The 115,343-nt window shown below is 72.1% G+C and carries 86 protein-coding genes and 6 pseudogenes (1 of these 92 running past the window's edge); 30 read left to right on the top strand and 62 right to left on the bottom strand.

Annotated features, from left to right (window positions below):
* Together ACZ4K2_RS27455 and ACZ4K2_RS27450 are read left to right on the top strand one after the other, a co-directional pair.
* Nucleotides 1-270 carry the 3' end of a transcriptional regulator gene (locus ACZ4K2_RS27455; RefSeq protein ID WP_360819410.1) on the top strand. Its footprint begins 1,074 nt before the window's first position, so 270 of the gene's 1,344 nt are visible here — the last part of the coding sequence; its start codon lies off the left edge, out of view; its stop codon occupies nucleotides 268-270.
* 71 nt (nucleotides 271-341) lie between these two features.
* Entirely contained in the window at nucleotides 342-1,517 is a 1,176-nt protein-coding gene (locus tag ACZ4K2_RS27450; RefSeq protein ID WP_360819408.1) for a serine hydrolase domain-containing protein, read from the top strand.
* Between the two features lie 43 nt (nucleotides 1,518-1,560).
* Here ACZ4K2_RS27450 and ACZ4K2_RS27445 read toward each other — a convergent pair whose 3' ends face one another.
* From ACZ4K2_RS27445 to ACZ4K2_RS27425, 5 genes are all read right to left on the bottom strand, one after another.
* Entirely contained in the window at nucleotides 1,561-3,684 is a 2,124-nt protein-coding gene (locus ACZ4K2_RS27445; protein ID WP_360819405.1) for a DEAD/DEAH box helicase, read from the bottom strand.
* On the bottom strand, nucleotides 3,681-5,012 hold the full coding sequence (brxD, locus tag ACZ4K2_RS27440) for a BREX system ATP-binding protein BrxD (protein ID WP_467468043.1): 1,332 nt from the start codon (nucleotides 5,010-5,012) through the stop codon (nucleotides 3,681-3,683). Before brxD ends, ACZ4K2_RS27445 begins: the two co-directional genes overlap by 4 nt.
* Nucleotides 5,009-7,831, bottom strand: coding sequence for a BREX-2 system phosphatase PglZ (gene pglZ, locus ACZ4K2_RS27435; protein ID WP_467468045.1), 2,823 nt, complete (start codon nucleotides 7,829-7,831; stop codon nucleotides 5,009-5,011). Before pglZ ends, brxD begins: the two co-directional genes overlap by 4 nt.
* Complete coding sequence (locus tag ACZ4K2_RS27430; protein WP_467468047.1) at nucleotides 7,831-11,796, bottom strand: BREX-2 system ATPase PglY family protein; 3,966 nt, start codon at nucleotides 11,794-11,796, stop codon at nucleotides 7,831-7,833. The genes pglZ and ACZ4K2_RS27430 overlap by 1 nt, the downstream gene beginning before the upstream one ends.
* 173 nt (nucleotides 11,797-11,969) lie before the next feature.
* Complete coding sequence (locus ACZ4K2_RS27425) at nucleotides 11,970-12,431, bottom strand: ATP-binding protein (RefSeq protein WP_467468048.1); 462 nt, start codon at nucleotides 12,429-12,431, stop codon at nucleotides 11,970-11,972.
* 148 nt (nucleotides 12,432-12,579) lie between these two features.
* Here ACZ4K2_RS27425 and ACZ4K2_RS27420 point away from each other — a divergent pair, with 148 nt between their 5' ends.
* Together ACZ4K2_RS27420 and ACZ4K2_RS27415 are read left to right on the top strand one after the other, a co-directional pair.
* The gene (locus tag ACZ4K2_RS27420) at nucleotides 12,580-13,461 is read left to right on the top strand and encodes a helix-turn-helix domain-containing protein (protein ID WP_467468050.1); all 882 of its coding nucleotides are present in this window, start codon (nucleotides 12,580-12,582) and stop codon (nucleotides 13,459-13,461) included.
* Nucleotides 13,458-13,649: a DUF397 domain-containing protein gene (locus ACZ4K2_RS27415; protein WP_435192516.1), complete on the top strand. Its 192-nt coding sequence runs from the start codon at nucleotides 13,458-13,460 to the stop codon at nucleotides 13,647-13,649. Before ACZ4K2_RS27420 ends, ACZ4K2_RS27415 begins: the two co-directional genes overlap by 4 nt.
* A gap of 48 nt (nucleotides 13,650-13,697) precedes the next feature.
* On the opposite strand, the gene pglX is transcribed toward ACZ4K2_RS27415, so the two are convergent.
* The gene (pglX, locus tag ACZ4K2_RS27410) at nucleotides 13,698-17,435 is read right to left on the bottom strand and encodes a BREX-2 system adenine-specific DNA-methyltransferase PglX (RefSeq protein WP_467468053.1); all 3,738 of its coding nucleotides are present in this window, start codon (nucleotides 17,433-17,435) and stop codon (nucleotides 13,698-13,700) included.
* 163 nt (nucleotides 17,436-17,598) lie between these two features.
* Between pglX and ACZ4K2_RS27405 the strand changes: the two genes are divergently transcribed.
* From ACZ4K2_RS27405 to ACZ4K2_RS27395, 3 genes are read left to right on the top strand one after another with little or no spacing between them, the layout of a single operon-like run.
* Nucleotides 17,599-18,120, top strand: a complete 522-nt coding sequence (locus tag ACZ4K2_RS27405) for a hypothetical protein (protein WP_435192513.1) — start codon at nucleotides 17,599-17,601, stop codon at nucleotides 18,118-18,120.
* Complete coding sequence (locus ACZ4K2_RS27400) at nucleotides 18,117-19,532, top strand: KGGVGR-motif variant AAA ATPase (RefSeq protein WP_467468055.1); 1,416 nt, start codon at nucleotides 18,117-18,119, stop codon at nucleotides 19,530-19,532. Before ACZ4K2_RS27405 ends, ACZ4K2_RS27400 begins: the two co-directional genes overlap by 4 nt.
* Nucleotides 19,529-20,989, top strand: coding sequence for a hypothetical protein (locus tag ACZ4K2_RS27395; RefSeq protein WP_467468057.1), 1,461 nt, complete (start codon nucleotides 19,529-19,531; stop codon nucleotides 20,987-20,989). Before ACZ4K2_RS27400 ends, ACZ4K2_RS27395 begins: the two co-directional genes overlap by 4 nt.
* Before the next feature lie 28 nt (nucleotides 20,990-21,017).
* Here ACZ4K2_RS27395 and pglW read toward each other — a convergent pair whose 3' ends face one another.
* Nucleotides 21,018-25,457, bottom strand: coding sequence for a BREX system serine/threonine kinase PglW (gene pglW / locus ACZ4K2_RS27390; RefSeq protein ID WP_467468058.1), 4,440 nt, complete (start codon nucleotides 25,455-25,457; stop codon nucleotides 21,018-21,020).
* A gap of 206 nt (nucleotides 25,458-25,663) precedes the next feature.
* Between pglW and ACZ4K2_RS27385 the strand changes: the two genes are divergently transcribed.
* The 7 genes from ACZ4K2_RS27385 to ACZ4K2_RS27355 all read left to right on the top strand — a co-directional run bounded on the left by ACZ4K2_RS27385 (nucleotide 25,664) and on the right by ACZ4K2_RS27355 (nucleotide 37,070).
* Nucleotides 25,664-27,319 (top strand): TIGR02677 family protein, encoded by a 1,656-nt coding sequence (locus tag ACZ4K2_RS27385; RefSeq protein ID WP_467468060.1) that lies wholly within the window; start codon nucleotides 25,664-25,666, stop codon nucleotides 27,317-27,319.
* Complete coding sequence (locus ACZ4K2_RS27380; RefSeq protein ID WP_360819369.1) at nucleotides 27,316-28,641, top strand: TIGR02678 family protein; 1,326 nt, start codon at nucleotides 27,316-27,318, stop codon at nucleotides 28,639-28,641. The genes ACZ4K2_RS27385 and ACZ4K2_RS27380 overlap by 4 nt, the downstream gene beginning before the upstream one ends.
* Nucleotides 28,638-32,876 (top strand): TIGR02680 family protein, encoded by a 4,239-nt coding sequence (locus ACZ4K2_RS27375; RefSeq protein ID WP_467468063.1) that lies wholly within the window; start codon nucleotides 28,638-28,640, stop codon nucleotides 32,874-32,876. The genes ACZ4K2_RS27380 and ACZ4K2_RS27375 overlap by 4 nt, the downstream gene beginning before the upstream one ends.
* A complete protein-coding gene (locus ACZ4K2_RS27370) occupies nucleotides 32,873-34,144 on the top strand; it encodes a TIGR02679 family protein (RefSeq protein WP_467468065.1) in 1,272 nt (423 codons plus the stop codon). Before ACZ4K2_RS27375 ends, ACZ4K2_RS27370 begins: the two co-directional genes overlap by 4 nt.
* A gap of 307 nt (nucleotides 34,145-34,451) precedes the next feature.
* Nucleotides 34,452-35,750: a DNA-binding protein gene (locus ACZ4K2_RS27365; RefSeq protein WP_360819360.1), complete on the top strand. Its 1,299-nt coding sequence runs from the start codon at nucleotides 34,452-34,454 to the stop codon at nucleotides 35,748-35,750.
* Between the two features lie 82 nt (nucleotides 35,751-35,832).
* The gene (locus tag ACZ4K2_RS27360) at nucleotides 35,833-36,393 is read left to right on the top strand and encodes a hypothetical protein (RefSeq protein WP_143665466.1); all 561 of its coding nucleotides are present in this window, start codon (nucleotides 35,833-35,835) and stop codon (nucleotides 36,391-36,393) included.
* Complete coding sequence (locus ACZ4K2_RS27355) at nucleotides 36,390-37,070, top strand: hypothetical protein (RefSeq protein ID WP_053637939.1); 681 nt, start codon at nucleotides 36,390-36,392, stop codon at nucleotides 37,068-37,070. Before ACZ4K2_RS27360 ends, ACZ4K2_RS27355 begins: the two co-directional genes overlap by 4 nt.
* Nucleotides 37,071-37,418: 348 nt before the next feature.
* Here ACZ4K2_RS27355 and ACZ4K2_RS27350 read toward each other — a convergent pair whose 3' ends face one another.
* The 8 genes and pseudogenes from ACZ4K2_RS27350 to ACZ4K2_RS27315 form a co-directional block, all read right to left on the bottom strand.
* Nucleotides 37,419-38,588, bottom strand: a complete 1,170-nt coding sequence (locus tag ACZ4K2_RS27350; protein ID WP_467468068.1) for a site-specific integrase — start codon at nucleotides 38,586-38,588, stop codon at nucleotides 37,419-37,421.
* Nucleotides 38,588-38,701, bottom strand: a pseudogene (locus tag ACZ4K2_RS27345) (excisionase); the annotation flags it as partial. The gene ACZ4K2_RS27350 and the pseudogene ACZ4K2_RS27345, both read right to left, overlap by 1 nt.
* Nucleotides 38,702-38,740: 39 nt before the next feature.
* Nucleotides 38,741-39,583, bottom strand: a pseudogene (locus ACZ4K2_RS27340) (replication initiator); the annotation flags it as partial.
* Between the two features lie 135 nt (nucleotides 39,584-39,718).
* Nucleotides 39,719-39,975 (bottom strand): annotated as a pseudogene (locus tag ACZ4K2_RS27335) (SpdD protein).
* 14 nt (nucleotides 39,976-39,989) lie between these two features.
* Nucleotides 39,990-40,184: a hypothetical protein gene (locus ACZ4K2_RS27330; RefSeq protein ID WP_467468070.1), complete on the bottom strand. Its 195-nt coding sequence runs from the start codon at nucleotides 40,182-40,184 to the stop codon at nucleotides 39,990-39,992.
* Between the two features lie 13 nt (nucleotides 40,185-40,197).
* A pseudogene (locus tag ACZ4K2_RS27325) lies at nucleotides 40,198-40,385 on the bottom strand (mobile element transfer protein); the annotation flags it as partial.
* Between the two features lie 390 nt (nucleotides 40,386-40,775).
* Nucleotides 40,776-41,468, bottom strand: a complete 693-nt coding sequence (locus ACZ4K2_RS27320) for an ATP-binding protein (protein WP_467468072.1) — start codon at nucleotides 41,466-41,468, stop codon at nucleotides 40,776-40,778.
* Nucleotides 41,453-41,737, bottom strand: a complete 285-nt coding sequence (locus ACZ4K2_RS27315) for a hypothetical protein (protein WP_467468074.1) — start codon at nucleotides 41,735-41,737, stop codon at nucleotides 41,453-41,455. Before ACZ4K2_RS27315 ends, ACZ4K2_RS27320 begins: the two co-directional genes overlap by 16 nt.
* Before the next feature lie 57 nt (nucleotides 41,738-41,794).
* On the opposite strand from ACZ4K2_RS27315, the pseudogene ACZ4K2_RS27310 reads away from it, so the two are divergent.
* Nucleotides 41,795-42,752, top strand: a pseudogene (locus ACZ4K2_RS27310) (IS481 family transposase).
* A 154-nt stretch (nucleotides 42,753-42,906) separates the two neighbouring features.
* On the opposite strand, the gene ACZ4K2_RS27305 reads toward ACZ4K2_RS27310, so the two are convergent.
* The 5 genes and pseudogenes from ACZ4K2_RS27305 to ACZ4K2_RS27285 form a co-directional block, all read right to left on the bottom strand.
* A complete protein-coding gene (locus ACZ4K2_RS27305) occupies nucleotides 42,907-44,034 on the bottom strand; it encodes an endonuclease NucS domain-containing protein (protein ID WP_467468076.1) in 1,128 nt (375 codons plus the stop codon).
* A gap of 1,122 nt (nucleotides 44,035-45,156) precedes the next feature.
* Nucleotides 45,157-45,333: pseudogene (locus ACZ4K2_RS27300) on the bottom strand (JmjC domain-containing protein); the annotation flags it as partial.
* A 188-nt stretch (nucleotides 45,334-45,521) separates the two neighbouring features.
* Nucleotides 45,522-45,983: a hypothetical protein gene (locus ACZ4K2_RS27295; RefSeq protein ID WP_467468078.1), complete on the bottom strand. Its 462-nt coding sequence runs from the start codon at nucleotides 45,981-45,983 to the stop codon at nucleotides 45,522-45,524.
* Complete coding sequence (locus tag ACZ4K2_RS27290; protein WP_467468080.1) at nucleotides 45,980-50,266, bottom strand: DUF6531 domain-containing protein; 4,287 nt, start codon at nucleotides 50,264-50,266, stop codon at nucleotides 45,980-45,982. The genes ACZ4K2_RS27295 and ACZ4K2_RS27290 overlap by 4 nt, the downstream gene beginning before the upstream one ends.
* Entirely contained in the window at nucleotides 50,256-50,621 is a 366-nt protein-coding gene (locus ACZ4K2_RS27285; RefSeq protein ID WP_467468081.1) for a hypothetical protein, read from the bottom strand. Before ACZ4K2_RS27285 ends, ACZ4K2_RS27290 begins: the two co-directional genes overlap by 11 nt.
* Before the next feature lie 540 nt (nucleotides 50,622-51,161).
* Between ACZ4K2_RS27285 and ACZ4K2_RS27280 the strand changes: the two genes are divergently transcribed.
* The 5 genes from ACZ4K2_RS27280 (at nucleotide 51,162) to haaN (ending at nucleotide 57,116) form a co-directional block, all read left to right on the top strand.
* Nucleotides 51,162-52,040 carry a hypothetical protein gene (locus ACZ4K2_RS27280; protein ID WP_467468083.1) on the top strand — a complete coding sequence of 293 codons (879 nt, stop codon included), beginning with the start codon at nucleotides 51,162-51,164 and terminating at the stop codon, nucleotides 52,038-52,040.
* 233 nt (nucleotides 52,041-52,273) lie between these two features.
* Nucleotides 52,274-55,042 carry a cyclophane-containing RiPP biosynthesis TPR protein HaaT gene (haaT, locus tag ACZ4K2_RS27275; protein ID WP_467468085.1) on the top strand — a complete coding sequence of 923 codons (2,769 nt, stop codon included), beginning with the start codon at nucleotides 52,274-52,276 and terminating at the stop codon, nucleotides 55,040-55,042.
* Between the two features lie 125 nt (nucleotides 55,043-55,167).
* A complete protein-coding gene (gene haaA / locus ACZ4K2_RS27270; protein ID WP_467468087.1) occupies nucleotides 55,168-55,371 on the top strand; it encodes a HaaA family cyclophane-containing RiPP peptide in 204 nt (67 codons plus the stop codon).
* Nucleotides 55,372-55,384: 13 nt separating this feature from the next.
* Entirely contained in the window at nucleotides 55,385-56,545 is a 1,161-nt protein-coding gene (locus tag ACZ4K2_RS27265; protein WP_467468089.1) for an FxsB family cyclophane-forming radical SAM/SPASM peptide maturase, read from the top strand.
* Nucleotides 56,546-56,636: 91 nt separating this feature from the next.
* On the top strand, nucleotides 56,637-57,116 hold the full coding sequence (haaN, locus tag ACZ4K2_RS27260; RefSeq protein ID WP_467468091.1) for a cyclophane-containing RiPP N-acetyltransferase HaaN: 480 nt from the start codon (nucleotides 56,637-56,639) through the stop codon (nucleotides 57,114-57,116).
* A gap of 535 nt (nucleotides 57,117-57,651) precedes the next feature.
* Here the strand turns inward: haaN and ACZ4K2_RS27255 are convergent.
* The 5 genes from ACZ4K2_RS27255 to ACZ4K2_RS27235 all read right to left on the bottom strand — a co-directional run bounded on the left by ACZ4K2_RS27255 (nucleotide 57,652) and on the right by ACZ4K2_RS27235 (nucleotide 61,999).
* On the bottom strand, nucleotides 57,652-58,716 hold the full coding sequence (locus ACZ4K2_RS27255; RefSeq protein WP_467468093.1) for a PP2C family protein-serine/threonine phosphatase: 1,065 nt from the start codon (nucleotides 58,714-58,716) through the stop codon (nucleotides 57,652-57,654).
* Nucleotides 58,659-58,880, bottom strand: a complete 222-nt coding sequence (locus ACZ4K2_RS27250; protein ID WP_467468095.1) for a hypothetical protein — start codon at nucleotides 58,878-58,880, stop codon at nucleotides 58,659-58,661. Before ACZ4K2_RS27250 ends, ACZ4K2_RS27255 begins: the two co-directional genes overlap by 58 nt.
* A gap of 2 nt (nucleotides 58,881-58,882) precedes the next feature.
* Entirely contained in the window at nucleotides 58,883-59,110 is a 228-nt protein-coding gene (locus tag ACZ4K2_RS27245; protein ID WP_467468097.1) for a DUF5133 domain-containing protein, read from the bottom strand.
* 219 nt (nucleotides 59,111-59,329) lie between these two features.
* A complete protein-coding gene (locus ACZ4K2_RS27240) occupies nucleotides 59,330-60,580 on the bottom strand; it encodes a hypothetical protein (protein WP_467468099.1) in 1,251 nt (416 codons plus the stop codon).
* A gap of 138 nt (nucleotides 60,581-60,718) precedes the next feature.
* Nucleotides 60,719-61,999, bottom strand: coding sequence for an OmpA family protein (locus tag ACZ4K2_RS27235; protein ID WP_467468101.1), 1,281 nt, complete (start codon nucleotides 61,997-61,999; stop codon nucleotides 60,719-60,721).
* Between the two features lie 102 nt (nucleotides 62,000-62,101).
* Between ACZ4K2_RS27235 and ACZ4K2_RS27230 the strand changes: the two genes are divergently transcribed.
* Nucleotides 62,102-62,650, top strand: coding sequence for a Pycsar system effector family protein (locus ACZ4K2_RS27230; RefSeq protein WP_467468103.1), 549 nt, complete (start codon nucleotides 62,102-62,104; stop codon nucleotides 62,648-62,650).
* A 58-nt stretch (nucleotides 62,651-62,708) separates the two neighbouring features.
* Here the strand turns inward: ACZ4K2_RS27230 and ACZ4K2_RS27225 are convergent, their stop codons facing one another.
* The 9 genes from ACZ4K2_RS27225 to ACZ4K2_RS27185 form a co-directional block, all read right to left on the bottom strand.
* Nucleotides 62,709-63,587, bottom strand: coding sequence for a hypothetical protein (locus ACZ4K2_RS27225; RefSeq protein WP_467468105.1), 879 nt, complete (start codon nucleotides 63,585-63,587; stop codon nucleotides 62,709-62,711).
* Nucleotides 63,584-65,791 carry a hypothetical protein gene (locus ACZ4K2_RS27220; protein ID WP_467468107.1) on the bottom strand — a complete coding sequence of 736 codons (2,208 nt, stop codon included), beginning with the start codon at nucleotides 65,789-65,791 and terminating at the stop codon, nucleotides 63,584-63,586. The genes ACZ4K2_RS27225 and ACZ4K2_RS27220 overlap by 4 nt, the downstream gene beginning before the upstream one ends.
* 13 nt (nucleotides 65,792-65,804) lie before the next feature.
* Nucleotides 65,805-66,509 (bottom strand): hypothetical protein, encoded by a 705-nt coding sequence (locus tag ACZ4K2_RS27215; RefSeq protein WP_467468109.1) that lies wholly within the window; start codon nucleotides 66,507-66,509, stop codon nucleotides 65,805-65,807.
* A 197-nt stretch (nucleotides 66,510-66,706) separates the two neighbouring features.
* Entirely contained in the window at nucleotides 66,707-67,423 is a 717-nt protein-coding gene (locus ACZ4K2_RS27210) for a Crp/Fnr family transcriptional regulator (protein WP_467468111.1), read from the bottom strand.
* 572 nt (nucleotides 67,424-67,995) lie between these two features.
* Nucleotides 67,996-68,703 (bottom strand): potassium-transporting ATPase subunit C, encoded by a 708-nt coding sequence (locus ACZ4K2_RS27205; RefSeq protein WP_467468113.1) that lies wholly within the window; start codon nucleotides 68,701-68,703, stop codon nucleotides 67,996-67,998.
* Between the two features lie 24 nt (nucleotides 68,704-68,727).
* On the bottom strand, nucleotides 68,728-70,860 hold the full coding sequence (gene kdpB / locus ACZ4K2_RS27200) for a potassium-transporting ATPase subunit KdpB (protein ID WP_467468115.1): 2,133 nt from the start codon (nucleotides 70,858-70,860) through the stop codon (nucleotides 68,728-68,730).
* Nucleotides 70,860-72,521, bottom strand: a complete 1,662-nt coding sequence (gene kdpA / locus ACZ4K2_RS27195) for a potassium-transporting ATPase subunit KdpA (protein WP_467468118.1) — start codon at nucleotides 72,519-72,521, stop codon at nucleotides 70,860-70,862. Before kdpA ends, kdpB begins: the two co-directional genes overlap by 1 nt.
* Nucleotides 72,522-72,529: 8 nt before the next feature.
* The gene (gene kdpF, locus ACZ4K2_RS27190) at nucleotides 72,530-72,628 is read right to left on the bottom strand and encodes a K(+)-transporting ATPase subunit F (protein ID WP_467468120.1); all 99 of its coding nucleotides are present in this window, start codon (nucleotides 72,626-72,628) and stop codon (nucleotides 72,530-72,532) included.
* Between the two features lie 223 nt (nucleotides 72,629-72,851).
* Entirely contained in the window at nucleotides 72,852-73,214 is a 363-nt protein-coding gene (locus ACZ4K2_RS27185; protein WP_467468122.1) for a hypothetical protein, read from the bottom strand.
* Between the two features lie 232 nt (nucleotides 73,215-73,446).
* On the opposite strand from ACZ4K2_RS27185, the gene ACZ4K2_RS27180 reads away from it, so the two are divergent.
* Nucleotides 73,447-75,492, top strand: coding sequence for an NAD(+) synthase (locus ACZ4K2_RS27180; protein ID WP_467468124.1), 2,046 nt, complete (start codon nucleotides 73,447-73,449; stop codon nucleotides 75,490-75,492).
* Between the two features lie 120 nt (nucleotides 75,493-75,612).
* The gene (locus ACZ4K2_RS27175) at nucleotides 75,613-77,430 is read left to right on the top strand and encodes a potassium channel family protein (RefSeq protein WP_467468813.1); all 1,818 of its coding nucleotides are present in this window, start codon (nucleotides 75,613-75,615) and stop codon (nucleotides 77,428-77,430) included.
* A gap of 30 nt (nucleotides 77,431-77,460) precedes the next feature.
* Here the strand turns inward: ACZ4K2_RS27175 and ACZ4K2_RS27170 are convergent, their stop codons facing one another.
* Entirely contained in the window at nucleotides 77,461-79,269 is a 1,809-nt protein-coding gene (locus tag ACZ4K2_RS27170; RefSeq protein ID WP_467468126.1) for a S9 family peptidase, read from the bottom strand.
* A 146-nt stretch (nucleotides 79,270-79,415) separates the two neighbouring features.
* On the opposite strand from ACZ4K2_RS27170, the gene ACZ4K2_RS27165 reads away from it, so the two are divergent.
* A complete protein-coding gene (locus tag ACZ4K2_RS27165) occupies nucleotides 79,416-80,207 on the top strand; it encodes an SURF1 family protein (RefSeq protein WP_467468128.1) in 792 nt (263 codons plus the stop codon).
* 30 nt (nucleotides 80,208-80,237) lie between these two features.
* Here ACZ4K2_RS27165 and ACZ4K2_RS27160 read toward each other — a convergent pair whose 3' ends face one another.
* The 7 genes from ACZ4K2_RS27160 to ACZ4K2_RS27130 form a co-directional block, all read right to left on the bottom strand.
* Entirely contained in the window at nucleotides 80,238-81,440 is a 1,203-nt protein-coding gene (locus ACZ4K2_RS27160; RefSeq protein ID WP_467468130.1) for a hypothetical protein, read from the bottom strand.
* A gap of 143 nt (nucleotides 81,441-81,583) precedes the next feature.
* Complete coding sequence (locus tag ACZ4K2_RS27155) at nucleotides 81,584-82,264, bottom strand: SigE family RNA polymerase sigma factor (RefSeq protein ID WP_467468132.1); 681 nt, start codon at nucleotides 82,262-82,264, stop codon at nucleotides 81,584-81,586.
* Nucleotides 82,265-82,585: 321 nt separating this feature from the next.
* Entirely contained in the window at nucleotides 82,586-83,653 is a 1,068-nt protein-coding gene (locus ACZ4K2_RS27150) for an aspartate-semialdehyde dehydrogenase (protein WP_467468134.1), read from the bottom strand.
* A 16-nt stretch (nucleotides 83,654-83,669) separates the two neighbouring features.
* Nucleotides 83,670-84,941 carry an aspartate kinase gene (locus tag ACZ4K2_RS27145; RefSeq protein ID WP_467468136.1) on the bottom strand — a complete coding sequence of 424 codons (1,272 nt, stop codon included), beginning with the start codon at nucleotides 84,939-84,941 and terminating at the stop codon, nucleotides 83,670-83,672.
* Between the two features lie 168 nt (nucleotides 84,942-85,109).
* Nucleotides 85,110-85,772, bottom strand: a complete 663-nt coding sequence (locus ACZ4K2_RS27140) for a DUF5063 domain-containing protein (RefSeq protein ID WP_467468138.1) — start codon at nucleotides 85,770-85,772, stop codon at nucleotides 85,110-85,112.
* Nucleotides 85,765-86,364, bottom strand: a complete 600-nt coding sequence (gene recR, locus ACZ4K2_RS27135) for a recombination mediator RecR (protein ID WP_467468140.1) — start codon at nucleotides 86,362-86,364, stop codon at nucleotides 85,765-85,767. Before recR ends, ACZ4K2_RS27140 begins: the two co-directional genes overlap by 8 nt.
* 73 nt (nucleotides 86,365-86,437) lie before the next feature.
* Nucleotides 86,438-86,782, bottom strand: coding sequence for a YbaB/EbfC family nucleoid-associated protein (locus ACZ4K2_RS27130; protein WP_467468142.1), 345 nt, complete (start codon nucleotides 86,780-86,782; stop codon nucleotides 86,438-86,440).
* A 258-nt stretch (nucleotides 86,783-87,040) separates the two neighbouring features.
* Between ACZ4K2_RS27130 and ACZ4K2_RS27125 the strand changes: the two genes are divergently transcribed.
* Nucleotides 87,041-87,790 carry an SLATT domain-containing protein gene (locus ACZ4K2_RS27125; protein WP_467468144.1) on the top strand — a complete coding sequence of 250 codons (750 nt, stop codon included), beginning with the start codon at nucleotides 87,041-87,043 and terminating at the stop codon, nucleotides 87,788-87,790.
* 23 nt (nucleotides 87,791-87,813) lie between these two features.
* Here ACZ4K2_RS27125 and ACZ4K2_RS27120 read toward each other — a convergent pair whose 3' ends face one another.
* Both ACZ4K2_RS27120 and ACZ4K2_RS27115 read right to left on the bottom strand, forming a co-directional pair.
* Entirely contained in the window at nucleotides 87,814-89,343 is a 1,530-nt protein-coding gene (locus ACZ4K2_RS27120; RefSeq protein ID WP_467468146.1) for a substrate-binding domain-containing protein, read from the bottom strand.
* A gap of 143 nt (nucleotides 89,344-89,486) precedes the next feature.
* Nucleotides 89,487-91,691 carry a serine/threonine-protein kinase gene (locus ACZ4K2_RS27115; RefSeq protein ID WP_467468148.1) on the bottom strand — a complete coding sequence of 735 codons (2,205 nt, stop codon included), beginning with the start codon at nucleotides 91,689-91,691 and terminating at the stop codon, nucleotides 89,487-89,489.
* A gap of 309 nt (nucleotides 91,692-92,000) precedes the next feature.
* Between ACZ4K2_RS27115 and ACZ4K2_RS27110 the strand changes: the two genes are divergently transcribed.
* The 3 genes from ACZ4K2_RS27110 (at nucleotide 92,001) to ACZ4K2_RS27100 (ending at nucleotide 94,976) form a co-directional block, all read left to right on the top strand.
* Nucleotides 92,001-93,356, top strand: a complete 1,356-nt coding sequence (locus tag ACZ4K2_RS27110; RefSeq protein WP_467468150.1) for an aminotransferase class III-fold pyridoxal phosphate-dependent enzyme — start codon at nucleotides 92,001-92,003, stop codon at nucleotides 93,354-93,356.
* A gap of 159 nt (nucleotides 93,357-93,515) precedes the next feature.
* Nucleotides 93,516-94,211: a GntR family transcriptional regulator gene (locus ACZ4K2_RS27105; protein ID WP_467468152.1), complete on the top strand. Its 696-nt coding sequence runs from the start codon at nucleotides 93,516-93,518 to the stop codon at nucleotides 94,209-94,211.
* A gap of 114 nt (nucleotides 94,212-94,325) precedes the next feature.
* Nucleotides 94,326-94,976: a hypothetical protein gene (locus ACZ4K2_RS27100; protein ID WP_467468154.1), complete on the top strand. Its 651-nt coding sequence runs from the start codon at nucleotides 94,326-94,328 to the stop codon at nucleotides 94,974-94,976.
* Between the two features lie 13 nt (nucleotides 94,977-94,989).
* Here ACZ4K2_RS27100 and ACZ4K2_RS27095 read toward each other — a convergent pair whose 3' ends face one another.
* Nucleotides 94,990-95,217, bottom strand: a complete 228-nt coding sequence (locus tag ACZ4K2_RS27095; RefSeq protein ID WP_467468156.1) for a hypothetical protein — start codon at nucleotides 95,215-95,217, stop codon at nucleotides 94,990-94,992.
* A gap of 129 nt (nucleotides 95,218-95,346) precedes the next feature.
* Nucleotides 95,347-96,630, bottom strand: a complete 1,284-nt coding sequence (locus ACZ4K2_RS27090) for an adenylosuccinate synthase (protein WP_143629805.1) — start codon at nucleotides 96,628-96,630, stop codon at nucleotides 95,347-95,349.
* 197 nt (nucleotides 96,631-96,827) lie between these two features.
* Here ACZ4K2_RS27090 and ACZ4K2_RS27085 point away from each other — a divergent pair, with 197 nt between their 5' ends.
* Complete coding sequence (locus ACZ4K2_RS27085) at nucleotides 96,828-97,661, top strand: diacylglycerol kinase family protein (protein ID WP_467468159.1); 834 nt, start codon at nucleotides 96,828-96,830, stop codon at nucleotides 97,659-97,661.
* Between the two features lie 9 nt (nucleotides 97,662-97,670).
* On the opposite strand, the gene ACZ4K2_RS27080 is transcribed toward ACZ4K2_RS27085, so the two are convergent.
* From ACZ4K2_RS27080 to ACZ4K2_RS27010, 15 genes are all read right to left on the bottom strand, one after another.
* Nucleotides 97,671-98,891 carry a cytochrome P450 gene (locus ACZ4K2_RS27080; protein ID WP_467468161.1) on the bottom strand — a complete coding sequence of 407 codons (1,221 nt, stop codon included), beginning with the start codon at nucleotides 98,889-98,891 and terminating at the stop codon, nucleotides 97,671-97,673.
* 47 nt (nucleotides 98,892-98,938) lie between these two features.
* Nucleotides 98,939-99,607 (bottom strand): response regulator transcription factor, encoded by a 669-nt coding sequence (locus ACZ4K2_RS27075; RefSeq protein ID WP_467468163.1) that lies wholly within the window; start codon nucleotides 99,605-99,607, stop codon nucleotides 98,939-98,941.
* Complete coding sequence (locus ACZ4K2_RS27070) at nucleotides 99,604-100,950, bottom strand: sensor histidine kinase (protein ID WP_467468165.1); 1,347 nt, start codon at nucleotides 100,948-100,950, stop codon at nucleotides 99,604-99,606. The genes ACZ4K2_RS27075 and ACZ4K2_RS27070 overlap by 4 nt, the downstream gene beginning before the upstream one ends.
* Nucleotides 100,951-101,119: 169 nt before the next feature.
* Entirely contained in the window at nucleotides 101,120-102,055 is a 936-nt protein-coding gene (locus ACZ4K2_RS27065; protein ID WP_467468167.1) for an alpha/beta hydrolase, read from the bottom strand.
* Between the two features lie 367 nt (nucleotides 102,056-102,422).
* Nucleotides 102,423-103,652: a kynureninase gene (kynU, locus tag ACZ4K2_RS27060; protein WP_467468169.1), complete on the bottom strand. Its 1,230-nt coding sequence runs from the start codon at nucleotides 103,650-103,652 to the stop codon at nucleotides 102,423-102,425.
* Complete coding sequence (locus tag ACZ4K2_RS27055; RefSeq protein WP_467468171.1) at nucleotides 103,645-104,493, bottom strand: tryptophan 2,3-dioxygenase family protein; 849 nt, start codon at nucleotides 104,491-104,493, stop codon at nucleotides 103,645-103,647. Before ACZ4K2_RS27055 ends, kynU begins: the two co-directional genes overlap by 8 nt.
* 163 nt (nucleotides 104,494-104,656) lie before the next feature.
* Nucleotides 104,657-105,070, bottom strand: coding sequence for a DUF3151 domain-containing protein (locus ACZ4K2_RS27050; RefSeq protein ID WP_467468173.1), 414 nt, complete (start codon nucleotides 105,068-105,070; stop codon nucleotides 104,657-104,659).
* A gap of 52 nt (nucleotides 105,071-105,122) precedes the next feature.
* Nucleotides 105,123-106,586, bottom strand: coding sequence for an MFS transporter (locus ACZ4K2_RS27045; protein ID WP_467468175.1), 1,464 nt, complete (start codon nucleotides 106,584-106,586; stop codon nucleotides 105,123-105,125).
* Nucleotides 106,587-106,650: 64 nt separating this feature from the next.
* Nucleotides 106,651-107,673, bottom strand: coding sequence for a class II fructose-bisphosphate aldolase (gene fbaA, locus ACZ4K2_RS27040; protein ID WP_467468176.1), 1,023 nt, complete (start codon nucleotides 107,671-107,673; stop codon nucleotides 106,651-106,653).
* 142 nt (nucleotides 107,674-107,815) lie between these two features.
* Nucleotides 107,816-108,364: an orotate phosphoribosyltransferase gene (gene pyrE, locus ACZ4K2_RS27035; RefSeq protein ID WP_467468178.1), complete on the bottom strand. Its 549-nt coding sequence runs from the start codon at nucleotides 108,362-108,364 to the stop codon at nucleotides 107,816-107,818.
* Between the two features lie 10 nt (nucleotides 108,365-108,374).
* Complete coding sequence (locus ACZ4K2_RS27030) at nucleotides 108,375-109,163, bottom strand: aldose epimerase family protein (protein WP_467468180.1); 789 nt, start codon at nucleotides 109,161-109,163, stop codon at nucleotides 108,375-108,377.
* Nucleotides 109,164-109,200: 37 nt separating this feature from the next.
* Nucleotides 109,201-110,010, bottom strand: a complete 810-nt coding sequence (locus ACZ4K2_RS27025) for an SRPBCC family protein (RefSeq protein ID WP_467468184.1) — start codon at nucleotides 110,008-110,010, stop codon at nucleotides 109,201-109,203.
* Nucleotides 110,011-110,069: 59 nt separating this feature from the next.
* The gene (locus ACZ4K2_RS27020; protein WP_467468186.1) at nucleotides 110,070-111,686 is read right to left on the bottom strand and encodes a polyamine aminopropyltransferase; all 1,617 of its coding nucleotides are present in this window, start codon (nucleotides 111,684-111,686) and stop codon (nucleotides 110,070-110,072) included.
* Between the two features lie 109 nt (nucleotides 111,687-111,795).
* Nucleotides 111,796-112,320 carry a DUF2617 family protein gene (locus ACZ4K2_RS27015; RefSeq protein WP_467468188.1) on the bottom strand — a complete coding sequence of 175 codons (525 nt, stop codon included), beginning with the start codon at nucleotides 112,318-112,320 and terminating at the stop codon, nucleotides 111,796-111,798.
* Between the two features lie 359 nt (nucleotides 112,321-112,679).
* Nucleotides 112,680-113,033: a hypothetical protein gene (locus ACZ4K2_RS27010; RefSeq protein WP_467468190.1), complete on the bottom strand. Its 354-nt coding sequence runs from the start codon at nucleotides 113,031-113,033 to the stop codon at nucleotides 112,680-112,682.
* A 141-nt stretch (nucleotides 113,034-113,174) separates the two neighbouring features.
* Between ACZ4K2_RS27010 and ACZ4K2_RS27005 the strand changes: the two genes are divergently transcribed.
* Complete coding sequence (locus ACZ4K2_RS27005) at nucleotides 113,175-114,359, top strand: pyridoxal phosphate-dependent aminotransferase (RefSeq protein WP_467468192.1); 1,185 nt, start codon at nucleotides 113,175-113,177, stop codon at nucleotides 114,357-114,359.
* A 45-nt stretch (nucleotides 114,360-114,404) separates the two neighbouring features.
* On the opposite strand, the gene ACZ4K2_RS27000 is transcribed toward ACZ4K2_RS27005, so the two are convergent.
* The gene (locus ACZ4K2_RS27000; protein WP_467468194.1) at nucleotides 114,405-114,956 is read right to left on the bottom strand and encodes a type III secretion system chaperone family protein; all 552 of its coding nucleotides are present in this window, start codon (nucleotides 114,954-114,956) and stop codon (nucleotides 114,405-114,407) included.
* Nucleotides 114,957-115,343 lie beyond the last annotated feature (387 nt).

Raw genomic sequence — 115,343 nt, 5'->3', positions numbered from 1 at the left:
AGTTCCCTGGAGACGTCCGTGGCGAGAGCCGCCCCCCGGGACAAGGCGGTACGGTCCAGCCGTCTGGCTGAGGCGCGGCTCGCCGGCGGTGACCTGGAGGGTGCGTTGGACGCCGCGAACTACGGCGCCGAACTGCTGGAGGACAGTGTCAGCTCCATCCGGGCCCTGAACCGCCTCAAGGAGTTCTCCACACGGCTGGAGCCGCACAAGTCCGTACCTCCCGTCCGCGAGTTCCGCGAACGCCTGCAGGAACTGTCCGTCGCCGTTTGATGTCGACCGTCCGACCACCGAGACGAGCCCGTCTCGGTGAAGAGGGCTGCAAAACTGCCAGGATGGCCGACATGACGACGATCTACGGTGAGGTAGCCCCCGGATTCGAGCCGGTGCGGGCGGCGTTCATGGAGAACTTCACCCGGCACGGAGACCTCGGGGCGGCGGTCTGCGTGTACCGGAACGGCCGACCGGTGGTGGACCTGTGGGGTGGCGTGGCCGACGCCGAAACCGGTCGTCCCTGGACGCGGGACACGCTGCAACTGGTCTACTCGGCGACCAAGGGAGCGACCGCCTCCGCCGTGCACATGCTGGTCGAGCGCGGAGCACTCGACCTGGACGCACCTGTCGCGAAGTACTGGCCGGAGTTCGCCGCGAACGGCAAGGCGGACATCCCGGTGCGCTGGCTCCTGTCCCACCAGGCCGGCCTTGTCGCGCTGGACCAGCCGGTGCCGTTGAAGGATGCGCTGGCCTGGCACCCGATGGCGGCGGCACTGGCCGCACAACGCCCCCTCTGGACTCCGGGCACAGCGCACGGATACCACGGCCGGACCTGGGGCTGGCTGGTCGGCGAGGTGATCCGCCGGGTGTCCGGCCGCTCACCGGGCCGCTTCTTCGCCGACGAGATCGCGGCCCCACTGGGCTTGGACTTCTTCATTGGCTTGCCCGCTGGCGAGCGCGACCGAGTCAGCCGCATGGTGTACCAGCGGCCGGAGGTTGACCTCACCACCCTGCCCACGGAGTCGGTGCCCGAGGAACTCCGCGAGCAGGTCGCCGCGTGGCGGGACCCGAACTCATTCAACAACAGGGCCTACGCCGTCACCGACCCACCCGAAATCGACTTCGACTCACCGGAGGTACAGGCCGCAGAACTCCCGGCCTCCAACGGCATCGGCACCGCACGCGCTCTTGCCCGCATGTACGCCGCGCTGATCGGCGAGGTGGACGGCGTGCGCCTGCTCTCCCCGGACGCCCTGGCGTCAGCGACCGAGGAGCAGGCCAGCGGGAAGGACCAGGTCATGCTGATCCCCAGCCGCTTCAGCGCCGGGTACATGCTGCCCACCAAGAGCAATCCGATGATCGGGCCGAGCTCTTTCGGTCACACTGGCCGAGGGGGGTCACTCGCCTTCGCCGACTCGGAGCACGGGGTTGCATTCGCCTACGTGATGAACCGCGTCATCGGAGGCGGCGACGATGTGCGAGCGGCCTCGTTGGCCGAGGCAGTGCGCCGATCCCTGACGCAATGACCTGATGGTCGCGTGTTGCGATCATTCGGCACCATGTGCCGCTTCACTTATAGGCGGCGACAAAACGTACGGGTTCGGCTAGTACTGCTGTTGCGGCAGCCAGGTCCGCCAGTCGGGCCGACAGCGTCGCCTCCGCCAGGCGTGGCGGCAGCGCATCCCCGAACTTCAGCCCTCGTACCGCCCGTTCGTCGACGGCGGGAAGGCAGAGCCTGTCCGGAGCCTCGTTCAGGGCTTCCTTCCACACCGGTGGCGTGAGGTCTTCCCGCAGACGGATCCAGTGATCGTTGATGCGCTGAGCCGGTACGGCGATTCCCTCCAGCGTGGCCGCCAGCGTCGCGTTCGCGCGGTGACCTGACCAGGTCCACCAGCGAAGTTGACCCGATTCGTCGCGCATGATCAACGTGCCGCCCGGGTGAACCTTCTCCAGGAAGATCTCACGCGCTTCCTTGAGCGTCGAGGTGGCGCGTTGGGTCAGGGCGACGGGCGGATCCGTGCCGAGCAGCACCTCGCGCACCGCACGTGTGACCTCGAAGGAGGTGCCCTGGCCGAAGCCCGTGCCGCTCCACTTGGCCTTTCCGCCGCCGTCCACCGGCTCGACGAAGCAGCGTTTGCGACGCCAGTCGATGTAGGTGACCTGCCAGCTGCGGCCGGCCAGGAGAAGTCTGCGCGGGCCGGCGACTCTCTCGGTGAGCAGGGCGGGGTCTATGCGGCCGATCTCGGTGCGGCCCTGGAGGACGGTGAACTGCGGGGGTGCGGTGAAGACGGCGGTGAGGTTCATGAAGTGGCGGTGTCCGAAGCGCCGTTCGGCTTCGGGTCCGATGAACAGCATGCCGCCGTCCTGGTCCAGGTATCCCTCCTCCACGAGATGGCGGACGATCGGCTCGGCGGACCCTCCGAACGGTCCCAGGCCGTTCCACCACTCCTGCCAGAGCCGGTCTCCGACGCGGTGTTCCTGAAGGCAGAGGGCGAGCAGCTGCTGGGCGACGATGTGCCGGGGCTCGGGCGGTGCGGTGACCGGTTCGACCCAGCCTCGCGACCACTGGAGCAGCAGTCCCGCGGCAGCCAGGAGCCCGCCTTGGTCGAGGGTGAGGAAGAGGCAGTTCCGGGTCGTACCGGGGCGGCGTCCGGTGCGGCCCAGGCGCTGTAGGAAGGAGGCGACCGAGGTGGGCGCGTCGATCTGGATGACCCGGTCCAGGTCACCGACGTCGATGCCCAGTTCCAGGGTGCTCGTGGCGATGATCACGCAGTCGCGCGCCTCGGCGAACGCGGTTTCCGCGCGTCTGCGTTCGTCGAGCGAGAGTGAGGCGTGCGAGAGGAAGGTGGTCACGCCCTTGGCCCGTAGCTTGGCGCCCAGCTCCTCCACCAGGCGCCGTGACTCGCAGAAGACGAGCCGCTTCTCGCCGCGGTGGAGGGCGCTGATGACGGTGGCCGCGTTGTCGAGCGAGCCGACGTAGTCGAGCTGGATGTCGCCCGGTGGTACGGAAGCCGATGTCGGCTGTGTCTCGGCCAGGTGGGGCGCGACGACGTGCCCGGGGCGCCGCCCCGCTCCTGATCCCTGGAGCCAGGTGAGCAGGGCTTCGGGGTTGCCGACCGTCGCGGAGAGGCCGACGCGCTGTACGGAGCGGCCCACGACTCTTTGCAGGCGCTCCAGCACGGCGAGCAGGTGCCAGCCACGGTCATCGCCGGCGAAGGCGTGGACCTCGTCGACGACCACGGCCCGCAGCCCGGAGAAGAAGGACGCGTGGTCGACATTCACGCTGACCAGCATGGCTTCCAGCGACTCGGGAGTGGTGAGCAGCACGTCGGGCCGGGAGGCGAGGATGCGCCGCCGGGCGCCGGCCGGTGTGTCGCCGTGCCACAGGGCCGCGGTCCGGCCGAGCCAGGCGGTGTAGGTCTCCACGCGCGGCAGCAGGTTGTTCAGCAGCGCCTTGAGGGGACACACGTACAGCACCGAGGTGCCGGACCAGCCCTGGGCGTGCATCCGGGACAGCAGGGGGAAGCAGGCGGCTTCGGTCTTGCCGCCGGCCGTCGGGGCCAGCAGCAGGGCGTCGTCTCCTGCGGTGAGCGGGGTGACGGCGGCCTTCTGGAGCGGGCGCAGGTCCTTCCAGCCCAGGGTGTTGACGATATGGTGGACCAGCGCCGGTTCCAGGCCGTCGGCGGTGGTCACGGCAGTTCCAGCTCGATGTCGTCCGCCCGGTCGGCGGCGGCGTTGCGTTCGGTGTCCGTCAGCTCGCCGGCCGAGACGGTGAGCTGGTAGTGCTTGCGTGGGTCGAAGTCCTCGAACTCGTCGACACGGTCGAGCACGTCGGCGACGAGCTTGCGCAGGAAGACGCGGGGGGCGATGCCGACGTTGCCGCCCAGACCTCCGGTGACGGCGGTGGCGAGTTCGCCGACGTAGGAGTCGTCGACCCGCGCGGTGACCCGCTCGGGGTGGCGGGCCGCGCCCCGGTAGAGGTCCCGCACCTTCCGGCCGAGTTCCCCCAGGCGCGGCAGGTCGAAGCCGGGCAGGCGGAGCTGGACGGCGCGGGGCGAGTCGAAGCGGGCGTCTGTGGAGAAGTCAGTGGCGAGCCGTTGGGCCAGGGGCGGGAGCCGCTGGACGCCCTGCTGGCCGTCGTAGAACGCGGGGGTTCCGGTGATGACGAGGAAGAGGCCGGGGAAGCGTCCGGCGTCGATCTCGTCGAGGAGCTGGCGCAGTGCGTTGAGGCCCTTCTCCCGGACGTCGCCGCGGACGCGTTGCAGGGTCTCCGTCTCGTCCAGGACGAGGAGCAGCCCCGGGTGGCCACAGTCGCACAGCACGGTCAGGAGTCCCTGAAGGAAGCCGAGCGCGGCGAAGTGGTCGAGATCTCCGCGCACTCCTGCGGCCCGACGGGCGGAGGCGGCCACGGACTTCTGGCCGCCGAGCCAGGCGATCAGGGCCTCCGCCGTGGCGCCGTCCCCGGCGGTTACGGCACGGCGGTAGCCGCGCAGAGCGGCGGCGAACGCGGGCGTGGTGCGGGCGACGTCGGCGAGCCGGCGTTCCATCAGCGTGTCCACGGCCGCGGCGAGGGCTTCCTCGTCGTCCTCGTCGATCTCCGAGCCGTCGAGGACCTCCTCCTCCAGGGTGTAGAACCACGAGTCGACTACCGCGCGCAGTGCGCTGGGCTGGTGGGTGGCAGTGGCCAGGCGCTCGGTGAGCCGGCGGTAGACGGTCTCCAGTCGGTGCAGCGGTGTCTCGGTCTCGGAGATCTGCACCTCGGCGGTGGCAAGTCCCGCGCGTTTGGCGCGTTCGGCCAGCCAGCGTGCGAAGAAGGTCTTGCCGGAGCCGTAGTCGCCGCGGACGGCGTGGAAGGCGGCACCGCCACGGGTGACGGTGGCCAGGTCGTCGTCCAGGGCGGCTTCGAACCGGTCCAGTCCGACCGCGAACAGGCCGAGGCCGGACTGCGGGACGGTGCCGCGCCGCAGGGCGTCGATGACCTCGCGGCGGCGGACCGCGCTCACGGAGGCGGGCTCGGTCACGCCTTCTCCTCCTCCCGGTGTCCGTCTTCGGCCTCGTCCGTCTGCTGCGCGCTCTGCTCCGGCAGGAACTGCCCGCGCAGGAGCGGCACGTCGAGCTTCACCGCGTGCCCGCCGTCGATGAACCCGAGGACGGGGTACCCCTCGACGTTCAGCAGCCGCTGCACCGTGGTGACGAAGCCCTCGATGTTGCGGCGGACCCGCCCGGTGGCGGAGATCGCCGTGGCGAGAGCGGCCGGGGACATGGTTCCGCCCGCGGAGACGAGCGCGTCGATGACCGCGGCCACCACCTTCGCCTCGGGCGCTTTGCGGACGTACTCCTTCTGGGCCGCGTACACCTCGCTGCTTACCACCAACGTCCCCAGAGACTGCGCCACCGGCGGTGCGGCCTCCGTCCGGGCAGACGGCCGCGCCTCGGTGGCCGGCGCGCTCTCGGAGGGTGCCGTGGGGCGCGTGGGCGAGGGCACCACCGGCTGATCAGCGGGCACGACAGTGGGCTGGCGAGCGTCTCGGTTGACATGCGTCCGCCACCAGTCCGGCGTGGACAGCTCCCGCGGCAGCGGCACCCAGTCCTTCGGGGTCTCCTCCCCGGCCGGGAGCAGGACGAGCACCGGGACGGTCACCTCGGCCAGGGAGGCCCCGCCGTGGTATCCGGCGCGCCGCCCGGTGTAGCGGATGTCCTCGCGCCACGGCAGGATCACCGCTCCCCCGCCCTCGCGCACCCTCGGGCCGTGGACGGCGATCTCCCCGTCCCCCGCGGCGTCGCCGGTGCGCCAGCGGGCGGACTCCGCGCCGTCGGCGGCCATCGTCGGGCCGTCGCTGCGGCTGCCACGCTCCAGGACGTGTCCGTGGTCGGCGACGAGGACGACCGGGCGACCGTAGCTGCGGGCGGCGGCGAGCAGTTCCCGCAGGTGCGTGACATCGGCCAGGGACCAAGTCGTGCCGCGGCCGTGCCGGCCGTTGTCGAGTGCCTCGTCGATGGTGTTGAGGACCACGCCCACCACGGCGTCGGAGGCGAGGGCGGTCATCAGCTCGTGGGAGAGCGCGTGGCCCGCCTCGCCGCCGATGGCGGCCTTGTGGAAGAGGGCCGCCGCCTTGCGCCGCCGCTTCCAGAAGGCGGTGAAGCCGCTCGTCTCGGCCGACTGGCCGCCGTCGGTGGCCTCGCCCGCCAGCAGGGAGGCACGGCTGACGCGGGTGACGGACGGCAGCATCGAGACGGCGGCGAGCCGTGCGGGGGACTGACCGGGCTCCGGGCGCGGCACGATCTCACGCCAGCCGTCGCGTTCCGCCTCCTCGCCGAGCTGGGCGGCGACCGCGCTGCTCATGCCGTCGAGGACGAGGAGGAGCGGAGCGGCCTGGCCGGCCAGCGGGCGTACGACCGTGTCCAGCACGTTCTCGACGACGAGGCAGCCGTCGGGGTGCTGGGCGGTGGCGTGCGCGGCCCAGGCGGCGAGCCTTGGGGCGAACTCCTGATCGAGGAGCTGCCTGCGCTCACGTGCCTGCTCGTACAGGGCGCGCAGGTCCCGTCCGGTCTCCAGGTCGCCGTTGGGGTCGCCCGCCCACAGCACGGTGAGCGCCCGGTCCACCCAGCCCCAGTCGCAGACGTGCGCCCGCACGGCGGCGGCCACGCCGGTGACGGCGGGCTCGGGGCCGCTGAGCCAGCGCGCCACCCGTACGGCCGTCTCGGCGGCCTGGACGTGGTCCGGGCGGAGGCCGGCCAGGGCGTGGCCGAGCAGGTCGGCCAGCGCGGTCTCGCCGGCGGCCGGGGAACGGCGGGCTTCGGCAACGGTCCGGCGCAGTTGCGCGGTGAAGCTGGAAGGGAGGAACCGGCTCGCGGTGAGGCCGGGGGTGAGTCCCGCCTTCTCGGCCAGCTCGTCGGCCCTCTCCAGTACGGCGACGACGCGCAGGCGGGCGTCGTGGCTGGTGCGGGCGTCGGCGATCCAGCGGGTGAGGGTTCCCTCCACGGCGTCGGTGAACACGGCGAGTTCCGACCGCCGCGGCATGACCTGCCCGAACAGTCCGCCAAGGGCGAGCACCGTGTCGGGCTGGGCGGCGGGGTCCCGCAGTGCGGCGCCGAGCAGTCCGAGCGGCAGGGCGTCGTGGCCGAGGCCAGCTTCGGCGAGGGACAGCAGCACGGGGACGGCCGGTCCGGCCACCTCCGCGAGCCACTTCTTCAGTTCGGCGCGCTCGGTGGCGCCCAGTTCGGCGAACCGCCGGGGACCGGCGGGTGTGCGGGACCAGGCGAGCAGAGTGTCGGCGTCGAGGGTGACCTGCCCGTCCTGGCCGGGGGAGCCGTGCACCGCACGCAGGCCGAGCCGTTCGGCGGTCAGGGCGCGCAGGGCCGCGTCCCGGGTCAGCACGCCGCCGACGCGCGGCCAGCCGGCTTCGGCGGGCTCCGCTTCGACCAGGGCTTCCAGCAGCCACCGCTCGCGGTACATCCGCGGGTCCAGGCCGGTGGCACCGAAACGCTGCAGGACGACCTCGGCGTTTTCGACGGTGAGGGTCTTTCGCCGTACGGCTCTGCCGCGTACGTCCCAGCCGAGCTGCTCGTCGTCGACGCCCGTGGTCACCACGAGCACATCGGAGGAAGCAGCCGCGCTCCGGTGCTCGTGCAGGGCGTCGACGACGCCGAGGACGGAGGCTTCGTCCCGTACGTGAACGCGCCGCGCCTCGCCGTCCAGGGTGATCGTGAACTGCGGCGGGGCGCCGGGCGCGTACTGACCGTGGACGAGCACGAGGCTGCGCTCGCCGAGGTCCTCGGCGAGCGCAGCGAGCAGGGCCTCGACGGTACGGCGGCCCACTCGGGGCAGGGCCGGGGCCATCAGCCGGCGGTCCCTTCGCCGTCCGCTTCCGCCTCGGTTCCGGCGGAGGTGTCGGTCGCGGACCCGGTGTCGGCGACCGGCTGCCAGGTGACCTGGATGCGGGTGCCGGGGTGGGCGGCGAGGTAGGCGCGGATCTCCGCGTCGATCTCGGTGACCGCGGTCGCCAGAGACACCTCCAGCTGGGTGGGCTCGACGAGGTGGACGGCGCGCCGGCGACCCGCCTGTGCCGGGACCACGGTCTGGGCGCCGCTCCCGCCGTGGGAGGCGTCGTCCGGCGTGGAGGGCTGTTCCGGAGTGGGCGTCGAGGGAACGGGGGGCTTGCCGTGGTCGGTGAGGCTGACGTCCTCGGCGGTCGGCTCCGGCGTGAGGGGCGCCACGGGCGGAGTGGCCGACCGGGCGGGCTGGGCGAGGCGGGTGGCCTCGCGCATCAGGGCCATGACGGTGTCCGGGAGCCGGTCCAGGACGGGCACGAGCGAGACGGTCTGCTCGTGCTCGCGGGCAGCGCGGTGCACCTCGTCCAGGAACCGGGCCGCCCGCTCGCCGAGGCCGTCCTGGCGTACGGCGAGGTCGCGGCGCACGTCTTCCAGCAGGGACCACTGGGTGCCGCGCAGCGCGGCGGCGACCTCGGGAGCGTGCCGCAGGGCGCCCGCGATGTCCTCGTCGGTCACGTCGTACGCGGCGGCGGCCAGCTCCCGCACGCACGCGGCCGGTTCGGTGGTGCGCAGCAGCCGGGCGACGAGGTCGGCGGCGGCCTTGGTGGACTTCAGGCGGGGTGCGTCGGCGCCGGTCAGCCCGAGGTGGTGGGCGTGCTCCGTCAGGAGGGTGCGCACCTCACCGAGGGCCACGCGGTGTTCCTCCGCGACCGCGCGCACGCCTTCGGCGAGCCGGGCGACGTTGCGGGCGAACAGGACACGCGAGACGGTCCGGCCGAAGATCGTCCCGGCACGGCCGAGCGCGGTGTGGAATTCCTCCTCGGTGGGCAGTTCCACGGCCCTCAGCCCGTATCCGGGGCCGATCCGCTCCAGCTCCGGGGCCTTGGGCAGCGGCGAGGTCTGGTAGACCCAGGTGCGGTCGTCCAGCAGGGCGTACGTGGCGATGATCAGGTTGCTGACGTGGCGGTCGAGGCCGGTGTAGCCGAGTTCCTCGATCCAGTCGCGGATGTCCTCCACGGACAGGTCCGGGCCGGCGTCAGGGGTCTCGGCGGCCTTCTTGTTGATGCGCAGGCGCCAGTCGGTGGTGACGTTCAGCGGGCCGTCGTGGACCTCGCCGAGCTGGAGGGCGTGCACGATCCGGCGGACGACGGGCAGCTGGTGGCTGTCGACCACGACACGCCGTGAGCCGTCCTCCATCGCCTTCGTGATCCATTCGAGCGCGGTCTTCAGCTCGCGGGTGGTGACGGCCTTGCGGGTGAGCCGCGGGTCGAAGTCGGGGTGCTTGGGGTGGCGGGCGCCGAGGAGCCCGTCGGCGAGCAGGAAGAGGTTCTCCTCGAAGCCGACCGCCGGTTCGGGCCGGGTGCGCGTGAAGCCCGGCTGGAGCGAGATCAGGTGTTCGCCGTCGCGGACCTCGGCTCCCGCGGTGCCCGGTTCGGCCCTGTTGATGCCGTACAGCTGCAGCAGCGCGTCGGTGAGCTGGGTGGTCAGGCTGTCGCGGGACGCCTTGAGCTGGTTGCGGATCTGGATGCGCTCCTCGGCGGGGCGGGTCGCCGTGTGGTCGTCCAGCCGGTCGCGCTCCAGCAGGTAGTTGATCTTCAGGAGGCGTCCGAGGCTGCGGGCCTTCTGCTCGGACAGGAAGTGCGGCAGCCAGACGATCGTCGGCGCCGTCTTGCCGGCACGCTTCAGCCGCTCCACCCGCTGGGCGTCGTCCATCGGCGAGTGGTCGTGGCCGTCGAAGGGGTAGTCGAAGACGAAGCGGATGTTGCCCTCGGTCTGCGGCGCGAACTCGGCGTCGGGCAGGTGGGGGTCGCGGACGTTGCCGAAGACGAACTCGACGGTGCGTTTGGTGCCGCGCCAGACGACGGTCCGCTCGCACACGAACGCCTGGGTGTCGGGGATGCCCAGCGCGGCCCACAGCTGGTCCTTGATCCACTGGCGGCGGTAGCCGTCCTGGTCGGCGACGCCCTGCACCTCCTCCAGCAGCGGCTCGACGTCCAGGTCGGACAGGTGCAGGTGGAAGACGGGGTCGGCGGGGTCGCCCTCGCTGCGCAGCTCGCCGTCGAAGCCCTCGGCCTGGAGCTCCTGCAGACGCTTGACGGCGACGGCGCCCGCGTCGCCCACCCGGGTCCTGATCGTGCCGTGGTTCAGTGCGGCGAGCCGGCCGCCGGTGAGCCGGGTCAGGGCGGGCACGTTGGGAGCGAGGGAGGCCAGCAGCAGCGTCTTGACCAGCCGCTCGTCGGTCCGGAAGCGCTTGTCGTCCGCCGAGCCGTACTTGGTCAGCAGGTGCTCGCGGACGCGGGCGTGGAAGCGATGCGCGATCTCCGACTCCTTGCGGAGCCTGGCGGTGAACGCCTCACCGGTCCGCGCGGCGATCACGTCCCACAGGTCGCCTATCGGGACGAGCTGGCCGAGCCGCAAATCGTCGCGGTGCCGCCGCAGCAGCTCCTGCACCAGCTTCAGACCGGTCCGCTCGCGCTGGAGCGCGCCGGAGAGATCCACCAGCACGTTCAGCAGGGCCGGGGACAGGGGGTACAGGGTGCGGAAGTCGTCCCAGCTCGCCTCGGTGCGCCCCTGCGCGTCGAGCAGCACCTGCCGCACCTCGTCCCGCGACGACTCCACGATCTTGAACGCGTCGTCGCGCGCCTGCTCCATGCCCGGACGCGGGGCGAGCACCCGGTGCTTGATGATCTCGACGAGGTTGCTGTCCTCCAGCTCGACGACGTCGATCCGGCCGGCGAGGTAGTCGACCTGCTGCTCCAGGTTCTGCACGTCGGCGCCGGCCACGTCGGAGCCGATGAGCTGGGACAGGTCGCGCTGGCGGGAGATGAAGGAGATGATCGGCACGGGCCGGCCGCTGTCGGCGGACTCGATCAGCTTGACCAGCCGCTGCACCTGGTCGCGGACGAAGTCCTGGTCACCCATGTGCGCCTGGAGCCACAGGATCAGCTCGTCGAGGAAGAGGACGACGCCGTCGTAGCCCAGCGACTGGGCGTGGCGGGAGACGACCTTCAGGCCGTTCTCCAGCGGGATGAAGGACTGGGCGTCACCGCGGGCGGCCTGCGTGTACGCGGCCATGGGCCCGGTCAGCAGCGCCGACACCAGCCGCTCCCGCTCCTCGCTGCCGGGCGGCGCGGCGAAGGCCCGGTCCAGCTCGGCACTGCTCCAGCCGTCGCTGCCGAGCAGCTCGGTTCCGGCGTCGATGCCCGGCAGGTCGTCCTCGTCGTCCGCGCCCCCGCGGCCGGAGGTGGCCACCGCCCCGGCGCCGAGCCACTGCCGGAACTTGTCGTCGTCACCGAGGAACTTACGCTGCCGGTCCGCGTCGGCGAGCAGCGCGTCCGACCGGTAGACGGCGGGGGTCGCCGCCTCCGGGTGCAGCTCCCGCACGGTGTGGACGTACCCGCCGAGCAGCGCCGAGTCCAGGTCCGTCGATCCGACCAGGTGGTACGGGATCATCAGGAACCGGCTGCCGCCCAGCCAGTCCCGGTGCTCGGCGACGACCTCCTTCAGCCCCGGCTTGTGCAGAGCCCCCTCGTGGCTCTTGAGCACGGCGTGCAGCACGGTGAGGAAGTGGCTCTTACCGGCGCCGAACGAGCCGTGCAGGTACGCGGCGTGCGAGTCGCCCGTGCGGACGGCCTTCCCGACGACGCCGAGCGCCTGCCGGAACGCCTTCTGCAACTGCTCGGTGACGACGTACTCCGCCACCCGCTCGTCGGCCTCGTGGAAGCCCTGGGAGAGGTCGACCTTGAAATCGCCCGCGTGGACGTCCTCCTTGATGTCGATGACATCGCGGAGGAACAGCTCTGTGGTCGACATCAGGCGATCATTCCCTCACTGTGCTGGCGGCCGGCCCGGACAGCGCCCCCCCTCAGGCGTTGGCGCACCGTCCATCTTGCCAGGTGGGTCCGACAGCGGGAGGAGAGATCGTCACGCCTCCGGGGAGGGGTCTCACCGTGGGTGATCGTCCGGGCCCGGACGGCCGGGTGCGCTCACGTGGAGTGCCCGGCTCGGGTCCCCTCCGCGAGGTCCAGCTCCGCCCAGACCGTCTTGCCCGGCCCGGTGCGCTCGGTCACACCCCAGCGGGAGGCGAGCGCGTCGACCAGGAGCAGGCCCCGGCCCCCTTCGGCGTCCTCGGGCGCCGGGGCCAGGCGCACGGGCAGCGCCGGATGCGTGTCGGACACCTCGACGCGCACGAGCGCGGCGGCGGGCCGGTGCACCAGCCGCAGCACGAAGTCACGCCCCGGTACGCGCCCGTGCCGGACGGCGTTGGCGGCCAGCTCGGCGACGATCAGTAGGAGGGTGTCGGACGGGGCGGAGCCGTACGGCACGCCCCACGCCTCCAGTTGGTGCGCGGCGAGCCGGCGGGCGAGGCGTGCTCCACGGCGGGTCGAGGAGAAACGCTGGGCGAACGTACGTACGGTGACGGTGACTTGGGTCTGCGGCATCGGCATGCGGACCAAGGTCCCGCCGTCGCATCCCCGCCAACAGGACCGACGCCGATACAGAGTCGGCTGTACTGGTTCACTCGCTGGACTGGGTATGTCACGGTGCGTAACCATGGAGCGGGTTCGTGTGCACGGTGCACGGGGAGGCGGCTGTATGGCGACGGACAACGGCGGGGCGATCAGCAGCGGGGGCGGTGGCGGTGGCGCCGGGGGCTCGAACGGGGAGCACGACCTGTCCGACAGCCTCAAACCCTTCGGTGCGGTACTGAAGGCGCTGCGGGAGGAGGCCCGGCTCACCCAGGAGGAGTTCGCCCAGCGGGTGCAGTACTCCACCGCCTACGTCGCCAAGATCGAGCAGGGGAAGCGGTTTCCGCCGAGCGACCTGCCGTCGCGGGCGGAACCGGCACTGGGGGCCGCCGCGGCCAAGGTGCTGGGAGCCGCGGCGCGGAGTCTTACGCGGAGGGCGGGGCTGGCGTCGTGGTTCCGGCAGTGGGCCGGGATTGAAGAGGAGGCGGTGTCGCTTTATGCGTACGAGTGCCGGGTGGTCCCAGGCTTGTTGCAGCCCGAGCCATACATCCGGGAAGTCTTCGAGCGCAGGCTGCCGCCGCTGGCTGAGGAGCAGTTCGAGCAGCAGGTGGCTGCTCGCCTGACCAGGCAGCGGCTCCTGCACGAGCGCCCGAGCACGTCGTTCTCCTTCATGATCGAGCAGGCGCTGCTTGAACGCCGGATGGGTGGCCCCGAGGTGACGCGGGCGCTCATCGACAACCTGCTGGAGCAGGGCCGTCGCCGCAACGTGAAGATCCTGGTCATGCCGCTGCGCCAGGAGGACCACTCGGGGTTCGAAGGCCCGAAGTACCTGGCCGAAACACCGGACAACAAGTGGGTGGGGTACGTCGAAGCTCAAGAGACCAGCGTCCTCATCACCGACCCGAAATCGGTCAGTGCGATGCTCCAGCGCTATGGAAAGATGCGCTCGCAGGCTCTGAGCCGGACGGCCACCGCGAGCCTGCTGAAGCAGATGCGAGGAGCCTTATGAGCACCACCGAACTTGCCTGGTTCAAGAGCAGCTACAGCGGCGGTGCCGGTGACAACTGCGTAGAGGTGGCCCTGTCCCAAGAAGCTGTCCATGTACGCGACTCCAAGGACACCCGCCTCCAGCCCCTGCGCATGTCCCCCACCGCCTGGTCGGCGTTCACCGCGCACGCCTCCGGCACCGCCCGCTGAGTCGGCAGCTCGGGGGAGAGCGCAGTGGCTCTCCCCCTTCGCCTCGCTCTACGCGTCGTCCAGCTCCGGCTGTTCGGTCTTCTCCCGGCGCTGTACGGCCTTCCGCCCCCGCGTCTTCCGCACCGGACGCCAGTCCTTCATCTGCGCCTCGCTCACGCCGTGCATGCGCAGGTAGCGCTGGAACTCCGCTTCCAGGTCCTCAGCCGGTGAGCCCTCCCACTCGTCGTCGTACGCGCTGTACCACTGGCGTACCCACGGCATGACCTCATGCAGCCCGGCGAGCAGTGGCACGAGCCGTTCGGCGCCCCAGGCGTCGCTCTTGACGCGCGTCTCGATCAGCTGCGTGAGTGCCAGCGCCTGGTCCTTGTGGTCCCAGCCGGCCCAGCCGAGCATCAGCGTGGAGTCGCTGTCCGGGCCCGCCTCCGGGTAGGAGATGAACCGTTCCTTGGGGACGTCGAGCTTGCCCCGGTGGGCCCAGTAGGACTGCTTGAGGAAGTCGGAGGACTTGTACCTGGTCGGCGGGTCGATGTCGAGCCGCGTGCCCGTACGGTCCTCCTCGCGCTGCTTCTCCCAGACCTTCTCCCACTCGCGGCGGGTGCGCAGGCCGGAGTCCTTGTAGCGCATCGCGGCGAGGTAGGGCACGTGCTCGTCGGCGATGATCTCGTTGAGGATCTGCGCGAGGGGGAGGTCAGGCTTCTTCAGGTGGTCGGTGGCGTACAGCGCGGCGACGGACGTAAAGTCGGGGTCGGATCCGAGCCGGTCGGCAAGGTTGTTGGTGGTCAGCGTCCGTGGTCGGCGCAGGCCGTCACGTACCTCGAACCACAGGTCCTGGTCCTCGCAACGGTCCAGCAGCCAGTTCCGCAGCGCGGCGCGTTCCTTCTTCTCCCACGAGTCGGTGGCCCAGCGGCGCTTGCACTCGGGGCGCTCGATGAGGGCGATGTCCTTGCGGCTGGTGATCAGGTCGATGCGGGCTTGGACGATCTTGCGGTACCAGTCCGGCCAGTGGGCGGGGATCTTGGTGACGGGGGTCGAACCGTGGCGTGTGAACCAGGCGGTCTCCACCTCCCCGGCCTCGGCCTTCCGCGCGAGGACGATCTCGAAGGCACGCTCGCCGAGCTTGACCTCGGGGATGGTCTCGGGGTCGGGTTCGGGGGTCACGGTCCGGGCGACCTCGCGGTCGCTGAGCAGCCCGTAGAGGCCGTAGACCTGCCAGTCCAGCTCCTCTTGCAGGGCGATGCTGCGGCGACGGATCTTGGCGTGTTCGGCTTCCGCGTCATCCAGTGCTTGCCGCGTGGGCACGACAGTGGCGGCCACGGCCGAAGGCTCCAACTCGGCGAGCTTCTGCGCCTGGGTGTCAAGGACGCGGCCGAGGTGGAGCGGGAGCTTGACCGGAAGGGGGAACTCTTGCAGCTTGGTGCTGGTGAATTCGAAACGGTGCTCCCACAGCTCATCGGAGATACCGCCACCGATACCACCGTTCCCTTTGGACTGACTGACCTGTTTCAGCCAGAAACACGCGGTCGATGAATTGAGGAGTCCAAACAACTCCAGATGTTCATCAACACCAGCCCCTTCGCGCAGCTTGATCACTGGAGCGGTTCGGTTGAATACCTTGCCGCCCCGATCCAGCACGAAGTGGTTGTGTGTAGCTACAAACGGAAAGGCGACAGAGAGCGGGCTTCGGAAGCGGCGCGGAAAGAACATGCTGTGGTCGAACCAACGCAGTCCTCTCTCCTCTGGCGTTTCACCGAAGTCCACGCGCTGACGAAGTACGGTTCGACTAGGCCAGAGGAACTGCTCCTCGCATTGAGAAAGTTCGCGCGCATCTCCCCCATTCGAGTAGGGGAAGAAGGTCTGCATCGGGGATGAAAGGACATAATCGCGCAGCCCTTCACCTCGAACTACGGCGACACATCCGTTCGCCAGTCCGCGGGTGTGCACAGCGGAGCGCGGCAGATAGAACGCGTCATCCAGACCCGTATGCGTAGTCCGACCACCTTCAAGCGACACGTCCGACAATTTGGCACGCGCCCGCTCGAAAATGGCGAACAGGTCTCCTGCCCCACCACCAGTCAAGGACCAGGGATGCGCGAAGTATTCAACCGCCGCTGCATCCTCCACCGAGACCCACTCCGACTCACTCCCCGGCTTGCCCAACTGCTCGACAATTGCCCGCCACACAGCGCCCTGCGACGCGTCCTCCGGCTGTGCAGGCTCCCCCCGCACACCCAAAACCGCCCGCACCGTCCGATCCGGGCTGGGAACCCGGTTGCGCCCCACCAGAATCACCGTCGGCGTGCCGTGCCCTGGAATGTAGGCGCCCGAGGTGTCGATGACATGCGACAGCTCGACCCGGTTCCGGAAGACGACCTCGATCAGCTTCTTGCCGAACTCCCGCTTCATGAACGAGTTCGCGGTGATCTGCCCCACGAACCCACCGCCACCTAGCCGCCCGCCGGGCCCCTTCACCGCAAGCTCGAACATGCGCTGGGCGAACGGCACCGACAGCGCGTACGTCCCCGCGCACGCGTCGTACGCCGCCCGGTAGTTCTCGTTCTCCTGCTTGTCCTTCACCGTGATGTACGGCGGATTCCCCACCACCACGTGGTACGACCCGCGCCCCAGCAGGTCCACCCGCTTCGCGTACTCCCACACGTCCTCGGTGGCGTACGCGTACGTCTCCCCCTCCTCGCGTCCCACGATCGCCTCCGCGAACAGCGTGTCCAGGTCGGTCTGGATGCCCGCCGCGTCCCGGCCGTGCAGGAGGGAGTCGCCCACCGCCACGTTGATGGGGAACGGCGGCGCTTCCACCAGCCGTCGCGTACCCGCCGCGCGCATCGCGGCTACCAGGAGCCGGAAGCGGGCGATGCTCGCGGCGAAGGGGTTCTTGTCGCAGCCGTGGACGGACTCCAGGACCCGGCGGACCAGCGTCCAGTCGTCCGTGCCGGGCTCGGCCTGGCGCCACTTGTCCAGCAGGCGGTGGAAGATGCCGAGCAGGAAGTGGCCGGAGCCGCACGCCGGGTCGATCGTGCGCAGGCCGCGGCGTTCACGGCCGTCGGGGCCGGTCCAGACCGGGTTGAGGCCGAAGCCCTGGCCGTCGTCCGCGACCGCCGGTTCCAGGGTGAGGTCGAGGATGAACTCCTCGACGAACTCCGGGGTCTGGAGCAGCGCGTAGGTCTTGCGGGCGTGCTCGCTCAGGTCCTGGTAGAGATCGCCGAGGAAGCGGGTGTCCCACTCTGGGTGGGTGAAGTCGTAGCGGATCTCGCCGTCCGCGCCCCAACGGCGCCAGAACATCAGCAGTTCCGTCGCCGTCTCGTAGCCGGGGGTCAGTCCCCACAGCGGGTTGTGCCGCTCGTCGAAGAGGCCGGCGGCCGTCTCGTTGGTGCCCGCCAGGTGGCGGAACGCCTCCATCAGCCAGTCGCGGTTGTTGTGGTGCGGGTAGGTGCGGAAGTGGGCCTCGTGCCGGGCCTCCGCCTCGGCGAGGCGTTCGCCGGGACCGGCGAGGTACGGCTCGTCGATCAGGCCGTTGTCCTCGCAGAAGCGGACGAAGACGCAGCCCAGGACCCACGCCACGGCGGCCTGCGTGACGCGCTCGTCCCGCCAGGCCGGGTAGGACAGGGCGGTGCGCCGGGCCTCCTTGGCCTCGCGCCACTCGCGGTCCAGGCGGGTGCGGAACTCATCCTCGGACTCGCTGCGGGCCCGCAGGTCGTCCTCCAGGTCGACGACCAGCTTCTTCAGGTCCTTGAGCAGGGCCGCCTTGTCCGTGCCCGTAGTCGTCACCGTCACTCTTCGCTTCCTTCTCCCTGCACCGCGTCAGCGCCCCACCGCGTCAGCCGCGGACCGGACCTCCCATCCTGCCGCACTTGTGCCTCCGTACGGCGGCCCAGGGTGGTCGCGATCTGGGAAAAGCCGCCGCGAGCCTCTTGATCGGCTCGCTAAAGTGATCGTCGTGACGGCCTCGACACCCTCCGCGACACAGCCACCCGCGTTCGCGACGGCGAGCAGGAACCACTATCGCGCCGCCGTACTGGCCGCGAAGGAGAACCTGCGGATATCCGCCGACCATCTGGCCGGGCTGGCGGCGGAATGCGGTATCAAAGCCATCCTGGCCGACTTCCTGGGTTCTCAGCTCAACACCCGCAACCGACTGGTGAACGACGAAGTCGCCACCTGGGTGAAGAAGAAAGGCGCCCCAGGCGTGCGGGAGTGGAGACCGCAGGAACACGGGCACCTCCCCGAGCTGTGGGAACACCTCACCGCCGTCGCCCACCGCCGCCGGGGAGGCGGAGCGGGCGCGCTGTTCACGCAGCTCATCTGGAAGAACCCCTTCGCCGGCTGGGACGTCGCGGGCCGCTACTGCGACGGCACCGCGATCACCGACGCGGGGGTCGACCGGCACCTGAAGGCCGCGTACGACCTCATCGCCGCCCATGAACAGGCCGGCATCCTGGGCACGAGGACCCGCGCATGAGCCGTTCCCGTGCGCGTTTCGACACCGCCTGGCAAGCCGCCCGCGACCACGCCCGGCAGGCGGCGGCGCAGTTCGGCATGGACGTCGTGGTCACCCGGGACGTGCTCGGCCGGGCCTGTCTGCTCATCGACGACCGGGGACGCCCCCTCGCGCACGACGACGCGGACGTCGTCGCCCTCCGTGACGCGTTCGTGGCCGCCACGCGCCCCTTCACGGGCCTCGAACCCCTCCTCTTCGGTGAAAAGCTCTTCGCACCGGAGCTGTACTTCGACGCCGAGGACCGCGCACCGGTCAGCCCACGGCAAGGCTCCGCCGGCAGCGTCCACGCGCTGGAGCGGACCGTCATCGGCACCGACTGGGCCCGGGGCGCCCGCACCCCGACCGACGGGGCCCTCGGGCGCCGCGACCGGCGAGTGGCGCTGTACGGATTCAAGGGCGGGGTGGGGCGCACCACCGCCACCGCCGTCCTCGCCCGGTACCTCGCCGGAACGGGCCGCTGCGTGCTCGTGGTGGACCTCGACCTGGAGTCCCCGGGCGTCTCGAACCTGCTGGAGGACCCCGCCGGCATCCCCCGACACGGCATCGTCGACCACCTGATAGAGAGCGGCGTCGGCAACGCCGACGGGCTGGAGCTGGTGGCACGCAGCTCCGCACTGCCCGTCAAGGGCAACGGGGAGGTGTGGCTCGCCCCGGCAGGCGGCTCACCGCTGGCGGGGGAGCCGTACGACTACCTCGCCAAACTGAACCGCATCTACAGCGACCTCGCCGGACTCAACCCCGGTGACGGCGACCGGCCGTTCGCCGCGCGGCTGGAGGAGGCCATCGCCGCCTGCGAGGACCAGGTGTCCGAGCTGTCGCGGCCACCGGACGTCGTCCTGCTGGACAGCAGGGCCGGGATGCACGACATCGCGGCGGTCACCCTGACCCATCTCAGCGGGCTCGCCCTGCTGTTCGCCGTGGACAATCCCTCCACCTGGGAGGGCTACAAGATGCTGTTCGAGCAGTGGCAGCAGCGGCCGGCCCTGGCCCGGGAGCTGCGGGAGCGGCTGCGGATCGTGGCGGCCATGTTCCACTCCGCCGGGGACGCGAAGCGGCTGCCAGCCCTGCGCGACCGCGCCCAGCAGCTGTTCGCCGACACCCTCTACGACCAGCTCGGCACGGACGAGGACGGCCCGGACAACGTAGACGACGCAGGCGACGAGGGAGACGAGCTGTACCACCCTCCCCTGGAGGACGACGACGCGCCGCACGCCCCCATCCCGATCCTCTTCGGCAACGACCTGGTGGGCCTTGACCCCCTACGCAGCCGCGACTGGCCCGAGCTGCCGTTCGTCGAGGCCGCGTACCGGACGTTCACGACTACGGTGGAGCGTCTGCTGCCGCCACCGCACCCCGCCCCGGAGTCCTCATGACCGCCCCGCCGACCACCGACGAGTACCGCACCCTGATCTCCAGGGCCCTCGGTGCCGCACTCGACGCGGACACGGACGGCCCGGACCGGCAACGCCTGTTCACCCCGTCCAGCCACCGCCTCGCCCTCGACCCCGACGTGACCGTGGTCCGGGGCGCCCGCGGCACCGGCAAGACGTACTGGGCGAAGGCGCTGATCGATCCGGAGCTGAGGGAGGTGGCCGCGCGGTCGTACATGATGCCGCGGCTACGGCGAGTCCGGGTCACCACCGCGTTCAGGGCGGGCGGCAACAGTGAGACCCCTTACCCGGGCAAGCGGAAGATCGCCAGACTGCTGCGGGACGTGATCGACCCCGACAGCTATGCCTATGACATCTTCTGGCGCGCGGTCGTGATGATGGCGCTCGAGGTACCGCAGATCGCGAGCCTGGCTGACTGGCCCGACCGTATCCGCTGGGCCGCGGCGAACGAAGACGCGTACGACGACGCGCTCGGCAGGGCCGACCGGGAGGCCCGGGACACCGGCGAGACGCGTGTGCTGCTCTTCGACGCCCTGGACCACCTGCACTCCGACCGCAGGACGGCCGACCGGCTGGTGTCGGCGCTGTTCCAGGTGGCGCTGGAACTGCGGCTGACCACAGGGGCGCTGCGCGCCAAGATCTTCGTCCGCCCGGACATGTACGACAGCGCGCCCAAGGCGTTCGCGGACGCCTCGAAACTGGGGGCCAACGCGGCCGATCTGACGTGGAGCCGAGAGAACCTCTACGGACTTCTCTTCCACCGGCTGGGGAACCATCCGAGCAGGGAGGCGGAGAAGTTCCGGGCGCAGTACGGCACGTGGGAGACGCAAGGTGAGGGGCGGTTCATCGCGCCGGTCGACCTGATCGCCGACGAGAAGTGCCAGGAGCGGGCTTTCGTCGCTCTGGCGGGGTCCTACATGGGCACCGACCGGCGCAAGGGCCACACGTTCACCTGGGTGCCGAACCACCTCCAGGACGGCAAGGGGCGGGTAAGCCCGAGGACCTGGCTGCTCGCCCTGCGCACGGCCGCGGACCTGACGGCGGAGCGGTACGCCACACAGCCGTACCCGCTGCACTACGAGGCGCTGCGGGAGAGCCTGCACGAGGCGTCGCGGGTCCGGGTGGACGAGCTGAAGGAGGACATCGGCTGGGCCGCCACCGCCATAGAGCTGCTGGAGGGCGGACAGGTACCCATGGAGCCGTCCCACGTCCGCCAGTACTGGGCGCAGGGCGGGCTGGCGGAAATCTTGCGCCGTAGGGGGGAGAACGACGACGAGAACAGCGGCCCCCGTGACGCCGACGATCCCTTCGCGCTGATAGAGGAACTGGTGGAACTCGGCGTCCTGACCAAACGCACCACCGGCGCCCTCGACCTGCCCGACGTGTACCGGCTGGCGTTCGACATCGGCCGCAAGGGCGGGGTGCGCCGCAGGGCCTGAGTCGGCGGCCGGTGCAGGCCGGGGGCGCTCAGCCGGTCATGGCCGGCACCCGCAGCGAGTCCAGGAACTCCTTGTCCAGGTGCTCCCGTTCCCCGTCCCCGCCGATCACCTCCACCGTCCGCCCGTCCAGCTTCGGCTCCTGCGCGCGTGTCTCGACCGTGCACAGCAGCCACAGGCCGTGCGGCGCGTCGGCGGGGCGGCGGGCCGCGTTCTGGAGCCGGACGAGGAAGCCGTGGCCGCCCTCGTCCCAGTAGCGGGCGACCAGGCCGGCGTCGTGGAGGAACACCACGGTGCGCGGCGCGTCGGCGCGGGTGAGGACCGCCTCCTCCACACGCTGCCAGACCACTCGGACGAAGGACGCCAGCCCCGGCTTGATGCCGCCGGGGACGGAGAGACTGTCGGCGCGCAGGACCTTCCGCCAGTCCTGGCCCTTCTCCGCGGCCAGGGCGCGGAAGGCGGTGAGGAACACGTCCGACAGATCGACCGCCTCGACCGGGAAGGCGGCTGCCACGGTCTCCGCGGCTCCCGCGAACGCGTTCGGCTTCACCGTGAGGGCGAGGAAGCCGCCCCGTTCCGCCACGGCGGTGAGCCGCTCCCGCAGCGGGCCGTGCGGGTCCTCCCGTTCGGCCCGGGTGACCGGGGTGGGCGGCTGGTAGCTGGTGAGGGCACCGGTGGAGCTCCAGGTGCCCGTCGACTCCGGCGCCCTGGGGAAGAACTTCTCCGCCTCGTCGTCGTACACGAGGTCGAAGCGCGCCCCTTCCAGGGCGTCCAGCAGCTCCACGTGGGTGGGTTCACGGGAGCCCGACACCAGGTCCAGACCCGGGAAGCGGGCACGCAGGCGGGCCACCAGCTCGCCGACGGTGATCCCCCGGTCGCGGCGGACGCCCGCGCCCGCCTGGGAGATGCGCAGCGCCCGCTCCAGGCTCAGATCACGCGGGTACAGCTCCAGCCGGGGGGTGGCCGCGACGCCGGGGGCCGTCGCGGCGGCCAGGGACACCAGACGGGTGTCGGCGAGCGGGGCGAACCCGTCGGGTGCGGGCACGGCGCGCAGGACGCGCAGGACCTCGCCGCGGCCGGGCAGCGGGTCCTGCCGTGCCAGCCGTTCGGCGGCCTGGCCGAGGAGCGCCGCGTAGTCCGCCAGCTCCCGCGGGCTCGGGTCGTCCGCGCCCGGCAGGGACTCGGCGGCGAGTAGGACCGTCTCGCCCCGCCGATGTACGGCGAAGCGGGGCTCGTGCGGCCCGTCGGGGTCCTCGTCCGGGCGCTCGGTGGTCTCCGCGTCGGCAGCGGCCCGTACGACGGCCAGGGCCCGGGCGAGCGTCCGCTCGGGCGTGTCCGATCCGGCGCCGTGGCGGGCCCGGAGTTCGGCCGCGGCCTCGTCGGCGGTCATCACCCGGCCGACGGACTGGAGGATCTCGGTCAGCTCGGTGCGGACCGGGTCCAGCCAGTCCGCCTCCGCCCACCTCCTGATCTCGATGCGGTGATGCCGGGAGACAGAGGTCTGCTTGATGCCCAGGTGGTCGGCGATCCGGGCCTGCACGGGCCAGACACCGAGCGGGGAGAGTCCGCCGTCGTCCGGGGGCAGGCCCAGGGTGAGGCGTACGACGTCGGCTCGGTGGGAGCCCTTGCGGCCCGGCTCGGGGGCGAGGAGCGCGGCCATGTCGTCTATCGACAGGATGCGGGGCTCGCCCTCGCCGGAGGCGGAGTGCTTGCGGCCGGTGTCGTCCGGCGCCTGCCTGCGGGGCGCGTACGGCGCCGCCGGGCGCAGCGCGGTGGCCCACTGCTTGCGGCGCCGGTTGAGTTCCTTGCGGACGAGGGCGCCCGCGCCGCGCGCCTTGGAGATGGCATACGGCTGAATGTCCAGCAGCTCCCCGACCGTGGTGGCGCCGAGTCCGCCGGCCACCGACACGGCACGCGGGGACAGGCCGGCGGCGTCCAGCGGCGTCGTCAGGTCGGCCGCCGCGGCGGCCCGGTCGCGGGCCTCCTCCGGGTCGTCGGACGAGGTGCCCACGGTGGAGGGGGTCGTGGCGGGCGCGGTCGCGTCGGCCGCCCGGAATACCTCCCGCCAGGCGTCCCACATCTGCCGCAGCGTGTCGAAGCGCTGCTCGGTGTCGCGGTGCATCGCGCGCTGGAAGAAAGCGGTCAGTCCATCGCGCAGCGCGGGCTCGAACAGCTCGGTGGCGACGTGGAGTTCGGCCGACTCGTTGGTCAGCGGGTCGAGCTGCCCCTCGCCCCAGAGCGGGCGCTCGCCGCTCGCCATCTCGTGGAGGGTGACGGCGGCGGCGTACCGCTCCGCGTGATCGTCGTAGTGGGCGCGGCGCATCGAGCCGAGGAACGGGTCGAGGTAGCCGCGCGTGCCCGCCTTCACGTCCCGGTCGGAGGCGTCCGTCAGGGAGAAGTCGAACAGCTTGAGCTGCCAGGTGCGGTCCTTGCGGCGCTGGATGCCGAAGTTGTCCGGTTTGATGTCGCGGTGACGCACGCCCTGCGCGGCGAGCTGGTCCAAGGCGTGGAACAGGTCGTCCGCGAAACGCTCCAGCTCGTGGTAGGTGAGCCGCCCCTTGCCGCGCAGCCGTTCGCCGAGCGACTGCTCACCGGCGTACTCCAGCTCCAGGACGGTCCGCCCGCCGAGTTCCCGCAGCCCCTCGCCGCGCAGCTGGACGACGGAGCCGCCGCCGACCTTGCGCAGGGCCCGTTCCTCGGCGCGCAGCCGACCCGCCTTCTCCTCGTCGAGGGCGACCTTGAAGACGTGTTCGTCGAGCTGGGTGCGACCCTCCTCGTCCTCAGTGGCCCGCTCCACGAGCAGGGCGCGGGCCGTGGCGCCGGTGCCGAGCACCCGGCGCACCGTCCACTCGGCGTCCAGCGACTGGCCGGGCGCCGCTTCGAGCGGGTCGACGCAGGCCGCCGCCGGTGAGTCGGGGAGGATACTGGCGCGTTCCGCCTCGTCCAGCAGATCCAGGAACGCCTCGGTCGAGCCGAGCCGCTCGTTGACGTCAGCGCGGGTCGCCCGGAAGACCAGGTCGTCGAGAACGTCGGGCAGGCCGTCGGTCACCGCGAACAGGCGCAGGCCGCCGTCACTGCGTAGCCGTTCGGCCAGGTCGCTGCGCTGGGTGGCCGGCGGGCGGCCGCTCAGGATCAGGTAGGCGACCGCACCGAGACCGAAGATGTCCAGGTCGGCGGGGTCGGCGTACGGCTGGTCCGACTCGGGGGCGAGATAGACGCGGGCCGCGTCCTCGATCAGAGCGGCGTCGAGGGCGGAGCCGCCGATGGAACGGAAGAAGGTGGCGTTGCTGTCGAAGTCCCGCGCCGCTGTCTGCCAGTCGGTGATCCGCAGCTCGGGAGCCGCCCCGTCGGCCCGGAACGACACATAGACGGAGCGGGCCGCGAGCGCCCGGTGGTAGAGGGAGCGGTTGTGCGCGTAGCGGACCGCCTCGGCGAGCTGCCGGACGAGGTCCAGGCGGATCTCGGGCGTGAGCCTGCCGCCGTAGGTGTCCAGGTACTGGTCGAGGCGGAGATCCCCGTGCCGGTGGCGGAAGAGGATCGCCGGTCCGCCCTGGTGCTCGCGGAAATCGAGCGCGTCGACGATGCCGCGGTGGGTGATGCCCTGCAGCACCTGGTACTCGCGGCGGGCGGCCCGCTCGGTGGCCCGGCGGGCCGCCTCCGTCGCCTTCTGGCTTACCAGGTAGATGCGGACCCGGCCCTCCTCCTGGACGAGGCCGTCGTCCCGGACGGCCAGCCGGTCCTCCCAGGAGGGTCCGGCGTCCAGCGGGTGCGGCTCCATCTTCCAGGCGTCACCGAAGCGGAGGTGGGCCGTGGACTGGCGGATCCCGATCGTCTTGAGCAGCTGCGGCAGGGTGTGCCGGGAGAACTCCGGCGTGATGCGCCGGTCGGGACGGTCAGGGGGCAGACCGAGGAAGTCCTGCCAGATCCGCTTCAGGCCGCTGCCGCCGTCGTCCCGGCCGTAGACCTTGATCTGCTGGACCTCGTCCAGGTGGCTTTCCAGGTCGGGCGACGACAGGAACACGGCGGGCTCAACCCGGGGGACCACCCGCTCGGACAGGCCCAGTTTGCGGGCCGCCCACTGGAGCTGGCTCTTCAGCTCCTTCGACTTCAGGTCGGTCAGGTGCAGGGGGTTGTTGATGGTCCGCATGCGGTCGGGTCCCTGGAAGTTCCAGGTCGACCCGGTGTTGCGGAGCTGCCCGGGATGCCCCTTGATCTCGATGAGGAAGAGGCCGGCGGGAACGGCGACCAGCAGATCGCACTCGTTGACGCGGCCGGACATCGCGGTGAAGGAGAACGTGGCCCAGGCACGGAACGGCTCGGCCTGCGGCATGAGCCCCCGCACATGGTCCAGCGCGTCCTGCTCCCACGGGTATGGCGAGGGACGGTCCTGGAACCACTGCCGGGCGGGGCGCGGCGGGCCCGGCTTGGGTACGCCGGGCTTCGATGCCGACGTGCCTGACTGAGCTGTCACCGTCCGGCCTCCCCAGGCTTTCCTCACGGACACGATGCGAAAGTGCCTGGTCGAGCCTATCGCGAGAGAGAGCGGCCGAAAGCGGTTTGTGGACGGGGGCAGAGCCCTTGGCCGGGCAGGGGGGAGCAGGGCCCTGGCCGGGGGGAGCTGGGGCATTTTCAGCCACCCGCCGGTAGCAGCCGGATGCGCCGCGTAACCTCGCAGGCATGGAGCCACCCGCATCCAGGGCCGCGCGGGACGCCGTACCGCGGGATCAGGCCGCGCAGAACGCCCAGACTGAGGCACGCCGCCGGCTGGACGCCTACTCCTACCTCAGCGCACCCGATCGGCTGGAGTACCTGGCGATCATGCGGGTCTTCTGCGGGACCCTGCTGGCGGACCTGGCCGCACCGGATGTCCTAGCGAAGCTGGGCCAGGCCGGCGGCCCTGCCGCCGGGCTCGACGCCGACACCCTTACCGTCCGGCTCGAACAGCTGGTGAAGTGGGGCAACCTGCTGCGCAGCAGCCACACGGTCAAGGCGTCCAGTATCAGCGAGTACCAGCGGTCCCGTGCTCGCTACCAGTTGTCGAAGTTGGGCGAACGCATCCAGCGGGACGCCGACGGTGTCCTGGCCGAGGCGGACGCCGCCCGCGAGGTGAGCAACGAGCTGCTCGCCCTGGTCGAGCGCGGGCTCAACGAGCTGGCCGAGCTCGTGACCGCGCCCGGCGGCATCGAACCGCAGGACGGGCTGGAGCGGGTCAGCACGCTGTTCGTGCAGTTCACCGAGTTCGCGGATTCCATCCGGGACTTCTACGCCTACCTCGGCCAGGTTCTGGCCCGGTACGACCTGGACAGCGCCGAGTACCAGGGCTTCAAGGAGCTGCTCCTCGACTACGTCGAGGCGATCACTGAAGACGTGGCGTTCCGCGCGCCCCGGATCTCGGCAGCACTGGACACGCTGTGGCCGTACGTCCCGGGTCTGCTCGCCCGGCTGGACGCCCATGCACAGGGCCTCACCGGGCTGTCCCCGCAGGGCGACGGCCGACTGGAGACGCGAGTGCAGCGCAGCCGTGGGCGCGAGCTCACGGACTGGGAGGGCCTGCGCGGCTGGTTCAACGACACCGACGGGCAGGGCAGCCAGGTCGATCAACTGCGGGATGCCACGCTGCGCGCGTTGCAGTCGCTGCTCGCCAACGCCAAGCGGATGCTGCGGTCGGCCACCGGGGAGATGTCCCGGCGCAAGGACCTGCTGCGGCTGGCCCGGTGGTTCGAGGAAGCGGCGCCGCAGGACGCGCACGACATCGCCGTCGCCGCCTTCGGGCTGTACGGCGCGCGTCATCTGGGCATACCCCCGGCCACCGACGAGGTGGTGCCTGCCTACACGAGCTGGTGGACCGGGCCGGTGGTCGAGGTGCCGGTGGCCCTGCGGGAAAGGGGCAGCCGCGCCCAGCGGGGCCGGACGTCCGCGGTGGAGGACCACTCTGCGCAGAAGCGGCGGCTGCGGGATGAAGCCCGTGAGCGGGCGGCCGCCAGGGCAGCGGCGGCGGACGAACTGCGCAGCGCCTCGGGCCGGTTCGCCGAGGTGCGCCTCACCTCGGCTGCGCTCGGTCTGCTCCTGGAGCTGCTGGCCACCGCACTCGGGAACGCGCAGCCGAGGCGTCGCGCCGGCACGGACGGGGCGGGCGCGACGGAATTCGACCTCGACCAGGCCCACAGCGAGGACGCCGAGCTGGGCGTCCGGCTCACCGTGCGACGCACGGCGGGCGCCCGGTGCGTCTTGCACTCGGTCGACGGCGACCTGCTGCTGGACGACCTTGAGCTGGACGTCGGCCGCACCTCCTCCGACACGGCCGACGGCGATGCGGAGGTGAGCGTGTCATGAGCCTCCCTTCGACACACGACGTGGCCCTGGCCGCCGAGCGCCGCAGCGCCGCCCGGCTGCTGCTCGCACATCCGCTGGTCACCTCGGACGGCCCGCACGCCGACCTCTTCCCGCTGATCCGCAGGCACGCCGACTGGCTGGGCAAACGGTTCCAGCAGGTGCTCGGCTACCGCCTGCTGGTCGACAGCTCCTACGCCCGGCTCTTCAAGGCGGCCCTGGGAGCAGGCGCGGGACACCGGCTGGAACGCTCCACCGGCACCCCCTTCACCCCGCACACCTACGCCTGCCTCGCGCTGGCCCTGTCCGTGCTGGTGACCGCGCCCGAACAACTGCTGCTGTCACAGCTGGTGGCCGACATCAGGGCCGCCGCGGCCGACGCGGAGATCGAGCTGGATGAGACAGGCAGGGCTGCCGGGAAACGGACCTTGGTAGCAGCTCTGCGCCTGCTGGTCAGGTGGGGTGTCCTCATCGAGACCGAGGGCCATGTGGCCGCTCTCGCACAGGATGCGGGCGGAGAGGCTCTGATCACAGTGGACCGCGAGCTGGCCCGAGTCGTCGTCGCCGGCCCGCTCGCCCAGGCCCGTGATGGCGCCGACCTGGTCCGGCGGGCAGCGGACCCGGGGTTCGGCGGTCCTCGCACCTATGTGCGCCGGATGCTCGTCGAGACACCCGTCGTCTACCTGGACGAGCTGACCGACGCCGAACGCGACTGGTTGCGCACCCGGCAGCGCCGCGAAGCGCAGGCGTTCTCCGAACTTCTGGGCCTGGAGATGGAGATCCGCGCCGAGGGAGTGGCGCTGGTGGATCCAGAGGACGAGCTGACGGACCTGCACCTGCCCGGCACCGGGACGGTCGCGCAGGCCGCGCTCCTGCTGGTGGAACGGCTCGTGGAGCGCCTTCGGCCGCAGGAGCCCGGGCACCCGGCGACCGGAGGGACGCTCGTCATCGGCGTGGCTGTTCCGGACGGCCTGGTGGACGAGTTGCTGGCCGAACTGGTCGCCGAGTACGGACAGCGCAGCAACTGGCAGCGTGACTACCTGGAAGACATCCGCGCCCTGCGGGAGGCCGTACTGGACCTGCTGGCCCGCATGCGGCTGATGGCCCGGACCGGTCGGCTGCGTGCCGAGGGCTATGGCCTGCCGGAGGGGTACGCCGATGAGGCACCGGAGGGGCGCACCGTGACCGATGTCCGCGGGGTGCGTCCCGGCGGTGACGGCTGGGTACTGCTGGCCGCGGCGGCGCGCTACGCCACCCACGTGACCGTGCGCCCGGCCACCGCAGCCGGCAAGGGCACGGATGTTCAAGAGGAGTTGCCGTTGTGACCACCGATGCGCGTGGCCTCGTCCCGCTGCCGCGTTCCGGCCCCACGACGACCGCCGGCACCCGCTTCCGGCTGCACCGGGCGGGCATCCAGAACGTGTGGCAGTACGACGAGCAGGAGTTCGCCTTCGGCGACGGACGGCTGCTCCTGCGCGGCAAGAACGGCGCGGGCAAGTCCAAGGCCCTGGAAATGCTGCTCCCGTATCTGCTGGACGGCGACTCACGGGCGCTGGACGCGACGGGCACCGGCCGGACCACTCTCGCCTGGCTGATGCTGGAAGGGTTCGAGCGGACCAACCGTCTCGGCTACCTGTGGGTGGAGTTCCGGGGCACGACCGACGGCGGCGACCATCGCCACCTCACCCTCGGCGCCGCCATCCGCGCCTCGAAGTCGACGCAGAAGGCGCTGCCGACGTTCTTCGTCACGCCGCTGCGCGTCGGTGAGGACCTGCACCTGGTCGAGAGCGGAAGGCCCCTGCCGGTCGACCGGCTCAAGGAGATCGTCGGCTCCGACAACGTCACCGACCGCGCGGTCGTCCACCGCTCGCGGGTGGCTCGGGAACTGTTCGGCATCACCGACGCGACCCGCTACCGCAACCTCACCCAGCTCCTCCACCGGCTGCGGCGGCCCACTGTCGGGGACCGCATCGAGCACGGAGGACTCGCCTCCCTGCTGAGCGAGACCCTGCCGGGACTCGACGAGGACGTGGTCGAGAAGGTCGCGCGCAACCTCCACGACCTCGACGCCGTACGCGACGAACTCGGCCGCCTGGAGCGTACCGATACGGCGCTGCGTACCTTCCTAACCAGTTACCGCGGATACCTGTCCGGAGTCCTGCGCACCTGCGCGCAGGCGGTGAGTGGGGAGCTGGAGGTCCTCGCGCAGCGACGCCGGGCGGCCGGAGACGCCGCACAACGGACCAGCGAGCTGAGGACGCAGGAGGAGGAGGAGGAAGCCCGGCTGGAGACCCTGCGCGACGAGGAAGAAGCCGCCCGGACCGACCTCGCCGCCCTGCACGCCAGCCACGCCTACCGCAGCCTGCGCGAACTGTCGGAACGCCGCACCACGGTCGAGGCGCTCCACACCGCCGCCGTGGCCGCCTTCACCGCCCTCAGCAACGCACACGGCGCAGAGGAAGGCGCAGCCGAGCGCCTGGCCGACGGTGTCGACCACCTCGGCAGCCGGCTCACCGAACTGGGCACTGAACACCGGGAACTACTGACGCAGGCGGAGAAGGCCGGGCTTCCCACCGGCCATCTCGGCGAGGCAGTCGCCCTGCCCCGCACGGTTCGCTCCCAGGCCGGCGAGACGGAGCTGACCGCTCCGGACGGGGAGAGGCACATCGTGCAGCACCGGTCGGTCGTCCATGTGGACACGGCCGCGGTGCAGGACGGACTGCGGTCCTGGCAGGCGCAGCTGGAGGACGCCGAGACGGTCGTGAAGAACCGGACCCGGATGGTCCAGGAGGTGACGCGCCTCACAGCGCAGGCCGAGAAGGCCCGAAGCCGGGCGGAGCAGGCCGACACCGAGCGGGAACGGCTGGAGAGCGAGGCGGAAGAGGCCGCCGGCCGTCTCGACGCCGGCCGCGAGAAGGTCGCCGAGGAGAGCGGTGCCTATGCCCGCCGGGTCGCCGAGTGGGTCACCCACACGCGGGCCGCCCTCGGATCCGGCTGCCCGCCGCTGGACCCCGTCCACGCAGTGGTCACCTGCGAGAGCTCCGCCGATGCCCCGTTCGCGGACCGGACGCTCCCGCCCGACATCGACGGCCAGGCGTGGCAGGCCGCCCATGCCGCACTCGAGTCGTACGGCGAGGAACTCACCGGACGCCGCGACGCCCTCGCCCTCACCGTCGGCCGGCTCGACGAGGAACTCGGTCGTCTGGCGAGTCAGAAGCGAGACTGGGAGCGACGTACTGATCCCGAGCCGCCGGTCCCCTACCACCGCGTTACCGAAAGGACACCAGGCACCGGGGCGCCCTTCTACCGGCTGGTGGACTTCGTGGATGGGTTGAGCCCCGCGTACCGGGCCGGTCTGGAAGCAGCGCTGGAAGCCAGCGGAATCCTGGACGCGTGGGTCGGCGCGGACGGCGCCCTTGTCGATTCCGGCACCCGTGACACTCTGCTGCGTCCCGGTTCCGCGGCGCCGGACGGGCCGACCCTCGCCTCGGCCCTGAGCCCGGCACCACAACCGGGGTGCGGGGTCACGTCCGAGCAGGTGGAGCACCTGCTGACCGCCATCGCGCTCGCACCGGCCGGGGAAACGACCGCACATGACGCGGTGCACTATGACGGAACCTGGCGTCTGGGCATCCTCAGCGGCCGGCACCACAAGAGCGACGCCGAGTACGTGGGAGCCGCCGTACGCGCCGAGACCCGGCGGCGCATCCTGGCCGAGCTGGAGAAGCAGCTCACGCAGACGGAGCAGCGGCTGACCGACGCCCGTCACGAACTCACCGAGGCCGACGCCCGGCGCCGGGCTATCAGGTTCGCGGAACAGGACTTCCCCCGGGCACGCGGTCTCGCCGACGCCTGGAGCAGAGCCGAGTCGGACGAGAGGACGCTGCGTGACCTGACCGCCAAGGCCACCAGCGCGGCGCGGCTGGCCGAGGAGGCCCGCGCCCTCGCCGTAGCCGCACGCACCGAGGCGGACGCCACCGCCACCGCTTATGACCTGCGCAGCGACCCCGCCGAGCTGGAACGCGTACGCACCGCGCTGGCCGCCCTTCTCACCGGCATCGGGCATCTTCGACGGGCGATCGGCAGCACGGGCGAGCGGCTCGGCGCCCATCACACCGATGCCGAACGGTACGAGCGCGCCCGGAAAGACCGCCTGGACGCGGAGGAGAACTACCGGATCCACCTCACCGGGCTGCGTACCGCGCAACAGGACCTGCGCACCCGCGAGGAGGCCATCGGGGCGACCGAAGAAGAGATCCTCACCCGCGAGCAGGAAGCCAGACAGCGCATCGCGCACGCCGCCGAGGCCGTCCCGGCAGCACAACGTATCCGGAACGATCTGCACGACCGGCGCGTGCGCGCGGAAGAGGAGGAGAAACGCCTGCGCGAGGGCCTGACCGCCCAGGAGACGGCGGTCATCGCAACCGGCGGCGCCCTTCGCGGCGCGCTCGGCCGGCCGGAGGTGGTGCGCGGCGCCGGGGTGGACCGGTCCGCGCTGCCCGAGGACGTGGTGGACGATCCCGGCTCGGACGTCCGCAGCCGTCTGCGCGCGCTAAAGGCGCTGGCCGACGCGGTACAGCAGGCCCTCGGCCGCCCGAAAGGCGAGGTGTCGGACAGCACCCTGCTCAACCGGCACACCGAGCTGCGCGACCAGCTGGCCGGCGGTTACGACGCGCAACTGGACGAACGCGACGGAATCAAGGTATGCCGCCTGATCGACGACCACGGCTCCCACGACGTAGCGGCCGTGGGCGAGCGGATTGCCGTCCAGGCGGCAGAGGCCCGGGGACGGCTCACCGAACGCGAACGCGAGGTGTTCCAGCGGTTCCTGACCGGCGAGCTCGGCGACCATCTCTCGGCCCAGGTCATCACCGCGGCGAACCTGGTCGCGGCACTCAACGACACCCTGCGCACCGTACGCACCTCACACGGTCTCGGCGTGGAACTGCTGTGGAAGCTGGACGAGGACGTCGACGCGGACGTGCGGGCGGCCGTGGACTTGCTGCGCAGTCCGTCGAGCCTGCGCACGCGTGAGCAGACCGAGCAGCTCCGCGAGGTGCTGCAACGCCGGATCGAGGACGCCCGGCGGGCCGATCCCTCAGCCGGTTACGCCGCCCACCTGCGGACCGCTCTCGACTACCGCGACTGGTTCCGCTTCCACACCTTCGTGGTCGAGGACGCCGCTCCGGGACGGCGGCGGAAACTGACCGGCCGCACCGGGCTCAGCCAGGGCGAGCAGCGAGTGCTCTCCTACCTCGTGCTCTTCGCCGCAGCCGCCGCCCACTTCACCAGCCTCGCCGAGTCGGCACCTCACGCCCCGCGGCTGATCCTCCTGGACGACGCCTTCGCCAAGGTCGACGAACCCACCCACGGGAGGCTGGGACGCATCCTCGTCGATCTCGATCTCGACTTCGTCCTCACCAGCGAACGGCTCATGGGCAACTGGCCGGAGGTGCCATCCCTGCACATCTACGAGTGCCTCCGCGATCCCCATGTGCGCGGGGTGGCCACCCTGCACTACACCTGGAACGGCCGACACCGGCGTCTGGTGTCCGTATGAGCAAACTGCCCACGGCGACACGGGACTGGCTGGCCGGTCCCGGGCTCACCAGGCTCTGGGAAGCGGTACGCAAGCGCCTTGAAAGCAACGGCGTGCAGGCCACCGGCTCCCTCCGGCTGACCTCGGTGAGCACCCAGGAACGCAACGACCTGTCGCTCCTACTGGGCAAACCCGTCACAGGTGCTGCCGTAACTGTGCGCCTCGACGCCCTCGACACGCGGCTGCGCGCTTCGGCGGCCGGACTCGGTCTCAGAGAGGTGCTGGAGGAACTGGGCCCTCCGCTCACCGACCGCCGTGCCGTCCGCGCGGGTATCGCGGCACGGCGCGAGCACGTCTGGTCGTCGCTCGCCTCGGCGCTGGACGCTTCTCCGCTCGCCGGACAGGACTGGACCGGGCAGTGGTACGACCTGCTGCGCCGCACCGGCGTACCGAGAGGAGTGACACCCGAAACGGCGGTACGCACGCTCCAGCAGGCAGTGCAGGTCCTCACCGTACTGCTCGGCCCGGAACGGGGTGGCACCCGAGGCCGAGGAGAACTCGCCGCCCTGGCGACCGGGTCCGCACACGGCCTGGACGACGGCACCTGGCTCGCACGCCTCGTCCAACGCGGCATCGCCCTCGCCCACGGCACCGAGTTCCCCGGCGACGCGGTCGGCCGACGCGCACTGTGGCGTCTGGTTTCCGTCACACCGGACGAGGTCTCCAGCACCGTGCTGACGTACGGGCTGCGGCCCGTCGGTGGGGGCTGGCGGGAGCAGGCCCTGCGGCAGCGCGCCGACCATCACGCCGAAGCCCACCTCACGCCGCGCGATCTGCACGACCTGCAGCTACAACGGCCTGCCGAGATAGTGATCCACATCTGTGAGAATCCGCGCGTGGTGGAGGCTGCTGCGGACGCTGGTTGCGTCCGGCCCGTGGTGTGTACCTCCGGCAGCGCCGCCACGGTGGTCCTCACACTCCTTGACGCCCTCGCCGCCACCGGCTGCCGTTTCGCGTACCACGGCGACTTCGACTGGCCGGGCATCGCTCTCGCGAACCGGATCATCCTCCGTTACGAAGCCCAGCCATGGCGCATGGGCGCCGAGGACTACGAGCATCTGGCCGCTCGCAGCCAAGCCGAGGGAATCCCGCAGCTGCCGCTCGACGGCCAGCCCGTCAGCGCGGCCTGGGACCCGGGTCTCGCCCCTGCGATGACCGCTCTCGGGGTCGCACTCCATGAGGAGGTCACCCTCGACCTTCTGGTGGACGACCTCTCCGGTCGGACGTAGGAAGGCTTCGGGATGCGCGGCAGTTACTCAAGTCACCGCCCCTGTCCGTGGAGCCGCTTGGGAGCCGGCCTTCGAGAAGTATCCGGGCCGCATGAGAACAACCGGGACCTCGTCCAATGCCAAGAAACCGACTGCCCAAGTGGCTCACCTGCGCATAGGCTCTGGGCGCCCGATCTGACATTGCTGGGCGCATGAGAGGGAGCTTATGGATCATCTCTTCGCCGTTGCGGGCCGGTCGGCAACACCAATCTCACCAACAGGGCTAGCCGCAGAGGGGCTCCTCGAACGGCAACACCTACAGGAGTGGGTGATCGACAACCCTCAGGTCTTGGGCGATTCGGTACTCGTGATCACCGCCGAGTTCGACCGGTGGGCCGACACTGACGGTGTGCCGGCACGGGACCGACTGGACGTCCTCGGGCTGGACGCCACCGGCCGCCTCGTGGTGGTCGAGCTCAAGCGGGGAACGGCCGACCGGGATGTACATCTCCAGGCGATCACCTACGCCGCCCTCGTGTCCCGGTTCGACCTCGACACCTTGGCACAGGCACACCGCGACTTCCTGACCGGCAGGGGCCAGGCAGTCGAATTCGACGCGTGCAGGCAGCGTCTCCTCGACCATGTGGACGGAGACTGGAGTCCAGAACTGCTCCAGCGCCCCCGGCAGGTGATCATCGCTGCTGACTTCCCCAAGCAAGTGACTCACACCGTGGTGTGGCTGTCGGAGATGAACCTCGACTTCGACCTCGTCCAGGTGGGTCTGTGGAAGGTGGAAGGCCACCTCGTCGTCGGCTTCACCAAGGTCTATCCGACACCGGAAGTGGAGGAGTTCACCCTCGCTCCTGCCCGGGTCGAGGCCAAGGCCGCCGCCAAAAAACTGGAAGAGCGCTCCCGGGCCCGCAACGCCGCTCACGTTCTCGTCGCCGCTGGCCTGTTGCCAGACGGGACAAGACTGCGGTTGACGCCGAGGCACGGCGCTCCCCAATCCATCCGTGAGGCCATCGTTGCCTGGGTGGGCGAAGATGAGGAACGCGCAACGGCCGTCTGGAACAACAACACCGCCAAACCCCTGACCTGGGGTGCCGACGGCATGCCGTACACGCCGACCGGACTCGCCAACCACATCTTCAAAAGCGTGACCGGCCGGACACCTGACGGGATACAGGGGACGACCTGGTGGGACGTCGACACCAACGACGTCCCGAGTACGGTCGATCCCGATGAATGGGCGGCGCTGGCAGGGTCAAGCCTCGCGGACCTGGCCAAGCAGCTCAGTGGCGCCCGCAAGGACTGGACGATTCTCCACACCCTGCTGGGGGCCATCCCGTCCGGGCGATGGACGACCTACGGTGACGTGGCATCCGTCATCGGCAGCCACGCCGTTCCCGTCGGCACCCACCTGGCCACATGCGACCAGTGCCCCAACGCGTGGCGGGTCCTCACTGCGTCCGGTCGCGTCAGCGCAGGATTCCAGTGGACCGATCCGTCCCGCACGGACGCACCCGCGGATGTCCTGGTGGGCGAGGGTGTCCGATTCGACGGTGGAGCTGCCGTCCCGGAAGCCCGCCTTTCGGTTGAGGTGCTTCGGAGTCTGCTCGACGGCTGACTGCGGTTCCTTCTAACAAAGCTCGGGGAAGACCGTGCAGCGATCGGCTACATCAGACGAAGGCTACTGATGCGAGGGGGACATGAACCCGTTCGAACTGCGCCGTTTGGAACAGCAGCTCCGCGAAGCGCTGCAAGACACCACCCTGAGTTGGGTGCTCGACGATGTCGACGCGGCAATCGCCGCAGGAGTACCTGAGGAGAAGATCCTCCGCCGACGCCAGCAGCGCCGCGGCGATGACTCCCCTGCCACGAGTCCGGCGGCGGCAGCGGCTCGATACGAGGTCGTGGACCGCAGCATGCTTGGCCTCGGAGAGTACGAGTCCTCCCGCAAGGGAGGGACACTGGTCATCGCCACGCGAGCCATGACAGACGAAGAACGTGTGCAGCTCCTCCTCGATGCGGTAAAGCGCGTACTCGTCGACCTGCCTGAAATGGAACTGGAGGTGCTGAAGACGCTCCGGTCCGAGCCCGAGGGCGACGCCGGCAGCCGGAGCATGGTTGAGGGTGTCGTATTCGAGCCGGACGAAAGCACTCGATCGCGCCGCAGCCGAACTGAGTTCCGGGGAGATCGGGTCCCGACTGAGCAACGTACACGCGTCAGTCAGCTACTGGCCGAAGTGACGAGGGAGGTAGCCAGTTGAGCACGGTCGATCACCTGGTCAACGAGATCAGGAGCCTTCTGGCTGCGGGGACGGTGTCGTACGACTCCGCTTCGAAGCCGTCCGACGTCTACGAGGGCTTCATCTTCTCCCTGATCGTCGCGACCGCGAGTCGGCATGGCGCCGTTGTCACTTACGAAGACGTCTACGGGTCGAAGGCCAGCAACCTCGTCTTCCGTACGGGGCCTGGTCACCTGTACAGCAACAGCCAGCCCTTCACCCACGCCGTGATCGAGTTCGACGGGGCTCCCGCCCTTGAAGTCCACCTCGGCGTCTACGTGACCGGCTCGTCGGGCGTCCTGCACGAATGCGACGTGCTGGTGCTACCAGCCGAGGAGGCCGCCCTGAGCCGGGCGCAAGGCATCGCACCACGAGGCAGTCAGAGCGTCCTCATCGTCGAGTGCAAGTACTACGTCTCCAACCTCGGCATCGGTCTTGCGAGGAACTTCGAGGGACTGCGTGCCGACATCCGCACCCAGAACGAACTCTTCGTCGCCAACACCAGATCGTCGAGCATCGTGCGGTACCTCGATGCCCGAAAGAGAGGCTTCGAGCCCGACGTGGTGCCCCACTCACCCCAGGCAGGCTATCTCCAGGCGGAGATCAGGAAGACCTTCAAGAGCTACCTGAGCAAGCACGCTCCCTCGACGGTGATCTGAGCCCTCCGGACAAGCGTCGCGCACCCTGGATCCGGCGTGAGCCAATACGGCGGGACAGGCAGCCTCAGCTACTGTGGCTGGGAGCCACCTGGGAGCCAACCCGCTCCCCGAACCCCTTCCAGGCCCCGCGAAACCAACCGAGTCCACCCCTTCGACCTGCGAAAACGTGATCGCAGCTGGCAGGCTCACCAATCGAACCTCATTCGGGACGAAGAGGTCGTGGGTTCAAATCCCGCCACCCCGACAGCCGAAACAGCAGATCAGGCAGGTACTGAATTCAGTACCTGCCTGATCTGTTTCTGCGTGCGTGTCTATCTGCGTGACTACCGCTTTCCGCGTGCCGCGTGCCTACGGCTGCCGCTCCTGCGTGCCGAAGATGCCGTCCATGACCACGGCACCGGTCTGGATCACGGGCCGGATCTGCTTCCGGTAGACCTCCTCGGTCACGGCCGTCCCCGAGTGCCCGACGAGCCGCGAGATCTCCTCCAGGGGGACACCCCGGTCGGAGAGCAGAGACACGAAGCTGTGCCGCAGCTCCCGCGGCGTCCACTCGTCGGCGTTGATCCCGTCGATGCCCTTGAGCGCCTGGCGGAAGGCACGGCGGACGTTGGCGGCATCGAGCGGCTTGCCCACGGCCGAGGAGAAGACGAGCCCGTGTTCCTCCCACTCCTCATCAGCGGCAAGCCGGTCCCACCCCTGGTCCTCGAACTGCTGCCAGAGGGCATCCACGCAGCGCGCCGGCAGAGCGAGCGTGCGCCGAGACTTCCGCGTCTTGGTGTCCCCACTCCTCCGGACCGACCGCCAAACGGCGATGTGCGGAGGCTGCGGCGGGTCGAGGTCCGGCCGACCCTTCAGGAAGACGTGATCCCAGGTGAGAGCCCGCAGCTCCTCGGTGCGGGCCCCGGTCAGCAGGGCGACGACGATGTACGCGTACATCGAAGTCCCCTCGGCGCCCTTGAGCACGGCCGCGGCCTGGGCGAAGGTAAGCGCCTTGGACGGACGCCCCGCCTGGCCCTGAGGCACCGAGCACAGCTCGACGACGTTGCGCTTCACCTTGTCCCGCGCCATGGCCCGCTTGACCGCGCGGTTGAGGCAGGAGTGGATGCCCTGGAGCGTGCGCGTGCTGAGCGTCTTCGCCTTGGTGGCCAGCCAGCGATCTACGTCCTCCGCACTCAGCTCGCGCAGCGTGCGGGCGCCGAGCGAGGGGATCACGTGCTTCTCGCTCAGGAGCGTCACGGTTTCCACGGTGCTGGGGTCGAGACCGGCCAAGCCGTACGCCAGCCAGTCCGTCACGGCGTCCTTGACCGTGTAGTTGGTGGGTGCGATGGCAAGGCCGTCTTCGTGGTCCCGCAGCACCTCCTTGAGCTTGTTCTTCGCCTCCGTCTTGGTCTTGCCGCTCCCCCGCTTCACGATCCGCTTGCCGCTCGGATCGAAGCCGAGGTTCGCCGTGGCGATCCACCGCTGTCGCTTCTCATCCCAGTGCGGGCCGCCGTCACCGCGGCTACGGCGCTTGGTCATCAGGCAGCACGCTCCATCTGACGGGCGATGAAGTCGCCGAGGGCGGATGCGGGGATGCGCCTACACCGCCCGATGGACACGGAGGGCAGACGCCGGGTGCGGATGAGGTCGTACTTGGCGATGTATGCCGCGACGGCCCATTCGGTCAGCTATTGGCCGTCGTTGAAGTCGGCGGAGCGGATCGGGCGGACGTCGAGCTGGCGGCCGAAGACGAACGCGTGCGCCCGGCCGTCGATCTCCGGGCCGTCGACGCGTGCGGCAGCGGCAGCCGCACCGATGGCGTCCGTCAGCAGATCGGTGGTGGCCCAGGCCGGTGGAGGCGTGTCACCGCCTTCGGGACCGTCGAGGCGGATGACGGCGTGGAAGTGGACGGCGCCGCGCTTCTGGTACTCGGCGACTTTGGCGAACGAGATCCAGGCGTGCTCGCGGAAGTCGCTTTGGGTGAGGCCGGCGCGCTTGGCGACCTCGCGGCGGAGGTAGATCGAGAAGCCTCGCCTCAGGGCTCCGGCGTGCGTGTTCCAGAGCACGGCCGCTTCGTAGTCATAGGTGTCCGGGTCGAGGGGCGAGCCAAGGGCGGGATCCGCTTCCTCGTGCCGGATGCCGCAGCGACAGTCGAGTCCGCCGGAGGGGCGGTTGTGGACCGGGCCGAAGCCAGGGGCGGTGAAGGTGGCGAAGACACGCGGATGTGTGCCGACATGTTTCGGCGTGCCCTTGCCGCCCCGGAGACCGGCGGTGATCAGGTGGAAGGTGTCGCGGCGGTAGGTCTCCGCGCAGGCCGCGCAGCGGGTGGCGCGGCGGTTGTTGCAGCGGACGAGGAACTGGCCGGCGGGCCGGGCACTGGAATCGAGGTGGTGCAGAAGGCTGCCGATCACGCCCGTCGTGGTGTCAACCTGGTACTCGGTGCGGTGGCCGTCGAGGCGGACGGGGTTGGTGCAGCCGCCCAGGCCGGAGAGTTGGCGGGCCAGCTCGGGCATGGTGCCCAGTGAGGCCAGCATGGAGAGTTCCGCCAGGGGCGGCGGAGTCTGCCGGGTGATGATGGGATTTCCTTTCGGTCGGCTGTTTCGGTGGTCGGGAGGGACGGCCCCGGGGCGACGGGATGCTTGGCGGCTTGTTGTCGCCCCGGTGGCCGGTCAGCGCTTGTGCGCGGTGCTGACGAGGGAGTGCAGGACCACGGCGGCGATGGCCACGGAGACGGCCGTGATGGCGACCGCGGCCAGGAGCGCGGTGAGCACGATGTCGACGACGACCACGGGGCCACGGCTCCGGCGCCGATACCCACGCATGGGGCGACCGGACGGCCGGCGGAGGCAGCCGGAGCCTGGATCTGCTGAGACGTGGAGATCGTGGTCGACAGGGTCGGGACGTCGGGGAGCTTGGGGTGCAGCACAGGGAACCTCCTTGTCACTTGCGGGTGCCGTTGACGACGTCCACCCCGGAGCGGGTGCCGGACTCGATGGCGGGGGCGAGGAAGGTGTGCGAGAGGTAGAAGCCGAACAGGGCGATCACGACGGCGACCCAGAGGCGGACACCGAGGAACTTGATCGCGGCCCACGCGATGACGCCCAGGACGAAGACGAGCGGGAGCGAGACAGTCACAGGGGTCTCCCAAGCGGACGGCGCAGCGGTGGGTACGGGCGGCCAGTTCGGCGGCGGCACGGCTGTCGTAGTCGGTCGAGAAGCCGCAGCGCGGCGCCGTACAGGCGGCGTGTGCTTCTCGCGGCCCCGGCCGTCGTAGTACGTGCCGACCTGAACGGGGCCGATGCGGATCACGTTGCGGAAGCGGCGTTTGGCGGCCATCAGCGGGCCTCCCTGTTGGCGCTGGTGAAGTCGGTGACGTGCTCGACGAGCCAGCGCAAGATCAGGCCCGGCAGTCGGCCAGCCATGCGCAAGAGGCCACCCCAGCAGTTGCTGCCGCAATGTGGCGGAGGCCGGTGCGGTCGCTCCGCGTCGGTACCGGTCTCGTCGCGGCTGACGCGCGTGTCGCCTCAAGGACCTGGCTGAGGCTCGATCCCGGCCTTGGCAGGACACTGGTCAAAAGCACTCACTAGCAGGAAGCCCGGGCAGCTCCGAATGAAGCTGCCCGGACTATCCAGTCCCAATCGGAGACTCGATCCCTAGAACCCCTGAGTTCAGGACAGGGTAGTGCTACCGACACCGCGCCCAAGCGGTGTACCAGTGAAAAGAACGTCAGTGGAACTGTTTCGACAAAGCCACGATCTCCTGCGAATCTTGTACGCACTCGGTAGAGGAACCGCGACGGACGAAGACGGTACCGTTTCGGAATGACAGCTCGCGCTGTCCCGGCACCACTACACGAATAACGGAGAGGCCTTTGTAGTCGATGGTGTCAATGCTGGACAGCACTTGCGTAGCAAGAGGCTCACTGAGACCCGCACGGGAGATTTTTTCAACGAACCGCTGAACGTAGCTATCTAGAGTAATACCCTTAGCGCGGGCTTCCCGTTCGACGCCTACGACGTGATGCGGACCAACCACGACGGGAATAATCGAGTCCATCAGGCGAATACGAGCCGCGTGCGCCCCCTTGTCCGCTACGCCAAGGAAGAGATATCCATCAACTCCGGGTTTGACGTTTGCGATTGCACAAATCGTCTCCGCAAGGCGCCCAATAATCTCCCCGTCCCATTCGCGAGAGTCATCAAGTCGAAGTAGCCCTTGCTTGAATTCGTATCGCGCGGTTTCGATTTTTGACCTGCGGAGTGAATTCTCAAAGTCGAGGGCCAAACCTGCGCCATGCCCGAAAACGGGAGGAACTTTGTTCACGAAGTAGCGCTGGATCAGCCCCGTGATGGTATCGATATTAGATACGCGCTCTTCGGAGGAGGTGTAATGCTTTCCGCCCTCTAGTATCGACCCCACACCCTGCAGCGCCCCACGATCGCCGCGTAATCCTCGGGGGACTTCTGTTGCTTCACGACCAGATCAAAGAAGGCCATGAAGATCGCATAGAAGGGGGTGCGGATTGGGTTAGCACTTCCGGGGCGAACGAGATTGCGCAACCCGTTCGGCGTGGGGAGTTGGCTGTCAATGACCTCCGAAATCACCGAGAAGGTATTCTTGATCTCCGATTCCAGCCGTCTAGCTGTATTGATCACGAGCGTTGTTGACACTCGGCAGGTCTTGAACATGACGAAGACCTCCGGTGTGGTGGGAGCTGTCTAGGAACTCACCGCACGGAGGTCTTCGTGTCCCACCGTAATGCCCGGCTGACCGTCTTCGGTAGGCGACCTGTTGGTCGAGCGGGTCCGCTCGGGCCGCCCGGTCGCCCATGTCGCAGCCGAGATGGGTATATCGCGGGCCACCGCGCACAAGTGGATGCAGCGGTGGCGGGCCGAAGGTGACGCCGGCCTGGCCGACCGCTCCAGCCGGCCACGCACGACACCTCACCGGACTCCGGCCGACATCGAAGCCAAGGTCTGCGACCTGCGGCAATCCCGCAAACTGGGACCGGCGAGGATCGGCCCGATCCTGAGCCTCCCGGCCTCGACGGTCCACCGGATCCTGACCCGTCACCGGCTCCATCGGCTGGCCTGGCTCGACCGTCCGACCGGCACCGTGATCCGCCGCTACGAGCGTGAGCGGCCCGGCGAACTCCTCCACGTCGACGTCAAGAAACTCGGCCGGATCCCCAACGGCGGCGGTCACAAGGTCCTGGGCCGCCAGGCAGGCCGCGCCACCCGCAGCGGTATGGGCTTCGACTACATCCACTCCGCCGTCGACGACCACACCCGCCTCGCTTACAGCGAGGTCCACGGCGATGAGAAGGCCGCCACCTGCGCTGCCTTCCTCCGCCGGGCCGCGGCCTTCTTCACCGCGCACGGCATCGACCGCGTCGAGCGGCTCCTGACCGACAACGCCTGGCCCTACCGCAAGAGCTTCGCCTGGCAGCAGGCCCTGGCCGACCTCGGCGCCAGGGGCAAGCTCACCCGCGCCTACCGGCCGCAGACCAACGGCAAGGTCGAACGCTTCAACCGGACCCTGCTCGACGAGTGGGCCTACCTGCGGCCCTACACCTCCAACGACGAGCGAACAGCAGCCCTGGCAGACTTCCTGCACACCTACAACCACCACCGCTGCCACACCGCACTCGACGGTCACCCCCCGATCAGCCGCGTCAACAACGCTGCGGATCAATACAGCTAGCCCGCCTCTACGCTCTTGACCTGCCAATGCGCCAGGGACGCACGCGCCCTCCGGAGCCGTATGCGCGAGACGCGCTCCGCGTCAACCGGGTATGTCCGCCGCCTTCGATGCAACCGATCTGAGCGCCGCTGCACAGGGCTGCGACCGACTCGTGTCAGGCGGCAGGGAAGTTTTGATCTATACCGAAGTGTCGGGAGACTTCTTCGATGGTGAAGCGGGCGCGGAGCTTGCATGCGGAGTTCTGGTTGGCGAAGAAGCCCGTGCGCCACAATGCCTCTTCGCGTGGCACAGCACGCTCCCAAGTCACCGGGACGATCCACTCCCGAGGATCGTCCGCGCCGCTGTCTGCTCTGTCCCCGGCACGTCGATAGGTGCCTTCCAGGGAGAGATCGGACATGCGCCGGCTTTCACCCTCGTCGCTGAGGACGGCGTCCTCGAACGGTTGGGGTTCGCCGGAGACCGTGCCGACGCCCACGTATCCCGCCTTGGGGATATGCGTGAACACCCTCGCCCCGAGCGGCAGGGACCGGAGCGTCCGGGAGAACCACTCCCCGCCGCCGGCAGACACGAATCCGTAGCGGAGGGCGTCGTCCCAATTCCGGCCTCCGGCCTCATCGCCGAACGACACGTACCAATCCGACCCGTTCCACGGCTCCTGCTTGCCACGCCCCTTCGCTCCGGCCGACGGCACCACAGCCTCGGCCTCGTCCATCAACCAGGTACGGGCCAGATAGGAGCGCCCCTCGTCCTCGAAGTAGCGAAAGAAGAGCACGTTGACCGGGACCTGAAACCCAGACGCCAGGTAGGTGACGATCCGCTCCGTCGCCGCATCGATCTCACTCGCGACGATGGTGAGAGCGTGGGTCGAATTGAGCGCTTCTGGCGGAGTTCCACCGAATCGCACCGCGAACGCCTCGTCCAACTCCTCCGCCATGCCTCTGCCGCGGGCGTAGGAGGTGTAGATGTCACGGATCTGCTCATTGGTGAGCTCCTGGACCCAGGAACCGTAGTCGAGGACCTGAGCCACCACTTCCCGAGGCGTACGGTCTCGCTTGAGCTCCAGAACGTGCAGGCCTCCCTCGGCATCCATGCCCAGCAGGTCAACCACCTTCCCGTACTGGGTGAGTACCTGTCGGCCGATCAGCAGCAATGGATACCCCAGGATGCCGGGATCAGCCTCTATGAGCTCCTCAAGCCGGGACTCCAAAGGCATCGGCCGCGTAGCGACTCGCACGGGTTTGTCGTCCACACGCCACAGCCCGAACTCCAGCGGCATCGCCATCCCCCTCCGTTCCGACCACCAGGCCCAGCTGATCAGGCATGGCAACCGACAGTATGACGACGAACCCTCGTCTGCCAGTAGGCCTAGCTCGTGGTCCAGCTCCACGTGATTGCCGTTGCGATACAGCAGCGAAGTACAGCAACCAGCTCGACCACAGCTGACCGCCAACGCCCCTCGGTGGCCGCCTGATCAGTCCGCTATACCGCAATGACCCAGCGGCCGAGGGTTCAAGGCGAAGAGGTCGTGCCAGACCCGTGCCAGATCGTGCGGGGAACCATGGGGAACAGCGGGCAACCGATCGACCGCCTGCCGCGGGCCTGCGTCTCTCCGCCGCAAGTCAGGCCGGGAGCAAGCCCTAGATCTCCCCAGCTTCCCAAGCTGAGGGCTCCGGCATCGTCGCCAGAGGTCGGCCGTCGCGGCTATCTCTGGTCGACGCACCAGCAGCGCGGCGGAGGCCGGTGGGCGGCACAGTGAGGCACACGCACGCGTGGCCGGCTGGCCCCCGCCATCGTGGCTGACTGCCCGTCGGCTGATGTGCTGACGGGCCCATCGAAGGTGCCAGCCGTCAGTCGAGTGCGGCAGAGCTGGGCAGTCTCTGGGCCGTCCGACGTCGCTCGACAGTGGCCGATGAAAACCAACGACGACCATCAGGCGGGCGAGACCATGGCCCCTGAACAGGGAAGACGCAGCTCACCAAGATCCCAGGCAAAGCTCAGAGCGAGAAGTGGAATCCGCTGGCGCCGTGGTCAACGCCGGGTGCCCTGTGGAACTTGCGCTGGTCGGTGACCAAGCTGGCGCTTGTACTTCGAATCACTGCCGCAACCCATCGGCCTGTCGGCACTGCTCCGTGGGTCGTGGAGGGCACACCGTCCGCCCGGCAACTTCACTGCTCGTTACTAGTTGTTGGGGCCCGCAGCGGTGGCTCACTGTCAGTGACCCGTCGTACCATCTGGTCATCTCTGTGGATCATTCCAAGATCGGACCAACCATGCCGGACCTGACAGCCCCGCTCGATGATGCCCAGGCAGATGACCGGCTGTCCGAGCCAGGACCTGGTGCGAGCGGACGCCAAGTAGTTGGTGCTGGTTTGGAGCGCGGTGACGCCCAGGTCCAGCGCCCCGGTCAGGAACCGGCGTTCGTGACGAGAACGGTGTAGCCCGAGGACAACTCCGGGGTCACGACCGCGCACAGTTCCTCCTACAGCAGGACCTCGGCGACCTCCACCACTTCAGCCCCTGCGACTGCCGCGACCTGTTCCAGCACGACCGGCTTCCCTCGCAGAGACAATTCCAGGGTCGGATCGCCGTGCCGCAGCAGTTCGCCGAAGCAGGCACCTGCATGCGGCCTCATCGGCCTTCCCTTGGCAGGACCGTGCAGCGATCCGGGGATGTGCATTTCTCGCGCCCGGTGGAGGTGATGACGCTCTTCCTGTCCTTCGGGGCGACGATGAGCCGGTGCCCTGTGGACCGATGATCTCAGTTGCCCCTTCAGCTCGCGTCCCCCCACACGGCGTGCAGGTCCTCGCAGCGCACGGTGATCGACGCGTCAGTGAGGGCGATCTCGTGCACGCACCCCCCGTCCTCGCCCGGGAGAATCTCGTCGAGGAGCACGGTGTCGACCAGCATCCAGTCGATTGAGTGCTCATAGTCGATGGAGAAGTGCGTCACTCCTGAGTAGCTGATTCGGAGCCCGGCGTCGTGCTTCCACTGGTTCGGAGCGAAATCCAGGGTAAGCCCTCCACTTTTATCGGTAGGCACCTGGATGCCGGACAATTCCAAATCCTTTACACAACGACTGTTACCGTGCCCCAAAGCATAATGCGCCGGATCCGACGCAAATTCTCTTGCCCCAGTCGGCAGTCGATCAATGAATGTGGGGAGTTCGGCCAGGTAGCCCCTTGGATCGACGTAGAACCCGCCATCGTTCCAGACGGCCGTCACGTACTTCATTTGCAACCTTCCGCGGCGAGAGGCGGTCGCCTCCATTTATCTCCCGAAATGTCCTCGGTACCCTTCGGGCCGATGCGGCCGACTTTCCGCAACTCGTAGATGACCCGTCCCTTGATGGCATTCTCCACACCGGGCGGCACTTCGACCTCCGAGGCTTTGATGCCGTGCTTATTGAACCATCCCTGGCTGTTGAACAACCCCACTTCGCGCATGGACTTGTCGTAGACATGGATTTCGACATCCATGCCCCTGTTGCTCACCGGGAAGATGTCAGCCCGCCCCGTATACCCCTGTCCGAATTCCAGGGGATTCGGCGGGCCCTTCGGCCCCTTCCCCGCGAGGCCGAAATGGTCGCTCCAGCTCAGCGGGTTCGGTACATAGGCATGGTGATCCGGTGCGGGGACGAGGCCCAGCGGATCCGCGCTGATGTACCGCGCTGTCTCGGGATCGTAGTACCGGTGCAGGTTGTAGTGCAGACCCGTCTCGGGGTCGGCGTACTGTCCCGGGAAACGCAGCGGGCAGTCGACTGGCGACGTCGCTTCGTCCAGAGCTGGAAAGGGAGTGCCCCACAGGCTGGTACGACGTTGCCAGACCAGATCTCCTGTCGCGGAAACCAACTCCGTTGGTGTACCGAGGGAGTCAGTGACGACTGCGTGGAACTGAGTGCCTCGCTCGGGATCCGCTTCTTCCGCCAACTGCGCCAGGAACGACGTATTGGCGGCTGCCGCGGTCGACCTGTGGCGCGTCTGGGCGACCGGACGCGGGCTGTCCGGTGTGTAGTCCCAGGTTGTCACCCAGCCGTCTGCCGTGGCCTGCTCGGCCAGGCACAGGTCCTCCCAGATGAAGTCCGTACGGTCGGCGACGGAGCCGTCGCCGACGACCCGGTGTTTGGAGATGCGCCGGCCGAGCGGGTCGTACGCGTAGCGCCACTGAATTCCGTCCGGAGTGATCACCTCCGTGAGGCGGTCCTCGGCGTTCCACCTGTAGGTCCAGGTACGGGTCCGACCGTTCAGAAGCTTGCGGGTCCTGCGCACGAGGCGGCCTTCGCCATCGTGCTCATAGGAGCTGCGGCCGGCCGAGCAGACGAGCGTGCCCTCGAACCGCCGCTCACCGGGCGCCCCATGGGCCGGCGACGCGGCGTGCGTCAGGTTGCCCGCTGGGTCGTACGCGTAGGTCTCGCTCCAGCCGTGGGCGCGCGTGCGGGTGACGCGGCCCATGTCATCCAGGTCGAAGCGGCGGGTGCCCGACGTCAGCTCCCGGATTTCGGTGAGATAGCCGTCTGCTCGATGTGCGTACGTCCGATGCTGGAGGACGCGGTCAGGGGAGGCGGCGGTCAGGGTCTGCGCGGCCAGCAGACCCGCCGCGGTCCATGTCTGGGTCAGCGTTGCCTCCGTACCGATGTTGCGCTGTTCCTCCCGGCCGACAGCGTCATGGCGGAAGTCCAGGGCACCCACGGACGACCGCAGGGTGAGCGGACGCCCCGCCAGGTCGTAGGTCCATTCGGAGACCAGCCCCGAAGGTGCCGTACGCCGGGTCCGGCGACCGAGGGCATCGTGGACATAGGTGACCGTCCGACCGTTCACGGTCTCCGACAACACGCGGCCGAGCCGGTCACGCTCCAGCACGACGTCGGCATCCGCGTTAGCCGCGCGGCACAGGTTGCCGTCTGAGCCGTGGGTGAACGTGGTGACGTCACCCGTGTCGGCGTGCTGTTCCGCTACCCGGCCGAGCGGGTCCCGCACGAAGCGCAGCGTCTGTCCGGCGCCATTGGCGCGCGCGGTCAGGTTGCCGACGGCATCGCGCGTGTAGCTGAGGGTCCGGCCGTTGAAGTCCGTCTCCGCTGTCAGCCGGCCCGCGCCGTCATACGTGTACGACCAGGTCAGGCCCTGCGGGTTCGTAACGGTGGTCAGACGGAGTTCGGTGTCGTGGTCGAACGTGTACCGCGCGCCTCCCGGCCCCGTACGGGTGGCCGGCACGCCGAAGTGGCTCACCGAATGGTGGGTGGTGTTGCCAGCGATGTCCGTGTGACGAAGCAGGTGGCCCTCGGCGTCCCAAGTCCATGACTCACGCGTTCCGTTGTCCAGTTCCCGCCAGGCGGGCTTCCCTTCTGTCGTCCATCCCAGGCGCGTGGTGTGGCCGAGAGGGTCGGTCACCTCGATGACCCGGCCGAAGGAGTCGCGACGGACCGCTGTCACGTGACCCAGTTCATCCGTCAGGGTGATGGGCAGACCGGCGTCGTCGTAGGCAACCGTGCGGGTGTGTCCCAGGGCGTTCGTGATCGACGTGGCTCGGCCCGCCGCGTCGTTCGTGTACCGCGTCTCGGCGCCGAGCGGGTCCACGGTGCTGAGCAGGTTGCCCCGCTCGTCGTACGTGTGCCGCCAGACCGCCCCGCCGGGTTCGACCAGCTCCGTGGGCAGGCCGAGTGCGTTGTAGGCGGCCCGGGCCGCCGAGCCGTCGGGCAGGGTGAGTTCCGTGACGTTGCCGGCGTCGTCATAGGCGTACCGCGTGGCGTGGCCCAGGGCGTCGACAACCGTCAGAGGCTTGTCGCCGTACTCGTCCCACTCCGTGCGCGTGACGTGCCCGAGTGGGTCCGTCTCCTCCACCACCAGGCCCTCGGCGTTGTACCGGTGGACCGAGACATGGCCCTGGGAGTCGGTGTACGTCGTGGTGCGTCCCGCGACGTCGTAGGTGAGTGTTCCGGAGAGGACGCCCTCGATGCCCTCGGTACGGACCACGCGGCCGCGGTCGTCGTAGACGTACGAGAACCACGTGCCGTTGCGGTCGGTCCAGCGGGTGACGCGGCCCTCGGTGTCGTAGGTGAAGCGTAGGGGCTCGCCGCTGGAGTTGACGACCTCGGTGAGGTTGCCGGAGGTGTCGTAGACGTAGCGCATGACTACCGTGCCCTCATCAGGCGCGGGGGACGGGCGATAGCGCGAGGGCGGTTCGTCCAGCAGGCGCAGGGCCGTGATGCGCGGGCCCTGGGTGTCGACGGCCACGTAGTAACCGCCCGAGTGGCGGATACCGACCGGAATTCCCTCGTCGTCGCGGTCGACGTCGATGTGGTTGCCGTTGCGGTCGCTCCAGGATTCCAGCGCCAGGTGGAAGACGCCGAAGGTCGGGGAGGGGACGGGGGCGGCGAAAGTGCGCGTCACACCGGTCGCCGGGTCCGTGACCGTCATCGCGCCGTCCGGTTCGCCGTCCCACTCCAGGGGCCGGCGCGGGCCCTTCACCGGCATGGTCGGCACGCCCGGTTCCGGTACCGGGTACACCAGGCGCATGCCGTCCGACGCGGCGAAGACGACGCCCTCGCCGTCGATCTGGAGGCACTCGTCCAGCGTGGAGATCCAGGTCGGGCCGAAGCAGACGCCTCCCCGATAGGAGGAGAGGTGGGTGCGTGTGAACTCCAGCGGCAGACTCCCCGGCAGGGTCAGGTCGGTCTGCGTCATCAGCATGGCGCCGGTCGCCACGTCGATCGGTTCGCCCACGCAGGGAGTGCGCTCGGCGTTGCGGGCCGCCGGCCCCAGCTCGACCAGGTCCGGGCGGAGGGAGGGTGGGCGCAGCAGCAGCGGGGTGGTGTCGGCGAGGCCGCCTTCCATGCTCGCCTTCAGCAGGCCGCCGCCCGCTCCCAGGGCGCCGCCGAAGATCATGCCGTCCTTGGCGGCCTGGTTCACCTCGTCCAGGCTGAAGCCGTTCTGGAGACCGGTCACCATCTTCAGCGGCTGGGCCACGGCGAGGTCGACGGCGACCGACTCGATCCCGCCGAACGCGGCGGCGACGAGGGTGCCGGCGGCGATCTCGGCCACCGTCGTGGTGACGGCGACACCCATCGCGGCGCCGAACTCGATGACCGCGTCCGCCGCCGCGACGGCGGCACCGGAGGCGAGGCCCGCGGTGAAGAAGGCGAGCGTCACTCCGCCCGCGATCACGGCGGCGTCGATACCGATCTGCGTCCAGAGCTTGTTGATCGCGTCGTCGATGGCGTCGGCGAACTTCTCCAGCGCCTCGGCCATCCCCCGCGCGGACTTCGCGAGATCGCTCAGCCAGCCGCCGTCCTGGTCCTTGGCGTAGCGGCCCCAGAACTTCTCGAACGCCTCGATCGACTCACCGGTGTTGTTGTGGATGATCGAGGACGCGCTGCGGTGCACGGGGCCGCGGACGTCGTCCACGGCATCCGCGAAGGTGCGCCAGGCCTTCGCCACGTCGCGCAGCTTGTCGGAGTCGGCCTCGGGCCACCATAGCCCCAGCTTGAGGAGGATGTGGCGGGCCTTGTCCTCAACGCTCACCGGCACCGTCGCTCTGCTTGCCGGCCCTGACTTCCGTGAACATGCCGGCGATGAGCTGGTCGTTGTCCACGTGCCCGTCCGAGAGGTCCACCATGGCCTCGTGAATGCTCGTCAGACCGAGCACCAGAATGCCCGCCGCGCTCTCGATCTTCTTCTGCTGCGGCTTGTAGGCGTTGCCGAACTCGTCGCCCTGCTCGTCGTGGCCCCAGGGCTCGCCCAAGCCGTCCAGGGTCTGGATGAGCGTGGTCAGCGCCTTGCTCAGATCCATGGCGCCCTGGTGAAAGACCGGTGCCGCCGTCCTGATGTCGGCGGTCTTGATGTCCAGCACCTTGCCGGGCACCTTGCCGTCCCCCATGGCTGTCGCCTCCCCCGGTTCACGGCTGCGGCTTCCGACCATAGGGCAGCCGGGTAAAGGAAATGCCATGGCGACAGCCTGCGCGCGTAAGGGTGCCCGGCGGGTGTTCGTCTCCGAGTCCTCCTGCCGGCTGGCCGTGACGGCGTTCCTGGGAGCGGGTGGGTGATCGCCTCGTCAGGCGGGGAGATGAACAAGGGGGGCCGCGGTGATGCGGCCCCGTGCCTCCGGCGGAACTCTGACTCGAACGGGTGACGTGTAGGCGTGCAGGGTCCTTCGGGCGCACGCCTGGGAGCCATCTGGGAGCTGACCCGCTCACCGAAGCCCTCCCAGGCCACCCGAACGGATACGCAGTGGAGTCACACTCGGCCTCGGAGAACGCCAGCTTCACGCGTCCGAGGGACGCTGATCCCGCGTGCCAGTGGCCGGGTGTTGATTCAGTCCGTTGGATTCCGCCTGAGCCGTGGGGCGTTGAGCCGTAGACTTCGGCGGTCGACGGCGACGAGGCCCCGCCGTTGGGCGCGCCCGCGGGGAGGAGATCGCATGCAGGACCCTTCGGCCTCGATGGAGAACGCCGAGCCTGAAGAGAGTGGCCGGAGCGGTACCGCCGACTCACCTGTGTCGGACGATCCGGTGTCCACCTCGGACGCCGACTCGACGACGGCGTCGACGGTCCTCGCGGAGGTGATTCCAGGGGTGGCTCTCGTCGCCGGTGAAATTCCGCCGGAAATGAAGCCCGATCTGATCGACTTCGGGATCGTGCCGGCTTCCGACCGCAAGCAGATCTCAGCGGTCCTCGCCTCGCTCGGGAACGCGGCTACCGTGGCCTGCAATCTCGGAAACGCGTTCGCCAGCGTGCAGGGGCTCTACAGGATCGGCGACACGGCACAGGCCCTGCTGAAGAGCGGCGCGACGCTGGCCGTCAAGGACGGGGGGAACCTCGGAGCGGTGGTGGTTCCCGGCCGCATCCTGCACCAGGCCCGCTTCTACTCCGTGAACACGGTGAGCAAGGCGCAGACCGCGGCCTCGATCGGGCCGGCGCTGGTCGTCACGGATCGCCGCGTCATCACGGCCAGGTCGAACGGATTCCTTGAGCAGGCCGAGATCCGTCAGGACATCCCGGTCGACCAAGTGCGATACGTCCGAGCAACAGCCACGCAGGACAGAAGCGCACGCTTGGCGATCGACCTCATCACGCGCGACGAGAACATCCGGTGGCTCTTCCATGCCGACGTGGACAACACTCAGGTGGACGCGCTCGCGGCCGTGCTTGCCGAGTCGATGACGATCCCGGACGTTGAACGCGATGAGCTGCAACGGCGGCGCCGTGCTCCCATCGAGGCGAACAGGACGAGCGAAAGTTCCGCCACGAGGTCTACCGAGCCGACCGAATCCGAGCCCACCACCCGCGATGTCGAGTAGCCCCGGCCGGAATGACCAGTTCTCGGTTACGGACCGGCGCGCTCTGCGGCAGCCGGTGCACCTCGTGACTCAGAAGCGCCCTTGACCGAGGTCTACGCGGGCTGTTCCGTTGGGGAAGATGTGGTGTCGTACTCGGGGGTTGCCTTCGTGACCGGGTCAGTTGGCAGTACGTGGTGTCCTCTCGGCGGCACCAGCCGGGAATCGGCCGCTCTCCTGGTTGCCGAGGCCTTCGCATGAGACTCCGGCGCGGGATCGCGATCGCCGTCGTCGCCGGTGGCGGCGCTGTAACCACCCTGCTGGTCGGGCTCGTCACGAACGCGGTGTCCGATGAGTCGCGGTGGCCCGGCTGGCTGGGGTGGTTACAGGCGCACGCCTGGTTCTCGTTCGTCGTGCTTGGCGTGACGATGGCGGGGTTGACGGCCTTGCTCGCCGGGCTCTCCGAGGCTCGGCCGCCCACGCCGCCCAGCCGACCGGAGGATGGGGCGGGGCCACCGGGAGCCGCCCAGGTGCTGCGTTCGTTGCCGCGTGACACCGCCGCGTTCACCGACCGTGCCGCGGAGCTGGAGCGGCTGGTGGTCTCGGTCCGGGCCGCACAGCAGCGCGGCGAGGGGCTGCCCGTTCACGTGATCGACGGCATGCCAGGCGTTGGCAAGACGACCTTCGCCGTGCACGCCGGTCACCTTCTCTCGGAGCGGTTCCCCGACGGACAGCTCTTCGTCAATCTGAACGGGCACACACCGGGACGTACCCCCGTGCAGGCCAGCGAGGCGCTCGCCTCGCTTCTCGCGGCCACCGGCGTGCCGACGCAGCAGATTCCCATCGGTGACGACGTCGGAGCGGTCACGGAGGCCCGGGCCGCCATGTGGCGGAGCAGCCTCGCGGACAAGAAGGCGCTGCTGATCCTCGACAACGCGGCCAGCTACCGCCAGCTGGAGCCGCTGCTCCCCGGTGGGAGCGGGTGCCTGGTGTTGGTGACCAGTCGCAAACGGCTGGTGTCGAGCGAGGAGGTGGTCATGTCGGTGGACGCGCTGCCACCTGATCACGCGGTCGACCTCTTCGTGCGGCTCAGCGGGCGGCCGACCGACGCCCTCGGCCGGGATGTGGTGCACGAGCTGGTGCGGCTGTGCGGGTGTCTGCCGCTGGGAGTGTCGCTCCTGGCTGCACGCTTGCGGCACCATCCGTCCTGGACCGTCGAAGACCTGCGCGGGCGACTGGTGGCGGCACAGGACCGCCTGGCGGAGCTGCGTGCCGGAGAACGCGCCGTCACCGCGACATTTGATCTCTCCTACCGAGATCTCGCACCGGAGCGGCGGCGCTTCCTCCGGCGTCTCGGTTTCTTCCCCGGCACCGATCTCGACGCGCATATCGGTGCGGCTCTGGGCGGGGACTCGGTCGTGGTGGCCCGTCGGCACCTCGAGGCTCTCTACGACGACCACCTGATCGACGAGCAACCGGGCAGTCGCTACCGGCTGCACGATCTTCTGCGCGACTACGCTCGCGGTCTCGCCGCCGAGGGAGACGACATGGACCACGTACTGGCCGTCCAGCGCGTGTGCGCCTACTACCTGGCCGCTCTCGCCGTCGCGAACGGGCACATCGTGCGCAGCGGAGCCGCCGTGCCTCCGGCGCCGGACGGCACCTGGCAGCTGGAGACACCAGGCCTGCACTCACGGGCGGAGGCCCTGAGCTGGCTGGAGACCGAGCGGGCCAACATCCTGGCCTGCGTCCGGCGGGCGAACGGCCTCGCCCTGTACGACCTCGTCGTCCGGCTCGCCGCGGCCATGGCGCCCTTCCTGCGCCAGGCCGGCCCCTGGGATCAGGCCGTCGGGCTCCACCGGACCGCCGCCGAGGCCACTCGCCACACCGGCGACCAGCAGGCCCGTGGCGACGCTCTCGCCGAACTCGGCGTCGTACGCCGATTCATGGCTGCCTACCCGCACGCGATCGAGGCCCTGAACGAGGCCGTGATGGCGTACGAAGCCGTCAACGACCGGCGCGGCAAGGCGGACGCACTCAACCAACTCGGCATCGTCTGGTTCCTGACCGCGGACAACGAGGACGCGGCCCGCGCGCAGACCGAGGCCCTCGCCCTCTACCGGGAGCTGGGATACCGGCTCGGACAGGCGAACGCGCTTGCCGATCTCGGCATGACACGCCGGCAGATGAGCCGGTTCGACGCCGCGGTGGAGGCGCAGAGTGAGGCCCTTGCGCTCTACCGGGAACTCGGTGACCGGTACGGGGAGGCGAACTCCCTGCGGGACCTCGGCGTCGTGCACTGCCTCATGGGCGCGTACGGCCTGGCCACCCGCCACCACCAGGAAGCGTTCGACATCTACCTGGAGCTGGACGACCGTGTGCACCAGGCTTACGCACTGAACGAGCTGGGTGTCGTCCGACGGCTGACCGGGGACATCGAGGGAGCTCGGACCGCACACGGCCAGGCCCTGACACACTTCACCGAGCTCGGCGAGCGGTTCGGCCGCGCGACCAGCATCCGCCACCTCGGTGTCGTGGACAGCATTTCCGGGGACGCGACAGACGCGATCAGCCTTCTTGAAGAAGCCCTGGATGCCTACCGCGAGCTCGGCAGCCGCGGGGGTGAGGCCGCCGCGCTGAGCGAGCTGGGCGTGGCGCGCGGCCTCGTCGGTGAGGTCGGCGGCGCGGTCCAGGCGTTCCAACGCGGTGTGGATATTCTGCGGGCCCTGGGCGACCGGTGCGGCGAGGCGGAGGTACTGAACCACTGGGGGATGCTGTTGTTCACCTCTGGTGAACCCACGGCCGCCCGGCGGCACTTTCGTCACGCGCTCGCACTCGCGCGGGACATCCGATGCCCGTTGCAGGAGGCGCGGGCGCTGGAAGGCATCGGCCGCTGCGACTGGTCGGTTGAAGGGCCCGACCAGGGCTCGGGCCCGCTGCGGGCCGCCGTGACGGTGTACCGACGGTTGGGAGTGAGCGCGGCGGTGGACGACATCGAGCGATTGCTGGTGTCCAGGTCCGGATGATGCCGACCATGTGGCCGGATCTCCAGTGCCGGGTGGGTGATCGTGGATGCTACGTTTCCAGCCGATCTGTCGCCTCAGCCCATCGCGTCGTGCCGCCGCCGGCACGTATCCACGAGGAGCGTTGGATGCCGTCACTCACGTCCGTCACCAAGGCGTGCACCGTCACGCCCGTCAGCTCGGCGTCCGCGGAGCCGGGGACGGCCGACCCCGCCGTCCTGGACCGAGTGGCCGCCCGTGTCCGGCAGCGGCTGGAGGCCGAGGAGGACACGACGGGAAGGGTCGGCGACGGTTCCCACGCGGCCTCGCTCATCTGGCCCTGGCTGTCGTAAGCGCATCCACTCGATGACAGAATCCGAAGGCCCGGCTCCCTTCCGGACGTTCATCCTGAAGGTCGCCAATCGCTGCAACATCGACTGCGACTACTGCTTCGTCTTCAACTCCAGGGACCAGGTGGCGCGGCGCCTGCCCGCCCGAATGGACCTCGCTGTGGCCCGGGCTGCGGCCCGACGGATCGGCGAGCACGCTTCCGCGCACCGCCTTCGGACCGTCCATGTCGTACTGCACGGCGGGGAGCCGCTTCTCGCCGGCATCGGACACATGGCCGATCTGCTGGAGACCGTCCGGGGCGGGGTGCCGGCCGGGACCCGGGTCCTCTTCGGACTCCAGACCAATGGGACGCTTCTGTCCGGGGCGTGGCTGGACCTCTTTGAACGGTACGAGGTCGCGGTGGGCGTCAGCCTCGACGGTCCGCCGGGTGCGAACGACCGGCATCGGCTGACCCACGCCGGACGGTCGAGCGCCGCCTCCGCCGTGCTCGGCATCGAACTGCTGCGGTCGCGGCCACACCTCTTCGCGGGTCTGCTCGCCGTCGTCGACCCCGCCAACGACCCCGTAGAGGTCCACGACTACCTGGCGGCATTCGAGCCGCCAGTGATCGACTTCGGCCTGCCGCACGCGACGCACGACGACCCGCCGCACCGCTCCGACTCGAGCGTGCCCGAGTACGGGCTGTGGATGAGCCGGGTGTACGACGCCTGGCTCGCCCGGCCTGAGCACAGGCACAGCGTCCGGATGCTGGAGGACATCGTGGCCCTCAGCTCTGGTGTGCGCGGCTCGGTGGAGACACTCGGCCTGGCCCCGCCGACCAGTGTCGTGATCGAGTCCGACGGCTCGATCGAGGCCGTCGACACCCTGAGATCGGTCGCGGAGGGTGCCTCCTGGCTCGGGCTCGACGTCCTTGGCCACTCCCTCGACGAAGCGCTGGCGCATCCGAAGCTGTCGCACCGGCGGCACGGCAAGGAGGCGCTCGCCGCACAGTGCCGTGCCTGCCCCCTTGTGGAGGTGTGCGGCGGTGGGTACCTCCCGCACCGCTTCAGCGAAGCCAAGGGCTACCGGAACCCGTCCGTCTACTGCGCAGACCTTGAGTACCTCATCCGGCACGTCCAGGTCTCACTGCGGCAGCACGGCTGGAACCCCTGGGCGCAGGCAGGATCGTCGCCATAGACCCATGTGCCGTACCACCATGGGGGATCACGCGCTGGAACGAACGAGTGCAGCAGCGACCGAAGCTACCGAGGAACGACAGGAGGCGCCGATGAGCGTGACGATCCGCCCCGCGGAAAAGCGGGACGTACCGGCCGTGGCCGAATTGATCGAGGATATCGAGCGGTTCTACGGCGCGACCGACACCAGTATCCAGCCACTGGAGGAACGTCGCGCTCAGGTCGAGGAGGCGCTTTTCGGCTCGCCGCCGCTGGCCTCCGCGCTGCTCGTCGAGGACGGGACCGGGAGCATCGTCGGACTCGCCGCCTACTCGTTTCTGTGGCCTGCCGCAGGCTCCACGCACTCCCTGTTCCTGAAGGAGTTGTACGTCCGCAAAACGCTCCGTCGGCAGCGCATCGGTGCCAGCCTCATGGACGAACTCCGGGCCATCGCAGCGGCGCGCCCCGGGTGCAGCCGTGTGGAATGGATGACCGATAGCGACAACCCGGTGGCACGGACCTTCTACAAGTCACTCGGTTTCGCCGAGTACGACGGGAAGATCGTCTACCGGGTCGATTCCGGCACTGCGTAAGGGCGGTTCGAGACAAGTGGAAGTACAGCGCTGCGACGAGTGCGGCAGCAAGATCGTCATCGGGCTGGGATGCGAATGTCCGCCGGGCTCTTCCGCATCCGCGTCGACGCCCCCGCGTCCGGTGGCCACGTTCGTGAGGACCGAGTGGCGTGCTCACCCGGAGGACACGATCCTGATCTCCCCGGCCCAGTGCGCGCACCGGCCCGGGTGGTGCGACCACATGACCGAGGACGACGTGCAGCCGCCGCGCTGGGGGTGGATCCCGAATCCCCCGCCCGGGCTCTGGGAGCGGTTGAGCAGTGCTTCTCCGGCGACCGCCACCTCGGGCAATCCGCGGCGGCGGGCCGTACGACGGTGCACCACCTGTGAGACGAACCTCGCGCAGGGTTGACCACCGCGCCATGGCACCGCTCTCATCTCGCGTCGGTGGGCGTGGCCTCACCTGTCATCGGCCGCGATCACCTCGGTCAGGGCCGGTAGGCGATGAGGGCGCCGGCCCCTCGTGAGCACGCGTACGTCTTCGTAACCCTCGTCGTCACGGAGTGAGCTGGTGTTGGTGGCTGCCGCGCCATTCGACGAGGAGGACCGTGGCGTCGTCGTCGAGGCGGCCCGCGTGGTGGTTCATGACGGCGCGCATCAGGCGGCGCAGGGTCTCGTGCAGTGTCTGCCGGCCGGAGTGGTGGCGGACGATGTAGTCGACGAAGCGGTCGCGGCCGAACTCGCGGCCCTCGGTGTCGCGGGCTTCGATGATGCCGTCGGTGTACAGCAGCAGGCGGTCTCCCGGTTCCAGCTGCCGGTGGCACTGGGTGACCGGCAGGGCCAGGTCGGTGCCCATGGGGCCGGAGGGCGGGCACCGCAGTTCCATGACCCGCCGGTTGTCCCGGATCAGCAGGGGCGGGTGGTGGCCGCGGTTGATCCAGGCCAGTCGGCCGTTGCCGATGTCGAGGTCGGCCATGATGCCGGTGACGAAGCGGCTGGTGCCGAAGTGGCTGGTGAGCATGGACTCGACCGCGTGGCTGCAGTCGGCCAGGGTGGCTCCCTGGCGGCGGGCGTTGCGGCAGGTGGCCACCGCGAGGTTCGCGGTGATGCCCGCCTTGATGTCGTGCCCCATCGCGTCGAAGACCGCCAGGTGCGCGGCCCGGCCGGCGATGGCGTAGTCGAAGGCGTCGCCGCCCACCTCGTACGCGGGTTCCACCAGGCCGCCGACGGTCAGGTCGTGACCGGCGAAGGCGGGCGGCGGCATCAGGTTCCACTGCATCTCCGCGGCCACGTTCATCGCCTCGGTCCGCACCAGGCGGGCGTAGGAGTCGCTGAACGACCGCTTGCTGAGCAGCAGCAGGGCGATCACCGACGCCAGGTGCCGCAGCAGGCGCCGCACCTCCTCCTCGTCCGGCTCCGCCACGTCCGCGCGCACCACCCCGACGCGCTCCACCCCGTCGGTCACCGGAGCCCACCAGCGCCGCAGCCGCTGTCCCTCGCGCTCCGACTCGGCCAGCATGTCGACCCGCTGGTAGGTGCGCCCGGGCAGGGTCCCCTCGACGCTCAGCTCCTCCCCGCCGTCCGCCGCGGCCAGGCCCCGGCCGGTGATCTGCCGCAGCACCGTCTCCGGATGTCCACGGCGAAGACGGCGACGTCCAGCAGGCCGAGGCGGGCCGCGTGCTCGGCGATCAGGCCGGGCAGCTCCTCCAGCATGACCGTGTGGCTCGCCTCGATCAGGTCGAGCAGGACGTCGTCACCCTCCGGCGACGAGCGGGACGTGTTCATGCTCAGCCGACCCGGGTGCCGGGCCGCCGCGGACCGGTGCGGGACGGTTCCCGCCGGGCCGCGGCCGGCGCGGCGTCGGCGTCCCGCGTGCCCGTCGACGCGCACAGGGTGTGGCCCGCGTCCCGCAACCGCTGCCGGGCCGCCGGTCCGCCGTCCTCGGCGTGGAGCGCCGCCGGCGCCCCGCACCTCTCGACCGGGTTCCCCGGCACCGCGGGGTTCGCCATCGACATCTCCTGCTCCCTACACGCGGCCGGGACGCCGGCGGGTGCGACGCTGCGGCGCAGCTCGCCCCGCGCGTCCGGCGGTGCGGTGGGACCGGCGCCCCGGGGCCGTACCCCGAGGAACCTGGGAGCTGGGTTCACAACCCCTTGTCCTCCGGGTAGCCGAGCGGTCGCTGTTTCACACCTGCCGGTTCGTACGGCGGTCCGCCGGCTCGGCGCGCCCGGCCGTCACGCGGGTCCCAGTTGTCCGTCGATGCTGCTGATCAGTTCCTCGCGCCGCTCGCGGAGCGCGGCCGGGCCGCGGGTCAGGGCGATCCGGTGGGCCTCGACCAGGGGGCCGAGCTCCGGCGGGGGCTCGACCACTCCGGTGAACAGCGGCGCCATCCAGGCGGCCGTCGGCGTCTGCGTCTCCGCTCCGCCGGGCAGGGCCGCGGCCGGGGCGGGCGGCAGGTGGCCGGCCTGGCCGTGCAGCATGCGCGCGCTGAGGATCGCCGCCTCCCAGACCCGCATGCTCTCCAGACGCACCTGCGCGGCGAGTTCGTCGCGCAGCGCGCACAGGTCGCTCCACGCCTTCTCGTGCTCGCGGAGGGCGGTGCCCACCCGGCGTACCAGGACGGAGTAGGTCACCCGGGCGCGCACCAGGCCGCGGCGCGCCTCGGCGGCGCTGTCCGCGTACGGGTTGTGGGCGACGACCTTCAGCACGACGGCCGTGATCGCGAGGACCAGCATCAGCACGGCGACCCAGCCGGACGGGTACCCGCCCTGGTCCGCCTCGTCCGCCTGCGCGTCGCGGGCCCGCAGCCACGCCCACCCGGCGACGGTGACCAGTACGGCGGTCAGGTAGAGGAAGGGCGGGACGAGGGAGGAGAGCAGGGTGAGCGCCGGGCGCCGCTCGCGGCGGGCGCGCACCCACTCGCGTATCCGGTGCAGGGGTACGGCGCATATGTGCCCGGACAGCATCATGGCCAGGGCGAGGACGACGCCGGGCAGGAACGCCACGGCCTGCTCCACCGGTGACGGCGTCTCGTCGGCGCTGGTGAGGTAGAGGAAGACCTGGGTGAAGTACCAGGCGTCGAAGACGGCCATGGCCGCGACCACCGGCCAGCGCAGGACCCGGATCCACGGCTCACGCCGGCGCCGGTCGTGTGCGCCGTCCTCCGCGTGGCGTGCCTCGACCGCTTCCTGCGCCGCCCGGGCCCTGCGGAGCGGGGCGGCGGCCCCGAACCGGGCGAGGGCCTGGACCGCCTCCTCGGTGCGGGCGTGGGCGTCGATCGTGAGCTTGCGGGCGGTGGCGAGCTGCCCGCGGTTGCGGCCGACGATCTCGGCCACCTCGCGGGCGGCGCGCAGCAGCATCCGCATCTCGCCGTTGTCCAGGTGTTCCGGATCGCGTTCCGGTCCGTCCTGCGCGCTGCGCACCAGGGTGCGGATGTCGCATCCGCACCCGTGGTGACAGGGGCTGCCGCGATGGTCGTGCGACATGGGCTGTGTCCTCTTCTCCGGCCCGGCGGGTGTCCGCCGGGCCGGTGCTCGCTGCTCGGTGCTCGGTTCGGTGGGAGTCGGTTCGGTGGGAGTCGGTCGGTGGGGGCGGGTTCGGTACGGGCCGGTCCGCGGTGTCCGTCAGCGGCGCACCGTGACGGCGATCTCCACCCGGCGGTTGCAGGCCATGGCCGCGTGGTCCGGCACCCCGTGGCGGTACTCGGGCGTGCAGCTCGGCCGTTCGTCGGAGTAGCCGCGGGCGGAGTCGACGGTGACACCGCGCCGGGCGAGGGCGGCCTCGACGGCCTCGGCCCGGGCCAGCGAGAGCCGCCGGCCGTGCTGCTCGCTGCCGCGGGAGTCGGTGTGGCCGGAGACGGCGACCGAGAGCGGCCGCAGTTCCCGGATGCGGCGGGCGGCCTCGTCCAGGGTGTCGCGGGCGGCCGGGGTCAGCGCCGAGCGGTCGGTGGCGAACAGCACGGAGCCGGGCAGGGTGAGGGTGGTGACCCTGCCGCGTACGCGTTCGGAGACGGCCGGGAAGGTGACGGCGGGCTCGGCCGGGACCGTCGCGGCGCCGGTCCCCGCCTGCCGGGTGCGCACGCCGGCGCTCACCTCGCAGGCGGAGGCTCCCGTCGCCCGGCACAGCCGCGTCCACAACGCGGTCAGCCAGGCGGTCTGCGGGGACGACGGGGGCCTGCCGTGCGCGGTGCGCCCGATGCCGAGGACGGTGACGTCCACGCCCCTGAGGTCCGGCAGCTCCCCGGCCGTACGGCAGCGTGCCACCGTGTCCCGGATCTCCGCCGTGCCGTCGAATCCGGTGGCCCGGAGGTCGGCGCACCCGGTGTTGACCAGTCCGTCCGTGGCCACGATGATCCGCCGCTTCCCGGCGCCGGGTCCCAGCTGGTCGGCGGCCGCGGCGAGGGCCCCCAGCACGTCCGTGCGGGCGGTGCCCGGTGTGCCCGCGGCCAGCCGGTCCAGCCGCTCCGCCAGGCAGCGGCGCCGGCCCTCGCGCCGTTTCCCCCTCTTCTTGGCGGTGCCCTCGACCGGGGCGACGGCCACGCGGTCCACGTCCCAGTCGACGGTGGCCCGGGTCCCGTCGAAGCCGGCCGCGGAGAGGAGTCCGCCCTCCAGCCGCCGCGGGACGAGCCCCTGGCCGGCCAGCAGGGTGGCGGCCCAGTCCGGTACCCGGCCACCGGTGGCGGCCGCCTTGTCCGGCCGTGCGGAGGAGCTCCGGTCGACGAGGACCGCGGTGCGCGGCCCGGGAGTGCCGGCGGACTCGGAGGTGCTGTCGGAGCGGCGGTCCAGCCAGGCGCAGGACCGCGGCTCGGGCGTCTTGAAGGCGTCGCAGCCGGTGGCCGTGGCGAGGGTGGCCAGCGCGAGCGCGACGGCGCATATCCGGCCGGTGGTACGGGTGGGAGATCTCACTGCATGCTCCAACGTGGACGAAATACGCATTTATGTCTGTTCTCGGCCGGTGTGCTGGGACTTACTGGAACCTCTCGACCACTCAGGGACAGGGGAGTTCGCATGTCCGTTCGCTCAGGCGCCACCGCAGGCGCCGGTACGCCGGCCGGCTCCGCCGAGGAGGGCTCCGGCCTCCAGTCGGCGCTGGCCGTGTACACCTCGCTCCAGACGTCGGCCCAGTTCGCCGACGCCAAGGTCGGTGTCCTGGCCGCCGTCCAGGCGGGGCTGATGGCCGCCGCCGTGCCCCAGGGCGACGCCGTACGGGCGGCCTGGGGCCACGGCGGCTTCGCGGCCTGGGCGGCGGCCGTGCCGCTCGTGCTGCGCGTGGCCGCCTTCCTGCCGGCCGTCTACTGCGTCGTGCAGGCGCTGCGGCCCCGGCTGGGACCGCCGCCCGGCCCCAACCGGTTCAGCCTGCCGTTGCTGGCCGCCGCCGACGGCGCTCCGCCGCAGCCCGGCCGGGACCGGGAGCAGCGCGAACTGTGGGCGCTGATCCCGGTGCTGGCCCGGGTGGCGATGACCAAGCACCGGTACATCGCCCGGGGCGTGGGCTGGACCGGGCTGATGGCGGTGGCCGCCGGTCTGTCCCTGCTCACCGGTCCGCTCCTGGCCTGACCGCCCGGTCCGCCGAGGCGCCCGGGCGGGGCCGGGCCGGAGCCCGCGGTCCGGCCGTTCAGTTCCGGCCGGGCCGGGGCAGCGGCTCGGCCTCGGACCGGTCCGACGGGTCGCCGGGCAGCGGCAGGCCGAACAGCCGCATGGCGTGTCCGAGCCGGTGCTCGTTGCCGGTCATGAAGTCGTAGAGGTCCAGGTGCTGGTAGCCCTTGACCTGCTGCTCCAGTTGCCTCGCGAACTCGGTGAGCTGCTCCTTGCGCTGCCGGAACATGTCGCCGACCTCGGTGGCGGCCTTCTCCGGCTGCTCGGCCAGGAGCACCGCCCACGGCGTCAGCCAGGACAGCCGGTCGTCGTCGTGCGGGCCGCCGGCGAGTCCGGAGGCGAGGAACCGCCGCCACTCCTCCGCGACCTCGCCGAGCAGCCGTACCCGGAGCGCGGACTTCGCGTACCGGTGCTCGATGGCCTGGAGTTCCAGGGCCGCGCCCCGCTGCTGCTCCAGCACCTCCGGCGCGGGCCGCAGGAAGGCGACCGTGCGGCAGCTCACCAGCCCTCCGTCGAGGCATTCGCCCTCCCGCAGCGCCCGGTTGACGGCCTGCTCCGCCTCCTCGACGTGGAAGGGCTCGTAGCGCCGGGTGATGTCCCGGACCTGTTCCACGAGCCGTCCGCCCAGGGACGCCTGGTGGCCCTCGATGGCGCGGCTCAGCGTGTCGTGGTCGAGGCGTCCCTCGGCGCACCAGTCGAGGCGGACCTCGACCAGGAACTCGAAGCCGTCGCCCCTGGCGGGGGTGGAGAACGTCTCGGTGGACGCGCGGTGCACCGCCACCAGTTCCGGCAGCTCCGGGGCCACCTCCACGAAGGACGGCGCGAACGTCTCGCGCCTCCTGCCGCCGATCAGGGCGCGCAGCCAGTGCAGCGGGCCGCGACGCGGTGTGCTTCTCACTTCTCCCACCTCTTCGTCACGTACGTGGCGATCGCCTCGGCGGCCTCGCCCTCGGTCATCTGGTGACTCCACAAGCGCAGGTAGAACCGGATCCGCTCGCGCAGGTCCGTCCCCTCGGGGCCGGCCGCGGGAAGCGCGGCGACGAACTCGCCGACCAGCACGTCGAGGCCCGGCTCCTCACCGGCCCGCTCCACCCAGATCCGCAGGGTGTCCCAGCCGCAGCGGCGGTGCAGGCGGCTGGAGCTGAGCAGGACGTTCCGGGTCAGCCGGAGCAGGTCGGCGCGTGGCCCGGGTTTCGCCAGGAAGGCGGTGACGGCGTGCTCACCGCGGAACCGGCTCAGCCGCAGCAGGCAGTTCGCCGCGTCGTCGCGCAGCCAGTGCCCGGGGGACCCGGCCCAGTCCGCCAGGCGGGCGAGCACCTGCTCCTGCGACCCGGCCGCGTAGATCTCCCGTACGGCGCCCCAGACACTCCTCTTCCCCGACCGCGCGATCTGCTCCAGTCCGTGCAGGGCTTCGCCGGGGAACAGCGCGCCGATCCCGGTGCCGTACGCGGCCTGGGCGCACGCCTGGCAGTCCCGCCGCCCGGACCAGCGCGCCAGCAGCCGCCGGACCCGGGAGACGAGCAGCGGGTCCGCCGCCGCGCGTTCCAGCGCCCAGGCCGCCGCGGACCGCCGCCGGTCGGCGTGCTCCCCCTTCGCGGTCGCCCACCGGGCCAGCAGTTCCTCGCGCACGTAGTCCCAGTCGAGGGTCGCGAGGAGACCGGCCGTCTGCGCGGCCGACACCCGGATCTCCTCCTCGCCCTGGACGACGAGACCGTCCAGCCACTCCAGCAGCGGTCCCCTGGCGCCGCTGTGGTCGCGCCACAGCACTTCCAGGACCGCCTCGCCGAGCCCCGGACGGCCGGCCTGGACCCGGCACTCCGGCTGCCGGGGGTCGACCGGTTGCCCGCCCGCGTCGACGAATCGCACGTCGGCGCCGCTCAGCCAGTCCTGCACGCTCTCCTCGAACAGCGGGAGCTCCGGCACGGCGGACGGCGAGCGCACCCCGTGCAGCAGGCGGGCCAGTCCGAGGGACTCGCGGCTGACCCGGCTCAGCATCCCGCCCTCCAGCACCAGGCAGGCCAGCAGGAAGGCCCGGGACCAGACGGACACCTCGGGCGTGCGGAGGTCGTCGCCGGCGCCCCTGGGCTGCGGTCCCAGCAGTTCCCCGGCCTTACGCCGCAGTTCGGCGCCGAACCCCTCCGCGATCCGGTCCGGGTCGTCCCCGTCGCGCACGCGCCGTTCGAGCCGGCGGGCGAGGCCGGCGACCGCCTCCATGGACCTGCGGCCCCGCAGGTTCTCCCGGAGGCGCTCGTGCTCCAGGAGCCTGCGGCAGTCCTCCGGGAGGTCGGCGAGCCGTACCGCCAGGTGCCGCTCCATCGCCCTGAACCGGAGTTCGTCCGGGACCTCGTGCTCGACGACGTGCTCGTCGAGCCCGCCACCGAGTGCCTGCCGCTCGACGACGATCACCAGCGGTGACCGGCCGTAGGTCTCCGAGCGCAAGCGTATGAGCATCTGCTCCCGCAGTTCCCGCATCCAGTCCCGGCCGTCGCCCACGATGACGTGGCCCAGGCCGGAGCGGAGTCCGCCCTCCTGTTTCACGAGCCGGCGCACGCCCGCCGCCGGGTCCAGTACGACGACACCACCGCCCATCGCCTCCTGGGCGGCGAGGAGCGCGGTGGTGTAGCGCCCGGAGCCGGGATCGCCGCTCAGCACGGCGGCACCGTACGTGGTCAGGTGCTCGACCAAGACCCGGTGCGCGGGCGGCTGCACGTACAGCGTCCTCTGGCGGTCCAGGGCCGTGTCCTCGACCCGGCCGTCGACCGGGTCGACGGCCGGGGCACCGTAGTAGTTCTTGTGGATCGTTCCGGCGGCGTCCCCGCTGCCGAAGCCGACGGCGCGGGCGCGTACGTCCCCTTCGACGAGGGTGGTCGCCAGGCCGCGCACCCGCAGCCGGCGGATGCGGTCGGCCTCTTCGTCCAGGGCGTCCGAGACGTCGGAGGCGTCCGTGTCGTCCGAGCCGCCCGCGTCGTCCGGGGCCGCCGGGGGAACCGGCTCCCCGGCCGTGGTCCGCCCGTCGGCGTGCCCGGCCGCGGACGGGTCGGTCCCGGGGCCCGTCCACGGCTCTTCCAATGGTTCACCGGTCCCACCGGTCAGGTCGTCCATGTCCGGGGTCCCGTCACCGGTGGTAGTTCTTGTGCATGGTCTTCGCCGCGTCACCGGTGCCGAAGTGGTAGACCCCGCCCTTGTTCCTCTTCACCACGGTGGCGGGTCCCGCGGACGGGGCCGGGCCGGGCTCGGGGTCGGCGACGAGGGGCTCCAGTTCCGCCGGGTCGTGCTCGGGCACGTGGATCCAGCCGTAGCCGCTGAACTCCTTCTGCCGGATGTGCGCCCGGACGTACATCGCGGGGTCGAGGGCCGGGCCCTCGCCGCGGAGCTTGACGACGTCCTGGTAGAGGAAGTCGGAGACGATCAGGGCGAGATCGGTCGTGTCGACGGCCTCCAGGACCCGTTTGAGCTGCGGCGCGTTGAGGTAGCGGGCCACGCTGATCGGTGCGGGGCCGCCGTGGCCCAGGGCGGCGGGACGGGCCACGCCGAAGTCGACGGCCACCCTGAGCCGCATCCGTGCCTGCTCGGGCCGGTTGGCGTTGCGTTCGCCGAGTTCCCGGGCCAGGTGGCGGACGAAGTCGCCGAGCACGACGGACTCCGGTGTGTCGGGCGGCAGTACGGCGAACTCCTGGTCGCCCTGCGGCTGGCACATCCAGGCCGTACGGTCGAGGCCGCTGCGGGCGGCCGCGGCGTCCAGCACCCGCACCAGCTCGCCCTGGACGCTCTCCTGGCTCGGGGTGTCGAGGTGGCTGTACTTCTCCAGGTCGGCGGCCATGCACAGATGGCGCGTGATGCCGCGGGCCGTGGGCCGCGGGGGTGGTTGCTGCGGGGGTGGTTGCTGCGGTGTCATGGATCGCATCACCTGTCTGCCGTGCGGAACGGTCGAGGCGTCAACTGTGCGACCGGGGACGGGAAACACCGAGCCGGTCGTAGAAATACGGTTTTCGGCCCGAGGGGCCGGTGACGCGCCCGTTACGGGGTCGCCGGGCCCAGCAGGGCGACGTGCCGGAGCTGTTCCAGGTCGAGGACCGTCGTCCGGCGGTATCCCGTCGTGACGAGGCCGTCCCGGCGCAGCTCGGCGAGGGCCTTGTGGATCGTCGCCTCCGCGGCCCCGGTGAGCGCGGCCATCTCCGGCTGGGTGAGGTCGACGCCTATGACCAGTCCGCGGGGCACCTGGTGTCCGTACCGAGCGGCCAGTTCGGCGAGCACGCGGGCGAGCCGTACCTTGACCGGGTAGCCGCCGAACTCCACCCGCCGCTGGTTCGCCCAGCGCAGCCGCTGCACGACGATCCGGTTGACCGCCCGCGCGACCTCGGGGTGGTCGTCCATGAAGAGGCGGAGGTCGGCCTCGCGGACGATGCTCGCGGCGATCTCCCCGCACGCGGTCACCGTGGCCGACCGCGGCGCCCCGTCGTCCATGGCCGCCATCTCGCCGACGATGTCTCCACCGATGCGGATGGCGAGCAGCGCCTCGTGACCGTTCTCCAGCCCGGCGGTGACCTTGACGAATCCCGACCGCAGCAGCACCACGTGGTTCGAGTGGTCGCCCTCGCGGATCAGGACGTCCCCGGGCAGGTAGCGGCAGCGGGTGCCGAGCCGTAACAGCGCGACGCGCACGGAGTCCGGCAGCCCGCCGAGGAAGCTGCGGGCGGGCCACTCCTGGCGCTGGGATTCGGACAGTGATGCCACGGACACCCCTCCAACACTCCGAGGCCACACCGGATCGATGCGGGCTCGCGCGAATCTCCCGACTCAGAACAGCACTTGGGGGCACCGTTGCGACAGATGCGCGCGCGGGGCAGTAGATGCGCCCGGCGCACGCCGGGCGCGCGCCGCTCTGCGGGGGCTCCCCCGGGCGGCCGCCCGTGCGATCCCCGGGTCCGGACGGCGCAGCCGCAGGGCACGCCGGCCCCCGGTGCGCCCCGGGCGCCTGGGCCGCGGACGAGGGGAGCCCGGGCGCCGGGCGGTCCGGGGGGCGCGGACCGTGCGCCGGCCGGCCGGGGCGTGGCGGTCGCCGTGCGGGCGGGGCACGGTGGTCGGGGGTGTCCGCCGCTCCGGTGGCGTACGGCGGTGACGTGCGCGGGGCGCCCATGCGCCGCGAGCGCAAGAGGTTTTGCGGACGGGCGCGTTGAGGGCTCGGCCGGTCGAGCGGGCGGGCAGTGGCGGTGCGGGGTCCTACCGGTCCCGCGGCCCGCCACCCCGGGTCCTGTGAACCGCCGCGTCTGAAGCCCCCCACCTCCCACACCCCCGGCAGAGGCGGGTCAGCGATTCGTCAGCAGGTTCCTGAGCGCGATGTTGAGTTCCAGGACGTTCACCCGCGGCTCGCCGATGAAGCCGAGGGTGCGCTCCTGGGTGTGGTCGGCGACCAGTTGCCGGACCCGCGGGACCGGCAGGCCGTTCCGTGCGGCGACCCGGCGGACCTGGAGTGCGGCGTAGGCCGGGGAGACGGCCGGGTCCAGGCCGGAGCCGGAGGAGGTGACGGCGTCGGCGGGGACGTCGGAGGGCCGCACGGGGTGGCCGGGCACCGAGTTGTCCGCGACGACGGCGGCCCTGGCGGCGAGCACCCGGGCGCAGAGCGTGCCGGACGCGGGCTCGGCCGGGCACCGGCCGTCCACCGCACCGCTGTCGGCGGCCAGGTTGGTCGCGCCGGAGAGGAGCAGCCGGTACCGCGTGTTGATGCCGTTGGTGCCCAGGCCGTCGGCCGGGCGGCCCTGGAACCACCTGAGGTCGGGCCCGGGAGTCCGCCCGTGCCGTCCCGGCGGGAGGTCGTACGGCTGCCCGATCAGGGAGGAGCCGACGACCCTGCCGTCCGCCTCGACCGCGGAGCCGTTCGCCGTGCCGGGGAAGGCCGTCTGGGCGATGCCGGTGATCACCAGCGGATAGGCGACGCCGGTCACGACCGTCAGCACGAGCAGGGCGCGCAGGCCCGCCCACAGCAGCCGGGCCGTGTGTGCGAGGGAGGTGTTCATGAGGGTCAGCACGCCTTTGCTAGGTCACAGGCCGGGTATGAGGGAGACGAGCAGGTCGATGATCTTGATTCCGGCGAACGGGGCGACCAGGCCGCCGATGCCGTAGACCGCGAGGTTGCGCCGCAGCATCCGGTCGGCGCTCATCGGCCGGTACCGCACGCCCCGCAGGGACAGCGGCACCAGCGCGACGATGACCAGCGCGTTGAAGACGACCGCGGAGAGGATCGCGGAGTCGGGCGAGGACAGCCGCATGATGTTCAGCGTGTCCAGGCCGGGGTAGACCGCCGCGAACAGGGCCGGGATGATCGCGAAGTACTTCGCGACGTCGTTGGCGATGGAGAACGTCGTCAGCGCGCCCCGGGTGATGAGGAGCTGCTTGCCGATCTCCACGATCTCGATCAGCTTGGTCGGGTCGGAGTCGAGGTCGACCATGTTGCCGGCCTCCTTGGCGGCCGACGTGCCGGTGTTCATCGCGACGCCGACGTCCGCCTGGGCCAGCGCGGGCGCGTCGTTGGTGCCGTCCCCGGTCATCGCGACCAGCTTGCCGCCGGCCTGCTCCCGTTCGATGAGCGCCAGCTTGTCCTCCGGGGTGGCCTCGGCGAGGAAGTCGTCGACGCCCGCCTCCTCGGCGATCGCCCGCGCGGTCAGCGGGTTGTCACCCGTGATCATGACCGTCCTGATGCCCATGCGGCGCAGTTCCCCGAACCGCTCCCGCATGCCGTCCTTGACGACGTCCTTCAGGTGGACGACGCCGAGGACGCGGGCGCCGCGCGCGTCGGCCGCGGCGATCAGCAGCGGGGTGCCGCCCGCCGCCGAGATCCGTTCGGTCAGCCGCTGGGCGTCGGCGGCGACCTCACCGCCCTGTGCCGCCACCCAGGCGGCGACCGAGGCGGTGGCGCCCTTGCGGATGCCGCGGCCGTCGACGTCCACGCCGGACATCCGGGTCCGGGCGGTGAAGGCGATCCACTCGGCGTGCGTTAGTTCGCCCCGGTGGCGTGCGCGCAGCCGGTACCGCTCCTTGGCGAGCACGACGATCGAACGGCCCTCGGGCGTCTCGTCGGCCAGCGAGGAGAGCTGGGCGGCGTCGGCGACCTCGGCCTCGGTGGTGCCGCGCACCGGCACGAACTCCACCGCCCGCCGGTTGCCCAGGGTGATCGTGCCGGTCTTGTCCAGCAGCAGCGTGGAGACGTCGCCCGCGGCCTCCACCGCGCGCCCCGACATCGCGAGGACGTTGCGCTGGACGAGCCGGTCCATGCCCGCGATGCCGATCGCGGAGAGCAGCGCGCCGATGGTGGTCGGGATCAGGCAGACCAGCAGGGCCACCAGCACGACCATCGTCGGCCGCGTGCCGGCGTGGGACGCGAACGCGGGCAGCGTCGCGCAGGCCAGCAGGAAGACGATCGTCAGCGAGGCGAGCAGGATGTTCAGCGCGATCTCGTTGGGCGTCTTCTGCCGGGCCGCGCCCTCGACCAGGGCGATCATCCGGTCGATGAAGGTCTCCCCCGGCTTCGCGGTGATCCGGACGACGATCCGGTCGGAGAGGACCTTCGTACCGCCCGTGACGGCGCTGCGGTCGCCGCCGGACTCGCGGATGACCGGAGCGGACTCACCGGTGATCGCCGACTCGTCGACCGAGGCGACGCCCTCGATCACGTCGCCGTCGCCGGGGATGACGTCCCCGGCCGCGCAGACCACGAGGTCGCCGATCCGCAGGGCCGTGCCCGGCACCCGCTCCTCCGGGCCGTCCGCCCGCAGCCGGCGGGCGACGGTACCGGTCTTCGCCCTGCGCAGCGTGTCCGCCTGGGCCTTCCCGCGGCCCTCGGCGACCGCCTCCGCCAGGTTGGCGAAGACGACGGTCAGCCACAGCCAGGCGCTGACGGTCCAGCCGAACCAGTCGCCCGGGTCCGTGGCGGAGAACGCGGTGGTGAGCACCGAGCCGACCCACACCACGAACATCACGGGCGACTTGACCTGCACCCGGGGGTCGAGCTTGCGCAGCGCCTGCGGCACGGACCCGACCAGCGCCCGCGGGTCGAACAGTCCCGCTCCGACCCGGCCCCGGCCGGGCTGCCGCCCGGTGGGGACGCCGCCGTGCGGCACCCGGGCGGGGGCGGTGGCGGACACGGGGTCCGCCGGCTTCTCTGTACGGGTCGTCATCACGCCAGCCCTTCGGCGAGGGGCCCCAGAGCGAGGGCGGGGAAGTAGGTGAGGCCGGTGACGATCAGGATCGCGCCGACCAGCAACCCGGCGAACAGCGGTTTCTCGGTGCGCAGGGTGCCCGCCGTGACCGGCACGGGCCGCTGCCCGGCGAGCGAGCCGGCCAGCGCCAGCACGAAGACCATCGGCAGGAAGCGGCCGAGCAGCATCGCGAGTCCGGTCGTGGTGTTGAACCAGTCGGTGTTCGCGTTCAGGCCGGCGAAGGCCGAGCCGTTGTTGTTGGCCGCCGAGGTGAAGGCGTACAGCACCTCGGAGAACCCGTGCGCGCCGGAGTTCAGCATCGAGTGCGGCGGGGTGGGCAGCGCCATGGACGCCGCCGTGAACACCAGCACCAGCGCGGGGGTGACCAGGAGGTAGCAGGCGGCGAGCTTCATCTCACGGCCGCCGATCTTCTTGCCCAGGTACTCGGGCGTGCGGCCGACCATCAGACCGGCGAGGAACACCGCGATGACGGCCATGATCAGGATGCCGTACAGGCCCGAGCCGACGCCGCCGGGCGCGATCTCGCCCAGCATCATGCCGAGCATCGCCAGGCCGCCGCCGAGACCGGTGAACGAGGAGTGGAAGGAGTCCACCGCGCCCGTCGACGTCAGGGTCGTGGCCACCGCGAAGATCGAGGAGCCGCCGACGCCGAAGCGGACCTCCTTGCCCTCCATCGCACCGCCCGCGGCCTGGAGCGCCGGGCCGTGGTGGGCGAACTCGGTCCACATCATCAGCGCGGTGAAGCCGAGCCAGATGGTGACCGCCGTCGCGAGGATGGCGTACCCCTGCCGGACCGAGCCGACCAGCACACCGAAGGTACGGGTCAGGGAGAACGGGATCACCAGGATCAGGAAGATCTCGAACAGGTTGGTGAAGGGCGTCGGGTTCTCGAAGGGGTGGGCGCTGTTGGCGTTGAAGTAGCCGCCGCCGTTGGTGCCCAGTTCCTTGATGGCCTCCTGGGAGGCGACCGCGCCGCCGTTCCACTGCTGCGCGCCCCCGGTGAACCGGCCCACCTCGTGGATGCCGGAGAAGTTCTGCAGGACGCCGCAGGCGACCAGGACCACCGCGGCGACGGCCGCCACCGGCACCAGGATCCGGACGGTGCCGCGCACCAGGTCGGACCAGAAGTTGCCCAGCTCACCGGTGCGGGACCGGGCGAACCCCCGGACCAGGGCCACGGCGACGGCCATGCCGACGGCGGCGGAGACGAAGTTCTGCACGGCCAGGCCGGCGGTCTGCACGACGTGCCCCATGGTCTGCTCGCCGTAGTACGACTGCCAGTTGGTGTTCGTCACGAACGACACGGCCGTGTTGAACGACTGCGCCGGGCTCACCGCGGCGAAGTGCGGCGAGCCGGGCAGGAGGCCCTGGAGCCGCTGGAGCAGGTAGAGGAAGAGGACGCCGGCCGCCGAGAAGGCCAGCACCCCGCGCAGGTACGCGGGCCAGGCCATCCGGGTGTCCGGGTCGACGCCGATGCCCCGGTGGATCCACCTCTCCACCCGCAGGTGCCGGGGCGAGGAGTAGACCCGGGCCATGTACGTGCCGAACGGGACGTGGACGAGCGCCAGCGCGCCCGCCAGGGCGAGCAACTGGAGGACTGCTGCCGGTACGGGACCCATCTCCGCTCTCAGAACCTCTCCGGGCGGATCAGGGCGAGGACGAGATAGCCCAGCAGGGCGACGGCCACGACCAGGCCGACTATGTTCTCGGCGTTCTCTGCGGTCACAGCTTCGTCACCCCCTTGGCGACGAGTGCCACCAGCGCGAAAGCCGCGACGACGGCGACGACGAAGGCCACATCGGCCATCGTGGACTCCTGGGGTGAGGTTCGGTTCCTTCGGACACTCCGAGGAAACCGCCTTCCCGGCCGGTCACGGCCGCCGTTGACACCTCCCTTACGGCGGCCCGCACGGCTTTGACGGGTCCCTTACGGCACCGCGCCGGGCCCCCTCACCAGGCCCCACCGGTACGCCCGCGCCGCGTGCGGCCGATCACGGCGGTGGCGGCGGCGGTCGCGGCGAGGCTGCCGGCCAGGACCAGCCCCACGCCGACCGCGAAGAGACCGCCGGCGTCGTCCGACCAGTCGAACCAGGCGGCGGCCGTCAGGCCGGCCGCGGTGCCGAGGACCGCGGCCGCGCGGTGCCGCCGGACCGCGGCCCAGTACACCGGCACCAGCAGCGTGAGGACCAGCCCGGCCACCTGCCAGGGCTGGTAGGGGCCGCTCGTCGAGCCGTCCGCCGCCACGTCCCGGTGCTGGTCCCAGCCCAGCCAGGCGGCCCACGCCAGGGGCGCGGCCACGACGGGCGCGAGCACCGGCAGCAGCCGGCGAACGGGGTGCGCATGTCCTTGACTACTCGTGGGTCAAGCCTCGCTCCGCCCGCCGGCGCCGGACAGAGCGGAGATACTCAGCCGCGTCCGGGTACCGGGTACTCAGCCATGTTCCGAGTACCCGGCCGGGTCCGGGGCGCAGCCAGGCCGGGATCTAGGCTTTCCCCAGGAGATGCGCTTCGCCCGCGCCGTCTGTTCCGTCACGAAGGAAGCACCGTTGAACTTCTGGTCGATCTATCAGCACGGTTTCGCGCGCGTCGCCGCGTGCACGGGCCACACCGTCATCGCCGACCCGCACGCCAACGCCGAGGCGGTCCTGCGCCAGGCGCGCCGGTGCGCGGACGAGGGCGTCGCCGTCGCCGTCTTCCCCGAGCTGGGCCTGTGCGGCTACTCGATCGAGGACCTGCTGCTCCAGGACGCCCTGCTCGACCGGGTCGAGGAGGCGCTGCGGACGGTGGTGGCCGGCTCGGCCGACCTGCTGCCGGTGCTGGTCGTCGGCGCCCCGCTGCGCCACCGCCACCGGGTGTACAACTGCGCGGTGCTCGTGCACCGGGGCCGCGTCCTCGGGGTCGTGCCGAAGTCGTACCCGCCGAACTACCGGGAGTTCTACGAGCGCCGGCAGATCGCCGACGGCCACGACGAGCGGGGCGGGACCATCCGCGTCGCCGGCGCCGACGTGCCGTTCGGGGTGGACCTGCTGTTCGCGGCCGAGGACGTGCCCGGGCTGGTGCTGCACACCGAGATCTGCGAGGACATGTGGGTGCCGGTGCCGCCGAGCGCGGAGGCCGCCCTCGCCGGGGCGACCGTGCTGGTCAACCTCTCCGGCAGCCCGATCACCGTCGGCCGCGCCGAGGACCGCAGGCTGCTGTGCCGCTCGGCGTCCTCCCGCTGCCTGGCCGCCTACGTCTACGCGGCGGCCGGCCTGGGCGAGTCGACCACCGACCTGTCCTGGGACGGGCAGACCATGATCTACGAGAACGGGATGCTGCTGGCCGAGTCCGACCGCTTCCCGCTCGGCGACCAGTACGCGGTCGCCGACGTCGACCTCGACCTGCTGCGGCAGGAGCGGCACCGGATGGGCACCTTCGACGACAACCGCCGCACGCACGGGGCGCGGACCGGTGACTTCCGGACGGTCTCCTTCGAGCTGGACCCGCCGCTCACCGACCTCGGGCTGCGGCGGCACGTCGAGCGGTTCCCGTTCGTGCCCGCCGACCCCGAGCGGCTCGCCCTGGACTGCTACGAGGCGTACAACATCCAGGTCGCCGGGCTCCAGCAGCGGCTGGCGGCGATCGGCGGCCCCAAGGTCGTCATCGGCGTCTCGGGCGGCCTCGACTCCACGCACGCGCTGATCGTCGCCGCCCGGGCGATGGACCGCGCGGGCCGGCCGCGCAGCGACATCCTGGCGTTCACCCTGCCCGGCTTCGCCACCAGCGACCACACCAAGGACAACGCCCACCGGCTGATGCGCGCGCTCGGCGTGACCGCCGCCGAGCTGGACATCACACCGACCGCCCGGCTGATGCTCCGGGAGATCGGCCACCCGTTCGCCGCCGGCGAGCCGGTTTACGACGTCACCTTCGAGAACGTGCAGGCCGGTCTGCGCACCGACTACCTGTTCCGGCTCGCCAACCAGCGCGGCGGCATCGTCCTCGGCACCGGCGACCTGTCCGAGCTGGCGCTCGGCTGGTCCACGTACGGCGTCGGCGACCAGATGAGCCACTACAACGTCAACTCCGGCGTGCCGAAGACGCTGATCCAGCACCTGATCCGCTGGGTCGTCAGCAGCGGCCAGTTCGACGACGAGACCGGCCGGATCCTGACCGCCATCCTCGACACCGAGATCAGCCCGGAGCTGGTGCCCGGCGAGGAGATGCAGTCCACCGAGTCGAAGATCGGCCCGTACGCGCTGCACGACTTCACCCTCTTCCAGGTGCTGCGCTACGGCTTCCGCCCCTCGAAGATCGCCTTCCTCGCCTGGCACGCCTGGCACGACCCGGACGCCGGCGCCTGGCCGCCCGGCTTCCCCGCGGCGAAGCGCGGCGCGTACGACCTCGCCGAGATCCGGCACTGGCTGGAGGTGTTCTGCCGCCGCTTCTTCGGGTTCGCTCAGTTCAAGCGCTCGGCCATGCCGAACGGGCCCAAGGTCTCGGCCGGCGGCTCCCTCTCCCCGCGCGGCGACTGGCGGGCCCCGTCCGACGGCAACGCGGAGGCGTGGCTCAGGGACCTGGACCGCTTCGACTGGCCGGAGCGGCAGGCGTAGCGGTCCCCGTCCGGACGCGGGCGTTCGGGGCGCGCGGGAACCGCCCGTCCGCCCGGGCCACTCTTCCTCCTCGTGGCGAGCGTTCCGAATCAGCAAGGGCCCAGGGCCCCGCAGGACCACATGGTGGTGTGCGGCGACGACGGGCTCGCGCACCGGCTGGCCGCCGAGCTGCGCGGGGTCTACGGCGAGCAGGTCGTCCTCGTCGTGCCGCCGAACGGCCGCACCGCCCGGCCGCCGGTGGTCGGCCGGGCCCGGGCCGCGTCGGCCGCGCTGTTCGACCGCGTGGTCAGCGCCGCGGTGGGCACCGTCGGCCGCACGGGCGGCACCGGGCAGCCCGCCGGCCCCGCCGCCGACCAGCGCCGGGAGACCGAGACGGTCTGGGAGGCGGCCGAGCCGACCGAGGAGGTGCTCGCCGAGGCCGGGGTGGCCCGGGCCGCCGCGCTGGCCCTCGTGTACGACGACGACGAGACCAACATCCGGGCCGCGCTGACCGCCCGCCGGCTCAACCCCCGGCTGCGCCTCGTCCTGCGCCTGTACAACCGGCGCCTCGGCCAGCACATCGAGGAGCTCCTCGACCAGGCGGCCGCGCTGGCCGCGGGCGACGCGGAGGACGGCCCGGCCGCCGGGTCCGGGACCGGCACGACCGTGCTGTCCGACGCCGACACCGCCGCGCCCGCGCTGGCCGCCACCGCCGTGGCCGGCACCGGCAAGGTCGTCCAGACCGAGGGCCTGCTGCTGCGGGCCGTGGAACGGCCGCTGCCCGCGGACCCGCCCGCCGCCGCGCCGTACACCCTCGCCCTGCTCTCGGGCGGCGACCCGGACGGCGGCGGTGAGCAGCAGCCGCGGCTGCTGCCCGACGACGAGGAGGTGCGGCGGGCCGCCGGACGGCACGCCGTGGTGCTGGAACAGGTCTCCGCCGCGAGCGGCGCCGAGTCCGCCGCGCCCGGCCGCCGCACCACCGGCGTCATGCCGCTCGCCTCCCTGTTCTCGCGGCGGCTGCGCTGGTCGCTGGCCGTCCTGGCCGGCTGCGTGGCCGGTCTGGCCGTCGCCCTGTGGCTGGTGACCGGCATCCATCCGGTGCGCGCGTTCTACGTCACCCTGCTCGACCTGTTCGCGATCGACGACCCGGCCCTCGGCGCGCCCCTCGGCCGGCAGCTCCTGCAACTGCTGTCCGCGCTGGTCGGGCTGCTGCTCCTGCCGCTGCTGCTGGCCGCCGCGCTGGAGGCGTTCGGCACCTTCCGCACCGCCTCCGCCCTGCGCAGACCGCCGCGCGGTCTGAGCGGGCACGTGGTGCTGCTCGGGCTCGGCAAGATCGGCACCCGGGTGCTGACCCGGCTGCGGGAGCTGGACGTGCCCGTGGTGTGCGTGGAGGCCGACCCGGAGGCGCGGGGCCTGGCCACCGCCCGCCGGCTGCGGGTGCCGGTGGTGCTCGGGGACGTCACCCAGGAGGGCGTCCTGGAGGCCGCCCAGATCCACCGGGCGCGGACGCTGCTCGCGGTGACCAGCGCGGACACCACCAACCTGGAGGCCGTGCTGTACGCCAGGACCGTCCGGCCCGACCTGCGCGTGGTGCTGCGGCTGTACGACGACGACTTCGCCACCGCCGTGTACCGCACGCTGCGGGCCGCCCACCCGCACGCGCTGACCCGGAGCCGGAGCGTCACCCACCTGGCCGCCCCCGCGTTCGCCGGGGCGATGCTGGGACGGCAGGTGCTGGGCGCGATCCCGGTCGAGCGGCGGGTGCTGGTGTTCGCCGCCGTCGACGTCGACGGGCACCCCCGGCTGGAGGGGCGCACCGTGCGGGAGGCGTTCCGGCCCGGGGCGTGGCGGGTGCTCGCGCTGGAGGGCCGCACCGACACCGCGGACGACCACGTGCTGGCGAAGGGCGACCGGGTGGTGGTGGCCGCCACCCGCCGGGGTCTCGCGGAGCTGCGCTGAGCCCCGCGGACCCCTCGGGGGCTCGGCTTCCTAGAAGTCGCCCAGGTGCCGCCGCGCGAACTCCAGCTCCAGGCGGACCTGCTTGATCCGCTCGTCCACGACCAGGGAGCCGTGCCCGGCGTCGTACCGGTACACCTCGTGGACCGCGCCGCGGGCCTCCAGCCTCTTGACGTAGTTGTCGATCTGGCGGATCGGGCAGCGCGGGTCGTTGACGCCCGCCGAGATGTGCACCGGTGCCGCGACCCGGTCGACGTAGGTCAGCGGGGAGGACGCCTCGAAGCGCTCCGGGACCTCCTCCGGGGTGCCGCCCAGCAGGGTGCGGTCCATGGCCTTCAGGGCCTCCATCTCGTCGTGGTACGCGGTGACGTAGTCCGCGACCGGCACCACGGCGATGCCCAGCGCCCAGGCGTCCGGCTGGGTGCCGACGCCGAGCAGGGTGAGGTACCCGCCCCAGGAGGCACCGGTCAGGACCAGGCGGGACGGGTCGGCGAGGCCGGAGGAGACCGCCCAGTCGCGCACCGCGGCCACGTCCTCCAGCTCGATCAGGCCGACCCGGTGCTTGAGGGCGTCGGTCCAGGCGCGGCCGTAGCCGGTGGAGCCGCGGTAGTTGACGCGGACCACCGCGTAGCCGTGGTCGACCCAGGCGGCCGGGCCCGCCGCGAAGGAGTCGCTGTCGTGCCAGGTCGGGCCGCCGTGCAGGTCGAAGACGGTGGGCAGGGGGCCGGTGGCGCCGGCCGGCCTCTGCACCAGCGCGTGGATGCGGCCGCCGGGACCCTCCACCCAGACGTCCTCCACCGGCACCGACGGCGGGCACGCCATGCCCGGCGGGTCGAGGACCACTCCGCCGGCCGTGGAGCGCACCGCCGGGGGCTCGGCGGCCGAGGACCACAGGTACTCCACGCTGCCGTCCGGGCGGGCCGTCGCGCCCGAGACCGTGCCCGGCGGGGTGGGGATGCGGGTCAGCTCGCCGGCCGCCAGGTCGTACCGGAACAGCTCGCTGCGGGCCTCGAAGCCGTGGGCGACGAGGAGGGCCGAGCCGTCCGGGTACCACTCGGCGCCGACGTCGCCCGGCAGCTCCAGGGCCAGGTCCCGCTCCTCGCCCGTCGCCACGTCCCACACCATCGGCTCCCAGCGGCCCCGGCGCTGGTGCCCGACGAGCAGCCGGGTGTCGCCCTCGACCGGGGCGAAGCCCAGCACCTCCAGGCCCAGTTCCTCGGTGCCGCCCTTGGTGTCGTCCAGCTCGGCGACCGTGGTGCCGTCCGGGCGGAGCACGCGCAGCGCGGCGTGCATGGCGTCGCCGTGCTCGGTGTGCTCGACGGCGATCAGGAGGCCGTCGGGCGAGAGGTCGCCGACGCCCGCCGACTCGCGGTGCCGGTAGATCTCCACCGGGTCCGCGCCCGCGCGCGCCAGGTGGACGGTGGTGCCGTCCTCGTCCGTGGAGCGGCCGACGACCGCCGTGCGGCCGTCCCGGGACAGGGCCAGCCCGGCCGGGTACGACGGGGCGAGCCCGGGCACGGCCGGCTCGTCCGGTCCGCCCGCGAAGGGCTGGCGGCGCCAGATCCCGAACTCGTCGCCGTCCTTGTCGTCGAACCACCAGATCCACGCGCCGTCCGGGGAGAGCACGCCGTCCGTCGTGCCGTTCGGCCGGTGCGTCACCTGCCGCTGCCCGCCCGTCGCGCGGTCCCACGCGTACAGCTCGTACGTGCCCGTGGCGTTCGACACGAACAGGGAGTGGTCCGGCGCGTCCTCCGCCCAGTCGGGCAGCGAGACCCGCGGCGCCCGGAAGCGCCTCTCCCAGTCCGGCATGTCCGGTGTGTCCGGCGTCCTGCTCTCACTCATGGCCCCAGTCATGCGCCCATACTGCCCGGCCGCGCCGGCGATCGGGGAACGCGGCCGCCCGGCCCGTGACCGCCTGCCCCGGCGGGGACCGGCCGGGGGCCGACCCGCGGGCGGGCGCCCGGCGCGGGCGCCGTACCGTGGAGGGCGTGTACCGCTTCCTGCTGACACCCCGCTGGTGGGGCATCAACGTCTTCGTGCTGCTCGCCATCCCGTTCTGCGTCTTCATGGGGTCGTGGCAGCTCAGCCGGTTCGAGGGCCGGGTGCAGGACCACCGCGCCGTGAGCGAGCGGGCGGCGTCCGGCCGGGACGAGGCCGCGCGCCCGCTGGCGAGCCTGCTGCCCGTCGACAAGAGCACGTCGGGACGGCGGGCGACGGCCACCGGCCGGTACGGCGAGCAGCTTCTGGTGCCCGGACGGGAGCTGGACGGCGAGCGCGGCTTCTACGTCCTCACCCTGCTGCGCACCCCGTCCGGCAAGGCGCTGCCCGTGGTGCGGGGGTGGCTGCCGGGCACGGCGGACCCCGCGAAGGCCCCCGCCGCGCCGGCCGGCGAGGTCACCGTCACCGGCGCGCTCCAGGCGTCCGAGACGCCCGGGGACAACGGGGTCAGCGCCGAGGGCGGGCTGCCCGCCGGGCAGACGGCGGCCATCAGCTCGGCGTCCCTGGTCAACCTGGTGCCGTACCGGCTGTACGACGCGTGGGTGACGCTGGACAAGGCCGACGGCGCGATGAGGTCCGTGCCCGCGAGCGCGCCGGACGGCACGGGCCTGGACCTGAAGGCGTTCCAGAACCTCGGCTACACCGGTGAGTGGTTCGTGTTCGCCGGCTTCGTGGTGTTCATGTGGTTCCGGCTGCTGCGGCGCGAGATCGAGTTCCAGCGGGACGCGGCGCTGGGCCTGGTGCCGGACGAGCCGGCGCGGACCCCGGTCGCGAGCGGCTGAGCGGTGCCCCGGGGGGGGCGGCCGCGGGGGTCACCCCGTGGCCAGCACCCCGGTGTAGTAGACCGTTCCCGCGCACGCGCCCGGTACGACGACCGTCGCCGCCGGGGCGCCGCCCTGCGCCGTGTGGGTGACCGCGATGCTGCCGTCCGCCGTGCCGCCCTCGGTGGCCAGCTGGGGTTCGGTGCCCGCGGCCCCGGTGGGGTCCGTGGCCGCGCCGCTGGAGGCCGTCTCCTCCTGGGACGGTGTCGGGTCCGGTGAGGGGGCGCCCGTGGCGGTCCCGCCCGTGCTGTCGCCGCCGCTGGTGGGACAGGTCTCGGAGGGGACGAAGGCGAACCTCTCCTCGTAGGCCGCGCCCGGCCGCAGGACCAGCGAGGCGACCTCCAGGGACGGGTCGGGCAGCGTGGCCGCCGGGTCCCCGGCCACGTGCCGCACGGAGCCGATCTTGGACTGGTCGGCGGCGCCCTGGGCCGTGGACGTGACGGTGCCCGGTCCGGAGACCGCGCAGGCCGCGCCGGAGACGTTGGTGACGGTGAAGCCGCCGTAGACGGCGCCGGCGGAGTCGGGCGCGCTCACGGTGCCGGTGGCGGAGCCCAGTTGGAGCGCCGTGCACAAGGGGGTGCCGGAGCTCCGGCTGACCGTGGGGTCGGCGGTGCCGGGGACGGGGACGGTGCCGGGGCTGTCCGGGCCGTTCGTCGGGGCCGGCTCGCCGGTCTTCTCGCCGGACCGGGTCGGCGTGCTCACCGGGGGCGGCGGGACGCTCTCGGGCGTGCTCCTGTCCGTGCTCTGGCCGGTGCCGCCCTGTGCCTGGGAGGTCTGGCCGGCCATGGCGGTGTTGGGGTCGGCGCCGCCGGCCCGGGAGACGTGCACGAGGGCGGGGACCGCGGTGCCGAGGAACAGGGCCGCCGCGGCCAGGCCGACCACCGCCTGCCGCTTGCGGGCGCGGCGCGCGGGGACGGCCCGGCGCAGGTGCTCCAGGGTGCCGGCGCGCGGTTCGAGTCCGTCGACGGCGGAGAGCAGCAGGCCGCGCAGGTCCGACTCGCCGGAGCCGGGACCTCCGAACCCGCCGGGACCTCCGAACCCACCGAGCGCGCCGGTTCCTTCGTGGCCGCCCGTTCCCTCGTGCGCGCCGGTTCCTCGGTGCCCGTCGCGTTCCGCGTGCGCGTCGTGCTCCGCGTGCCCGCCGCTGCCCGGGCCGGGCCCCTCGGGGCCCTTGTCGTCGGGGCCGTGGTTCACAGTTCCGTTCCCAGCCTGCGAGTGCGTGTGCTCCGGTCCCTGACGCGGCGCCGGCTCGTGCCCGGCGCGGGACTCGTGACCTTCGTCGAAGCGGCGCCCGCCCACGTTCCGGTCACGGGAATCGCCCCCTTCGGCCTTGTCGCTCATGCCGGCGCCTCCATGGCGATCCGCAGCGCGGCGATGCCCCGCGAGCCGTACGCCTTCACCGAGCCGATCGATATGCCGAGCGTCTCGGCGACCTGAGCCTCGGTCATGTCCGCGAAGTAGCGCAGCACGAGGACCTCCCGCTGGCGGCGCTGGAGGCCCTTCATCGCCTTGATCAGCTCCCGGCGCTCCAGCTGGTCGTAGGCGCCCTCCTCCGCGCTCGCCATGTCCGGCATCGGCTTGGAGAGCAGCTTCAGCCCGAGGATGCGCCGGCGCAGCGTGGAACGCGAGAGGTTGACGACCGTCTGCCGCAGGTAGGCGAGGGTCTTCTCGGGGTCGCGGACGCGTTTGCGGGCCGAGTGGACGCGGATGAACGCCTCCTGGACGACGTCCTCGCAGGAGGCGGTGTCGTCGAGCAGGAGCGCGGCGAGACCGAGCAGCGAACGGTAGTGCGCCCGGTAGGTCTCGGTGAGGTGGTCGACGGTGGTGCCGACGGCCTCGGCGGGCGCCGCGCCCGTCCTCTCCTCGTCGCCGTCACGCTGACCGGGTATGCGGGTGGGTCGCGCCGCGGGCATGGGGGCGATCACCGGCATGCCGCCGGCCGCGCGGGGCCGGAGTCCCGCACGGGGCCGCAGAGCCGCGCCGCCGCGGACCGCACTGAGTTCGAGTACCTCTGCCACGCCGGTTGGACACGCTTCCCCCCTCGGGGGTTGTACGTGCCGGGCGTCACATCCACGCCGACCGACGGTGCCTCACGTACCGACATGCGTCCCGCTCTCCCCTTATGTCCCATCTGAACGGGCGTCCCCACGCCCCGATCACGGCGTCCCCACGCCAGGAATCACGTCCCCGGGTCCCGCAAGAGTGACCGGGAAGACGCCCCGCGCCCTCCGTACGGTTGCGCGGGGCGGGAGGGAAATCCTCCGCCGTCGGGAGGGAAAGGATCAAGGGGTGGGGACCATGCTCCCGGCCACACCCCTCACCGGGATCCTACGCAGCCCTCACCGGCGGCCGGCCGGCGCCGTCTCCGCCGCGATCAGCTCCGCGAGTTGGGCGCTGTTGAGCGCGGACCCCTTGCGCAGGTTGTCGCCGCACACGAAGAGTTCGAGCGCCGTCGGGTCGTCCAGCGCCCGCCGCACCCGGCCGACCCAGGTCGGGTCGGTGCCCACCGCGTCGGCGGGGGTGGGGAACTCACCGGCGGCCGGGTCGTCGCACAGCACCACGCCCGGCGCGGTGGCGAGGATCTCGCGGGCGCCGTCGACACCGATCTCGCGCTGGAAGCGGGCGTGGACGGTCAGCGAGTGCGTGGTGACCACCGGCACCCGTACGCAGGTGACGGCGACCGGCAGCCCCGGCAGGCCGAGGATCCTCCGGGTCTCGTCGCGGACCGACAGCTCCTCCGACGACCAGCCGTCCTCGCCCAGCGACCCCGCCCACGGCACGACGTTGAGCGCGACCGGGTCCGGGAACGGCCCGGTGTCGTCCCCGACGGCCCGCCGCACGTCCCCGGGGTTCGTGCCCAGTTCGGTCCCGGCCACCAGCGAGAGCTGCGCCCTGAGCGTCTCCACGCCGGCCCGCCCGGCCCCGCTCGCCGCCTGGTACGAGGACACCACCAGCTCGCGCAGGCCGAACTCGGCGTGCAGCGCGCCCAGGGCGACGATCATCGTCAGGGTGGTGCCGTGGGGGCCGGCGACGATCCCGCGCGGGCGGGACCGCACCGCGTGCGGATTGACCTCGGGCACGACGAGCGGCACGTCCGGCTGCGCCCGGAAGGCGCCCGAGTTGTCGACGACGACCGCGCCGTGCGCGACGGCGACCGGCGCCCATGCGGCGGCGACCGCCTCCGGGACGCCGAACAGCGCGACGTCGACCCCGGCGAAGGCGTCCTCCGTCAGGGGCAGTACCTCGACCGCCTCCCCGCGCACGACCAGCTTGCGGCCGGCCGAGCGCGGAGAGGCGATCAGGCGGATCTCGCCCCAGACGTCCGCGCGCTGGGACAGGATGCGGAGCATGACCGTGCCGACGGCCCCGGTCGCCCCCACGACCGCGAGCGTCGGCTTTCCGGTCATCGGTCCGTGCCCCGGCTCATCGGCCGGTGCCTCCGTAGACGACCGCCTCGTCGGAGTCGGAGTCGAGCCCGAACGCCGTGTGCACGGCGCGGACGGCCTCCGGCACGTCGTCGGCGCGGGTGACGACCGAGATGCGGATCTCCGAGGTGGAGATCAGCTCGATGTTCACGCCCGCGTTGCTCAGCGCCTCGAAGAAGGCGGCGGTGACGCCCGGGTTGGTCTTCATGCCGGCGCCGACGAGGGAGATCTTGCCGATCTGGTCGTCGTAGCGCAGCGAGTCGAAGCCGATGCCCGACCTGTTCTTCTCCAGCGCGTCGATGGCCTTGCGGCCCTCGGTCTTCGGCAGCGTGAAGGAGATGTCCGTCAGGCCGGTGGAGGCCGCGGACACGTTCTGCACGACCATGTCGATGTTGATCTCGGCGTCGGCGATGGCCCGGAAGATGGCGGCGGCCTCACCCGGCTTGTCCGGCACACCGACGACCGTGACCTTGGCCTCGGAGGTGTCGTGCGCGACACCGGAGATGATGGCCTGCTCCACCTTCATGTCCCCAATCGGCTCACTGCTGACCCACGTGCCCTGGAGTCCGCTGAAGGACGACCGGACGTGGATCGGGATGTTGTAGCGGCGGGCGTACTCCACACAGCGGTGGAGGAGCACCTTGGAGCCGGAGGCCGCGAGCTCCAGCATGTCCTCGAAGGAGATCCAGTCGATCTTCCGGGCCTTCTTCACCACCCGCGGGTCGGCGGTGAACACGCCGTCGACGTCCGTGTAGATCTCGCAGACCTCGGCGTCGAGCGCGGCGGCGAGCGCCACGGCCGTCGTGTCGGAGCCACCGCGCCCGAGCGTGGTGATGTCCTTCTTGTCCTGGCTGACGCCCTGGAAACCGGCGACGATCGCGATGTTGCCCCTGTCCAGGGACTCGCGGATCCGGCCCGGCGTGACGTCGATGATCCGGGCCTTGTTGTGGACCGAGTCGGTGATGACGCCTGCCTGGCTGCCCGTGAAGGACTGGGCCTCGTGGCCCAGGTTTTTGATCGCCATGGCCAGCAGCGCCATGGAGATCCGCTCTCCGGCCGTCAGGAGCATGTCGAACTCCCGCCCGGCAGGCATCGGAGAGACCTGCTCGGCGAGATCGATCAGCTCATCCGTCGTGTCGCCCATCGCGGAAACGACGACGACAACCTGGTTGCCGTTCTTCTTCGCTTCCACGATCCGCTTGGCGACGCGCTTGATGCCTTCGGCATCGGCTACGGAGGAGCCTCCGTACTTCTGCACGACAAGGCCCACGTGCGCTCCTCGCTCGGTTCGTTTGTGTCGGCTCAGTCTATCGAGCGTCCGAATGCCGCCACCCTGCTCCCGCATGGTGAGACGTCGGACGCCCGCGTCCGGCACCTGCCCAGCCTCCGCCGGACCACTCGGCAAAGTGCCCCGGCTCACACCTCGCGGGACCCGCCGCTACTCGCCCCGCCGGATGCCCAGCGGCATGCCGATCTCCTGGGCCATCACCCGGCCCGCCTCGAACTCCAGCGTCTCGTCGCCCAGCTCCGGCTGGTCGGTGTCCAGGCCGTCCAGCTCCTCCAGCGGCTGGTTCAGCCGGACGTGGATGAGCACGGACTGCAGGGCGCGCAGCACCGCGGACGCGGTCGGCCCCCAGTTGGAGAAGTAGGAGAACTGCCACCACCACAGCGCCTCGGTGGTGCGGCCCGCGCGGTAGTGGACCATGCCGTGCCGCAGGTCGGCGATGACGTCGGCGAGGTCGTCGGAGATCCGGGCCGGCACCGGGGCCTTACGGGGCTCGTACGGGTCGAAGACCTCGGAGTAGACGTCGACGGGGTCCAGCAGCCGGGCGAAGTTCTCCCGCAGCTCGTCCACGTCCGGCTCCGGGCCCGGGTCGGGCTCGTAGCGCTCGTCCGGGACGATGTCCTCGTGGGCGCCCAGCCGGCCGCCCGCCAGCAGGAGCTGGGAGACCTCCAGCAGCAGGAAGGGCACCGCGGACTCGGGTTCGTCGCCCCTCGACACCTCCGTCACGGCCACCAGGAAACTCTCGACCTGGTCCGCGATCTGGACCACGAAGTCGTCCGGGTCCTGCGTCGTGGCGTGCAGCGTGGCGTCAGACATCTAGCAGTCGTCTCCCCTCGAAGGCGCGGCCGAGGGTCACCTCGTCCGCGTACTCCAGGTCGCCACCCACCGGGAGGCCGCTGGCCAGGCGGGTGACCTTCAGGCCCATGGGCTTGATCATGCGGGCGAGGTACGTCGCCGTCGCCTCGCCTTCCAGATTCGGGTCCGTGGCCAGGATCAGCTCCGTGACCGTCCCGTCGGCCAACCGTGCGAGAAGTTCCCGTATACGCAGGTCGTCGGGTCCCACTCCCTCGATGGGGCTGATCGCGCCGCCGAGCACGTGGTAGCGGCCCCGGAACTCGCGGGTGCGCTCGACCGCGACGACGTCCTTCGGCTCCTCCACCACGCAGATGACGGCCGGGTCGCGGCGCGGGTCGCGGCAGATGCCGCACAGCTCCTCCTGCGCGACGTTGCCGCAGGTCGCGCAGAAGCGGACCTTGGCCTTGACCTCCATGAGCGCCTGCGCGAGCCGCTTCACGTCCGTCGGCTCGGCCTGCAGGACGTGGAAGGCGATCCGCTGCGCGCTCTTGGGACCGACGCCGGGCAGCCGCCCCAGCTCGTCGATGAGGTCCTGGACCACGCCTTCGTACAACGGACTGCCCTTCCTGGAGACCTTTCGGTACGTACGGTAGTCGGCTCCCGGCTCCGCCCGGAAGGCGGAGGTGTCAGAACGGCAGGCCCGGGATGCCGCTGCCGCCGCCCAGGCCCTGGGCCAGCGGGCCGAGCTTCTGCTGCTGGAGCGCCTGGGCGTTCTCGTTGGCCGCCTGCACGGCCGCCACGATCAGGTCGGCGAGGGTCTCGGTGTCCTCCGGGTCCACCGCCTTCGGGTCGATCCGCAGCCCGCGCAGCTCGCCCGAGCCGGTGACGGTGGCCCGCACCAGACCGCCGCCGGCCTGCCCGTCGACCTCCGTGTTCGCCAGTTCCTCCTGCGCCCGCTGCAGGTCCTGCTGCATCTTCTGCGCCTGCTGGAGCAACTGCTGCATGTTGGGCTGGCCACCACCGGGGATCACGATCAGCTCCTCGCCGTCTGCCGTGTCGTCGTCCGACGACGTTTCTCCGTCGTCAACGAGCCTACGTGGTCCACGCGGCCACTGCCCCACCACTCTTTCGGGTGAGAACAGCGGCTGGCCTATACCTGATCAAGGCGCCCGTACGAGCGGAAAAGCGGGGAAAGCTCTCTCTCCGCCACCCATTGGGCGGTAGGAAGGTGGCCGCGCGTCGGCATGGAATGTCACGCGACGTGACCGGTCGTGATTAGGGAGTGCCGGGTGGGTCAGCCGGAGATGCAGCCCGAGGGTCCGCCTCAGGACGGGCGGGGCGAGGGGGCGGCCGGGCTGCGGCCGGGCGATCTGACCGGGCGGGCCTTCCCGCTCGGCGACTGGGGCGAGCCCGCGGAGCGGCTGGAGGAGCTGTACCGCTGGGTGGAGCGCCGGGCCCTGGAGACGGCCGCCTGGTACCTGCGGGACCGGGTGTGGAAGCGGCGCGGCGCGCGCGTGCTGCGGGCCGGGGCGGCGGCCGGGGCCGCCGCCGGTGCGGCGCTGCCCCTGCTCGACGTCGCCGGGGCGGCCGGCGGTGTGGCGCCCTGGGGCTGCCCGGCACTGCTGCTCGCGGTCGCGTGCGTCGCCACCGACCGCTTCTTCGGGATCACGTCCGGCTGGATGCGGGACGTCGCCACCGCCCAGGCGGTGCAGCGGCGGTTGCAGGCGTTGCAGTTCGACTGGGCGTCGGAGAGCGTGCGGGAGGTGCTGGGGCCCGCGGACGGGACGGCGAGCGAGGCGGCCGAGCGGTGCCTGGCGGTGCTGCGGCGCTTCTCGGAGGACGTCACCGAGCTGGTGCGCACGGAGACGACGGACTGGATGGTGGAGTTCCGCACGGGCTCGGCGCCGCTGGGCATCCAGACGGCGGTGGCCCCGGTGCCGCGGCAGGAGACCGCGGGCGCCGGGGGCCGGTTCCCGCTGCCGCCGGCGAACGGCAGCCGGCCGAACATGCCCAGGCAGCGGCCTCCGGAGCCGCGCTAGCCGCCCCGGGACCGGGCCGCTGCCTAGGCGCACAGCTTCATGCCCTCCGGTGTCCAGCAGGGCACGTGGCCGTGGGTGCGGATGATGCTCTGGCCGTTCCCGCGGGAGAGGTACGTCAGGAAGCTGGAGGCGAGGGAGTCGGCGGGCGGGCTGCCGTAGGTGTACGCGTACTCGATCTCCCGGTACGGGTACGCGCTGCGGCCGTGCTCGATCGCGTCCACGGAGGGCGCGTCGCCGTCCAGGGCCGGTACCCGGACCCCCGCGGCCCGCAGGGCGAGGTTCAGCTCGCTGTAGCCGACGGCGCCGGGCAGCCGGGCCACCTCGGCCAGCACCTGGTCGGTGGAGTCCAGTTCGCAGCGGGTCACCGGCGCCGACGGGTAGTCCCTGGACACGCAGTCCGCGGACGAGTTCGCCGGCTCGCCCTCCCCCAGCACCCGCCGCTGGAAGACCTGCCGGGTGCCGGAGTTGGCGTCCCGGCTGACCAGGCGGACCGGCAGCGGACGCCCGCCCCGACCCGGCCAGTGGGTGGTCTCCCCCCGGTACAGCCGGCGCACCTCGGCCGTGGACAGGTTCCGCGCCCCCACGCCGTCGTTGACGACGAGCGCGAACACCGACAGCGCGACCCGGGTCTCGCGCAGTTCGGGCCGGTCGCCGGGTTTGGGCCCGTCCGAGAACGCGACCACCGCCGGGGCCCCCTTGCCGCGCGCGGCCGCCCCCGCCGCCGCCAGCTCCCGTATCCCCGCGGTGGACCCGTGCACGTCGACGTCGACGGCGGCTCCCGCGCAGTCCTGCCCGTACTCGCGCGCGACCTCGCGCAGCACGGGCGCGAAGGCCGTCGACCCGATCACCCGCAGCCGGCCCCGCTCGCAGCCGACCGGCGGCGGGGTGTCGTCGCGGGCCACGACGATGCCGGCGAGCGTCATGACGCACACCGTGAGCATGATGGAGATGGTCCGGGACGCGCGGCTGAACAGGGGCGGCTTGTCGTCCGGGGTGGCGCTGCGGTTGGGGTGGACCTCGCCCTCCCGGATCCCGCCGATCAGCCGGATGCCGCGGTCCACGTCGCCGCCGGACAGCAGCACCAGCAGCTTGTAGTGGTCGCCCCGGTTGAGCGGGACGCGCGGGATGCGCAGGGTGTTGCCCTCGTAGCCGAAACCCCGTTCGGCGGTGAAGTGGTCCATCAGGTGGCCGGTGCCGGTCGGCTGGGTGACCGAGACGCCGCGGATGGTCCGGTCGGCGAACACCGCGGTGAGGCCGTGCCGTTCGGGGCCGGTGTAGTCGTCCCGGTCGATGCCCTGCGAACCGTCGTTCTCGACGCGCAGCAGGACGAGCGTGGCGTCCTCCATGCCGGGCGCCTCCAGGAACAGGCCGAGGCGCCGGTTGACACGGCCCGAGCGCGCGTCGTCGCCTATCGGGTTGTCCATCTGCACCCGGTAGCCGATCCGCTTGCGCCGCGGCACCCGGCGCTCGTACCAGACCATGCCCGCGGACGCGGCGATGCCCAGCACCGCGGTCCCGACGGCGACGACGTTCTCCGCGCTCAGCCACTCCATGTGGGTGCCCCCGCCACTGCCCGGAGCCGGATGATGGTGGAGTCACGGTACGGGCGCGGACGGGCCCGGGCGGCACCCGTCCACGAACGTTCGCCCGCCGTTCAACCACCGGGCCGCGAAGGGGGGGCCGGCCGCCGCCGGGGTCAGTCCTTGCGGTACGTCAGGCTCTCCCCGCCGCCCGCCTTCGCCCGCTTCAGCCGCCCGTCCGGCAGCAGGGTGAGCTCGGTGGCCTCGCCCGGGGTGCAGGAGGAGGCGGGTTCCGCGGTGGTCACGGTGGACGGCCCGATCTCCAGCGGCCCGTCGCCGGCGGGCCGGCCGGTCAGCTCCGCCTCGAAGACGCAGTGGTACGACCCGCCGTCCTCGGTCGGCCCGTCCGCGACCAGGGTCAGCACGGTGTCCCCCACCTCGCCCCGACGGATGGTCAGTTCGCGGCTGCCGGTGCCGCCCGCGCCGCCGATGGCCGTCCGCCAGGTGCCCAGGTAGCCGTCCGGGACCGCCCCGGGGCCGGAGGCGGACGGGGACGCCCGGCCGGCCGGCGTGGGCTCGGCGGAGCGGGACGGCGGGTCCGTGACGGTGGCGGGCGCCGGTCCGGCCGTGCCGCCGCCCTCGCGGCCGGTGCCGTCGCCGTTCTTCATCAGCGCGTACACGGAGCCGCCCGCGCCCAGCGCCACGACCAGCGCGATCACGACGAGCAGCGCGGTGGACCGGCCGCCGCGCCGCTCCGGTTCCGCGGGCTCCGGGAAGGGCGCCGGGCCGTACGGCGGGGCGGCCCCGGATCCGCCGGAGGCGTGGGGGTGGTACGGCTGCGGCCCCGCGCCCCAGGCCCCGGCGCCGGCGCCGGGCTGCCGCGGGTACCCGTTCCCGAGCGGGAGCGGGGGCCACGGGTGGGGGTACGGCGCCCCGTGGGCCGCCCCGGGACCGGCACCGAACCCGGCGGGCGGCGGCACGGCGGGCGGCGGGGTGCGGGGGGCACCGGCCGGTCCCCCGCCGGAGGCCGGGACACCCCCGCCCGCGCCGAAACCACCGGCACCCTCAGCGCCATGGGCCCCCGTCGCGCCACCGAAGCCACCGAGCCCACCGGCGCCATTGGCACCCCCAGCACCACTGAAGTCACCGGCCCCCTCAGCACCATTGGCACCATCGGCACCCACACCACCGAAGACACCGGCGCCATTGGCACCACCGAACCCACTGGCACCACCGGCACCTTCAGCACCGCCGAACCCACCGGCACCCTCAGCACCACCGAACCCACCGGCACCACCCAAGCCACCAGCGGGCACTCCCGCGCCCGGGGCCGCACCGGTGCCCCCAGCGGCCCCCGGCAGGGGTTCCGCAGGGGGATCCGCCGGCGAACCCGGGGAAGGTCCGGCGTCCGGGCCCGCGTCCGGCAGGACCGCCGTGCCGGTGGCCGTCCCCCGCTCCGGGTCCTCCACCTCCAGCAACCGCACGGCGTGCCGCCCCAGTTGGGCGACCAGCGCACCGGGCAGCCAGGGGTCCCGGGACCGGCCCCCGGTCACGGTGTCCTCCACCCCGGTCCGGTCCAGGATCGCGTCCAGCGGGGGCCGGGCCGCCGGGTCCTTGCGCAGGCAGTCCCGCACCAGGTCGGCGATGCCCTCCGGCACGCCCGTCAGATCGGGCTCCTCCTGGGCGATCCGGAACATCAGCGCGTGTGCCCCGCTGTCGGCGGGCCCGAACGGCAGCGTCCCGGTCGCCGCGTAGACGAGCACGGACCCGAGGCAGAACACGTCGCACGCCGGCGTGATCCGGTCTCCCCGCACCTGCTCGGGCGCCATGAACCCGGGTGACCCGACCAGCGACCCGGTCCGGGTGAGCCCCTCGCCGCCGGACGTCGCCGTCTCCCGCGCCCGCGCGATCCCGAAGTCGATCACCCGCGGCCCGTCGATGGTCACCAGCACGTTCGACGGCTTGAGGTCCCGGTGCACGATCCCGGCCGCGTGGATGTCCTGGAGCGCCTGGGCGAGCCCCGCCGCGAGGATCCGCACGGACCGCTCGGGCAGCGCCCCGTGATCGTGCCCGACGACCTGCTGGAGGCTCGGCCCGGCCACGTACCCGGTCGCCACCCACGGCACGGCCGCCTCGGTGTCCGCGTCCAGCACGGGCGCGGTCCAGTGGCCGCCGACCCGCCGCGCGGCCCCCACCTCCTGCCGGAAGCGGGCCCGGAACTCCTCCTGCTCGGCCAGTTCCCCGCGGACGAGCTTCACGGCGACGGTCCGCCCCCGGTCCGACCGGGCCAGGTACACGTGCCCCATGCCGCCCGCCCCGAGCCGCGCCAGCAGCCGGTAGCCCCCGATCCGCCGCGGGTCCCCCGGACCCAGCTTCTCCATCCGAGCGCCGCCTTCCCCCGTAGTTCCGCCGCGACGACCGAGAATAGTGCGCCCGTACGACCGCGGTACGGCCCGCCGGCCACGGGCGCGCGACGGCCGCGCCGCGGCCGTCCGCGTCCGGCGCGCCCGGTTCCGTGCGGGAGGGCGGGCCGCCACCGCGCCCTTCGCGGGCCGCCACCGCACCCCTCCCGGGCCGCCCCGTCCCGAGCCCCGCCGCCGTGCCCGTCGACAACCTGTCGTGATTTGCCCCCGTCCACGGAACAAGACGCCGATGTCGCTTCCGCATCGCGGACATTTACCCTCACGGGCATGACCCCTCAGCCCAGCCCCGAAGCCGGCGCCGCAGTGAAGGCCGCGGACCGCGCGCACGTGTTCCACTCCTGGTCCGCGCAGGACCTCATCGACCCGCTCGCCGTCGCCGGCGCCGAGGGGTCGTACTTCTGGGACTACGACGGCACGCGGTACCTGGACTTCACCAGCGGGCTCGTCTACACGAACATCGGCTACCAGCACCCCCGGGTCGTCGCGGCGATCCAGGAGCAGGCCGCGACGATGACGACCTTCGCGCCCGCGTTCGCGGTCGAGGCCCGCTCGGAGGCCGCCCGGCTGATCGCGGAGCGGACCCCCGGCGACCTGGACAAGATCTTCTTCACCAACGGCGGCGCGGACGCCGTCGAGCACGCGGTGCGCATGGCCCGGCTGCACACGGGCCGCCCGAAGGTGCTCTCGGCCTACCGCTCGTACCACGGCGGCACCCAGCAGGCGATCAACCTCACCGGCGACCCCCGCCGCTGGGCCTCCGACGGCGGCAGCGCCGGTGTGGTCCGCTTCTGGGCGCCGTTCCTCTACCGGTCCCGCTTCCACGCCGAGACCGAGGAGCAGGAGTGCGCCCGGGCGCTGGAGCACCTGGAGACGACGATCGTCTTCGAGGGCCCGGCCACTATCGCCGCGATCATCCTGGAGACCGTCCCCGGCACCGCCGGCATCATGCTCCCGCCGCCCGGCTACCTGGCCGGGGTGCGCGAACTGTGCGACAAGTACGGCATCGTCTTCGTCCTGGACGAGGTCATGGCCGGGTTCGGCCGGACCGGCGAGTGGTTCGCGGCCGACCTGTTCGGCGTCACCCCCGACCTCATGACCTTCGCCAAGGGCGTGAACTCGGGCTACGTCCCGCTCGGCGGCGTCGCCATCTCCGCGAAGATCGCCGAGACCTTCGGCCGCCGGCCCTACCCCGGCGGGCTCACCTACTCCGGCCACCCGCTGGCCTGCGCCGCCGCCGTCGCCACGATCAACGTGATGGCGGAGGAGGGCGTCGTGGAGAACGCCCGGCGGCTCGGCGGGAGCGTCGTCGGCCCCGGCCTCGCCGAGCTGGCCGAGCGGCACCCGAGCGTCGGCGAGGTCCGCGGTGTCGGCATGTTCTGGGCGCTGGACCTGGTGCGCGACCGGGAGACCCGGGAGCCGCTGGTGCCGTACAACGCGACCGGCGAGGCGAACGCCCCGATGGCCGCGTTCGCGGCCGCCGCGAAGAAGCACGGCGTGTGGCCCTTCGTGAACATGAACCGCACGCACGTCGTCCCGCCCTGCAACGTGACCGAGGCCGAGCTGAAGGAGGGCCTGGCCGCGCTCGACGCCGCGCTGACCGTGGCGGACGAGTACACCGTGTGACCTCCCGCGGACGGCCGGGCGGCCCGTGACCGGACGGACGGCTGCCGCCGCAGCCGTCCGAACGCGTAAGGTGACGTGCTCGTGAGCAGAGGGACCCGCGGGGGACGCGAGTCCGTACGTACGAGTACGTCACCCGGACGCGTGAGGAGAGGCACGAGCATGCCCGGCAACGGCACCGTGACGCGCAGCACGCTGCGCCAGCAGATCGCGGACGCGCTCCGTGACGAGGTGCTGGCGGGACGGCTGCGCCCGGGCCGGGCGTTCACCGTCAAGGAGATCGCCGACCAGTACGGCGTCTCCGCCACCCCCGTCCGCGAGGCGCTGGTCGACCTGTCCGCGCAGGGCATCCTGGAGGCCGACCAGCACCGCGGCTTCCGCGTCCCCGAGTACTCGGTCACCGACTACCAGGACATGATCGAGGCCCGCAGCCTGGTCACCGACGGCATGTTCCAGGCCCTCGCCGACGGCCACCCCGCCTTCCGGACCCCGCCGGAGGACCCGCGCACGGCCGCCGTCCTGGCCACCGTGCGCCGCCGCGGCGAGGAGGCCCAGCGGGCCGCGGCCGCCGGCGACCTCACCGTGCTCATCGGCTACGACCTGCGGTTCTGGCGCGAGCTGAGCGCCCTGTTCGGCAACCCCTACCTCGGCGACTTCCTGCACCGGCTGCGCGTGCAGTCGTGGGTCTGCGCGGTGCAGTACCTGCTGCGCCTGCCCGACCTGCGCGGCCGGCTCTGGGCCGGGCACACCGACCTGGTCGACGCGCTGGCCCGGCGCGAGGCCGGGGCCGCGCGCGCCGTCGTCGCCGACTCCAACGCGCACTCGCTGACCCTGCTGGAACACCTGGCGGGCGGGTAGAGGACCGGTACGGCCCGTACGGGGGGAGCCGCCCCGCGGCCGTACCGATTACGCTGCCCTGACCGACCCGCTGCCGCGCGTGACCGCACGCCTGACGATGCGAGGAGCCCTCTTTTGGCCTGTGACCTGTGGCTGGTACCGCTCGTGGACGTGTTGTGCCACACCCCGGACAACCCCTTCGCCGAGGAACTCGCGCAGTACGACAAGGCGCTGGCCGAGTCCGGCCTGCCGCCGGTGCCGGTGTACCAGTACATGCCGGGCCTGTCCGGTGACGTCGCCCCGGTCGCCGGCTTCGACTACGACGCCCTGCACTTCCTGCGCCGGGCGTACCTGCTCCAGGTCTGCGGGCTGCCGGTGACCCCGGTGGACGAACTGGGCGGCGACTACGAGCAGTTGCTGGAGATGTTCGAGTCGACCGCCCAGCGGTCCCACCTGGTCTGGCACTACGACCACGCGGGCGCCTACGTCCCCGTGGACTTCCCGCACCCGCTGTCGAACGACGAACTCCTCGCGGGCGGCGGCCCGTTGGGCTCCGCGCAGACGCTGCTGCGGGAACTCCAGCAGGTGGCGCCGGCCATCGGCATCGACCCGGCCAACCCGCCGGCGGCACCGGCCCCGCCGGCCGCCCCCACCGAGCTGGAGGAGCCGGCCGTCCCGGCCCCCTACGACCCCAGCCCCTTCGCCCGGGAACGCCACGTCTGGCTGGGCCTGCACGCGGCGGCGACCCGCTCCCTGGCGCAGGGCTCGATGATCGTGTTCAGCTGAGCCGCGGCTACGGCTACGGCCGCGGGCCGGGTGCGCGGGCGATGAGGTGGATCACCGGGGGCCAGAGCACCCCGGCCGCCATCAGCAGGGCCGGGCCGAGGTGCACCGGGCACACCAGCAGGGGTGGCCTGCCGTGGCGGGCGATCTCGAAGACGGCGGGGTCGGCGCAGTCCGTGCCGCCCGCCCGGTCCCCCTCACCGCCGTAGGGCCCCCGGCACAGCGTGCTCCGGTGGACGCTCATACGCCCATTGTCCACCGGTCACCGGCCACCGGGCCCGCCCGCTGCGACGACGGGACCGCCCGCCGGCCGCGCCCCGGGTGGGGGCGGGCCGGCGGGCGGTCCCGTGCGGTGCCCGAAGGCGTGCGGTGCCTACAGGAACGAGTTGATCTCGATCGTCTCGTCCCGGCCCGGGCCCACGCCGATCGCGGAGATCGGGGCGCCGGACATCTCCTCCAGCGCCTTCACGTAGTTCTGGGCGTTCTTGGGCAGGTCGGAGAAGGACTTGGCCTTGGTGATGTCCTCGGACCAGCCCGGCAGGGTCTCGTAGACCGGCTTGGCGTGGTGGAAGTCGCTCTGCGAGTAGGGCAGCTCCTCGACCCGCTTGCCGTCGATCTCGTACGCCACGCAGACCGGGATCTGCTCCCAGCCGGTCAGCACGTCCAGCTTGGTGAGGAAGAAGTCCGTCAGGCCGTTGACCCGGGTGGCGTAGCGGGCGATCACCGCGTCGAACCAGCCGCAGCGGCGGTCCCGGCCGGTGGTCACGCCCCGCTCGCCGCCGATGCGGCGCAGCGCCTCGCCGTCCTCGTCGAACAGCTCGGTCGGGAACGGGCCGGCGCCGACGCGGGTCGTGTACGCCTTGAGGATGCCGATGACCCGGCTGATCTTCGTCGGGCCCACGCCGGCACCGGTGCACGCACCGCCCGCCGTCGGGTTCGACGAGGTCACGAAGGGGTACGTGCCGTGGTCGATGTCCAGCAGCGTGCCCTGGCCGCCCTCGAACAGCACGACCTTGTCGTCCTCCAGCGCCTGGTTGAGGACCAGGACGGTGTCGGCGACGTACGGCTTGATCTGCTCGGCGTAGCCCAGCAGCTCCTCCACCACCTGGCCCGCGGCGATCGCGCGGCGGTTGTAGAGCTTGGTGAGGATCTGGTTCTTGGCGTCGAGGGCCGCCTCGACCTTCTGGGTCAGGATCGACTCGTCGTAGAGGTCCTGGACCCGGATGCCGACGCGGTTGATCTTGTCCGCGTAGGTCGGGCCGATGCCGCGGCCGGTCGTGCCGATCTTGCGCTTCCCGAGGAAGCGTTCCGTCACCTTGTCGACCGTCACGTTGTACGGCGTGATGACGTGCGCATTACCGCTGATCAGGAGCTTGGACGTGTCGACGCCACGCTCGTTCAGACCGCTCAGCTCGGAGAGCAGGACCGACGGGTCGACGACGACGCCGTTACCGATGACCGGCGTACAGCCGGGGGACAGGATTCCGGAAGGGAGGAGGTGCAGGGCGTACTTCTGATCCCCGACGACCACCGTGTGGCCGGCGTTGTTACCGCCCTGGTAACGCACCACATAGTCGACGGAGCCGCCAAGCAGGTCCGTCGCCTTTCCCTTGCCTTCGTCACCCCACTGAGCACCGAGCAGCACAAGTGCGGGCACGCGCGTACACCCCTTCCGGGCGGGGCATGTCCAAGGTCGGGGGCGCGGGCGTAAGGTTCACCGCCGCGTACCACCGCGACCGTCGTCGGTCGCACAACCGTCGGACCGGATGCCCCGGAATAGACGAAGCCCCTGGCGCAATAGCGCAAGGGGCTCTTGCACAAAGATGCTACCCGAGGAAGCGAGGCAGGACCGAGGTGGCGACTTCCGCGAGGTCCGATCAGCTGCTGGTGATCATCGATCGGGCGGCACGGCAGGCGGACGGAGAGGCCGTGCGCATCGCGAAAGACGTGCTCAGCGCGGGTGCGGCGGCCAAGCTCTGCCTCCCCGACTCACCGGAGGAGTTCGCCCGCGCGCTGGGCCGCCGGGGCGCGCGGCGGCCGGTCGTGGTCGGTGGCGGGCAGGCCCTGGTCCGTGCCGTCACGCTGCTGCACCAGCGGCGGGAGCTGGCCGGATGTGCGCTGTCGGTGGTGCCGGTGGGCGACACAGCGCTCGCCGAGTCGCTCGGGGTGCCCGGCGACGCGGTGGCGGCGGCCCGGGCGGTCCTGGATGGCGCCGAACGGCGGCTGGACCTCCTGGTCGACGACAGCGACGGCGTGGTGCTGGGCGCGCTGGGCATCCCGCCGGAGCCCGTGCGGGCGGCCGCCGGCCGGGCCGTGCCGCTCTCCGCGGCCGGCCGGCCCTGGTACCGCTCCCTGGTCCGCACCCTGGCCGTCCGGCCCGCCGCCGCGCCCCCCGCCGGCGCGGCCCGGCTGCGGGTGGAGGTGGACGGCGAGACGGTGGTCGACCTGGACCAGCCGGTGGAGGCCGTGTCGGTGGCGCCGGGCGCGGACGGGGCGGCGACGGTTCAGGTGCGGCCGCTGTCGGTGGGCGCGGAGGCGACGCCCCTGCTGGCCGCCGGCCGCACGGTGACGGTCACCGGAGCCGACTTCCGCTACCGGGCGGACACCGCGGTGGCGGGACCGGTGCGCAGACGGACCTGGCGGGTGGCGGAGGGGGCCTGGGGCCTCGTCCTGCCCGCCGTCCGCTGACCGGCCGGCTCAGCCCGCCTCGACGGCCAGCCCCCGCGCTCCCCGGATGACGAAGTTCGGTCTGCGCACCGGCTCGGCCGCCAGGGTGAGGGCCGGGGCCTGCCGCAGGAGGGCCGTCATGGACGCGGCCAGTTCCATCCGGGCCAGCGGGGCGCCGACGCAGTAGTGGATGCCCGCGCCGAAGGAGATGTGCGGGTTGTCCGCGCGGGCGAGGTCCAGCCGGCCGGGATCGCGGAAGACCGCCGGGTCGTGGTTGGCGGAGCCGAAGAGCAGGGCGACCTCCGAGCCCCGGGGGATCACCGTGCCGTCGATCCGGATGTCGTCCAGGACCCAGCGCTCGAAGAGCTGGAGCGGGGTGTCGTAGCGCAGCAGCTCCTCGACCGCGGTCGGGACGAGCGCGTGGTCGGCGCGCAGGGCGGCCAGCCGGCCGGGATTGCGGAACAGGGCCCACCAGCCGTTCACCGTAGCGTTGACCGTCGCCTCGTGACCGGCGTTGAGCAGCAGCACCACCGTGGAGACCAGTTCCTGCCCGGTGAGCCGGTCGCCCTCGTCGTGGGCGGCGATCAGCCCCGAGATCAGGTCCTCCCCCGGCTCGGCGCGGCGGGCCGCGATCAGCTCCCGCAGGTACGCCGAGAACTCCTCCGAGGCGCGGACCGCCCGCGCCGCCGTCTGTTCGGACGGGTTCAGCTCGTACATCCCGCAGATGGCCGCCGACCACGGGCGCAGCAGCCCCCGGTCGGCGTGCGGGATGCCCAGCATCTCGGCGATCACGGCTACCGGCAGGGGTTCGGCCACGTCCGTCAGCAGGTCGCCGCCGCCGTTGCGGACGAGCCCGGCCACCAGCTCCCGCGCCAGCCCGTGCACGTACGGCCGCAGCCGCTCCACGGTGCGCGGGGTGAACGCCTTCGACACCAGGCGCCTGATCCGGGTGTGGTCCGGCGGCTCCAGGTCGAGCATGCCGTGGTCGTTGAGGGTGTGGAACGGCTCCTGCTCGGGCGGGGGCGCGGTGCGGCCGAAGTCCTCGTGGGAGAACCGGTGCCGGTACGTCCGGCCGAGCCGCCGGTCGCGCAGCAGCGCCGAGACGTCCGCGTGGTGCGGGACCAGCCACTGGTCCGTCGGCTCGTACCGCAGGACCCGGCCGCGTGCCCGCAGTTCGGCGTAGGCCGGGTACGGGTCGGCCAGGAACGCGGGGTCCCAGGGGTCGAAAGCGAGGTCGGTGGGGCCTGCCATGCGGGGACGCTAGCGCCTCACCGCCGCCTGCGGCCAGGGTGCCCCCGTCACCCGGGGGTGACCAGCCGCGCCTCGTACGCGAACACCGCCGCCTGGGTCCGGTCCCTGAGGCCCAGCTTGACCAGGATGCGGCTCACATGGGTCTTGATCGTCGACTCGGCCACCACCAGGCTCCCGGCGATCTCGGCGTTGGACAGGCCCTGGGCGATCAGGACCAGCACCTCCGTCTCGCGCTCCGTCAGTTCGCCGTACGCCGCCCGCACCGCCGCGGGCAGCGGGCGGGGCGCCGCGGCCAGCCGGGAGAACTCCGCGATCAGCCGTTTCGTGACCGAGGGGGCGAGGAGGGCCTCGCCGGACGCCACCACCCGCACGCCGTCGGCCAGCCGGCGGGCCGAGGCGTCCTTCAGCAGGAAGCCGGAGGCGCCCGCCCGCAGCGCCTGGTACACGTACTCGTCCAGGTCGAACGTGGTCAGCACCAGCACCTTCGCCGCCGTGTCCGCGGCGACGATCTCCCGGGTCGCCTCGATGCCGTTCAGCTCCGGCATCCGGATGTCCATCAGGACGACGTCCGGGGAGAGTGCACGGACCCGGTCCACCGCCTCGCGGCCGTTGACGGCCTCGCCGACGACCTCGATGCCCGGCATCGCGTTCAGCAGGACCGAGAATCCCTCGCGGACCATCATCTGGTCGTCCGCGATCAGCACGCGGATCGTCATGCCCCGTCCTCGCTCGCGGCGGCCGGCACCGGCAGGAACACCGACACCTCGTACCCGCCGTCGGCCGTCGGGCCGGCCGTCATCTCGCCGTGCAGCATGGAGACGCGCTCCCGCATGCCCGTGATGCCGTGCCCGGCGCCCGGTGAGGTGCCGAGCGGTCCCGGCGCGGGCGGCGGGCCGTTGACCACCCGCAGGCCCAGACCGCCGAGGACGTAGGCGACCTCCACCCCGGCGTCCGCGCCGGGGGCGTGCCGCAGGGTGTTGCTGAGCGCCTCCTGCACGATCCGGTACGCCGACAGCTCCACGCCCTGCGGCAGTTCCCGCACCGCGCCCGTCACCGTCTTCCGCACGGCCGGCCCGGCCTCCCGCACGTTGGCGAGCAGGTCGTCCAGGTCGGCGAGGGTCGGCTGCGGGGCGTCCGGCGCCGCGTAGTCCTCGGCGCGGACGACGCCGAGGACCCGGCGCAGCTCGGCCAGGGCCGCCACCGCGTTCTCCCGGATGGTGGCGAACGCCTTCTCCAGCTCCGGGGGCGGGTCCTGCACCCGGTAGGGCGCGGCCTCCGCCTGGATGGCGACCACCGACATGTGGTGGGCGACCACGTCGTGCAGCTCGCGGGCGATCGTCGTGCGCTCCTCCAGCAGCGTGCGCCGCGAGCGCTCCACCGCGGTCACCGTCTGCTGCGCGGTGACCTCCCGCCGGGCGTCCCGGCGGATGTGCCACGCCGTGACGGCCAGCAGGACCAGCGCCGAGACGACCAGCATCGGGCCCACGTCGGTGCCGAAGCGGTCGTGGCCGAGGACCGTCTCGGCGAGGAGGCCGTACACCGCGGTGAGCAGCCACGTCCAGGCCGCCGTCCGCGGCCGGGTGCGCAGCGCGACGACCGTGAGGACCACCAGGTGGGAGACGAAGCTGCCGGGCGCCCACGGCCAGTCGAAGCCGGTGGCCCCGCCCATCAGGGCGACGACCGTGGTCGCGGCGAGCGAGGCCCAGAACGCGCCCGCCGGCCGCACCAGGGTCAGCAGCACCGGCCCCAGCGCCAGCAGCCCGCACAGCAGGGCCGGCGGACCGGCGTAGCCCGTGCTCGCCACGGCGGCCGCCATAGCCAGCAGTCCGAGGCCGCCCACGAGGGCGTGCGGGGCCCAGGCCGCGTACACCCCGGCGCGGCCGGGGCGGCGGGCGAACCGGCCGCCGGCCGCGCGGGGCAGCGGCCGGTAGGCGAAGGCGTCGTGGAACAGGTCCTGCCGCAGGCCGCGCAGGGCTTCCGCGGTGAGCCGCAGCTCGGGGCTGCGCGGTCGCCCGGCCCCGGCCGCCGGCGTCGTCTGCGTGTGCGTCGTCTCGGTCACGGGGGCAACGGTAGGCCGGGCGCGGGCCGCGGTCGTCCCCACGCAGAAGGGTCCTCGGGCGTCCCCCTCAAGTACTACGGGCCGGACGGCCGCACCAGCCCCGACTCGTAGGCGAGGACCGCCGCCTGGGTACCACCGGGTCCGCCCCCGAGGAGCCGAACCCGATTGCTCACCAGGCGAGTTGGGCGATCTCCTCGGCCACCACCGCGCAGGCGTCCGCCGCCGGGTCGATCAGCGGGAAGTGGCCGACGTCCTCCAGGAGGGTCAGTCCGGCCGTCTCCCCGGCCCGCGCCGCCGCCTCCGCGTACGCCTCGGCCACCTGCTGCGGCACCACCAGGTCGGCGCGGCCCTGGACCAGGGTCGTGGCGATGCCCGTCGGCAGCAGGAGCGCGGGATCCGCGTACGGGCGCCGCTCGGCGAAACAGTCCCGGCCGCCGAGGAGTTGCAGGCAGGCGTGCCCGCAGACGCCCAGCTTCTCCGCCGTCTCGAAGTCCGCGATCGGGGCGAGCGCCACGACACCGCGCAGCGCCGCCGGTCCACCGGTTGGCCAGGGGGCGTCGGCGGGCAGGACGTGCCGGGCCGCCGCCCAGAGCGCCAGGTGGCCGCCGGCCGAGTGCCCGGTCAGCACCGTACGGCGGGCGTCCGCCTGCGGGAGGGCGTCCTCGGCCAGCGCGGGGAGCGCGTCGAGGGCCGCCGCGACGTCGTCGAGGGTGTCGGGCCAGCGCCCGGCGGGTGGCGTGCCGCCCGCCTCGCCGCCGGGCCCGGCCGGCCCTCCCGGCCCCGCCTGCTGACCCGGGATCAGCGGCTCGCCGCCGCGCCGGTACTCGACGTTGGCCACCGCGAAGCCCCTGCGGGCCAGGTGGTCGGCGAAGGGGGTGATGTGGCGGCGGTCGTAGGGGGAGCGCCAGGCCCCGCCGTGCAGGACGACGACCAGCGGGGCACCGGCCGCGGACTCGTGGCCGGAGCGGGGCGCGTAGAAGTCGATCACCTGGTCGGGGTGGTCGCCGTAGGCGGCGGTGGCGTCCGGGTCGACCGGGGGGTGGGAGAAGAGCGACTCCTCCTCGGCGGCGGCGCGGGCGGCTGCGGCGTCGTCGTCGTCCGGCATGCTCCGGCCTCTCAGCGATGGAACGGTATCGGCGGACCGGGGTGGCGGCGGCCGTGCTGTCGGCGGGGACGGTATCAGGCCGGTGACGTGCGGGGACACGGTGACGTGACGCTCGGTGAGGGCGGGGTGGTGCCGAGGGCCGCACGCCCCCGCCGCACGGATCGCGCAGACCCATCGCGGGAACCTCGCGGACCCACCGCGCAGGCCGTACGCGTCCCAGGGCCGCCACCGCCACCGGACCCCGCCACGAGGCCACGCACGCCGCAGGACCGCCCCCGCCACAGACGCCGTACGCGCCCGCGACCGCACCCGCCACGGGGACCGTGGGCGCCCGGGACCTGCCCGCGCCCACGGCCCCCGCGCCCCGTCAGGCCAGTTCCTCTCCCAGGATCCGGGCCGCCCGCTCCACGTCGCAAAAGCCCACGTACAGCGGGGTGAAGCCGAAGCGGAGGACGTCGGGGTGCCGGAAGTCGCCGACCACGCCCCGGACGATCAGGCGCTTCATCACCTCGCCCGCGTCCGGGCAGCGCAGCGCGATCTGGCTGCCCCGCTCCGCGTGCCGTACCGGGGTCACGCACTCCACCCGGCCCGGCGGGACGTACGCCCCGACGCACTCCAGGAAGAAGTCCGTCAGGGCGAGGGACTTGGCCCGGACGGCGTCCACGGACACGCCGTCCCAGACCTCCAGCGCCGCCTCCAGGGCCAGCATGGACAGGATGTCCGGGGTGCCGACCCGGCCGCGCCGGGCACCCGGCACCGGGGTGTAGGCCGGGCTCATGCCGAAGGGCTCGGCGTGCGAGTTCCAGCCGGGCAGCGGGGAGTCGAAGCGGTCCTGGAGCCCCGCCCGCACGTACAGGTACGCGGGCGAGCCCGGGCCGCCGTTGAGGTACTTGTAGGTGCAGCCGACCGCGAGGTCGACGCCGTGCTCGTCCAGGCCCACCGGCAGCGCGCCCGCGCTGTGGCACAGGTCCCAGACGGCGAGGGCGCCGTGGTCGTGGACCGCGGCGGTGAGCCCCGGCAGGTCGTGCAGCCGGCCGGTGCGGTAGTCGACGTGGTTGAGCAGCACCGCGGCCGTGCGCGCGCCGAGCGCCCCCGGGACCTCGTCCGGGGTGACCGCCCGCAGGGTGCGGCCGGTCAGCCGGGCCGCCGACTCGGCGATGTACCCGTCCGTGGGGAACGTCGTCGCGTCCACCAGCAGCTCGTCCCGGTCGTCGCCCGCCATGCGGACCGCCGCCACGAGCGCCTTGAACACGTTGACGCTGGTCGAGTCGCCGACGACGATCCGGCCGGGGGCGGCGCCCACCAGCGGCGCGATCCGGTCGCCGATCCGCTCGGGCGCCGTCCACCAGCCGCTCTCCTCCCAGGAGCGGATGCGCAGCTCGCCCCACTGGCGGCGGACCACGTCGGCCACCCGGTCGGGGACGTGCGCGGGCAGGGCACCCAGGGAGTTGCCGTCGAGGTAGACCTCCGCCGGGCCGGCGTCGTCCCCGGCACCGGCGCCGAGCACGAAGCGCTCCCGCAGGCCCGCCAGGCCGTCGGCCGCGTCCAGTTTCCCGGCACGCGACGCGAGCCCTGACGGATCGGTCGGCTCAGACATGGGACCTCGCCGTCCACAGCTCGGGGAACACGTTCTTGCGGGCGCGCTTCTCCAGCCAGGCCACGCCGGCCGAGCCGCCCGTGCCGGCCTTGGCGCCCATCGCGCGCCGGGTGGCGACCAGGTGGTCGTTGCGCCAGCGCCACACCAGCTCGGCCACGTCCGTCAGCGCCTCGCCCAGCCGGGCGACCTCGTCGCCCTCGTCGCCCGCGTAGACGGCGGTCCAGACGGCCTCCACCGCCTCCACCGGCTCGTAGCGCCGGGAGACGTCCCGGTGCAGCACGGAGTCCGGGACGGCGTGGCCGCGGCGCGCGAGGAGCCGCAGCACCTCGTCGTACAGGCTGGGCTCGTGCAGGGCCTTCTCCAGCTCCGCGTGGGCGCGCGGGGCGCCGCGGTGCGGCACGAGCATGGACGCGGACTTCTCGCCGAGCAGGAACTCCAGGCGCCGGTACATCGCCGACTGGAAGCCGGAGCCCTCGCCGAGCGCGCTCCGGTAGGAGTTGAACTGGGCCGGGGTGAGCTGGCCGAGCGGCTTCCAGGAGGCGTTCAGGGCCTCCAGCTCCCGCACCGAGCGCTTCAGCGCGGCGATCGCGGTAGGCACGTCGTCCGAGCGGAGCGCCTGCGCGGCCGTCTCCCACTCGTGCACGATCACCGTGAACCACAGCTCCATGACCTGGCTGGTCACCAGGAAGACCAGCTCTCCGGGGTCGTCGGAGAGGGTGTGCTGGAGATGGGTGAGCACGTCGGCCCGGACGTAGTCCTCGTACGGCGTCGTCCCCGCGAAATCCAGGTTCGGGGTCTCGGGCTCAACGGCCTCGGCAGGGGGGTGAGCCTGTTGGGACATCGCTGTCTCCTGATGTTGCTCCGGGTAGCGGTCCGCCCCTGCCGATGCCGGCACGGGGGCCCCGGTCCCCACCCCGCATCCTCCGCAATGCTCCCGGATCCGGCAAGGCCCGCCCGGCGCCGGGCGGGCCACGGCCGGTGACCGCGGGTGTGCGGCTACCGGGTCAGCCGAGGGTCTGGGCGGCCGTCGGCGAGGAGTCCTTGAGGAACTGCGCGCAGCGCTCGTACTCCGCCTGCTCGCCGATCGCCTGCGCGGCGCGGGCGAGGGCGTGCAGGGCGCGCAGGAAGCCGCGGTTCGGCTCGTGCTCCCACGGCACCGGGCCGTGCCCCTTCCAGCCGCTGCGGCGCAGGGAGTCCAGCCCCCGGTGGTAGCCCGTACGGGCGTAGGCGTACGACTCCACGACCGAGCCCCGCTCGAACGCCTCGTCGGCCAGCCGGGCCCAGGCGAGGGAGGAGGTCGGGTACTTGGCGGCGACGTCCGCCGGCGCGGTGCCCCCGGCCAGCAGCTCGCGGGGCTCCGGCTCGTCGGGCAGGTGGGTCGGGGGCGGGCCGCCGAGGAGGTTCTCGTGAATCGTCATGGGTTCAGTGTGGCCTACCCCGGATCCGCCGGCCGAGGGGTACCGCCGGCGCTCAGGCCCCGCGGCGCCCGGGCTCCCCCTCCAGCGGCGGGGCCGTCACGCTGCCGTGGGTGCGGCACTCCGGGTGGCGGCACCCCGGGGCCGGCCGCCGGACCAGCGCGAAGGCCACGGCCGAGCCCAGCACCAGCACCCCGGCGCAGATCGGCATGGCCCGGTCGAACGCCGCGTCGAAGGCCACGGCCGACCGGTACGCCTCCGGCCCCATGCCCGTCAGCAGCGGCAGCGCGGCCACCGCCAGCAGGCCCGCCGCGCGGGCCGCCGCGTTGTTGATGCCGCTGGCCAGGCCCGCCCGGTCGGCGTCGACGGAGGCGAGGACCGTGGCGGTCAGCGGGGCGACCAGGGTGACCATGCCGGCGCCCATCACGAGCAGGGCGGGCAGGACGTCGGTGAGGTAGTCCGCGTGCCGCCCCACCCGCAGCATCAGCAGCATCGCCGCCGCGCAGAGCAGCGGTCCCGCCGTCAGCGGCAGGCGCGGGCCCGTGCGGTCGGCCAGGGCGCCCGAGCGGGACGAGAACAGCAGCATCAGGACGGTGGTGGGGAGCAGGGCCGTACCGGCGGCCAGCGGCGAGTACCCCGCCACCACCTGGAGCTGGAGCGCGGTGAGGAAGAAGAAGCCGCCGAACGCCGCGTACACGCACAGGGTGACGAGGTTGACCGCGGTGAACCGGCGCGAGGCGAAGATGCCCGGCGGGAGCATCGGCTCGCCGCGGTGCCGCTCGACCCACACGAAGGCCACCGCCGCCGCGACGCCCGCCACCGCACTGCCCGCCACCGCCGGGGAGCCGGTCGGGGCCTCGATGAGCGCGTACGTCAGCAGGGCGAGGGCGAGGGCGCCCAGGGCGGCGCCGAGCACGTCGAAACGGCCCCGGGCCCGCTCGCCGGACGACTCCGGCACGTGCCGCAGCGCGACCGGCACGCACAGCAGCGCCAGCGGCACGTTCAGCAGGAACACCCAGCGCCAGCCGGGGCCGGCCACCAGCCAGCCGCCCAGGAACGGGCCGACGGCGGCGCCGATCCCGCCGAACCCGGACCACAGGCCGACCGCCCGGCTGCGGTCGTCGGGATGGAAGGACGCCTGGATGAGCGCGAGCGAGCCGGGCGTGAGGAGGGCGCCGCCGACGCCCTGGAGCGCCCGCGCGCCGATCAGCACGGCCGAACTCGGGGCGAGGCCGCACAGCAGGGAGGCGGCGGCGAACCACACCACGCCCACCGTGAAGACCTTCCGGCGGCCGTAGCGGTCGCCCAGGGAGCCGCCCAGCAGGATCAGGCCGGCCAGCGTGACCATGTACGCGTTGACCGTCCACTGGAGGGCGGCCAGGCTGGCGTCCAGGTCACGGCCGATGCGCGGCAGGGCGACGTTGACGACGGTGGAGTCCAGCATGGCCATGCTGGAGCCGAGAACCGTGGTGAACAGGATCCATCTGCCCTGGGGCGAGGCCAGCCGGACATCGGGCATGCCCCAGGTATACAGCGGGGCCCGGCGGCTTGGACAGCCGCCGGGCCCGCCGTGGTGCCGGGGATCAGCCGATCTTGTTGCCCGCCGAACGCAGGTGCTGCGTGGCCAGGGTGACGCGCTGGGCCATGGACGCCTCGGCCAGCTTGCCCCACGTGCGCGGGTCGTACGTCTTCTTGTCGCCGACCTCGCCGTCGACCTTCAGGACGCCGTCGAAGTTCTTGAACATGTGCGCGGCGACCGGACGGGTGAAGGCGTACTGGGTGTCCGTGTCGATGTTCATCTTCACGACGCCGTTCTCCAGCGCGGTGAGGATCTCCTGCTCGGAGGAGCCGGAACCGCCGTGGAAGACGAAGTCGAACGGCGCGGCCTTGCCGAACTTGGCGGCGACGCCGTCGTTCAGCTCCTTGAGCAGCTCGGGGCGCAGGACGACGTTGCCCGGCTTGTAGACGCCGTGCACGTTGCCGAACGAGGCGGCCAGCAGGTAGCGGCCCTTCTCGCCCAGGCCGAGTGCCTCGGCGGTGCGGATCGCGTCCTCGACCGTGGTGTAGAGGGAGTCGTTGATCTCGTGCGAGACGCCGTCCTCCTCACCGCCGGTCGGGGTGATCTCCACCTCCAGGATGATGCGGGCCGCCCGGGCCTGCTCCAGCAACTCCTGGGCGATCTCCAGGTTGTCGGCGAGGGTCTCGGCCGAGCCGTCCCACATGTGGGACTGGAACAGCGGGGGGAGACCGGCCTCGACGCGCTTCTTGGAGAGCGCGATCAGCGGACGCACGTACCCGTCGAGCTTGTCCTTCGGGCAGTGGTCGGTGTGCAGGGCGATGTTGACCGGGTACTTCTCGGCGATGATGTGCGCGTACTCGGCGAGCGCGACCGCGCCGGTCACCATGTCCTTGCTGTACTGGCCGCCGAGGAACTCGGCACCACCGGTCGAGATCTGGACGATGCCGTCGCTCTCCGCCTCCGCGAAGCCGCGCAGCGCGGCGTTCAGGGTCTGCGAGGAGGTGACGTTGATGGCCGGGTAGGCGAACTTGCCTGCCTTCGCCCGGTCGAGCATCTCGTTGTAGACCTCGGGGGTTGCGATGGGCATCTGTCCGCTCCTTGAGTTGCGGGGTGGGATCTGCGTTACGGCCCTGACCTAGACCTGAGGGTTCGACATCGTCGTCGGCACCATCTTTCCAGACCCGGCCCGGTGGTCCACGTCCCGGACGGGGCCGGGCCGGTCGATGTCGTCAGTCCAGGCCCAGTTCGTCCTTGGCGAAGGCGAAGCGGTAGGGCACCCCGGCGCCGGCCTCGATCTTCTCGGCGGCGCCGGTCGCCCGGTCCACGATGGTGGCGACGGCGACGACCTCGGCGCCGGCCTCGCGCACGGCCTCCACGGCCGTCAGCGGGGACCCGCCGGTGGTGGAGGTGTCCTCCACCACCAGGACCCGGCGGCCCGCGATGTCCGGTCCCTCCACGCGCCGCTGCAACCCGTGCGCCTTGGCCGCCTTGCGGACGACGAACGCGTCCAGCCGCCGCCCGCGCGCGGCGGCGGCGTGCAGCATGGCGGCGGCGACCGGGTCGGCGCCCATGGTGAGCCCGCCGACGGCGTCGAACTCCAGGTCCGCCGTCAGGTCCAGCAGCACCTGGCCGACCAGCGGGGCGGCCGCGCCGTCGAGGGTGACGCGGCGGAGGTCGACGTAGTAGTCGGCCTCCAGGCCCGAGGAGAGCGTCACCTTGCCGTGCACCACGGCCTTGTCCTTGATCTGCTGCAGCAGCGCGCCGCGTACGTCCGTCATGACGCCCAGCTTAGAGCCGCCGCCAGCGCCAGGTCGTCGTCGCCTCCAGCGGCTCCAGCGGCGTGACCAGCCGCGGGAGGGTGTTCAGTCCGTTGGGCGGCCCGGTCTGCGGCTCCACGCAGACGGCCTCCGCCTGCTCGTCGTACACCACCACCCACTCCTCGCGGCTGGCGACCCTCAGCTCCAGCCGCTCCGGCCAGGTGACGGTGACGTCGACGCCGCCGGGCATGCCGAAGCAGTCGTCCCAGGGGCCGGGCTTGGGCGTGATCCGGTTGCCGGTGGGCAGGTGGTCGTCCCCGCGCTCCTCCTGCCAGGCGGGCTCGAAGTCCAGCCGCGCGTCCGCCCCGCCGAGGTTCCGGTTGAACCACGGGTGCCAGCCGAGCTGCGCCGGGAAGGAGTCCTCGTACGTCTCCACGGACATCGTCAGCGTCAGGGCGTCCTCGGCGAGGGAGACGACCTGGGTGACGCGCGCGGGGTGCGGCCAGGGGTCGGTCAGCTCGCAGGTGATCACCGCCTCGTCCGGTGCGACGCGCGCGGTGCGCCAGGCGCCGTCGCGCGCGGTGCCGTGGATGGCGTGCGGCGGGGAGTTGAGCGGCAGTTGCCGGACGGTGCCGCCGTCCAGGAAGCGGCCGTCCCGGGTCCGCCCGCACCAGGGCACCATCGGGAAGCAGCCGAACCGCTCGCCCTGCCTGAGCAGTTCCAGGGAGTCGACCTGGAGGCCGCTGACGCGGCCGCCGTTGCCGGGACTGACGCGCACCGTCGCGCCGCCCGCTGTCAGCGTGATGTCTTCGTTACTCACGTGACGACAGTACTGGGAGGCCGGCGGGCGCCCGCCCTCAGCGGCGTCGGCGCAGGGCCCGGCCGACGACGATCGCGGAGGCCACCGCCAGTGCCGCCGCCGGTGCCGCCCAGCGCAGCGTGGACACCGCCGACCCGGCCTGGGGGGCCGGCACGGGGGCGTAGCGGCCGCGCGGCGGGGCGTGGTCGACCTCCTCGGCGCTGCGGCCGATCATCGTGCGGCGGGCGTGCGCGGCCTCGGCGGGCGGCTCCCCGGTGTCGGCGAAGTCGCCGGCGGGCCCGTCGTGGTGCGCGCCGTCCGGTCCGGTGGCGTCGTCCGCCGCCGGGGCCGGGGCGGGCGGGGGCACCTCGGTGCCGGACCCGGACGCGCGGGCCGGCCCGGTGTCCGGCCGCGCCTCCTCGGCGGGCGCGTCCGCGGGCCGTTCCGGCCGCTCCGCGGCCAGGCCCTCCACGCACCGGGTCAGCAGTCTGGTCGCCGCGGCGGCCACCGCCTCCGCGGGCAGCTCGGCGATCCGGCCGTCCGCGTCGGCGGTGCCCTCGACGGTGACCGTGCAGCCGCCGTCGGTGTCCGCGAGGCGCAGGGTCAGGGCGAGGGTGACCGAGCCGGCGCCGCGCGCCTCGGTGGCGTCGGCCGCGACGGCGTACGCGCCGTCCTCCCGGGCCGTCACCCGCAGGGCGCCCCGGTAGGTGACGGAGTGTCCGCCGACGCGCAGCTTCAGCCGGCCGGCGACCGGTTCGGCACCGGCGTCCTGCTGGAGTCCGGGGACCGCCCTGGCGACGCGTGCCGGGTCGGCCAGCGCGGCGGCGAGTCTCTCGGCGGGGGCCGGGACGAAGACCTGGTGCTCCATGTCCGGGGAGCCTACCCAGTGGGGACCGGAACTCACCCTGCCGTGAGGACGGCAATCGCTCAGTACCGCGGATGCACCAGCGTCGACGCCGGCAGCCCGGCGATGCGGGTCCGCCGCGCCGCCACCGCGTCCGCCGCCAGCCCGGCCCGCGTCAGCGTGCGCGGCCGGACCGGGCCGAGCCGCAGGGGCGGCGGGGTGCGGCCCGGCGCCGCCAGCAGGAAGCCCCAGTCCCGGGGGGCGCGGGCGGCGCCGGCCGCGGAACCGGGGTCGCGGCCGGTCACCCGGTAGGGGGAGACGGCGAAGCCCGCCGTGCGCAGGGTCGCGGCGACGGTCCAGAAGGCGCGGGGGCGGGCGGTGACCGGCCCGGCGTGCACCACCAGGCGGCCGTGCGGGGCCAGCACCCGGCGGGCCAGGCCGTAGAACTCCTGGGAGTACAGCTTGGTGCCGGCGGTGATCCCGGGGTCGGGCAGGTCGGCGATCACGACGTCGTACGCCGGTCCGCGCGCCCCGCGCAGCCGGGCGAGCGCGTCGCCGGTGCGGACGTGGACCCGCCGGTCGGCGAGGGCGTGGCCGTTGGCGGCGGCCAGGCCCGGGTCGCGGCGGGCCAGGCGGACCAGGTCCGGGTCGGGTTCGACGACGTCGACGCGGCGCACCCCGCGGTGCCGCAGCACCTCGCGGGCGGCCAGGCCGTCGCCGCCGCCGAGGACCAGCACGCGCGCGTGCGGGCCGGCCAGCGCCGGCCCGGTCAGCGCCTCCTGGTAGCGGCGTTCGTCCCGGCCGCCGGCGCGGAGCCGGCCGTCGAGGTAGAGGCCGAGGGGCCGGCCGTGGGTACCGCCGGTCAGGACGACCTCCTGGACGCCGGTCCGCACGGCGACGCGGACGTCCCCGCCGTACACGGCGCGCCGGGCGGCCCGTTCGAAGTCCCCGGCGAGGGCGGCGGCGGAGCCGAGGACGCCGAGGACGACCAGGCCGGTCAGCAGGAGGGTCCAGCGGGCGCGGCGGGTGAGGTCGCGGCGGAAGAGGCCGAGGACCAGGGCGCCGCCCGCGACCACGTTGACCGTGCCGGTCAGCAGCGCTCCGGTCAACTGGCCGCAGAACGGCAGCAGGAGGAAGGGGAAGGCGAGACCGCCGACCAGGGCGCCCACGTAGTCCGCGGCGAACAGGTCGGCCACCGCGCCGCCCGCGTCCTGCCGCCGGACGCGCTGGATCAGCTCCATCAGCAGCGGCACCTCGGCGCCGATGAGCAGGCCGATGGCAAGGGAGAAGGCCACCAGGAGGCAGCGCGGCCCCTCGGCCCAGAGCCCGCCCCAGCCGGCGGTCCAGGCGAACACCGCGTACAGCGCCATCGCGCTGCACCCGCCGACCAGCGCGAGCACCGCCTCGACGGCGCCGAAACCGGCCGCGGCGCGCCGGCGCAGCCGTTTGGCCCCGAGGGAGCCGATGCCCATCGCGAACACCATCACGGACAGCACCACGGACGCCTGGGTGACCGAGTCGCCGACCAGGTACGAGGCGAACGCGACCAGTTCGAGTTCGTACACCAGGCCGCAGGCCGCGCAGACGAAGCCGCACACGAGGACCAGGAACCGCCCGGTGCCGGGCCGGACGGGCAGCCGCGGGGGGCCCGTCCGGGAGGGCCGGGCACCCGGCGGCGCGGGAGCGTGCGCTTCGATCACTCTGTGACGTTACGTCACACGTGCGGCACGCTTCGTCACCCACACGTGTGGATCTGAGGGCGGTCGGGGCGCGGGAGGTTTATGCCTGGCTCACACCGCCGCCGGGTGGTCACTCGGGCCGGGCCGCCCGCACCCGCGCCCCGACCCGGGTCCGGGTGGCCACGAGCTGGCCGTCCTGCGGATAGGCGTGCCAGGTGCGCCAGTGCACCTGGCCGTCCTGCCGATGGGCCAGCATCGCGGTGAAGGCGTGCGGGTCGCCGGGGAAGACGCCGGCCAGGCCGTGCGGATGGCCGGAGACGAGGGCGAGCAGTTCCTGGGCGCGGCCCGCGAACGAGCCGGGGGTGAGCACCTCCACACGGGCGGCGAACTCGTACTCCCAGTCGCCGACCCGCTTGGCGACGCCCAGCGGCAGCGGGGTGCTGGAGCCCGGGATGCAGGCGACCGTCTCCGAGCAGGGGCCCCGGTCCTCGTCCAGGAGGACCTGGTGGGAGGCGCCGAGCAGTCGCAACTGGACTTTGGCTCCGGGGAGTTCGAGGTCGAGGGTGGCCAGGGCGGGCAGCGGTTCGCGGCCCAGGGCCCAGGCGAGGTCGGCAGCGCGCGTATCGGTGTAGGAGGTGTTCAGGGTCGTGAGCATGGATCGGCTCCGCTAACACGCGATGAGGGGAGGATCGGCCATGTCAGCCCAGCCGGCCCGGCCGGGAGGGAGGTCAGGGGGACGTCCGATGGGGCTGCGTTGGCGGTTTAGAGGGAATCATGAACGGTGACGGCGCCACAGCGTTTTTACCCAACTTCGGGCGCTTTCCATCCCTCAGAGGGCTGCACAGCTCAACTGTTCAACCACGGCGTGCGCCGGGCGCGGTCGCGCGCGCGGCGGGTGCCCGCCGGAAACCCCCTCCGACGGGCACCCGCCCCGACGCGTTTTCCCCCCCTCGGCTCGGAAGGCGCGGCCGCCCGGCGTGGTCCCCCCGGCCCGGAAGGCGCGGCCGACCCGGGTCAGCTCCCTCCGCCGCAGCCGCCCCCGCCGCCGCACGACGAGCCCCCGCCGCACGACGATCCGCCGCCGCAGGACGACGAGGAGCCGCAGGAGTGGCCCCCGTGGCCCCCGCCGTGGCCCCCGGACGAGCCGGAGTCCCCGCCGCCGGCCCACCAGCTCGTCCCACCCGCGTCGCCCGCGGACGACGAAGACGACGACGATGCGGCCGAGCGGCGGCGCGGCCGGTTCCGCGCGCCGCCCTTGCCCTTGCCCAGTGCCACCCGGCTCCGCCGGTTCCTGCGCGTCTGGGCCGCCGAGATGAGCATGACCACGGCCACCGCCAGGATGATGCCTTCGATCGCGGTGTCACTCATGGCGCCGCCCTCCTTCCGTTCCCCCGAAGCGGCCCCCCGTGGGCGCCTCGCCTGGCACCGCGTCTCCCGCGGTGCCGGGGGGATGCCCGCCCGCCACGACGCCCAAAGCGGAGTTGAGGAACTCCAGAGCTTGGGCGGAGGATGGCCGGCATGACCTCCAGCGCGCGTCCGCACCTCAACCGCCGGCTTGCCGAGTTCGGGACGACGATCTTCGCCGAGATGTCGGCGCTCGCCGTGGCGACCGGGTCGATCAACCTGGGCCAGGGCTTCCCCGACACCGACGGCCCCGAGGAGATCCGGGAGGCCGCCGTCCGGGCACTGCGCGACGGCCGCGGCAACCAGTACCCGCCGGGCCCCGGCGTCCCCGAGCTGCGCACCGCGATCAGCGCGCACCAGCGGCACCACTACGGCCTGGCCTGGGACCCCGACACCGAGGTGCTGGTCACGGCGGGCGCGACGGAGGCCATCGCGGCCTCGCTGCTGGGGCTGGTCGAGCCGGGCGACGAGGTGGTGGCGCTGGAGCCGTACTACGACTCGTACGCGGCGAGCATCGCGATGGCGGGCGGCCGGCGGGTGCCGGTGACCCTGCGGCCGCACGAGGGGGCCTTCCGCCTGGACCTGGACGAGCTGCGCGCGGCGGTCACCGACCGCACCCGGCTGCTGCTGCTCAACACCCCGCACAACCCGACCGGCACCGTCCTCACCCGCGCCGAGCTGGCCGCGATCGCCGAGCTGGCGGTGGAGCGGGACCTGCTGGTGGTGACCGACGAGGTGTACGAGCACCTGGTCTTCGACGGCGCCGAGCACCTGCCGCTGGCCGGCTTCCCGGGGATGCGGGAGCGCACGGTGAGCATCGGTTCGGCCGGCAAGACCTATTCGTTCACGGGCTGGAAGGTGGGCTGGGCGACCGGCTCACGGGAACTGGTCGGTGCGGTCCGCGCGGCCAAGCAGTACCTGACGTACGTCGCCTCGGGACCCTTCCAGTACGCGGTGGCCGAGGCCCTGGCCCTGCCCGACTCCTACTTCGAGGAGTTCCGCCGGAGCATGCGGGTGCGCCGGGACATCCTGGCGGAGGGGCTGGCGGCGGCGGGCTTCGAGGTGTTCCGGCCGGCCGGGACCTACTTCGTCACCACGGACATCCGCCCCCTCGGCGAGCGCGACGGCTTCGCCTTCTGCCGCGCCCTGCCCGAGCGGGCGGGCGTGGTGGCCGTCCCCAACGCGGTCTTCTACGACGACCGGGAGGCGGGGGCGCCGTTCGTGCGGTTCGCGTTCTGCAAGCGCGAGGAGGTGCTCCGGGAGGCCGCGGAGCGGCTGCGGGGCATGTGAACGCGCGGTCCGGGGGCGGTGCGCCCCCGGACCGGCCGGGGTCTGCTACTCCCCGTCGCGCTCGGGGTCCTCGGAGTCGCCGGCCTCCTCGGCGGAGCCGGGCACCTCCTCCTCCAGGCCGAGCTGCTCGATCAGCCACTTGTCGAACTCGATCGCGGCCCGCACCCAGCTGACCGTGGAGGAGACGAAGTGGTTGATGTCGACGCCCGTGCCGATCAGCATCTGGGCCTCGCCGATCAGACGGACGGTGCCGTCGTCATGGGTGTGGGTGTACACCTTGGGCCACAGGGTGCGGCGGTTCCAGTCGTCGAGGGTCTCCAGCAGCCGCGGCTTCTCGTCGATCTTGTGCGGGCGGTCGTAGAAGGTCCGCACCGAGAAGATGGCCTGTTCGTCGTCCCCGCGGAACATGAAGTACGTGCGGAACTGCTCCCACGGCGCGGCGAGGTCACCCTCCTCGTCGACGACGTACTTCAGCTCCATCTGGTCGAGGAGCTGCTTCACCAGGTCCTGATCCGGGAGGACGGGGCCCGCCGGTCCTTGGGGCTGCGGTTCGGGCTGGCCCCCGAAATTCGGAATCGAGGACGGGTCGATGCTCACCGTGTTTTTCCCTTCATGCGGATGCCGCCATCCTCCCCCATGCGGGGAGGGGGGTGGCAAGCCCCGGCGGGGCCTGTCAGCCCTCGGCTGACACGATCCGTCCGGTCGGGTGGACGGCGGGTGGGGGCGGGGCGGGCGGGGGGGGGGGGGGGGGGGGGGGGCGCCGGGCGGGGGGGCCGCCGCCCCCCCCCCCCCCCCCCCGGCCCCCCCCCCCCCCCCCCCCCCCCCCGGGGGGCCCCCCCCCCCCCCCGCGGGGGGGGGGGGGGGGGCCCCGGGGGGGGGGGGCGCCCCCCCCCGGCCCCCCCCCGGCCGGGGGGGGGGGGGGGGGGGGGGGGGGGGGGGGGGGGGCGCCCCCGCGGGCCGTGCGGGGCCCCGGACCGGGGCCCC

This window comes from Streptomyces sp. NPDC025833 (assembly GCF_055558055.1).
Note: the sequence above shows the minus strand (reverse complement) of the source record. Positions and strands in the feature narration are given on the sequence as shown.

Excerpts from the sequence above, each read along its gene's own strand:
- ACZ4K2_RS27450 (WP_360819408.1), top strand. The coding sequence starts at position 342 with ATGACGACGATCTACGGTGAGGTAGCCCCCGGATTCGAGCCGGTGCGG.
- pglZ (WP_467468045.1), bottom strand. The coding sequence starts at position 7,831 with ATGGCCCCGGCCCTGCCCCGAGTGGGCCGCCGTACCGTCGAGGCCCTG.
- ACZ4K2_RS27430 (WP_467468047.1), bottom strand. The coding sequence starts at position 11,796 with ATGTCGACCACAGAGCTGTTCCTCCGCGATGTCATCGACATCAAGGAG.
- ACZ4K2_RS27425 (WP_467468048.1), bottom strand. The coding sequence starts at position 12,431 with ATGCCGATGCCGCAGACCCAAGTCACCGTCACCGTACGTACGTTCGCC.
- ACZ4K2_RS27420 (WP_467468050.1), top strand. The coding sequence starts at position 12,580 with ATGGCGACGGACAACGGCGGGGCGATCAGCAGCGGGGGCGGTGGCGGT.
- ACZ4K2_RS27415 (WP_435192516.1), top strand. The coding sequence starts at position 13,458 with ATGAGCACCACCGAACTTGCCTGGTTCAAGAGCAGCTACAGCGGCGGT.
- ACZ4K2_RS27400 (WP_467468055.1), top strand. The coding sequence starts at position 18,117 with ATGAGCCGTTCCCGTGCGCGTTTCGACACCGCCTGGCAAGCCGCCCGC.
- ACZ4K2_RS27395 (WP_467468057.1), top strand. The coding sequence starts at position 19,529 with ATGACCGCCCCGCCGACCACCGACGAGTACCGCACCCTGATCTCCAGG.
- ACZ4K2_RS27385 (WP_467468060.1), top strand. The coding sequence starts at position 25,664 with ATGGAGCCACCCGCATCCAGGGCCGCGCGGGACGCCGTACCGCGGGAT.
- ACZ4K2_RS27380 (WP_360819369.1), top strand. The coding sequence starts at position 27,316 with ATGAGCCTCCCTTCGACACACGACGTGGCCCTGGCCGCCGAGCGCCGC.
- ACZ4K2_RS27370 (WP_467468065.1), top strand. The coding sequence starts at position 32,873 with ATGAGCAAACTGCCCACGGCGACACGGGACTGGCTGGCCGGTCCCGGG.
- ACZ4K2_RS27360 (WP_143665466.1), top strand. The coding sequence starts at position 35,833 with ATGAACCCGTTCGAACTGCGCCGTTTGGAACAGCAGCTCCGCGAAGCG.
- ACZ4K2_RS27350 (WP_467468068.1), bottom strand. The coding sequence starts at position 38,588 with ATGACCAAGCGCCGTAGCCGCGGTGACGGCGGCCCGCACTGGGATGAG.
- ACZ4K2_RS27315 (WP_467468074.1), bottom strand. The coding sequence starts at position 41,737 with ATGTTCAAGACCTGCCGAGTGTCAACAACGCTCGTGATCAATACAGCT.
- ACZ4K2_RS27305 (WP_467468076.1), bottom strand. The coding sequence starts at position 44,034 with ATGGCGATGCCGCTGGAGTTCGGGCTGTGGCGTGTGGACGACAAACCC.
- ACZ4K2_RS27295 (WP_467468078.1), bottom strand. The coding sequence starts at position 45,983 with ATGAAGTACGTGACGGCCGTCTGGAACGATGGCGGGTTCTACGTCGAT.
- ACZ4K2_RS27285 (WP_467468081.1), bottom strand. The coding sequence starts at position 50,621 with ATGGGGGACGGCAAGGTGCCCGGCAAGGTGCTGGACATCAAGACCGCC.
- ACZ4K2_RS27280 (WP_467468083.1), top strand. The coding sequence starts at position 51,162 with ATGCAGGACCCTTCGGCCTCGATGGAGAACGCCGAGCCTGAAGAGAGT.
- haaT (WP_467468085.1), top strand. The coding sequence starts at position 52,274 with ATGAGACTCCGGCGCGGGATCGCGATCGCCGTCGTCGCCGGTGGCGGC.
- haaA (WP_467468087.1), top strand. The coding sequence starts at position 55,168 with ATGCCGTCACTCACGTCCGTCACCAAGGCGTGCACCGTCACGCCCGTC.
- ACZ4K2_RS27265 (WP_467468089.1), top strand. The coding sequence starts at position 55,385 with ATGACAGAATCCGAAGGCCCGGCTCCCTTCCGGACGTTCATCCTGAAG.
- haaN (WP_467468091.1), top strand. The coding sequence starts at position 56,637 with ATGAGCGTGACGATCCGCCCCGCGGAAAAGCGGGACGTACCGGCCGTG.
- ACZ4K2_RS27250 (WP_467468095.1), bottom strand. The coding sequence starts at position 58,880 with ATGAACACGTCCCGCTCGTCGCCGGAGGGTGACGACGTCCTGCTCGAC.
- ACZ4K2_RS27245 (WP_467468097.1), bottom strand. The coding sequence starts at position 59,110 with ATGTCGATGGCGAACCCCGCGGTGCCGGGGAACCCGGTCGAGAGGTGC.
- ACZ4K2_RS27240 (WP_467468099.1), bottom strand. The coding sequence starts at position 60,580 with ATGTCGCACGACCATCGCGGCAGCCCCTGTCACCACGGGTGCGGATGC.
- ACZ4K2_RS27230 (WP_467468103.1), top strand. The coding sequence starts at position 62,102 with ATGTCCGTTCGCTCAGGCGCCACCGCAGGCGCCGGTACGCCGGCCGGC.
- ACZ4K2_RS27220 (WP_467468107.1), bottom strand. The coding sequence starts at position 65,791 with ATGGACGACCTGACCGGTGGGACCGGTGAACCATTGGAAGAGCCGTGG.
- ACZ4K2_RS27215 (WP_467468109.1), bottom strand. The coding sequence starts at position 66,509 with ATGGCCGCCGACCTGGAGAAGTACAGCCACCTCGACACCCCGAGCCAG.
- ACZ4K2_RS27205 (WP_467468113.1), bottom strand. The coding sequence starts at position 68,703 with ATGAACACCTCCCTCGCACACACGGCCCGGCTGCTGTGGGCGGGCCTG.
- kdpB (WP_467468115.1), bottom strand. The coding sequence starts at position 70,860 with ATGACGACCCGTACAGAGAAGCCGGCGGACCCCGTGTCCGCCACCGCC.
- kdpA (WP_467468118.1), bottom strand. The coding sequence starts at position 72,521 with ATGGGTCCCGTACCGGCAGCAGTCCTCCAGTTGCTCGCCCTGGCGGGC.
- ACZ4K2_RS27175 (WP_467468813.1), top strand. The coding sequence starts at position 75,613 with ATGGTGGTGTGCGGCGACGACGGGCTCGCGCACCGGCTGGCCGCCGAG.
- ACZ4K2_RS27170 (WP_467468126.1), bottom strand. The coding sequence starts at position 79,269 with ATGAGTGAGAGCAGGACGCCGGACACACCGGACATGCCGGACTGGGAG.
- ACZ4K2_RS27150 (WP_467468134.1), bottom strand. The coding sequence starts at position 83,653 with ATGACCGGAAAGCCGACGCTCGCGGTCGTGGGGGCGACCGGGGCCGTC.
- ACZ4K2_RS27140 (WP_467468138.1), bottom strand. The coding sequence starts at position 85,772 with ATGTCTGACGCCACGCTGCACGCCACGACGCAGGACCCGGACGACTTC.
- ACZ4K2_RS27120 (WP_467468146.1), bottom strand. The coding sequence starts at position 89,343 with ATGGAGTGGCTGAGCGCGGAGAACGTCGTCGCCGTCGGGACCGCGGTG.
- ACZ4K2_RS27115 (WP_467468148.1), bottom strand. The coding sequence starts at position 91,691 with ATGGAGAAGCTGGGTCCGGGGGACCCGCGGCGGATCGGGGGCTACCGG.
- ACZ4K2_RS27110 (WP_467468150.1), top strand. The coding sequence starts at position 92,001 with ATGACCCCTCAGCCCAGCCCCGAAGCCGGCGCCGCAGTGAAGGCCGCG.
- ACZ4K2_RS27105 (WP_467468152.1), top strand. The coding sequence starts at position 93,516 with ATGCCCGGCAACGGCACCGTGACGCGCAGCACGCTGCGCCAGCAGATC.
- ACZ4K2_RS27095 (WP_467468156.1), bottom strand. The coding sequence starts at position 95,217 with ATGAGCGTCCACCGGAGCACGCTGTGCCGGGGGCCCTACGGCGGTGAG.
- ACZ4K2_RS27080 (WP_467468161.1), bottom strand. The coding sequence starts at position 98,891 with ATGGCAGGCCCCACCGACCTCGCTTTCGACCCCTGGGACCCCGCGTTC.
- ACZ4K2_RS27075 (WP_467468163.1), bottom strand. The coding sequence starts at position 99,607 with ATGACGATCCGCGTGCTGATCGCGGACGACCAGATGATGGTCCGCGAG.
- ACZ4K2_RS27065 (WP_467468167.1), bottom strand. The coding sequence starts at position 102,055 with ATGCCGGACGACGACGACGCCGCAGCCGCCCGCGCCGCCGCCGAGGAG.
- kynU (WP_467468169.1), bottom strand. The coding sequence starts at position 103,652 with ATGTCTGAGCCGACCGATCCGTCAGGGCTCGCGTCGCGTGCCGGGAAA.
- ACZ4K2_RS27055 (WP_467468171.1), bottom strand. The coding sequence starts at position 104,493 with ATGTCCCAACAGGCTCACCCCCCTGCCGAGGCCGTTGAGCCCGAGACC.
- ACZ4K2_RS27050 (WP_467468173.1), bottom strand. The coding sequence starts at position 105,070 with ATGACGATTCACGAGAACCTCCTCGGCGGCCCGCCCCCGACCCACCTG.
- ACZ4K2_RS27045 (WP_467468175.1), bottom strand. The coding sequence starts at position 106,586 with ATGCCCGATGTCCGGCTGGCCTCGCCCCAGGGCAGATGGATCCTGTTC.
- fbaA (WP_467468176.1), bottom strand. The coding sequence starts at position 107,673 with ATGCCCATCGCAACCCCCGAGGTCTACAACGAGATGCTCGACCGGGCG.
- pyrE (WP_467468178.1), bottom strand. The coding sequence starts at position 108,364 with ATGACGGACGTACGCGGCGCGCTGCTGCAGCAGATCAAGGACAAGGCC.
- ACZ4K2_RS27025 (WP_467468184.1), bottom strand. The coding sequence starts at position 110,010 with ATGGAGCACCAGGTCTTCGTCCCGGCCCCCGCCGAGAGACTCGCCGCC.
- ACZ4K2_RS27015 (WP_467468188.1), bottom strand. The coding sequence starts at position 112,320 with ATGCTCACGACCCTGAACACCTCCTACACCGATACGCGCGCTGCCGAC.
- ACZ4K2_RS27010 (WP_467468190.1), bottom strand. The coding sequence starts at position 113,033 with ATGAGTGACACCGCGATCGAAGGCATCATCCTGGCGGTGGCCGTGGTC.
- ACZ4K2_RS27005 (WP_467468192.1), top strand. The coding sequence starts at position 113,175 with ATGGCCGGCATGACCTCCAGCGCGCGTCCGCACCTCAACCGCCGGCTT.